Source organism: Janibacter sp. DB-40, from assembly GCF_029510815.1.
Taxonomy (GTDB): domain Bacteria; phylum Actinomycetota; class Actinomycetes; order Actinomycetales; family Dermatophilaceae; genus Janibacter.
Genome location: NZ_CP120360.1, coordinates 168,532 through 283,874, shown reverse-complemented (window position 1 = coordinate 283,874; position 115,343 = coordinate 168,532). Strand labels below are relative to the sequence as shown.

Sequence of the window (115,343 nt, the reverse complement as noted above, 5' to 3'; positions counted from 1 at the left end):
GGTACCGAGAGCGACTGCCCCGTAAGGGTCGCGCCGCCAGCCTGTCCACGGCCGGTCAGGAACTGGACTTCCTCCTGGCTGGCGTACTGAACAACTCCATCACGTGGCGCAACCACAAGTCCTAAGACGCCGCGCCCCACCCTCACCACGGCCCGCCTACAACAGGCGCGGGCCTTGCGCGACCCAGAACGTCTGCGAACCGCCGATTGCGCTCCAAGACCCCGGCCCGGACAGATCCCTGTGTCCGAACAACCAGCCGAAAAACCGGAGCACGTCATGACCACTACAAAGACCCGCAAGCTCACCCCCATCCCCGACGCACTGGCCACGGTGACGATTCCTGAGGCCGTCGAAGCTCTGCACGAGCTCGAACGCCGTTTCGACCTGATCCCCGTGGCTGCGCGCACGGACATAGCCGACCAACTCCACCGCATCATCACAACGGGCGAGTCCCTGTACCTGACCGGAGCCAGCCAACTGGTCACCGAGCAACGCGCACTGCTGACAGCGCTGACGAGCATCGCCAACCCCACCGCTTTCCACAACAGCACGGATTCCGACCAGCTGCACACCAGCCGCAACCTGTTGCTCACTCTGGCGTTGGCCGCAACCCACGTGCACGGTTGGAACCACAAGGGCCTGCTCGAGCGTGCGGTTTCCATGGCTCAGCGCACCTGCCGTCAACGTCGCCCGTTCACCGACGATGAGGTTCTGCTCACGCGCCTAATGGCCATCGTCACCCTTCGAACCGACCCCAAGTCCCCCCTGCCCGCGCTGTACGCACTGGTCGAGGCGGGCATGACCCCCGGAGAGACAAGCCAGTTTCGCTGCAATGACCTCGACGACGCCGAGCACCCCACACATGTCGTGGCGGCCGGCAACCGCATCCACGAGGCTCGCTTCCTGCCCCTGGATCGATTCGCCGCCCAGATCCTGACGAGCACCGTCGCCAAAGCCAGCCAGCAGGGACTCAAGCCGCACGAGACCGCGCTTTACCGCGGTAAGACGAACTTGCCCGGCACGCCAGCAGCCACAGCCTCGGTCCAAGGAGTGCTCAACCGCTTCCTCAAGGACCTGGGGCTGCACCTGCCCGACGTCAGTGCCAGCGGCATCCGCAAGTGGCGCTTGGAGCGGGTCTACAACGACCAGGGCGCGCAGACCGCTCTCGTCCATGCCGGTTACGGCCCCGGGACCGAAGACATGGATCGGCTCTGGCTCCACCTCGACTTGACCACACCGCTGGCCGACACCTCCACCGAGCCCGACGATGACGAGCACTTCCTGGACTAACCCAGTCCGGGGTCGCGCATGAGGGGCGGAACCATGTGGTTCCGCCCCTCATGCCGTACGACAGGTTGTCTGCGCCATCGACACGATGCTTCGACAGGCATTCAGGAACACCGCCTTCCGCAGGGCGCCCTTCCGGACGGCTCACACTCGGAACGCGAGATATGCGCCTACGAGTCCGCACGCTGGGGGGCACATACAGATGCGGTACTGGCCGCTGCTCAGGCGTGCATGCGAGTGCGGTGCTCGCCAAGCCCGGAGGGACTGATGAAGGCGTGATGACAGGCGTCGCACCACAGCAGCTCGCGTTGTCGCCCCCAGGAGTCGATCGACTCCTGCCACCACCAACCACGAGTGCCATCACGGCCATCAGTAGGCGGTAGGACGCCCTTGCGCCGATAGAGCCCGGTAGCCGAAGGGCTCCAGCCGTATCGCTTGCGCAGGTCCGAGGTGGTCAGACGGTGGGGCAGCAAGTCACTCTCGCCGGACTTCAGCTGTCTGATCAGGCGATCGGCAGGAATGCCGAGGGCGGCGGCCACCTCGGCCCGTGAACCACCGGCTCGCCAGCATCGGTGTGCTGCGACGACCCTCGACTCGTCGAGACCCGGATCCCCCGGGGCCGGCCAACCATCCAGGGCGAGGGTGACCACCTCGGGCAGGGTGTCGGACAGCCTCGCGATCGCCTCGTCACTCACACCTGTCTTTCGGGCCCTGCGCCACGCGGCAACGTCGTCCAGATGCGGGATGATCAGTCGCAGGGCCGCGCGGTGGAGCATGTCCTGGACCTGGCTGTGCGCTACGCCCCGCTCTCTAGCCAGATCTAACAGCCGGACCTGGCCGCTCACCCTACGTACAAGCGCGTCGACATCCGCCGGTGGCGGGGGCTCCCGGTGCCCATCAAGCCACAGCGCTACATGCGCTCGCGACGCCAGGCCTTCGCCTTGAAGCGCCTCGACCCACACTGGCGCCAGGTCGCTCAGGACAAGTCTGTGCTCCACGACAGCAGGCTATCGGCCCGTTCGCCCTGCGGACTCGGCCTTGCGCATCTACGCTCAGGCCTCATGCGACGCAGATCGGGAGAATCCGGGGAGAGTTCTCTCGTAGTCGTGTGGCTGATGGTTATCGCCTTGGTGGTCGCGCTTGGGACCACGCTCGGGCCCTACTTGGTCTGAAACCTCCACCCGCGACAACCTCGCCGCCGCCAGCGATGCCACCCCGCGCCCGCATTCAGCGTCCTCGCCGCTGCGCCACGACCGCGACGGCGACCGCCAACCTCCCCGGCCGGTGGCGGGGCTTCGGCGCCGTAATCAGTGGGTTGCGCGCTTGCAGGTGATTGAGCTCAGGTGGGGCGTCAGACGAACGGGCACGCCCACCTCGTTCGGGTGTCCTGTCGCACTGTGCTCGTGGGCAGCGGCGAAGCGGCACAGCTCCGCGACGATGTCATCGTTGACTGAGATCAACCCGGTGAAGCGGATCCGCGCCTTCTGCGATCCGTCTATGGCCACCACCCCCGCGCGGGGGCATCCACCCAGGCATTGCACGCGACGAAGGGTCGGAGCCGAGCCACCGTCAGCTCCGACCCTTTCGCACGCCGCCGTGAAACGGCCGACGAAGCTACCGCCAGTGACCGCGTCATAGCGCGGGCACGTCGTGCAGACCAGGACGGTCACGCCGCGTCGCTGACCGTCGTGCTCTCTGCCGACGCCGCCGACGGCTCCTTGTGGAAGACCCCGTCCTTCATCACCGCGTGCAACTTCGACGGGTCCTGAAGGATCGTGATGTCGGCCAGCGGATCGCCGTCGACGAGGATGAGATCAGCCAGGTACCCCGGTTGGACCTTCCCGAGCTCACCCGACATCTGCATGATCTCCCCGCCGAGCGTCGTCGCCGAGAGGATGGCCTCCATGGGGGTGAATCCCAGCAGCTCGACGAAGTGCTGCAGGTCGCGTGCGTAGGTGCCGTGTGGCGTCCACGCGAAGCCGTAGTCACCACCGGGAAGGATGCGGATGCCCCGTCGGTGCATCTCGCGCAACCCGGCGATGGCTACTTCCAGCTCATGCTTGTAGCCGACTGCCTCCGCGGCTTCTTGGGGGAAGCCGAAGGCCTCCGCCTCGTAGAGGGTGGCCACCAGCCAGTTGATGCCCGGGGCGACGAAGACCCAGTCCTTGTTCGCCTCGAGCAGGTCCATGCCCTCCTCGTCAGTGAAGCTGGCGTGGTAGATGATGTCCACCTTGTGGCGAACGCACATCTTCACGCTCTCTGCCGAGCGGGCGTGAGCACACACGCGCTTGCCGCGACGGTGTGCCTCGGACACTGCGGCCGCCACCTCTTCGTCTGAGAAGTAGGTGTCTTCCGCGCGCTGGCTGCCGGTGATCTCCTCCCCTGTCATCGACAGCTTGATCTGGTCGACGCCGATCTCGATGAGCTCACGCACCGCCTTGCGCATTCCTTCGGGGCCGTCTGCGAACTTCGTGATGCCCTTGACCAGGGCACCACCCGTCACGGCGATCTCGGGACCGTTCGCGAGGTACCGCGGCCCTGGCACTCGCCCGGCATCGATGGCGTCACGCATCACCACATCGAGGCGGTCCTTGGCAGAGGCCGCGCCCAGGCACATGGTGTACCCGGCGTCGATGTATGACTTCGCCGAGTCGATGCAGCCAAGGAGGTGCTCTTCCACGGGCATCGTGCCGAGGCCGTCCAGGTCGCCGCTGTTGATCCAGGAGAAGTGCGTGTGCGCGTCGCACAGTCCCGACATCAGGGTGCGGCCACGCCCCTCGACGACCCGAGTGAAGGGTCCAGGAACTTCGACCGCTCCCACGGATTGGATGCGGTTTCCCTCCACGAGCACGTCGCCGGCGTACGGCTCCGTGCCAGTCGAGTCGAGAATCCTGACATCACGGAAAAGAATGCGCTGGCTTTCAGTTGACATGACCTACTCCTCTTTGAGTGGTTGGGGACAAGAAGGGAAATCAGAGAAAGGTGGTGAGCAGTTCGTTGACCTCGGCGACCGCTTCGAGCGCCGTCCAGTGGCCGACACCGGAGAGGATCTCCACACGGGCGTCGGGGTGGCCCTGGGCCAGTTCGTAGCTAGCCTCCGGCGGTCCGACCTTGTCTGCGTCACCGGTGATCAGCAGGAGCGGCACATCGGCGGACACAGCGCCAGGGTCACCGGCCCCGGCGAGGGCTTCGCAGTTGCGGGCATAACCTTCGGGGTCCTGGCCGGCGACGAGCTCTCGCACGAAGGCCGACACCACTGGCTGACTGTCGTGGGTTTGTTGGGACAGTGCGTTGGCCACGACACCGCCAGCCACGCCACCGGTGCCCTCTTTCCGCACCACGGAGGCTCGGTCCCGCTGAGCCGTCTGTGCGTCAGCGCCTGGGACCCGCACCGCTCCGAGTAGTGCCATCTTGGAGACCCTGTCCGGGAAGCGTGCCGCCATCTCGCGCACGACCAGCGTGCCCATCGAGTGCCCGACGACGGCTGCAGTCTCGATCCCGAGCTCATCCAGAACCGCTACCAGGTCCGTTGCGTGGTGAGCGATGCTGATGTCATCCACCACCGGCGACCTGCCGGCTCCTGCGCTGTCGACGCGAACAACCGTGAAGCGGTCACGAAGGGCATCCTCCTGGGCCTGGTAGAAGTTCGTGGTGCCGCCCAGACCGTGAACCATGAGGACCGCCGGACCGGCGCCGTCCACCTCAACGGTCAGGCTATGGCTGTGTATCTGCATGTTCGTTCTCCTCCTGAGGTTCTGTGACCGCTCGCGTTCAGGCGATGCGATTGCGCTGCTTACCCATGCCGGTGATGGCGACCTCGATCACATCGCCGGACTTCATGAAGCGCGGCGGGTCGAAGCCGATACCTACCCCCACCGGAGTCCCGGTCGCGATGATGTCGCCGGGCTGGAGAGTGATTCCCGCAGAGATCGTCTCTATCAGCTCGGGGATGTCGAAGATCAGGTCGGCGACGCTGCCGTCCTGCCGGAGCTCGCCGTTGACCCAGGACTGCACGCGCAGTTCGTCCGGGTTCTTCACCTCGTCCCGGGTGACAGCAAAGGGACCCATGGGGCAGTGGGTGTCGAGCGACTTCCCAAGGAGCCACTGCTTGTGCTTGCGCTGCAGATCACGAGCAGTGAAGTCGTCGATGATCGTGTAACCCCACACGTGCTCGAACGCTTCATTTCGGCTGATGCCGCGTCCACCACGCCCGATGATCACGCCGAGTTCTGCCTCGTAGTCCAACTCTTGCGTGACCGCGGCGTGGGACTCGATGTCGTCGTAGGGTCCGGTGACCGACGTCGTCATCTTGGGAAAGACAACCGGAGCCTCCGGCAGAGCCTCGGAGCGGTCGGGCGAGTCATACCCTGAGCGGCCGAACTCGACCACGTGCTCACGGTAGTTCTTACCCACGCAGAAGATGTCCCGGTTCGGCACGGGGAAGGGTGCGTGGATCGTTACTGCGGTGAGCGAGTACTCGACCAAGCCCTGCGCTGCTGCCAGCTTCCCCTCGTACACATCCCATTCCCGGACCACATCCAGAAGCGTCACGCCATGAGGAAGGGTGCCGGTGAGGTCGCGCACGACATCGCGCTCGGTATCGGCAAGGCCCACCCGCGGGCCTCCGTTCTCGCCGGAGAAGGTCAAGAGCTTCATGTGCAACCAATCTGAACCAATCAAACCAATGTGGACGGATTGCAGAGTAGACCGGCAATGGATCGCGTGTCTAGCCCCCGTCTCATCGCGAATAAGCCGGTCGCATATTGGTCTCGATTGGTCTCTTGAGCTACGCTGCAACCGTGCTCAACACACAACAGTCCCTCAGGGCCCTCATCCAGGACGGCATCGCTGAGGGCAACTACGTACCCGGGGCGAAGCTGCCGACGGAGCGCGAACTGGTCGAGCGCCTGTCCGCTCCGCGAAGCTCGGTCCGTCGAGCGCTGGAGGAACTCGAAGCCGAGGGCCTGATCATCAGGCACGTGGGTCGAGGCACCTTCCTGACCGAGTCAGCCCAGCCCGAGGGCGCGCCCGCGGACTCCAGCCCCGCGTCCATCATGCAGGCTCGACTCGTCATCGAGCCCCCCATCGCGGCAGTGGCAGCGCGGGCCGCGACCGCTAGCGACCTGGACAGGGTCGCCGAGTGCCTGGCGGGCGGCGGTGCGGCTGACGACTTCATCGGGTTCGAGTCCTGGGATGCAAAACTGCACCGGTGCATTGCCGAAGCCGCACACAACGGTCTACTGCTGCGCATGTTCGATGTGATGAATTCCGCTCGCGCACTTCCGATCTGGGGCAACCGCAAGCGGCAGACGTCCAGCCCGGAACGACGGCGCTGCTACCACCTCGAGCACACCGAGATCGTCGACGCGCTGCTGCAGAGGGATCCGGAGGCGGCCGAACTCGCCATGCGCAACCATCTGCGCACCGTCAACGACAACATCCTCGGTCGACCCTGAAGCGTCGACGCAAACGACTACGCCGAGTTGAACCACGCCAACAAGTCGTCTCGGCACGAACCATCGCTCCACGGAGCGGGACCTACTCGAGCCCTCGGTGGCCTTGTGGCATGCACCTCAAGGACCGACTCACGGCCGCGCAAGGTGAGACCTGACGTCGCCCAGGGCAGGTGAGTGCGCATGCGGGCCGATGGCGGACCATCGCCGGAGTCATTCCCCGAGCAGAAGAAGGATCTCGCCATGCCCCGTGCACGAGACATGCTTGTCACCCACACTCAGCTGACATCCACACAGCGGCTACCGCACAAGAGCGCATCCGCATCCAAGGCATCGTCACCGAAGTCGGCCAAGAACGCGCCCACTACCGCAACGCGTGGCTTCGCATCGCGACCGTAGGAACCTCAGTCCGTATCACCGCATCAACCGACAGCCCTCTCGGGCTGGCCCGACCTGGAGCCGCCGTCGATGTCGCCATCGACATGACAGGAATGCTGGATCCACCAGCCGACACCTATCTCGGCCGGAATGCCCGCGTGATCACCATCGAGTGAGCCAACTCGAATGCGCCCCTCGCAGGTTTCCGAGGTCAGTTCAGTCTGCTGTCCCGTGACCCGACGTTCGTAGCCTCAGCCTCGGGCGAGACGTCAGATGATGGGTCTCTCGCAGCGTCAGTCGACACGCTTGTCCATGTACGAAGCTGACTGGTTGCGCTTGCCGAGCGCGTAGCGCGTCTACGGGTCAGGAGCGGCGGAGGGCATCGAGCAACCAGGACTGCGGGTTGGCTTCGGGTAGGGAGTCGGTGATCTCGCGTAGGGCTTGTTCCAGTGGTGAACCGTCGAGGACGGCGACTCGTGCTGCCACGGTGGGTGTGCGGCTCTGCCCGGCTACGCAGTACAGGAACACTGTTCGTCCCTGGTCGCGTAGTCGCAGAACGGTGCGGGCGGCGTCGTCGATGACGAAGTCGAGGTTGGGGTTGTCCTCTGCTGTCGAGTCGATCAGGCGCGCGACGTGAGCCACGGCGCCGGGTGGGGTCTGCGTTGTTCCGAGGCGGCAGAGGCTGACCACCGCGTCGACTTCCGGCGGCAGGTCGTCCAAGGCCAGTGCGTTTCCGATCCATACGCCCTCGACGAGTGGGTGCGGCACGCACGTGCTGGCCACTCCCCAGGCCGTGTAGTCGATGCGGGGGGCGGTGGGCCATCCCTGGGCGTCCCTCTGGCCGCCGCGAAGCATGAGGCTCGCCAGCGCGGTCAGCGCGGCCGCGCCACCGCTGTGCTGGTCGAAGTCGGTGGGGATGCCCCAACCGTGCAGCTGGCCCTGCCATTCCTGGGGGACGGCGCTGGCTCCCCAGCGCGCCCCGAGCAGCGCGCCGGCAATCGCCGCGACGGTGTCGGTGTCGTGGCCAATGCCAATGGCCGTGGCCAACGACTCCTGCAGATGACGACAGGGCGTGACCTCCGGTATCGGTGTGTGCACGATGCTCGACCAAGCGGCCTGCAACGCTCCGACGACCCAGCCGTTCTCCACGAACCGGGATGGGGGTCCGTTCTCGGCCTCGGCGAGCACGACCGCCCAGTCGTACGTGGTCTGCCCCAGCAGGGGCAGGACATCACCGGGGGTGGGGAGCACGCCGCGGAGAACGGCGTGGCGGATCATCAGGCACCACAGGGCGGCGCCCTCCCCTGCCATGGGGTCATGGTGGGTCAGCGCGGAGATGTTGTGCGCTGCCTCGACCAGTGCGGCGGGATCCCCCAAGTGGGCAAGGGCGACCGGGCCGGTGCGCATCAGCGACCCGTTCCCGGCAGAGCGTCCGTCGTTGCGGTGGTGCACCTGCGTCGCCACGGCGGTCATGGTCTCGGCGGTGGTGTCGGGTCCGGCCAGGCGCAGCACCTGGCCGGTCTGCATCCCCACATCGCAGGGGCCTTCGGCGTACCACCGGGCGAACCCGGCAGCGACGGCATCGAGGGCGGCCGGTGTGCGCAGGTCCACCCCCGTGGCAGCGACGTGGGCGATGGCCATCGCTTGGGCGGTGTCGTCGGTCCACTCCCCCGGCGCGAAACCACCCAAGCCACCGCCGACCATGATCGGCCATCCGTCGTAGGGGGTGGATTCGACCTCGTAGCCGGCGCCCAGGGCGTCACCGACAGCAGAGGCCAAGAGGACGCCGCAGGCGCGGTCTGTCTGGGCAGAGGTCAGTCTCATGGCTACCACCCCGTCAGCCGGCGAGCATCGGGTGGTTGACGTTGGTCATCCGGGCGTGGACGTCCTGGCCCTGCCACCGCAGCCTGCTCATGTCGGCGTACTCGTTAGCACCGCTGAAGCGTTCGGCGACGCCGGCGGGCGCGACCTGGGTGAGTTTCACGTGCTCGAGCCGGTCGATGAATCGGTGGGCCCGACGCGAGGGCGTGGCGATAGTCGGCATGCCCCGGGCGTCCAGGGCGGCCGCCTCCAGCAGGCCCGGCAGCTGCCTGCGCAGCCGGCTGGGGAAGTCGAACACCTCGGCGATGTAGGGCTGACCACTGATGCCGATCAGCACCCCGATCTGCCCGGGCAGCGCCCGCAGGCTCGACCACGCCTTTCGTTCATCCTGCGCGCGGTCCAAGCGGTGGACGAAGGACGCGGTCGGGTTGCCCGGAGGGGGCGTGTGGCGCACCCAGTGCAGGTCCGAGTGCGACAACCGGCGCCCGGGAGTGGGCACGCCCACGTCCTGGGTGTGCACCGCCACCCGGTTCCACACCTCTCCCTGCACGTCGCCGCCACGGCGCCCGCTGTCGCGCACATACGGCGTGGCCCGCCGTCCCTTGGTGTTCTGGCGCGAGGTCCCGCCCCACCGGCCCTGCTCGACACACGCCACCTCAACAGGGATGCGCTGGTGCACCCCGACCATCACCGAGTGGCAGGCCATGCGGTGCTGCCACCCGCCCTCGAACAACGTCCCCTCCAGCACCAGCGCCGGCCGATCACCCGGGTTGTCCACCATCAGCGTGTCCACCCGCGGGCCGTCCTCGACCACCTCGGTGACGTCCAGATCGCTGCCGCCGCCGATCGTGTACCGCCGGTAGCGGCCAGCTTGGCCCCACAGCGGGAAGACCGTCATCGCTCCGCGGGTCGTGCCGCGTCCTACGTGCAGTTCGTTCATGACCAAACTCCCATCTCCTCAGTCCCCAGTGGACCGATGACAGGAGCATGCACACCAGCGAGGTCTTGACCGGGTTACCCGGGTAACCCCTCGCTGTCCCGGAACTGTGGAGGCAGGTCGTCCCACATGAGGTTGCGCGAGAGGCGGACCAGGTAGTGGCCGAGCTGCTCGGTGGTCTCGAGGTTGAGCCACCGCTCGCGGTTGACCTTCTCCTTCGTCTCGGCGAGCACCTTCTTGACCACCTGCTCGCTCGTGCCGAGCTTTGCAGCGGCCGTGGCCGCGATATTCGCCGGCGGGCGCTGATCCTTCAGCAGGTGCTCGAAGGCAACCGCCAACCGCTGACGTTGCAGGGGGGTCAAGTTGATCCGGTAGGCGGCATAGGAGGTACGCGAGCGCTCACCGACGACTTCTTGGTCTTCGGCCACTGGCAACCCTTGGGCCTGGCCGGCGCCGATGACCACGTCCATCCGGCACAGATCGTCCAGCTCCGGGAACCAGACCTTGGTCCGTCCGGGCTGCAACGCGATGACCGCGCGAGGGTTGAAAGTGATGTCGTCGAGGTACTTGTTGAGCACTCGCGCCCGCGCCCGCCCCAGCTGCAGCAACCAGCCCTGCTCGTAGGGCAGGAACCGGCACAGGTGCTCCGGCACCCACCGGTTGGGGATGTGGATCCCGGCCCCGGACACTCGCCCCACGGATACCTCGTCGTCCGTCGGCAGGGCCCACGTGCCACGCACCGCGCCGGCGACCTTCAACCTCACCCTGCCGTCGTAGAGACACTCCATGACGTGATGGTAGTCAGCCCAGCGGCGGGGTTACCCGGGTAACCCCACCACGTGCGCCTGTCTCGCTACTGTCGCCTGCAACACCTCGTGGCACCCGCCGCCGTCACCCAAGGAGTCCTCATGGAAGAGCCCCTGATCGGACAACTCGTCCGAGACAACCTGCCGCAGATCTTCGAGCACTGCGCTCAGTACGACCCGGAAGAGATCACCAAGCTCTCCGACAAGGAGTACTGCAACGAAGTCTTCAACCTCAACTGGGCCTTCTTGGCGACACCGGCCGAGGCCGAACTGATCCGGCAGCAGGACAAGAACGGCAAGGACCGATACTGGGCCCCCGTCTACCAGGTGCTCGACCACGAGGTCCGAGTCACCAACCATTGGGTGGAGCGGAAGAATCATCGCGAGCACTTCCTGCTGTACCTGGCCGAGAAGGGTCTGACGCCTGTTGGCATCTCCAGCGATGCCTTCGACACCCAACTGACCGAGATCACCACGCCCCCACCCCCACCGCCAGCAACGGCGGCCGCAACAGAGTCCGGTTCGCCAAGCGGCGCCCGGCACAAGGTGCACGCCATCGGCAACGCGCAGAACTCCGCGGTACGAAACGTCCTGGGCCGGCTGGGCCAGGAATCCTTCACTCAGAAGGACTGGCTGACGGTCAAGGCCTCATTCGGTCACCGTTGCGTCTACTGCAGCAGCGGGCGACAACTGGTGATGGACCACGCCGTGCCGATCAGCATCCGGATCAAGACGCCTGGCAACAAGACCCTGATCAAGAAGGCCTTGGGTGAGCACCGGCTCGGCAACCTCGTGCCGGCCTGTCGCGACTGCAACACCGCCAAAGGCCAAGTGCGTTACGACGACTACCTGCGCAACCAGCCGGAACTGCCCGACACGGCCGCCCGGATCACGGCCATCGAGGCCCACATGGCACGCCACCAGTACGAACCGCTGGATGAGGGCCTCAGCGACGAAGCTGCCCAAGAGATCATGGAACTCCTCGACCGCATGCGCGAACAGATCGCAGAAACCGCGACGATGACGGCCGCAGCGATCAACGAAACCATCGCGCTGCACACCAACCCCTAACCGCTGCAACCACGCGGCAAGTCGCGCGCATCCAATCGCTGGGTGAGGTCCACCCACCAGACATCCCGGGGGACTCGCAAAGGCCGTTCCTCCGTGGCCGAACTGGCCCTACACGGTGCAGCCCTCCGTTCGCTCATCCGGTCACGGTGGACCTGTGCCGGGACTGGCCCGCTCGTACTCACCAAGCGCACCAATGCCGGAGAGTGCGGCCGGCGCTCGATCTGTCGACGCCGAACGAGATGACAGAAGGAGGGCGGAGTCGTAACTCCCCCCTCCTTCAGGGGTTCCGGCGCGGCTCACCAGACCGCACGCCCTACACCCGGCCTCAGTCGAACGCCTCCACGACGTCGTCGAGACGCGCCCGCAGCCCGTCACTGGTTATGCGCGCCCGCCGCACCTGCTATGCCACGCGGTCGGTCTCCGCGTGCGACCCAGAGCATCGCTACATCGACCAGCACGACGCGTCGGTCCCCGCGCACCTCGGCCGCGCGAGCCACCCCTTGTTAGCTAGCACCCGCCGCCGGGTGGCGCCCCCACGCCCTGGCGCGTCACGTGCCCCCGCGGCGCACCTCGTGTCAGGTACCACGCGCCGCACGAGCGGCTGGAACACCGCTCGCTGCTCCGCCCAGTCCTGGATCGTCGACTCCCACCACCACGGCCACACCACATCCGAGCCCATCCGCAGCTGGCAGCGCACCCTTGCGCGCCGGTGACGCTAGGCCCCTGGGTGCCGACTGTGCCTAAGTAACAGGGTTCTGTATTGGGTCAATATACTTCTTTACTTCCCTCTGTAGGGAGTGCATACTTGTTCTACGCACCCCGCTCGGGGATGCACCAACCAAAGGAAGCCGTCATGGCCGACATCACCGTCCCCGTCCCCAACGACCGCACCGCCGAGTTCTACCAGTTCTTCGGTCTCTGGCTCGCTGGCTCGCTCAGCCTCTCCTCCAATACCCCTCAGAGCCCCGAGGGGGACCCGGCAGAGGCCCTTGAGCCCCCGAAGCCCCGCGTTCCTTGGGGAACCACCGCGGAGGACTACGCGGACGCCCTGACCCTATGGCGGAAGTACTCGCCGCAGGCGCGGGCCATGTTCTCGCTCCTCATGGACGACCCCGACACCCCCTACACCGGGGATGAGATCGCCGAGAAGATCGGGGTCAAGAACGGCGCCCACGGCATCGCGGGCGTCCTGGCCTGGCCGGGCCGCCACGGCGCGAAGATCAGCCGCGGCCTCCCGACCTACTTCTACGAGGACGAGGACGGCATTGGCCGCTACCTCATCCGGGCCGAGCGCGCCGACCTGTTCAAGACCGCGCGGGAGAAGGTCGCCGCAGATTCCGCCTGACCCCCCGGCAGCGCAGCGCCCACCTTCACCACGAGGGTGGGCGCGTCGGTGCTGCCACTGCAGCGAGAGAATCGGACGGGCACCGTCCGGGCACCCGCGGTGACTCCGGCCGGAAGCCGACCGTCAAGGTCTCCGTTGACACACGATCGCAGCGCAGAGGGAGGGTGGAGTCACGGACTCCGCCCTCCCTCAGCGACTCTCGCGCGGGTCGTCACCGGCCCCCGCCCTACCTGACCTCAGTCGAGCGCCTCCTCGACGTCCTCGATGCGGAGCCGCCTCGAACCGTCACTGGTGATGCCGTGGCATGCATGCAGCAGGCCAGCCTTGTCCAGGAACCGGTTGAGGACGAAGTCAGTAGCGCGTTCGGCAGCATCCCAACCACTGGTGTCCTGCGTGTCCGTGTGTCCTCCCAGCATCTCAGTCGCTGAGGCACCTGCTGCCAGGACGGTGGAGGTGTACCGCGACAGAATGCACGAGGCGAACACGTCACAGCGGATGATTCCCGGTTCGTACTGCGAACTACCCCAAGCAAGGACCCGGGCGAAGGGGAAAGTCTCCCCCGGGGCGTGAAAGTCCTCGGGGGCGAAGTGGATGGTCTCCTCCACCGACAGACCCGCATCCATCAAGGCGTACACCACCGGCATCACCGACGTTGAGTCCGCAAGCTGCTCCACCATCGCCATGGTGCGCAGCAACAGGATCTCGTCGCTGGCCAACGCCCGAGTCGGGGCGCAGGTGCGCGGCCCGAGGCGGACAGACTGGGCGTAGATTCGGGCCACGCTGCACCCGACTGACTCAGCCGCAGAGACCGCGATGGCGAGCATCAGGTTCCTGTAGATGTGCAGGTCCTCACTCGTGTCACGCTCCGGCGGCCCCGTGACCTCCTCGAACTCCGCCAGATCGAGCAACAAGCAGTGCTGGTTCAAGAGCATGTCCCTGACACTGCAGATCCCCCTCCGGCCGGCCGCGAGTTCGATGACTGCCATCCTGTCCAGCAATTCGTCTGCTGACCCTTCGCGCGCCCCGAAGCCTTCCCTGGCGAGTACCTCGAGCTGTGCGGTCATCTCGGCGATCGAAACCAGGTCCAGTTCGGAAGGCAGAGGACGAAGGCAGCCCGCATCGTTATCGGTGGCCGAGCTCGCAGTGGTCGTGGTGATCGTGTTCATGGTGGTGCTCCTGTCTGGGAATTGGATCGAACACCAGGACTTGTCCGAGCCCACCCACACAGCCGCAATGCCCGCTGTGTGACCCCGGACACATGCAGCGGTCACGCCAGCTGGCGGCCACTTGCGACAACCGACCGAGACACCGGTCCCTCTGGGTGTCACCGCGGCCAAAGCGTCCGGGGCGATGCCCTCGGCCCTTTCGACTCCTGCGCCTGCCGCGCTCAGTCGAACCGGAAGGCGGCATGGTTTCAGGCCGGGATCTACAACAGCCTCAGCTGTGCTCCCCTTCGCACACCCGGCGCCGATTGCGCGACCCGGCGAGGCACAGCTGCACCCGCAGCAGCGATCGCGCGATTCCCCGCCACCGAGAGGCCGCTGCACGGGCACGCGACCAGGAGTTGCTGCACACGCGCTAGACCGGAACTTCTCCAGTGGCGCAAGACCCGCGGTCCACGGTCTTGGCGTCACGGACCTTCAACACTCCACAGCGATGACACCAGCACCACCCCGGCGGGGCGGCACCGGCATGGGCCGGTGACTGAGTCAGCTGCAGCGGTCAGAAGGGAGGTGAATAACGCGGCTGCACCGACCCGGTGCGCACGCCCAAGCACCACGACCACCACGGCGGCGAAGGAACGACTGCACGGACGACTGCGCCATTGCCACGGAGCCCACCGCGGGCACAACTTTCAGGTCGCGATCAGGACGAGGGCGGCTGCTTTGGCGTACTTCGGCCATGCCGTGGAACCTGGTCTGACTGCAGGTGCGCGGAGCACATTGGGCAGGCGACCCGCGGCAACGTGCCGCATCGGTCATCGCATCACGTACCAGTCCTGGACATCGACGTCGGCAGGGTCTTCGCCGACGGTCTCGATGAGGAAGTCGCGGTGAACGCCGGCACCTTCGCTGGTGGCGAGAATCATCGAGATGCGGTCCCGGACGGTGACGACCCAGACGACGAAGGGCGGCTCAGGCGCATTAGGCATGGGGCCGATGGTGCCGCTCGACGGGGTGGTGGCAGTGCCTGCACGTAGGTGACCCGGGGCCTCCTTGAGTCTCCCTGGGCGTGCGCTGCGTGTCGGCGTGTGGGCACCTGGGCGGGACCCGGCTGCTACCGCGCAAGTGGATGCGGGGGCACGACTCCACGCGGAGGACCCGGTCGGCGCGATCTTCACCGTCGACGCCGGACAAGTAGCCGGTGATTGCCACCCACGCCGAAGACCGGACCTTCTCCAGTGGCGCAAGACCTGCGGTCCTCGGTCTTGAGCGTCACGACCCTTGACAACTGCACAGCGAAAACGAAACCCAGCACCGGCAGGCAGCCCGCACACAGGGGGCGGCGCTCGGTTGGGTGCAGCGACCAGAAAGGAGGTGATCACCCCCGCTGCACCCACCCGCCCCCGCGACGGCGCCGACGCGCAGAGCAGGTCGCTAGATGGAACGGCGGACCGTTGCTACACCAACCCCTGCCACCACCCAGCATGCTCGCACGGACGTCCACGTCAGAAGTCAGTGCCGACTTCCTGGCCGGCATCGACAGGCCTCCGGGGTATCAGCGGCCACTGCCACCGAGGGCATCGTCGGCACGGTCCACACATGAGCTTCGACCAATGCCGCAGCTTCTACTGCGACTGCCCGTCCACCCGCATGGGCGACTTCGCGTGGGTCGACACTCAGGGCCTTCTGCACCGCACAGACGGCGCAGCCGTCGTCGACGGCAACACCGGGTGGCGCTGGTTACGACACGGTGACCGCCACCGCCTCGACGGACCCGCCATCGTCTACGAGCGGGAGGAACACGGTTGGTGGCTCGAGGGTCGGAAGGTCACTGCCCACGATGTCGTGGCTGCCTGGCTGTCCATGCATCATCCCGGCACGTCCCCACAGGTGCTCGAGACGCTCGCGAGAGTCTGTAAGTGGTGGGAGGAAGAGGTCGACACGATGGCCGAGCTCTACGTCGCTGTCTCTGCCGCGCTCGCCTGACACGACCAGTCGCGTTCCGCCACCGTCCCGATGACGGCTAGCCGTGGCCGGGGGAACCCCGGCGGCAGGCCTTGCCAACCAGAGCGCATGAGCCGCAACTCTCAACTACCTTTGCGACTTGGACGACTCTGGGGCTGGTCGGCCGGCTTTACCCCGAATCTCGGGCGCGTGGTGATGTCACATCCCTGGAGCAGTCTTGGGGCGTGGACGACATCAGCGATACCGCGAACTCAGACAGCATCGAATCCCAGGACAGGCAACCTGAGGAGATCCAGTGCCTCAGCCCGGACATGAACGGTCGTTGGCTGGTTTTCACGCAACGGACAGTCCACGCGTGGGACCTGAACCGGTTCACCTACGCCCGCCGTCCCGGTGAGGGCTCGCAATCCTTCGCGTGGGACGCGGTCGAAGCGCCCATCTGGGACGTCAGGGTGTGGCCCGAGGTCGGCGGAACATTCCTCGTCTACTTCGAAGACCCGGCCAACCCATCCCAAGTGCAGTGGCGGATCTCCTCACGGATTCGCCGCATCGAACCAGACGAGTGACCCGTCCCAGCACTAGCACTCACCCAACCGGACTAGCGCTCACGCTCTGAAGGTGCGCCGAAGGGGCGCCCGAACCGGAATCGGTAGGGCAAACGAAAATGGAGGCGACAACCCCGCCCCGCGAATCGCGTTGGCCGTCGAGCAGTCGGGCAGCACTCATCCCTTCATGGCTTCATCCACGGGACGCTCCGGAGACCGGCCGAACTTGTACTCAGTTCACGGGCCGGGCAGACAGGGCTCGGTGCCACACTGACGTGCAGACCAACGGCTTCGATGGAAAGGGAGTGCTGTGGTTGGCAAGCAGCTTCGTCTGTTCTTGGTCGATGGGACCGCAGGGGGTCTGATCACGGCGGAGATCGTCAACTGGACGGGTCACGTGCTGAAGGGCTCTCGGGAGAAGTTGGGGGAAATCCGTCGCCGCGCTGAGTCCCACAGGACGGGTGTCTACATCTTGTTGGGCGAGGACCCCGACAGCGGTGGTCGGCTGGCCTACGTCGGGCAGAGCGACGACGTGGCCAAGCGTCTGCAGCATCACGACATCCAGAAGGACTTCTGGACCGATGTGGCGATCGTGACCTCCAAGGACATGAATCTCACCAGTGCTCACGTGCGCTATCTCGAGGCTCGGCTCGTCCGCCTGGCCAAAGCCATCGGTCGCGTGCCCCTGGAGAACGGGAACGAGCCCACCGGTGGAGCCGACCTGCCGGAGGCCGACGCCTCGGACATGGAGTACTTCATCGAACAGCTTCGGGTCGTCCTGCCCGTCCTGGGTGTCGACGTCTTCCGTGGCCGCGAAACCCGCACGCCGCAGGTTGGAGCGCCTCCCGCGGCCGCAGGCTCCCCGGCGCAAGCGGCGCCGACCGAGTCGCCGACGTTCTATCTCCGCCAGGCCAGCAAGGGTGTCGATGCCAAGGCGCAGGTCATCGACGGAGAGTTCACCGTCCTTGCCGGATCACGAGTGCGTGCGGTCATGCCCGACCGGGACGATTACAGCCCAAGCTCAGCCCGGCAGTACGAACTGCGCCAGTCGCAACACGGCCAACTCGTCCAGGACGGATCCATCGAAGCAGGCAGCGACGGCAGCGGCAGTCTGACCAGAGACGTGGCCTTCTCCTCTCCCTCCGCCGCCGGCGCCATCTGCCTGGGAACGGTCTCCATCAACGGACGCGTGGCATGGACGCGTGAAGACGGTGCGACGTACGCAGCGTGGGAAGGCGGCCACCAACTCTCCACGGGTGACGGCGGATGACCCTCACATTCGGTGCCATCATGGCTTCGGCCGGGATTGACCCGACCGAGACCCTCGTCATTCGCCACGCCTATGTGGACGAGCATGATGACGGACTCGTTGGGATTCACCCCGACTCGACTGATGTTGAGGTCCTCGCGTACACCCAGCGCCAGTCACGCCAAACTGCGGTCGTTTCCGCGCGGTCACCTGTGTGGTGGTTTTCATCCAGGAGACGGTGACTGGGCCCGCTTGTGGTCAGTCGTGCGAAACGAGGGCGAGATCGCTAGCGAACTGGCCCTGGCGTCTCTTCGACCTGGGGACCGCAGACCTTGCCCCTCGACTCACGCATCCGCGGGCTGAACCATAACTACGCTCCGGCTGGGTGGTAGGCATGCGCGCGCAACGGACTGGGCGATGGCGACCGATGCAACCCCTGTCCCCTGATCGTCAAACACGGAAGCCGGCTAGATTGCGCAGTTCCCGAGCATCGGATGGCTGAGGTTGTGATCGTGAGGAGCGGCACCCAGCCATTGTCGTGACTGTTCCTTAGGCTGGACGAAACATCCACGACCGCAAAGACGAGAACATGACCGCTCCCGGACGATCCAACCCCCGTCCACATGCCCCCCAACAAGTGCAGCCGGAGACAGCCTCCCCAAGTCTTCTATCCCTGGCTCCTCGCTTCAATCTGCAAGAGCACGGCACCTACCTGCGTCACCTGAACGAACAGGTCAAGGAACAGACCAACCGCAACATCGCCCTGACCGGCAGTTACGGCACAGGCAAGTCGAGTGTGCTACAAGAGTTCGAACGCACGCACCCCGGTGAAACGATTCGCGTTGGAATATCAACCCTCGGACCGGAGCCGAACGACTACGACTTGACGAACCGCCTGCAAAAGGAGGTGGTCAAGCAGCTCCTGTACAAGGTCGCGCCTTTCCGCTTGCCTCGCTCACGCTTCGACCGCATCGCCGACCCCAACTACTGGCCTATCGTAGGGAAGTCCTTCGCGCTGGTGAGCGCCGCCATGGTGCTGCTCCTTACTGTGGGTTGGCTACCGACGCCCGTCACCGTGGAAGCAGAAAATGGCTGGATCGCCGCTTCAGGGTGGGTGATCATGTTGGCACTCTTGACGACGCTGACCGCTTGGGCTTGGCTTGCTGTCGATGGACGTGAAGTAACTGACGTCGGCGCTGGGGGCGCTGCACTCAAACTTTCACGAAATACAACCTATTTCGACGAGTACCTCGACGAACTCGTCTACTTCTTCGACCGCACAAGGCCCAATTATGTAATCTTTGAAGACTTGGACCGGTTCGATAACGTACAGATCTTCGAGGAGCTTCGGGAGCTAAACACCCTGCTCAACTCCAGGGATCAGACCCCACAGCACGTGACTCGCTTCATTTATGCGATCAAGGACAGTCTCTTCGAAGAAATTGGCAGGACGCGCGCATCAAATTCAGATGCGCGAATAAGCGACGGATTGGAACGGGCCAACCGGACCAAGTTTTTTGATGTAGTCATACCGATCGTGCCTTTCATATCACATATGAACTCCCATCGGATCCTCCTTGAAGAATTACAGGCCCATCGCATCGAAACCATCGAACCTCGCCTGCTGGAGACTGTGGCCCGTCACGTGACAGACATGAGGCTGCTGCGCAACATTTGCAACGAATACAGAGTCTTTGCGGAACGTCTTCAGGTCAACGGGGACGCCACAGAGACACCGACCGGTCCAGCGACTGCTGCCGCTCGCATGCATGCCGCACCGGGGATTACGAGTTCCAAGATCTTCGCACTCGTTGCATTCAAAAACTTCCACCTCAAGAATTTTGAGCGCATATCACGAGGTAACAGCTCGCTCGACAGCCTGATCGAGAGCAGGCGCAAGCTAATAAGGCAAAACGTTGCGCATCTGGAAGCCAAAAAACGAGAGATCATCAGCAATCGCTTGTCGTCAGAGCGCCACTCAGTGGCGGCCGAACGCGCCGCAGGGCACTTGACCCTCCTCGCCGAGTCGATTCCGCACGACCATAGGGCACCGCAATCCACAATATCTTTCGGAGTCAACGACACGACGTACGATTCAGAGGCACTCTCGACCGATGATTTTTGGGAAGCTCTCAAGGCACACCCAAGACTAACGGTCACCCGAAATTCTCCGCCATACGGACTAAAGCAACTGTCTTTGGGCGAGGAAGCCATAAAAGCTCTGTTGCCAGGTGTTCTTTCGGTCAAATGGAGCGAGGCCCACGCGAGGGAGGTCAGTGAGCAGCAAGATCAAATAGACTCTGATCTTCGGTTTCTTCGCGGAGCGAGTTTCGAGGACTTGGTGCAGGCTCCGCGTTTCACGCTCACAACCACTTCTGAGGAACCCAAGAACTTCAAAGAAATATTGGAAGAGACGATCGAGTCATCTCTTTCGCGCGACCTCATACGGCACGGCTATATCGACAGAAACTTCACTCTGTACGCCACCCAGTATCGGGGACACTCGGCGGGTGTAGAGGTTGACCGATACCTCGTTCACAATGTATACACCAACACGCCTGACATGCATCAGCAATTCACGTACCCCCAGGTTGAGGCACTCCTGCATGACGCACCGAGCGACTTCGTCAACTCACACGCCGCACTAAACGTCTCCGTACTCGAGTACCTCCTCGACAACGACCCGGCCGGAGCCGATAGTGTTGTGAAACACATAATGACTGGTTGCGCCCTCGACGACCCGACCACCGATGCATCCGCGTTCCTCAGCACTTTTCTCAACTCAAGCACGGCCCCAGGCCGGTTGATAGCAAGGCTCGCGCAGAAGCGATGGACCCGCGTTTTCGCTCATCTGGCAGAGGACCCCAGCGTGCCGGACGATCGCCGCATTCCACTACTCGACACAGCGCTGAGTAACGCCGAGCGCAAACATACCTACGAATTAAACAAGTCCTTCAGAGACTACCTCGTTGGCAACTACCCACAACTGACCAGCCTAACCGAGGATCGCAGCGAGGTCGCTACACAAAGTGCGCTCGCCGTGCTTCGACGCTCGCAGATCGTGATCCCCGAGCTTCATTACTTGTCCGGTGCTGCTTGTGAAGCCATGGTGGAAGCCCACCTCTACCAGATGACGGCAGACAATCTCCGGCACGCACTGCAAACAACAGGATCGGTGTCGATCGACACCATAATCGAGAACGAGGGGCTCGAGGTCGTTGACAGGCAAGAGCTTGAAGACACGAAGCTCGGGCCGGTGCTGAGCTACTGCATTGACGAACCCGACAGCTTCCTCGACGCACTGGATTCTGACGTGCATACGCCCCACATCGTAGAGCGGTCCAGCACGTTGGAGTTCACGCTCGGACAGGTATCTGAAACTTGGACCTCTGACCAAATCGACAGGCTCCTCCAGGGCGTGGCCCCCACAACCAAGTTGGCGAGCTTCAATTTGGCCCCCCCTTCAATGTGGGCGGGACTCGCTTCTCACCATCTCGTCGAGGTTTCCTTGCACAACTTCCAGACCTACCTAAAGCAGAAGGGCTCGTTGGACGAGCCCCTTGCCGATCTCTTGACAGGCGCGGGTCGGCTATCTACATCTGCGGACGATGATCAGGAAACTCGGGAATCCGCGGCCATCGTCATTCTCCAAGCGAACGACGTCCTCCCGTCGCCGAGTACACGAGCCGAGCTTGTGCTCAGCCTTGAACTCCAAGACCCCCTCTCGGTCGACGCGCTTCCGGTCGAGGAAGGTGACCTCTTGCGGCTTCTTCTAAAGCATCAGCTGGTGGCGGAGTCACAGGAAGTGTTTCTGGCGTATCGTGATGCTGGCTGGGATACTCTCAACAGCGCATTACCAGCGGCCGAGGACGTCGCCGCCATCGCCTCACCCGAGGTGCTCTCCGGCTTTGTCGTCGAGGCTCTCGACAGCACACACATACCGCTTAGCACAAAGATGCGCATCCTGAACGAACTTGATGCCTACGTCAACGACGACGACTCGGACGCTCTTCGCGCCGTTGCTCGCTACGCGGTCCGTACGTCAACACACTTGACCGCTGAGCAGATCGTCCGCATCGTCACTGTCACGAGGGATCCCGACACGACGATCCCGCTACTGGCCAGTGCCGACCTTGATGCCACCACCACCATGAGCATCCTCGGAAAGCTCCCAGCGCCTTACGACAACTTTGCTAGTCACGCACAGAGCAAGTTCGAGGTTCCAGACGACGAAGCACTCGAGATCGTGTTGGCGCGCCTATCCAGGGCGCACTTGGTCCGCAGTCGCAAAGGGAAGGGCAAACGCCATGTGACGCTACCTGACGGGTAACTATCGATCGCGCAGATCGCTTTTGAGGGCCGACATCGTATCGAGGATGCGTTCCGGATCGGCGACCTGCTGGTCCGTCATTCGTCCTGACGTATCCCAATCTGGCATGACCCCGGCCTTCCTGACCTCGTCGGATCCAGCGCCACCAGCTAAAGTCCCCATCCCCCAGAGGCCCGGCGGATGGGGAGTTTAGTCGGAACCCTCCTGCGGACGACGCCGGGGACAACCGCCGAGATGCTTGCAGCCACGACACCGCTGCTGCCGCCCGTCTCCGGAGCCTCAGCGAGGTGTGTGCCCGACACGCACCCTCACCACCGGGGGCCGGCTCACGTGGCGCACGCGTGGCGACCAGACGGTGAGCTCAGTGCGTGGACAGCGAGGCGTCGAGGGCGTCCAGGACGAGATCCAGCCCGAAGTCGAACTCGTCACCGAAGCGGTAGTCAGGCTGCACGTAGTGCTCGGTGACCATCGCCGCCATGTGTGGGTACTCCTCATCCGTGAACTGTTCGAGGTCCGGGTCCGGGTCAGCGTCGTCGGCCACGATTCCTTGGGCCTCGAAAGGCAGACTGGCCTCCTGCAGCGCGAACCCGTAGGTGAAGCTGTCGATCAACGCGTACGCATGGGCCGTCATCTCGCGGGAGAACCCGGCGGCCCGCAGCGTGCCGAGGACCGCGTCGTGATGCCGCAGGGTCGCCGGCCCCGGCCTGGGACGTGACTCCAGCAGGCCGATTGCCCACCGGTGGCAGCCGAGCACGGCGCGCGCCGAGTGCGCGCGGCGGCGCATCTCGGCGCGCCAGTCAACTCCGACGCGCGGCAGTTCGATCTCGCTGAACACCATGTCGACGATGCCGTCCAGGATCTCTTCCTTGTTGGCGACGTAGTGGTACACCGACATGGGTTTGACCCCCAGCTCATGGGCGAGTGAGCGGATGGTCAGGGCAGCGATGCCACCGTCGTCGGCCACGGTCATCGCCGTCCGCAGCACCCGCTCCCTGGTCAACCGGGGCCGGGCCGCGCGGCCCTCCCGCCTCACGTCACTCATCTGCTTCCCATTTTCTGACTCGAACCCATTCCAGAATCGTACTATGTATGTTAGCGTCTCCATACAAAGTACGACGTCGGCGCGAGCACTCTCGCGACGCCCCGTGCCATAGCCGGAACGGCACACCATGAGGACTCAGAGCGCGCCCACCCGCCTCACCCGCGGTTCGATGCAGGCCGTCCTCCAGGAGGGGTACGGCACCACAGACGTCTTCCGGCACCGGCACACCCCGCTGCCCGAGATCGCGGAGGACGAGGTGCTGATCAAGGTCCACGCCGCCGGCCTGGACCGGGGCACGTGGCACATGATGACCGGCCGCCCCTATCTGCTGCGGGTGATCGGCTTCGGTTTCCGTCGGCCCAAGAACGCCGTGGCGGGCATCGACGTCTCGGGCACGGTCACAGCCGTGGGCGCCAGGGTGACCCGGTTCTCTCCCGGTGACGAGGTGTACGGGATGAGCCGAGGCTCGTTTGCCGACTACGCCGCGGCTCGGGAGGACAAGCTGGCCCCCAAGCCGGCGAACCTGACCTTCGAGCAGGCGGCGGTCGTCCCCATCTCGGCCGGCACCGCCCTGCAGGCACTCACCGACTCCGGGCACGTGCGCTCCGGACAGCGGGTCCTGGTCATCGGCGCCTCCGGCGGGGTCGGCACCTATGTCGTACAGCTGGCCAAGGCGTTCGGCGCCCAGGTCACAGGAGTATCCAGCACGGGCAAGCTCGACCGGCTCCGCGCGCTCGGGGCCGACCACGTCGCCGACTACACCCGGGACGACTTCACCGACGGGCACACCAGGTACGACCTGGTCCTGGACATCGGGGGCAACCTGCCGCTACGACGACTACGCCGCGCCCTGACACCCGACGGCACCCTCGTCGTGGTCGGCGGCGAGGAAGGGGGCCGGGTCACCGGCGGTTTCGGCCGCTCGCTGCGCGCACCGCTGCTCTCCCGCTTCGTCGCCCAACGGCTGACCATGCTCGCCAGCAAGGAGAGAGCCAGCGACCTGCGACGGCTCACCCCGCTTCTCGAGGAGGGGACAGTCGTCCCGCACATCGACCGCACGTTCCCGCTGGAGCAGGTGCCCCAAGCGATGCGGCACCTGCAGTGCGGAGCGGTCTTCGGGAAGGTCGCCATCACCGTGACCAGCACGCACTGACCGCGCCGACGAACCAGCATCGGGCACCCAAACCATCCAAGGGAAGGGACGACCATGTCCCACGACACGGCACCCGTGGCCGAAGAGACACCCCCACCAGCATCGACTCAGCAGCTCGCCGGGCGGGGGCCAGCGAACCCACGCCACCGCGCGGCACTGACCGCCGGTGTTGCCCTGCTGCTCCTGGCCGTGGTCGCCGCGGTCGCGAACCTCGTCGTCGTCCAGGGGCTGGTCCCCGACGGCAGCGAGCAAGTCGTCGTCGACTCCGAGTTGGCCTTCCGGCTCGCCGTCGCCGGCCTGTACGTCGTCATCGCGCTCGACGTCCTGGTGGCCTGGGCGCTGATGCGAGTTTTCCACCCCGTCAACGCCGCGCTCTCCCAGCTCGCCGGCTGGTTCCGCCTCGCCTACTCTGCCGTGTTCCTCGTCGCCATCGCCCAGCTCAACGGCATACCCGAGCTGCTCAGCAGCAGGGGGACCTCCTCCTTCTCACCGGATCAGGTCGACGCCCTGGCGCTGGCCAAGGTCGAGGCGTACACCGACATCTGGATGGCCGGCCTCCTCCTCTTCGGAGTCCACCTGACCCTACTGGGCTACCTCACCTACCGGTCCGCGCAGATGCCCAATCTGCTCGGGGTGCTGCTGGTCGTCGCCGGCCTGGGCTACGCCTTCGACACCTTCGCCGTCGTGATGTCCACCGGGTCCCCCTTCCCCGTCACCACGGTCACCTTCCTCGGCGAGTTCCTCCTCGCGCTCTGGCTGGTGATCCGCGGCCATCGACTCACCCAGGACGAGACCATCCCCGCGGCAGCCGCAAGGGCACCAGGCCTCCTCGCCATGCCGAAGGAGAAGTGATGTCCAGAAGAAGGATGATCGCGGTCACCGTCGGAGCACTGTTTCCACCATGCCGGCATCCAAGGACCGTTCCCCCGCCCCGCCGCCACGTGAGCCAGCCATCCCCCTGCGACCGAAGGCAGAGCGCATGCCCGCCGTGACGAAGCGCCGACGGAACCTCGACTCCCCCGCTCGGCCGCTCCTCGCCGCGGTTGTGGCGACCGGCCTTCTCGTCGTGGTCACCTTTCAGGCCGCCCTGGTGTGGTTCCTGGGCGCGCTGGTGGCGTTGGCCAGGGGCGGTCGTGCCCTCGTCCCGGTGCCGGAGGCCATCGCCCGGCCCTCCACGAGAGTGATGGGTTCTTCGCCCGTGTGTCCGGCGGTGCAACCGTGTGTGTGAGGCCACCTCCCAGCCCGCCTCGCCGTGCCGAGGGCTGCGCGGGGCCCGGCACGACGAAGGGGGCGGCGCCGGGCTGCGTGGTCGCGGCCGGCACCGCCCCCTTCGTCAGGAGGGGCCTGGAGTCGAGGTCACTCGAAGAGCGGGGCGAACCCGGCCGGCAGCTGGGAGCGCAGGTCGGCGATCTCCCCCGCGGACACGAAACCGGCCATCGTGGACAGCACGGCCCGGGCATGCTGCAGCGCGTCCTCCGGGCCGCAACCGCGCCCCTCGTGCTCAGCGACCCTGCGGAGGAAGGCGTCGAGGTCGTCGTCCGTCTCCTGCTCACCGTCGTGCTGTAGCAGCGGCTGCTGCATCTCGCTGGGAAGCTGGGCCGCCAGGTCGCGGGGCTCGTTGCCGACCAGACGCTTCCCGAGGTCCGCCAGGACCGTACGGGTGGCCTCGTCCGCGTGCTCACGGTCGGCGGGTCCGCCGCTCTTCGCGACGGCCGCCAGGAACTCGTCATACCGCATGGGTTCTCCTTCTCGTTGGTGGTCGTGTGCTTCAGATGTCGCGTGGAGCCGGGAGTCCGCTCACAGGAAGGAGCCGACCTCCCGGGTGGTCATGCCTGTCCCCCCACGTCGGAGGACGACGGGAACCGCTCCCAGACGCGGTGCGCCCGCATGAGTCCCCGGACCGCGGTGAACACCGCGTCCGGGCCGTCGTCGGTCACCACCCCGCGCGTGCCGTCGAGCTGGGCCCGCTCGAGCGCACTGACGCCCGCGCCCCACGCGCCGATGGCCTTCCCGTGCCGCCAGCACTCCTCGAGCAGCAGCAGGGCGCGCGGGTCGAGCGCGGCGATCTCCGCCCGGCCCGCCTTCTCGTCGCGGGCGGCGATGGCGTCCGGGGCCGCTGCCGGGCAGCCAGCCAGCAGGAGTGCGTCGAACTCGACCGAGCGACCGGTCGCGAAGGTCCGCTGGACGGGCAGACCGGCCACCGTCCCGCCGTGCGGTGCGATGAGCAGGGGGACCATGTCGGCAGCGAAGACGGATCGCCGCAGCTCCTCCAGCCCTTCGAGATCCCCGCTCGGGTCGAGCAGGATCCCCACCGTCCTGCCGTCCGGGGGCCACTCCCCTGCGACCTGCGAGAGCGCGGGGCTCGGAGCCTCGTCGGTGAGGGGGACGGTGGGTCCGGGCGCGGGAAGCCCCAGACCGGTCGCGACCTCGGCGCAGAGCACCGGGTCGATGTTGGCCAGCTGCTGCACCTGCCGTTCCTTGATCCCCTGCTCGTAGCACTTGCCCAGCTCGAAGGTGTACGCCCGGATGATGTGCTCCTTCTCCACCGGGGTCATGCTCTTCCAGAACAGCCGGGCCTGGCTGAAGTGGTCCTCGAACGAGGCCGGGTTGGCGCGGACCTTCCTGTCCTCGGCCACCCGCACCGGCACGTCGTTGAACGCGGGTACGTCGGAACCGGCGAAGAACGGACAGCCACCGTCCAGGGAGTTCGGCTTGTACGGCGCGACACCGGCGTGAGAACCCTGCTGACCGAACCCGTCGCGCAGCATGTCGTTGACGGGGGCGTGCGGGCGGTTGATCGGCAGCTGCGAGAAGTTCGGACCGCCCAGACGCGTGAGCTGGGTGTCGACGTAGGAGAACAACCTGACCTGCAGCAACGGGTCATTCGTGACATCGATCCCCGGCGGGAGATGACCGACGTGGAAGGCGACCTGCTCGGTCTCGCTGAAGTAGTTCGTGGGATTCGCGTTCAGGGTCATCCGGCCGATCCGCTGAACGGGCGCGAGCTCCTCCGGGACGATCTTCGTCGGGTCCAGCAGATCGATCCCCTCGAAGGTCTCCTCGTCATTGTCCGGGAAGACCTGGATCCCGAGCTCCCACTCGGGGAAGGCACCGGACTCGATGGCGTCGTGGAGGTCGCGGCGGTGGAAGTCGGGGTCCATGCCGCCGAGCATCTGGGCCTCCTCCCACGTCACGGAGTGGACCCCGAGCTTGGGCTTCCAGTGGAACTTCACCAGGGACGTGGCGCCCTCGGCATTGGTGAGCCGGAAGGTGTGGACGCCGAAGCCCTCCATCATCCGGTACGAGCGCGGGATCCCGCGGTCGGACATGTTCCACATCGTGTGGTGCTGCGCCTCGGTGTGCAGGGAGACGAAGTCCCAGAAGGTGTCGTGTGCGCTCTGTGCCTGCGGGATCTCCCGGTCCGGATGGGGCTTGGCGGCATGGACGACGTCGGGGAACTTGATCCCGTCCTGGATGAAGAACACCGGCATGTTGTTGCCGACCAGGTCGAACGTGCCCTCCTCGGTGTAGAACTTGGTCGCGAACCCTCGGGTGTCGCGCACCGTGTCCGCCGAGCCGCGCGAGCCGAGGACGGTGGAGAACCGTACGAAGACGTCGGTCCGCTTGCCTGCGGCCAGGAAGCCGGCGGTGGTGACGTCTCCGGCGTTGCCGTATCCCTCGAACACGCCGTGCGCTCCGGCGCCCCGGGCGTGCACGACCCGCTCCGGTATCCGCTCATGGTCGAAGTGGGTGATCTTCTCCCGCAGGTGGTGGTCCTGCAAGAGGGTCGGCCCGCGTCGCCCGGCCTTGAGGGAGTGGTCGCTGTCCCGCAGTCGCGCCCCCTGGGACGTGGTCAGGTAGGCGCCCTGCTGTGCCGCTGCCTCGGGTCCGGCCCCGGTCTCGGCGCCCGTCGGAGTGACCCCCCGCGGCGCGGCCTGATCCGGCTTCGCCGGCAGCGGTGGCCCGGGGTCCACGGGCTCGTCCACGGGAGCTGGTGCAGCAGCGGGGACGCCGGGCACCTCAGCGGCGGGCGCCGCCCCGTCAACCCCCTTCGCGTCCGTCTCCGTCATCGCTCCATCAGCCTCTGTCGGGTCCATGCCCGGTGCCCTACCCGGCGCCGACGGCGTCAATCACGACTCGTGCCCGGGAGGGGCCCCGCGGTCACCCGCTGGCCACCACGGCCCGCCACGCGCTGAGGTCGCGGCCCAGGACCTCCTCCAGACGGCGCGTGTCCTCGGCGTACTCCTCGTGCAACCGGCGACGCAGTCCGGGGTCCAGAGTCGGCATCTCCTCCCACTCGGGGCCGAGCTGTGACTTCTTCCTCGTCTTGTCGTTGGCGCGGAAGGTCAGCTCGTCCATGGTGATGTCGCAGGTCAGCCCGAGGTGGTCCATGACCTCGGTGACGAAGCCCAACGGGTCGCCCACCAGGTCGTCGTAGAGCATGGGCTTGAGCTGTGGGTGGATGCCCCACCAGCTCTCCAGGGCCTCCGCGTACCGACCGAGGGACAGCACCGAGTACTCGTCGGTGAGCTCGTCGATGACGGGGGTGTAGGGGAAGCGTCCCCTCATCATGTGGTGGATGTACGCGGACTCGTACCGGTCGACCGGGTCCCGGAAGACCGCGACCATCTCCGGCGACCCCAGCAGGGAGCGGATGTTCCTGGCCGTCGTCGGACGGGCCCGGAAGTAGTGCGGCGTGCTCTCGAGGTAGTACTGCACGCCGGGCAGCTCCCGCTGCGGGAAGTGCTCGCGGAAGGCGGCCAGCTTCTCGGGTGCGTCGAAGTCCGCCTGGTTGAAGAAGTTCAGCTCCTTCACCTGCGAGGCGAAGATGTGCTTCGACCGGCCCAGGCTGCGGTGGAGCCAGCTCGTCCCACTCTTCTGACTACCGACGATGAGGAAGTTTGGCAGAGGCATGCATATCCCGATGTGTCTCGTGGAGAAGGAAATTCGACTCTAGACGGGGCCACACCCTCGACCCCGCAAACGTGCTGTGAACGTCCCGTGAACAGTCCTTGCCCGACCCGGGATGTGGCTCCGCGCCGGGCTTCCCCGTGCCTACGCTGGCCGCGATCGCACCACCACCGGACCCGACGGACAGGAAGAGCCACGCCCGATGAGCACACCGGACCTGTCGGTCATCATCCCGATGCACAACGCGAGCGCCACGGTCGTGGGAGTGGTCGAGTCCTTCCTGGCGATCGACTCGGCCGACATCGAGGTGGTCGTCGTCGACGACGCGTCCACCGACGACTCGGTGGATCGGGTCAGGGCGATCAACGACCCCCGCGTCCTGCTCGTGCGCCTGATGCACAACCACGGCGCCGGGATCGCCCGCAACCACGGGTTCGCCCGCGCCTCCGGCCGCTACGTCCTCTTCTTCGACGCCGACGACGAGATCCACCCCGAGGCCCTCACCGCGGCACTCGGGGCGCTCGACGACAGCGGGGCGAGCGTGGCGATGCTCCCCTACCGGTACCGGCGCGCCGGGACGACGTCGGAGGGCATGAACTCCTTCGACGTCGCGGTGTGGGACCAGTACGTCACCTCGCCCCGACGACTCGCCCGCCTCGACGAGGTGCCGCAGCTGCTCGGATTCACCAACTACCCGTGGAACAAGATCGCGCGCACCGACCACTACCGCCGGACCGGTCTGCGGTACGGCGCCACCCAGGTCCACAACGACGTCCTGGGCCACTGGCTCACCCTCGTCGACGCGGAGACCATCCTGCTCATCGACCAGCCCCTGTGCACCCACATCGTCGGCGAAGGGGGGCGCAACCTGACCAATCGCGAGAGCCGGGCCAGGTTGAGCCTCATCGACGCCCTCGACGAGACGTACACCGAGCTCGAGGCGCGACCGGTGAAGCGGCGGCAGTTCGCCCGGCAGTACTGGGACCTCGTCACGCGGGTCACCGGGTGGGCCTCCGAGCGCATCACTCCGGACGTCCGCGACGAGTTCAACCTGCGCGTGCAGGAGCACGTCCTGTGCATGGACCTCAGCGACTTCCACCGCATCCGGTTCAGGCAGGACGCCGGACTGGCCGGCCGCATCGTGCGCCGCGCACAGGCCTGACACCTCAGAAAGGGAATCGCTGTGGCCGAACTCAGCATCATCGTCACCACGTACGACATCGAGGACTACGTCGATCAGTGTCTCGCGAGCGTGGCGGCACAGACGTTCACCGACATCGAGGTCCTCGTGGTGGACGACGGGTCCAGCGACTCGACACCCGAGCGCATCAGCCGGTTCTGCGAGGGCGACCCCCGCTTCGTCCCCGTCCTCCTGGAGGAGAACAGCCCCGGCGGCGTCGCCACACCCGCGAACGTCGGTCTCGATCGCGCGACCGGTACCTGGGTGGGCTTCGTCGACGGTGACGACCACATCGAGCCGACGATGTTCGAGCGGCTGCACGCGGCCGCCGTCTCCCACGGGGCCGACCTGGCGATGTGCGACTACCAGGAGGAGGTGGACGGCACGCGCGAGCGCCGCGATCCCGCCGACGCCCACCGGTGGGCCCCCTTGACCGAGCCGTACTACGAGCTCGACGTGCCCACTAGCCACACCTTCCTGCGCTTCATCGCCGTGCCCTGGCGCAAGCTGTACCGACGCGAGCTCCTCGAGAGCCGCTCGATCCGCTTCCCGGTGAGCGACGGGTTCTTCGAGGACAACCCCTTCCACTGGTTCACGGTGGTCTCCGCGGCGTCGATCGCGATCGTCCCCGAGGTGCTGTGCCACCACCGGGTGGCCCGCAGCGGGCAGACGATGGCAACGGCCGACGAGCGGCTGTTCCACATCTTCCACCACCACGACACGATCCACTCGTGGCTGGCCTCACGGGGGCTGCTCGACCTCTACCAGGGCCCGCTCCTGGGCTGGGTGATCTCGCAGATGGAGTGGATCTCCCGACGCACGCCACCCGAGCTGCGCCGCCGGCTCTTCGACGTCCTCGTGCCGATCTTCGCCCAGTACTCCCTCGAGACGGTCCGGCGGGCACTGCAGGAGAACAACAAGGGGGCTACCGCGCAGCGGCTGAGCACCGCCGTGGCCAAGCGGGAGTACGGGACCTTCGCGCGCACCCTCTCCACGCGACCGGGCACGGACAACCCCGTGGTGACCGCGGCCTTCCACCTGCGTCACTCGGGGCTCCGGCACACCGCTGTACTCACCAGCCGCTACCTGCGCAACTCGGCGCCGAGCGGCCGGCTGTCCGGCTACCTGACCCGGGCCCGCAGCAAGGCACCCGACTCGAGCGGGCGGGACGTGCTCTTCGGTCTCGTGGTCATCGACCGGCGGCTGCGCCGGATGGAGGAGCGGCTGACCGACATCGAGCGTCGGCTCGAGTCGGGCGCCGCCCCCTCCGGGACCGCCCTGCCCTCAGGCGTCGACGAAGAGCGAGGGGATCGGTCGCGAGCTGCCGATCGCCTCGAGGATCCCGTCGGCCGCAGCTAGGGCCTCACCGATCGTGACGTCCATGTCGAGGTAGCGGTAGGTGCCGAGCCGACCGACGAAGGTCACGCCCGACTCGGCACGGGCCGCGTCGACGTACTTGCTGAGCAGCGTCTTGTCGTTCGCCATGCGGATCGGGTAATAGGGGATGTCGTCGTCCTCGGCCAGCCGGCTGTACTCACGGAAGCACACCGTGTCCTCGTGCTCCTCCCACGGCGCGAAGTGCTTGTGCTCCGCGATGCGCGTGTAGGGCACGTCCACGTCGCCGAAGTTCATCACCGAGCACCCCAGGTAGTCCCCGGTCGCCCGGATCTCCTCGAAGTCGAGCGTGCGGTACCGCAGGCGACCGAACTCGTGGTCGAACCATGCGTCCAGCTGGCCCGTCCACACGGAGTGGTCGAACTGCGGGCGGTCCGCGGCCGTGTACGGCGTCGACAGCCGCACCTCGATCCCGGGGTGGTCGAGGATGCCGGCGACGATGGCGGTGTAGCCGTCGCGGGGGATGGCCTGGTGCGGGTGGTTGAAGTACGAGTCCTCGTAGCTGAAGCGCAGCGGCAGGCGCTTGAGCACGGATGCCGGGATCTCAGTCGGAGGCAGTCCCCACTGCTTGCGCGTGTACCCGTGGAAGAAGGCGTCGTAGAGCGTGCGGCCCATGAACTTCAGCGCCTGCTCCTCGAAGTTCTGCGGCTCCTCGATGCTCTGGTCGGCCTGCTCCGCGATGAACTCGCGGGCCTCGTCGGGCCGCATCGCGGTCCCGAAGAGCTGGTTGATCGTCAGCAGGTTCACCGGCAGCAGGTAGGTCCGGCCACCGACGGTTGTCCGCACCCGGTGGTTGTACGGCATCATCTCGCCGAACCGGGTGACGTACTCCCACACCCGCTCGTCCCCGGTGTGGAAGATGTGCGGCCCGTACTTGTGGAGCATCACCCCGGTCTCGGGGTCCCGCTCGGTGTAGCAGTTCCCGGCGATGTGGTCGCGCGACTCGAAGACGACCGCCTCGTGGCCCGCTTCGGCGAGATCGCGGGCGATGACCGCGCCGGAGAAGCCGGCGCCGGCGATGCCGAACCTCATTGCGACACCTCCGTCTCGTGGTCGTGCCGGGCAGTTGCGGCGGTGGGCGATGGGCACAGGGAAGCGTGTGGTGATGTCAGCACGCGGCAACCGTAGGCAGGGCGGAACGCCCGGGATGGCCCCTCACGGGCGAATGCACGAAAGGGTCCACGGACCGACATCTGTTGCACCGCAACGGTTCACCTCAAGTTGGCCCACGGACCGGAACCTTGCAGCATGGCTCAGATCCCGACCATCGCGGCGGACGCGCAGACCCCCCTTCGCTGGTCCGTCGTCATCCCCGTCCACGACTGCGCCGACCTGCTCGCCCGGGCCCTGCCCGAGGTGGTGGCCCAGCTGGGGCACCGCGACGACGCCGAGATCATCGTCGTCGACGATGCCTCCGGCGATGCCCCGGACCGGGTGGTCGAGGAGCTCGGGGCCGGACGGGTGCGGTACGTCCGCCACTCCGTCAACCGCGGGGCCGTGGCGACCTTCAACCGGTGCATCGCCCTGGCTCGTGGGGAGCTCGTCCACCTGCTGCACGGTGACGACGAGACGCTCCCCGGCTTCTACACCGCCATGGAGGAGGCGCTGCTCCCCTCCCGGGCGGTCGCAGCCGTCTGCCGCGTGCAGGACGTCGACGCCGAGGGCGGCCACCTCTACACCACACGCTCCTACCGGGACGGGACCGGCGTCTGGACGGAGGCCCTCGACGCCTTCGCGGTGTCGAACCGCGTGCGCGCGCCGGGCATCGTCGTGCGACGCTCCGCCTACGCGAAGGTCGGCGGCTACCGCACGGACCTCCCGCACGCGGCCGACTGGGAGATGTGGACCCGCCTCGCGGCGCACGGTCCCGTGCTCTTCGTCGACGAGGTCCTCGCCCGGTACCGCCGCCACCACGCCTCGCACACCTCGACACTCGTACGCACCGGCGCCAACGTGCGTGAGCGGGTGCAGGCCATCGGCGTGATCTCCACCCACGTCCCTCCGTCGCGCCGCGGACCGACGGTGCGGCGCGCACTGGCCCACTCGGTCTACTTCGCCGGCCGCTCGGCCCTCGACCTGGCCAGGGCGGGTCGGTGGCTCCCCGCAGGTCGGCAGGCCCGCGAAGCCGCCCGGTGCGCCGCCCGGATCCCCCGAGGCGTGGGGGTGGGGGCATGACCAGCGCGACCCTGGTGAGGGAGCAGGTCGCACCGCTGGAGGTGCCGCCCCGCCCCCTTCGCCCCCGACTCACCGTCGTGGTGCTCACCCAGTGCGACCGTCCCGAGCTGGGCCGGGCGCTGGCCTCGGTCCGCGCCCAGCGCGGCGTGGACCCGCACCTCGTCCTCGTGGTCAACGGGGGCCAACCCCCGCAGTCCGAGGTGGCCGACCAGCTGATCGTGCTGCCGGAGAACGTCGGTGTCCCGGCCGGTCGCAACATCGGCGTCGCCGCGACCGACGCGGACGTCGTGGTCTTCCTCGACGACGACGCGGAGCTGCAGGGCGATGACCACCTGGCATCGGTCCTCGAGCGCTTCGACGAGGACCCGGACCTGGGTGCCATGGCGATGCGGATCGTGGAAGACACGGGTCGGTCGCAGCGACGGCACGTCCCGCGCGTGGGTCGCCGGTCGGCACACCGGCCGGGGCCCGTCACCCACTTCATCGGCGCGGCCTGCGCGGTGCGCAGGAGCGCGTTCGAGGGGGTCGACGGCTTCGACCCCCGCTTCTTCTACGCCATGGAGGAGTCGGACCTGGCCTGGCGCCTCATGGACCGCGGCTGGCACATCTGGTACTCCGCCGACCTGACCGCCTTCCACCCCCGGACGCCCCCGTCGCGGCACTCCCGCTACATGTGGTTCCTCGCCCGCAACCGGTTCTGGATGGCCTGGCGGTCGCTGCCGCTGCCGCTCTTCCTGGCGCACATGATCATCTGGACGGCCGTCTGCGCCGTGCGGCGCCAACCACTTCGCGACGTCCTCGCCGGGTACCGGGAGGGGTGGCGGACCCGCCCCGCGCGCCGACCGCTGGGCTGGCGGACGGTGCTCACCATGACCAGGCTGGGGCGGCCCCCCTTCGTCTGAGCGCCACCGGCCGGCGGCCGGCCGTCACACCCCGAGGTAGGCCTGCTGCACGGCCGGGTCCCCGGCGAGCTCCTCGGCCGGGCCCGACAGGACGACCCGACCCTCGGCCATGACGTACCCCGAGGAGGCGATGCGCAGGGCGGAGGTCGCGTTCTGCTCGGCGAGGAGCACGCCGATGCCCTCCCGGTTGATCCCGACGATCGCGTCGAAGACCTGCTGGGTGACCAGCGGCGCCAGACCCATCGACGGTTCGTCGAGGATCAGCATCGTCGGGTCGGACATCAGGGCACGGCCGATGGCCACCATCTGCTGCTGCCCTCCGGACAAGGACCCGGCGGACTGCTTGCTCTTGTCCCTGAGCACCGGGAACAGCTCGTAGGTCCGCTCCAGGAGGGTGCGCACCCGCTCCTTCCGACGGCGGCCGGCGTACGCACCCAGCACCAGGTTCTTCTCCACCGACATCCGCGGGAAGAGGTGCCGGCCCTCGGGGCAGTGCGCCAGTCCCTTGCGCACGAGGGCGGCCGTGCTGCTCCTGGTGGTGTCCTCTCCGGCGAACTCGATCCGTCCGCCGGTCGGGCGGAGCACCCCGCTCACGGTGCGGAACAGCGTCGACTTGCCGGAGCCGTTCGACCCGAGGATGACCGTCAGCTCACCCGCGGGGACGGTGATGTCGACGGAGTGCAGGACGTTCCCCGCGCCGTAGCCGGCGCTGAGCCCGGAGATGGTCATCATGAGGAGGCTCCTGTCGTGCTCGCGTCGGCCCCGAGATAGGCCTCGATGACGAGCGGGTCCTTCTTGATCTCGTCCGGGCTGCCCAGGGCGATGCGTTGGCCGTGGTCGAGGACGACGATCTGGTCGGCGAGGTTCATCACCATGGACATCTTGTGCTCGACGAGGCAGACCGTGATCCCGCGCCCGACGATCTGCCGGATGAGCTCGCCGAAGGACTCGGTCTCCTCGTCGGTGGTGCCGGCAGCCGGCTCGTCCAGGAGCAGCAGGCGCGGCTCCGTGGCCAGGGCGAGGGCGATCGAGATCCGCTTCTGCGTCTCCTGCGGGAGGGTCGAGGCGAGCTCGTCGCGCAGGTGGGCGGCGCCGACGAACTCCAGCTCCTGCATCGACTTCTCGAGGCTCGCCCTCTCGTCGCGGCGGTACCGCGGCGTGTGCAGCACCGCGTCCAGCGGGTTGGATCGGCCCCGCACGACACAGGCGGCCAGGACGTTCTCCAGCACGGTGGCACCGTCGAAGAGGTGCGTCGTCTGGAACGTCCGGGCGATCCCCGCACGGACCGTCCGGTGGGGCTTCATGCCGGTGATGTCCGTGCCGTCGAAGGTGACGGTCCCCGACGTCGGGCGGTAGAAGCCCGCCAGCAGGTTGAACAACGTCGACTTGCCCGCGCCGTTGGGTCCGATGATCGCCGTGATCTGCCCCTCCGGGACGTCGAGGTCCACGTCCTTGACCGCGTCGAGACCACCGAACCTCTTGCTGAGCCCGCGTACCTGCAGCAGCATCAGACCACCTCTTCCTTCGTCGTCCGGGGGGCGGGTGTCTCGTCGGGTGCGTCCTCTGACCGTGCCGCCGCACGCTGCCGACGTCGGCGACGCGCGGGGATGAGGTCGTTGAGGTAACCGACGATGCCCTTCGGCGCGAAGATGACGAGCAGGACGATGATCGGCCCCAGGACGATGAACCGGTAGGACTGCAGGTCCTGCAGCATCTCGAAGAGGAACGCCACGAGCAGGCTCCCGATGATCGGCCCCATGACCGTCCCCATGCCGCCGATGAGCAGGAAGAGCAGGAACTCGAAGGTGACGTCGATGGCGGCCGAGTCCGGACCGATGAACCCGGTCAGGGAGGCGAAGAGGCCACCTGCCAGTCCCGCGATGCCGGCCGAGGCCGTGAAGGCGAGCTGCTTGCCGACGGCGACGTTGACCCCGATGGACCTGGCGAGGTCCTCGGACGTGCGGATGGCCACGAGGGACCGTCCCGCGTTGGACCGCAGCAGCGCATGGGTCGTGTACGCGGCGCCGCCGAGGATGAGCAGCACGAAGTAGTACATGGTCGTCGGCTGCGTGAAGTCGATCGGCCCGATGTTCTCCGGGTACTTCACCCCACTGACGCCCGAGTGGGCGTGCGTGACCGACTCCCACCGGGTGACGACGATGAAGATGAGGAATCCCAGGGCCATCGTGAAGATCGCGAAGTACGCGCCCTGTGTCCGCAGCGCGATCAGTCCCGAGGCGTACCCCAGGGCCGTGGTGGCGAGGATGGCGAGCAGGAAGGAGCCCCAGAAGGACCAGTCGTGGTCCGTCGTGAGCAGGCCCACGATGTAGGCACCGACGCCGAAGAACGCACCGTGTGCCAGGGACAGCTGTCCGGTCAGGCCGAGGATGATGTTCATCCCGTAGGCGGCGATCGCGTAGATCGCCGCCGTCGTGGTCACCCGGATCAGGTAGGGCTGGTCGTTGAGGACGAGTGGTGCCGCGAGCAGGGCGAGCGCGACGAGCGCGACGCCGAGCAGACGCGGGTTGATCTTCTCCATCATCGTTGCTCCACCATTCCGAACAGTCCCGTCGGTTTGATCGCCAGGACGGCCATCAGGACGACGAAGATCGCCGCCTCACCTGCTGCCACGGAGATGTAGGTCGAGGCCATCACCTCCGCGATGGCGATGACGAACCCGCCGATGATCGCCCCCGGGAGGGAGCCGAGCCCACCCAGGATGATGATCGCGAAGACGATCAGGTTCAGCGACGCGCCCATGGTGGGCGAGAGCAGCTGGATCGGCGCGACCAGTCCCGCCGAGACGGCCACCAGCGCGAAGGACACCGCGAAGGTCACCATGGAGACGACGCCCGGGTTGATCCCGACGAGCGTCGCGCCCGTGCGGTCCTGCTCGACGGCCTCGATCGCCTGGCCGTGGACGGACTTCTTGAGGAACCACGTCAGGGCGATGAGCACGACCATGGCGGTCACGATGATGATGATCCGCTGCGAGGAGATCTGCGCCCCCGCGACGGTCATCCGGCCGGCGAAGGGGGAGTCCATGCGCAGGAACCCCGTGCCCCAGACCTCCTGGACCACGGCGATGAGAAAGAACATCACCCCGATCGTCGCGATCATGTGGTGCGTGTGCGGAGCCTTCCGCAGCGGATGGAAGATGAGCCGCTCGAAGAGCACCCCGACCACGGCGAGGACGAGCGCGGCGCACACGATCGCCACCACGTACGGCAGGCCGACGTCGACGAGCAGTGAGTACGTGAAGTACCCGCCGAGCATGAAGAGCGCGCCGTGGGCGAGGTTGGGAAAGCCCAGCACCCCGAAGACGAGAGTCAGCCCGACGGCGGCCAGGCAGTAGATGCCGCCCAGCGCCAGGCCGTTGATCAACTGCTGGATGAAGAGCGTCATCCGCTGCTCATTCCTTGGGCTGGTCGACCGGGAAGGACTCGTACTGCCCCTGCTCGTTCCGGTAGGCCGCCTGGAGGTCGTCGGCGAGGAGGTGCCCGTTGTCGGTGATGCGGTCGGGCGCGAAGGCCACCCGGAACTTGGGGTCCACCTCGTCGATGCTCTCGCCGATGGCCTCGCGGATGGCAGCGGGGTCGTCGACGGTCCCGGCGGTCTCCATCGCCTTGATGAAGATCGGCAGCGCCTGGTAGTTCAGCGCGATGTCCGCATTGACCGGCTTGTCCGTGGAGAACTTCTCCTGGTAGCGGGTGATGAAGTCCTCGGTGCCCTCGAACGCCGTCAGCGGAGCGATCCCGACCGAGTTGTTGAGGTTCTTCGGGTCGGTGAACTCCTCCATCTCCTCGAACTTCGCCTGGTCGAGGATCATGAAGGACCCCTCATAGCCCTGCTTGCGCGCCTCCTCGATGATGATCGCGGTGGGCTGCGAGGGCCCTCCGACGAGGATGACGTCCGGGTTGCCGGACAGCGTCTTCGAGACCGGGCCGGCGAAGTCCGAGACGGTGGCGTAGTTGATGTTGTTGTTCGCCATCACCTGGCCCCCAGCGTCCTCCCAGGCTGCCGTCGCCGCCTTGGTCCACTGCTGGCCGAACTCGCTCGAGGTGGCCAGGAGGCCCAGCTTGCCGCTGCCCTGGGTGTCGACCTTGCTGATGAACGGGTCGATGTAGCTGGTGAAGGACGGCGGGATCATCACGGTGAGCGGGTTGCCACCCTCCACGATCTCCGGGTCCGAGCTGTAGGCGCCGACGAGGAACTCGGTGCGTCCGGAGTTCAGCTCCTGCGCCGCCTTGATCCCACCGGCGTGGGGGATGAACACGACGGTGGCACCGTCCTGCTCGACGAGGCGCTGGGCGTTCGTCCCGGTCGTCCCCGGCTGGTACTGGTCGTCGAGGCTCTCGAGCTCCACGGTGTACTCGGTGCCGTCGACCGTCACGCCCTCGGCGTTGACCTCGTCGATGGCCATCTGCAGGCCGTTCTGGACGTTCTTGCCGTACTCGGCGGCGCCACCGCTGATGCCGGCGGAGTACCCGATGGTGATCGTGCCGGAGTCGGAGCCACCGCCCCCTCCGGATCCTCCACACGCTGCCAGGGTGGCCACCAGACCACCACTCGCCATGGTGGCGACACAGCGGATCGTGCGGTTCGGCAAGGCTGCAGCCATCGTGTCTCTCCTCGTTGAGATGCACCCTGAACCCGGGTTCAAGTTCAGGTGTGGCCCGAGATTATGGAAGGCGGCGTCCGCTGTCAACAGGTGGCCGGACCCCGGGTGGTGCCGGGTGGCGCCCCCCTGCTTTGCCACGGCGACGTGATCTGCGGCACAGTGGATCGGTGGGCGGCCGGAGACCCCGGAGCCCCCTGTCGAGAGGACGCGATGAACTCCCCCACTCCCCCTCCCACGAAGGTCGCCGTCATCGGCGCCGGCATGGTCGGACTGTCAACCGCGTGGTTCCTCCAGGAGCACGGCGTGGAGGTCGAGGTCCTGGACCGCGACAGCGTCGCGGCCGGCTCCTCGTGGGGCAACGCCGGGTGGATCACCCCCGGGCTGTCGACGCCCCTCCCGGACCCGGCGGTCCTCTCCTACGGCATCAAGGCCGTCATCTCCCCCTCGTCCCCCGTCTACGTCCCGGTGAGCGCGGACCCGCGCCTGCTGCGCTTCCTCGCGATGTTCACCCGCAACAGCACGATGCGCCGCTGGTCGCGCTCGATGCGCTCCCTCGTGCCGATCAACGAGTGCGCGCTACCGGCCTTCGACGCCCTCGCGGCGGGTGGGGTCAGCTCACCCGCGCACGAGGCGACCTCGTTCATCGCCGGCTACCGCACCCGGCCCGAGACCGAGTTCCTGCTCACCGAGCTCGAGCACATCGCGGCCTCCGGTCAGGACGTCGGCTTCGAGGAGCTCACCGGCGAGCAGGTGCGCGAGATCGAGCCGACCTTCTCCGACGAGGTCGGCGCCGGCATCCGCCTGCTCGGCCAGCGGTACCTCAACCCCATCGAGTACGTCCAGTCGCTGGCGGACTCGGTCCGCGCCCGCGGTGGCAAGGTCCGCGAGGGCGCACGCGTCACCGGCATCACCGACGAGGCGAAGGGGGTCCGCCTGGCGATCGCGGGAGCGGGCACCGAGGCCTTCGACCGGGTCGTCGTCGCCACGGGCACGTGGCTGGACGACCTGGCCCGCCCCTTCGGGGTGCGCACCCACGTGCAGGCCGGCCGGGGCTACAGCTTCAGCGTGCCGATCGACCACGTCCCGCACGGGCCCATCTACCTGCCGAACGAGCGGGTGGCCTGCACGCCGCTGGGTGACCGGCTGCGCGTGGCCGGGATGATGGAGTTCCGCCCGCCGGAGGCCCCGCTCGACCAGCGGCGCGTCGAGGCGGTCGTCGAGGCGGCCCGTCCCTTCCTCAGTGGCGTCGACCTCGACGACCGGCGGGACGAGTGGGTCGGGTCGCGTCCCTGCACCCCCGACGGCCTGCCGCTCATCGGCGCGTCGCAGTCGCCGCACGTGCACATCGCCGGCGGCCACGGGATGTGGGGCATGACCCTGGGACCGGCCACCGGGCAGCTCCTGGCCAAGACCATGGTGACCGGCCGTCCGGCGCCGGAGCTGACCCCCTTCGACCCCCTGCGCTGACCACCGAAAGCCTCGCACGGCTAGACGAGCCGGCGCCCCAGTCGCTTCACTCGCTTGAGCACCTTGGATGTCGACAGGTTCGACACCTTGGCTCTGTAGGTGGCCGCACGAACGTTGATTCGCGGCGGCTTCCACGGGTGGGCCACGGAACCCTTTGGCTTCAGCGGAAAGGCATCAAGCAGATCATCCAGTGACGTATTCAGGTCCGGCAGGCTCGCGTCTTGTGCAAGTGACTTGAGGTCCAGTCCAGCCACGTGATCACTGGTCACATCGCACCGCGACACGCTCTCTTCAGCCAGGGTGGAGAAGAAATCGTTGAACTTGAACTGGTCGCCTCCCAACTGGTCATCATCCAGACGGAGCCACACCCAGGGAACGCCGTACGCCTGGGCGACGATGATGCCGTGCAGCGATGTCGAGATGCACCTGTCGGCGGAAGCGATGTCGTCCACCACACGTTCCAAGCCTTGGCCGACGTCCACCACGTGGAGAGCATCGTCTGTGGTGGCAGGCGCGAAGTGCTTGGCGTGGGAGTAGTGCGGTACGACGACCGTCGATCCCGCCGAGAGCGAAGACACTCGGGGCGTGTAGAACCTGGGTAGCAGGAGTGCCGGATCCCCGTAGACGTCAGGAACCTGCCAGTTCAACTTACGTCGCAACTCGTCTGCAGTGGCACGACCCCTCACGGCGTGCACCGTGACGTCATCAAGACCTTGCAACCGCTTCAACCGGTCCTCGGCCAGTGGTCTCATCAGTCCGGATCCCCAGATGGACGCGTGGTCCCGGTTGAGGAATGCCACGATCGACCCGACAGAGAGCAACGTCGACCCATCATGTTTGACCCGACGCGAATTCACCGGTGTACGCCCCGTGAGTCGTTCAACCAGCCATGGACCAGCCGCATCACCGAAGTTACGCCTGTTGTCCCACCAGAACGCACCAACGTGGTCCTGGGGCAGGGTCTTGTGATCGCTGTACTCGCTCGGCGCTCGTTTCGGCTGGTGGGTCAACCAGTGCGTCCAGTCGATGACGTCGCGCAGGATGCCACGGGTCTCGGCGCACGGCCACGCGCCGAACACATGCCGTTCCGCGCCACCATCGACCACGAGCTCGGCCTTGCCCACCAGCGTATTCCGCAGATGGCGCCGGAGTTCCGCGCCGCGGGCGAGAACCGATCCAGTCACCACGCCCTGATCGATCTTGAGATCGATGGCGGCCGCACGTCCTGCGATGTCGAAGGAGACAACCAGGGTTCGGTCGTTGTACTGCCACACCCTCTTCACCATCGACCCCAAGAAGGACGAGGATCGGAGGACGTCGCTCAGCTGAGTGAGACCAGAATGATCGGACGGCACGTGCGGCTACCCCTCAGGCACTTGTGGACGGCGGAGAGCGGAGAACTGCCCGGCGGCCAGGCCGCAGCGAGTTCGGGTGTCTTCGGCCGTCAGTTTCCCACACGGTCGGTCACTGGCGCGCTCCAGATGCGCTGGCTGCATGTACGTGCAAGCACTGGCCGCGGGGGACGCGTCGAACCACAACCTTGCCCACCCGGCTCGGACCTGCATCGCCGTTACCTCTTCGTTACCATTCTCGCATGGCTCGCACGATCGGATCCGCGCTGGTCGGACGTGACAACTCCCTCAACGCTGTCCGGCTCGTGCTCGCGGCTGCGGTGATCCTCGCCCACTCGTGGACGATCGGGGGGTACGGCGACACCATCTTCCACTGGATCGGGGCCAACAGCGTCAACGGCTTCTTCGCCCTCTCCGGCTTCCTCATCGCCGGCAGCCGGCTGCGCCACGACTTCCGGCACTACATCACCCGTCGCGCCCAGCGCATCTTCCCGGGATTCTGGGTCTGCCTGGTCGTCATCGCCCTCTTCTTCGCCCCGATCGGGGCGCTCCTGAGCGGCGTCGGCTGGGACCCCGGCGACTCCCTCGCCTACATCCGCAACAACGCGAGCCTGGTCATCGTCAACCGGGAGATCGGGCAGACCCTCGCGGCCTCGCCGGAGGGCGCCAACTGGAACCGCTCGCTGTGGTCGCTGATGCACGAGTTCATCGCCTACATCGTGTGCGGCGTGCTGCTCGGCGTCCTCTGGGTGCGCCGCAACCTCGCCCTGGCCGCCGGCATCGTCGTCGCCGTCCTCCCGCTGGCATACGTGGCCGTCCCCGACCTCGACGGCCCGGCGCACATGATCAACGACAGCCTGCGACTGCTCTCCTTCTACTTCGCCGGCGTCCTGGCCTACGCACTGCGTGACCGGATCCGCACCTCCCACACCGTGGCCGGCATCGCCGCGGTGGCCGTGCTCGCCGCCGGGTTCACCTCCGAGACGCTCCTCCACGCCGCCACACCGATCCCGCTGACCTACCTGCTGCTGCACATCGGCTCGACCTGGCGGACGCAGATCGCGGCGGAGGAGGACGCCTCCTTCGGTCTCTACATCTACGGCTACCCGGTCCAGCAGCTGCTCGCGATGCTCGGCCTCGGGACCCTCGTCCCGGTGTGGGGCTTCGCCCTGGCGTCGATGGCCCTCGCCTTCCCGCTCGCGCTCGCCTCGTGGCGCTACGTGGAGAAGCCGGCCATGGGACTGCGACTGGCCCGGGGCCGCGTCCCGTGGACCGACACGGCGGTCCCCGCCCCGGCTCGCGACGAGGCGCTGACGCAGCGCGAGTGGGACCACCACGCGTCCGCCACCCTCACGATCGGCCGCTGAGCCGGACCAGTCCCCTGCGGCCCGGGCGCGAGCCGCTGCCCGCGGACCTCAGCTGATCAGCACACTGACCGAGTGGATGACCACTCCGGCGAGCGCACCCACGACCGTGCCGTTGATCCGGATGAACTGCAGGTCGCGCCCGACGAAGAGCTCGATGCGCTCGCTCGCCTCGTCCGCGTCCCAGCGCGCCACGGTCACGGAGATCACCCCGGCGAGCTCGTCGCCGTAGGTGTTGACGAAGAACGCGACCACCTCGCTGAGATGGGTCTCGAGCCGCTCCTGCCAGCCCCGGTCGGAGGTGAGGTGCCCCCCGAGGTCGACCAGCAGCTGGTCCCCACGGGTCCAGAAGTAGGAGTCCCGATCGGCCATCGCACCGAGCAACGAGGACCGCAGCGACTGCCACACGGCCACGGCGCTCGTCGGCACCTGCGGGTGGGCGAGCAGCCGCTCCTTGAGCGACTCCGCGCTGGCCATGACGTCCGGGTCGTGCTGCAGGTCGTCGGCGAGCCGGCGCAGCAGGTCGTCCAGCGCCACCCGGGCCGGGTGGGCGTTGTCCGCCCGCATCTCCGCCAACCACGACAGGGCCTGCTCGTACGTCCAGGCGATGACCCGGTCGTCGAGCCACTCCGGTGACCACCACGGCGCCTTCTCCCCGACGACGGCGGCGAAGAGGTCCGGGTTGTCCCGGAGCCACCGGTGGACCTCGTCGATGCCCAGGTCGACGAGGCCCCGGTGGTTGCCGTCGGCGACCACGCCCTCGAGGAGGGCCCCGAGGATGGGGCTGACCGGCTCCCGGGACAGCCGCGGCAGGAGCAGCTGGGCGAGGAAGTCGTGGACGTCCTCGTCGCTGATGCGCTCCAGCCCGCGCGTCCCACCGACCGCGACCTCGCCGAGGACGCGCTGCCGGTTCGCCGGCTCCCCCAGCCACCGACCCAGGCGCTCGGCGACCCGGGCCGCGGCCAGCCGCTCGCGGGCGATCTCCTCGGTCAGGAAGTTCTCCGAGACGAACTCCTGCAGGCTGCGCCCCAGCTCGTCCTTACGCTTCTTCACCAGGGCCGTGTGGGGGACGGGGATGCCCAGGGGGTGGCGGAAGAGCGCGGTCACCGCGAACCAGTCGGCGAGGGCACCGACCATGCCGGCCTCGGCGGCCGTGTTGACAAAGCCCCACACGCCGTCGTGGTCGAGGCGCAGGGTGAGGACGTAGACGATCGCCGCGAGGACCAGCAGGCCGGTGGCGACGAACCGCATCCGACGCAGTCCGGCCCGTCGTTGCGCGTCTGCGGGGGTCTCCTGGAAGAAGTTCACGCCACAGATCCTGCCCCACGAGCGGCCCTAGACTGCACTGCGTGGAGTTCCTCAACGGCCTGCAGCCCCAGTTCGACCTGACCTACGACGACGTCTTCATGGTCCCGCGCAGCAGCGAGGTCGCCAGCCGGCACGGCGTGGACCTGCGCACGGGCGACGGGACCGGGACGACGATGCCGCTGGTCGTGGCCAACATGACCGCGATCGCCGGTCGGCGAATGGCCGAGACCACCGCCCGCCGCGGCGGCCTGACGGTCCTCCCCCAGGACATCCCGGTCGACGTCGTCGCCGAGGTCATCTCCTTCGTCAAGTCCCGCCCACTCCTCCACGACACGGCGATCACGCTCGACCCGACCGTCACCGTCGGCGAGGCCCTCGCGCTGCTGCCGAAGCGCGCCCACGACGCGGCGATCGTCGTGGAGGACGGTCGCCCGGTCGGCGTCGTCACCGAGCGTGACCTCGTCGGCGTCGACCGTTTCACCCAGGTGCACACCGTGATGTCCCGCGACCCGTTGACCCTGTCGACCGATGTCGACCCGCGCACGGCCTACGAGGAGCTGCACCGGGCCCGACGTCGGGTGGCGCCCGTCGTCGACGCCTCCGGGGCGCTCGTGGGCGTGCAGACGAGGAAGGGGGCGGTGCGGGCGAGCATGTACACCCCCGCCCTCGACGTGGACGGCCGGTTGCGGGTCGCGGCCGCCGTCGGCATCAACGGTGACGTGGCCGCCAAGGCCAAGGCGCTCCTCGAGGCGGGGGCGGACGTGCTGGTCGTCGACACCGCGCACGGGCACCAGACGAAGATGCTCGAGGCCCTCGCCGCGGTGCGGGCCCTCGACCCACAGGTGCCGGTCGTCGCGGGCAACGTCGTCTCCGCCGAGGGGACCCGTGACCTGATCGAGGCGGGCGCGGACATCGTCAAGGTCGGGGTGGGTCCCGGCGCCATGTGCACGACGCGGATGATGACCGCCGTCGGCCGACCCCAGTTCTCCGCCGTGCTGGAGTGTGCCGCCGCCGCCCGTGGGCTCGGCAAGCACGTGTGGGCCGACGGCGGGGTGCGCCACCCGCGCGACGTCGCCCTCGCCCTGGCCGCAGGCGCGAGCAATGTCATGGTCGGCTCGTGGTTCGCCGGGACGCTCGAGTCCCCCGGCGACCTCGTCACCGACCCCGACGGCCGTCGTTACAAGGAGTCCTTCGGGATGGCCTCCGCCCGAGCGGTGCGCGGGAGGACCGCGGACGACTCCCCCTTCGAGCGGGCACGCAAGTCGCACTTCGAGGAGGGCATCTCGACCTCCCGGATGTACATCGACCCGTCCGGGCCGGGCGTCGAGGACGTCATCGACCAGATCATCGCGGGCGTCCGCAGCAGCTGCACCTACGCCGGCGCCGCGACGCTGGAGGAGTTCCACGAGCGTGCCCTCGTCGGCCTCCAGTCCACCGCGGGCTTCGCCGAGGGACGGCCGCTGCACTCGTCCTGGTGACGGCGGCCCGATCGGCCAGACTGGGACCATGCAGTCCCTTCCTCCGCTCCGGGCACCCGTCGACCCCGTCGAGGCGCTGCGGCGCGTCGGCTTCCTCCTGGAGCGCTCACGGCAGCACAGCCGCCGGGTGGAGGCCTTCCGGGGCGCCGTCGGCGTCGTGCGCGAGCTGGGCGAGGGCGAGGTGGCCCAGCGGGCCGAGGACGGCACCCTGACCGAGCTGCCCGGCATCGGGAAGTCCACCGCCGGCGTGATCGGGCAGGCCGTGCGCGGGGAGCTGCCCGACTACCTCGTGCGGCACCAGGAGGAGCACGGCGGCCCGCTCGTCGAGGGTGGCGACGCGTACGCCGCCGCCGTCATCGGCGACTGCCACCTGCACTCGGACTGGTCGGACGGCGGCAGCCCGATCGACGAGATGGTCCTCACCGCCGTCGAGCTGGGTCAGGAGTGGATGGTGCTGACCGACCACTCCCCACGCCTGCGCATCGCGAACGGCCTGTCGCCGCAACGCCTCGGGCAGCAGCTGACACTGGTCGCACGCATCGACGAGTCCGTGGGCGATGCCTTCACCCTGATGTCCGGGATCGAGGTCGACATCCTCGACGACGGCACGCTCGACCAGAGCGAGGAGATGCTCGGTCGGCTCGACCTGGTCACCGCCTCCGTGCACTCCAAGCTGCGCATGGCGAAGGGGGCGATGACCCGGCGCATGCTCGCTGCGGTGCGCAACCCCCGGGTCAACGTCCTCGGTCACTGCACGGGGCGCCTCGTCACGGGGGACGCGGCACCCGTCCGCAGAGCGACTTCGACGCCCGCGCGGTCTTCGAGGCCTGCGCGGAGCACGACGTCGCCGTCGAGATCAACTCCCGACCCGAGCGGTGCGACCCCCCGGACGAGCTGATCGAGCTGGCCCTGGAGGCCGGGTGCCTCTTCGCCATCGACTCCGACGCGCACGCACCCGGGCAGCTGGAGATGAAGGTGTACGGCGCGGAGCGGGCCGAGCGCCTCGGGGTGCCGATGGAGCGGATCGTCACGACCTGGGACACCGACAGGGTGCGCGAGTGGGCCCGCTCGTCCTGACGAAAAGGGCAGGAATCCGCGGGAAATGGCCCGACAACCACCCGGGGAGGGACCGATTTGGGCGATCAGCCATGTCTCTCGTATGCTTTCCGAGTCCTCGACGGATTCGGGTGCTGCTGCCTGCTGCGTAGCGAGGGGTTCGTCGAGTACGGGTCCCCATCGTCTAGCGGCCTAGGACCCCGCCCTTTCACGGCGGTAGCACGGGTTCGAATCCCGTTGGGGATACGCAAGCAAGTCTTGCAGTGCCTTGCACACCACAAGGCCGCGTAGCGCAGTTGGTTAGCGCGCCGCCCTGTCACGGCGGAGGTCGCGGGTTCGAGTCCCGTCGCGGTCGCTCGCTGGTCCACCACGGACCGGCTCGGCCAGGTAGCTCAGTTGGTACGAGCGTCCGACTGAAAATCGGAAGGTCGGCGGTTCGACCCCGCCCCTGGCCACCATCGGCTCGTCGCCGACCCTTCCCCCCGCACTACCGGACGAGCGCCGCCCCGGCGGGATCCCCCCTTCGCCTCCTCCGAGGCAGTGGCCGTGCCTGCGGACTCAAGAGCTCAGCTGAGCTCCTTGACGATCTGCCCGATGTTGTCGATGGTCCGCTTCAGCTCCTCCACGTGACGGGCGTCGAAGGCGCTGAGGATCCGCTTCATCTCCGTGGTGGAGATGCCGTCGGTGCGGGGCAGGTACACCAGCTCCACCTGGTCGGACAGCTCGTCGAACTTGCCCTCCCAGTCGGCGCCCATGCCGAGGATGTCGACGTCGTAGGTCTCGATGTCCTCACGCTTCTGGCTCCACCGGTCCTCGGGGATGGCCAGGTCCACGTACTTGATGCTCTGGACGATCTCCATGCGCTGCTCGAAGGGCACGATGGGCTTCTTGCCCTTGATGGCGTTGAACTCATCGGTCGAGACGGCGACGATGAGCCGGTCCCCGAGCGCGCTCAGACGCTTGATGATGTTCAGGTGTCCGATGTGGAAGAGATCGAACGTGCCGTACGTGATGACGGTCTTGGGCATGGGTGGGTACCTCGCTAGGCGCTCGGGGCTGGCAGTCGCCCAGTCTATGGTTCTTCGGCGTCCTGCCGCGGGACGCGGCCCACGAGGCGAGTTCGCAGTAGGGTCGAAGGTCGAGCCCCGGAGAGGAGCCCACATGGACAGGCACCCGTCCGTCGACGTCGTCGTCCTCAGCCAGGGCGACCGTCGTGACGAGACGCTGCGCGCCCTGGAGTCGGCCCGGGCGCAGACCGGCGTGGACGTCACCATGATCCTGGTCGGCAACGGCTGGGAGCCCGTAGGGCTCCCGGACGACGTCCGCACCGTCCACCTCCCGGAGAACGTCGGCCCGGCAGAGGGGCGCAACATCGGCGTCGCGCACGGTACGTCGGAGTTCATCTTCTTCCTCGACAACGACGCCTGGCTCCCCGACCCCACCGCCCTGGCCCACACCGTGGCGCGCTTCCGCGCCGAGCAGCGCCTGGGTCTGGTGCACGCCCGGGTCGCCGACCCCGAGGGCGTCACCCTGCGGCGCTGGGTCCCCCGCGCCCACGTCGGCGATCCGACCGTCGGCAGCCCCGCGTTCTCCGTCTGCGAAGGGGTCGTGGCGCTCCGGCGAGCGGCGTACGAGGAGGTGGGGGGCTTCCCCGGGCAGTTCTTCTTCGGCCACGAGGGCATCGAGCTGGCCTGGCGCCTGCGCGACCACGAGTGGGAGCTCACCTACGACCCGTCCGTGCTCATCCACCACCCGGCGACCGAGGCCACCCGACACGCCCTCTTCTGGCGGCTCAACGCCCGCAACCGCGTGTGGGTGGCGCGCCGCAACCTGCCGTGGCCACTGGCCGCCGTCTACGTCGGGGCGTGGACGGCCATCACCGTCGCCCGCACCTGGCGCCAGCCCGCCAACCTGCGCTTCTGGTTCGCGGGTTTCCGCGAAGGGCTGCGCACGAGCCCCGGAGAACGACACCCGATGCGCTGGCGGACGGTCTGGGCGCTCACCCGTCTCGGGCACCCGCCCGTCCTCTGAGCCCCACCCGCATCGGCACGCCGTGTCGATATAGTCCCGATAACCGTCGAGCGGCCGTCGGCCGGAAGGCCCGTCGACCGCACCTCTTACCGAAGGGTCCCCATGCCTGTATTCCGTCAGGGCGAACGCAAGTTCCTCTTCATCCACATCCCCAAGACCGGGGGCTCGAGCATCGAGCGGGCCTTTGCCGATGCCGGGTGGGACACGCTCTACCGCGACGGCCGGGTCGGCCCCAGGTCATGGAACGACATCCGCCGGTGCACGCCCCAGCACATGCACCGCGAGATGCTGGAGGCGCTCTTCCGGATCGAGCGGTTCGACGGTGTCTTCACGGTCGTGCGGGAGCCGATGGCGCGCATCAAGTCCGAGTACCTGTGGCGGCACCGCACGGCCGAGTTCTCCATCGACGGCCGGTCGGTCGAGAAGTGGACCGCCAGTTCCTTCGCCCGGTACGCGAAGGATCCCTTCCTCTTCGACAACCACCTGCGGCCGCAGGTCGACTTCCTGGTCGACCGCGCTGAGGTCTTCCGCTTCGAGGACGGCCTGGACCAGATGGCGGCCGCCCTGAACACGAAGTGGGACCTCGGACTCCCGGAGCAGCTTCCGCGGGTACGCGAGGGCAGCTCCACGACGAAGTACGCCAGCAAGGACGTCGAGGTCACGCCGGGGATGCGTGACCTCGTGCGCGACATGTACGGCGAGGACTACGCGAGGTTCGGGTACGAGGTGTGAGTCGGCTGCGGCTGCCGCCTCCCGCGTGGCCGATTCAGGCCTCGCGGGAGGCCGGCGCCGACCCGAGCACCCGGTAGAAGTCTTCCGTCGCTTCCGCGTTGTATGCGGCTGCATCGAACGTCGGATTCGGTACCTCGCCGAGCAGGGCGGCCCGCATGCCTTCGGCCAGGGCCGCCTCGTCACGCTCCACGACGAGCCCGACGCCCTCGGGCAGCGCGCCACTGACCGAGTCGAACTTCGTCGCGACCACCGGCAGGCCGAGCACCCGCGCCTCGAGGATCACCATCGGCTGTCCCTCGTAGTCACTGGAGAGGACGAAGACGTCCGCCTTCGACAGCACGACGTGCGGGTTGCTCCGCTGACCGGCGATGGTCACGGCGTCGCTCAGCCCCAGGTCACGCACCACCTCGACGAGGTAGCCCTCGAGGGGGCCCCCGCCGATGATGACCAGTCGGGTGGCCGGGTTCTCCTGGTGGACGAGGGCGAAGGCGCGGATGAGTCGCTCGTGGTTCTTCTCCGGTGACAGCCGACCGACCGTGACGAACGTGCGCACCCCGTCCTTGGGCGGGATCACCTCGCTGACCGTGCGGTGGCGCTCCACGGCGGCCTCGAGCGGGTCCAGTCCGTGCACGTCCGCGAGCGTCCGGACAGCGAGGGAGAGGTCACCGGCCGGCAGCGTCGCCGTCGGGCGCTCCTCACCGGCCTCGTTCCGCTCGCCGTAGGCCATCCGGGAGATGTAGCCGGCATCGATGGTGTTGCGGGCGAAGGTGTGCTTCTCCGCCGACGCGGCATCGGCGAGGTTCGTCCGGTTGATCTCCATCAGTGCCGAAGAGACCGAGACGAGGTGGTCGTAACCGGCATAGGCGTTGAACACCGACCCGAGGTTCGCCTCGTGGGGGCGGCGACCGTCCACCTCGCGCATCTGGTCGGCCTTGAGGTCGTTGTGCAGCCAGATCGAGTGGCTCCGCGCCTCGCCCTGGCGCAGCAGCAGGGCCCAGAAGGCGGCGTAGCCACTGAAGTCGACGATGTGGTCGAACTCTGCCAACCCGAAGCACCGTCGCCACTCGTGCGCGAACATGCGCTCCGCCTGATCGAGGGGCTCCTCACGGACGCGCTCGCCGCCCTGGAGCGCCTTCGTCCGCTGGCCCTCGGTCCGCAGGGACCACAGCATCGCCCCGATGCGCGGGAGGACGCGCACCCGTGGCTGGATCCTGGCCTCGTTCGCCTGCACCTCCTCCGACGCGGAGTGCTGGTAGAACACGGAGACGTCGTAGCGATCGTGGTCGATGTTGTTCAGCAGGTTCAGCGCCGAGGTCGTGATGCCGTTGGGGCGCATGCCACCGAGGTACATCAGGATCCGGGTGCGCCCGTCCGACCGCACGGGACGGACGTCGTGGTCGCGCGTGCTGCCTCGGAGCACGACATCGATGATCCGCTCGCAGGCCCGGCCGTCCTCTCGGGACGCGAAGCGTTCGCGGGCAGCGTCATAGGCATCCCGGTGGCTGACCGCCGGGTCGTCATCCGCGCCGGACCCATCGGCCACGAGGACCCGCGCGAGCTGGCCGGCCGTTCGCACGAGTGGTCCGGGCAGGTGCTTGGTGTCGAGGTAGAGGCCGCGGTATCCGTCGTAGGCGCTCATGTCCGGTGCGAAGAAGACGATGGGCCGTCCCGTGGCGAGGAAGTCGAAGAAGATGCTGGAGTAGTCGGTCACGAGCACGTCGGTGATCCCGAGCACCTCGTTGCTCGGGATCTCGTTCGGGACGAGGATGTCGGACAGCTCCGGGTGCTCGAGCGCGAAGGCGTACACCTGCTGGTGCACCCGTAGCAGCACCTGCTGGTCCGACGGGAGCTGGCGCTTGAGCTCGCGGACCCGCTTCGCGAGCAGCACGACGTCATTGGCCGGCTGCTGGAATGACTCCCCACGCCACGTCGGGGCGTAGAGCACGACCTTCTGCTCATCACCGAGCGCGACACCGGCCGCCGTGAGCCGGCCACGCACCCGGTCACGGCCTACCTCGTCCAGGAACTGCCGGTCCACGCGCGGCGAGCCCTCGGTGATGATCCGTCCGGGGTGGATGTTGGTCAGCCGGTAGGCCTCCTCGTACATCCGCTCGGCCATGAAGCGGTTCGCTGCGAGCAGGTAGTCGGCGGAGAGGAAGTTGCGGATGACGTTGCGGGCGTTCGGGCCGCCTCCCGGCTCGTCGTATCCCATCGTCTTGAACGGGGTTCCGTGCCAGGTGTTGACGTAGACCTGGCCGTCGCGCTTGATGAATTCCGGAGGGAAGGTCGCGTTGTTGAACAGGTACCGGGACGTGGACAGGGCCCGGTAGTACTGGGGCGACTTGTATCGCACGAAGCGCACCCGCGGGTGTTGCGCGAACTCTGCCCGGATCCGCGAGGACCACATCTGCGGCGACAACGACCAGACGTGCGTCAGGTGGGCGAACTCGGGGTCGTCGACCAGCGCCCGGAAGATCGCCTCCGGGTTGCACAGCACTCCGTTGCCGGCGAAGGACTCGTAGAAGACGCTGTTGTCGTCCAGGGGGCGCTCGTGCCAGTAGGCGCGCCACTCCTGCGACCCGACGCGGCGGGCGCTCTTCAGGGTCTTCACAGCGTCGACAACGCGCAATTCCATCCTCCTACAGTCCGACGACCCGTCCGGGCCGAAGATGTTTTTTGCGACCGACGGGCAATTATGCCCGTACGTCGCTCGGCCGGGCGTTCGACACCACCGTCGCGGGCAGCACGCGGCGCTCGCCGGTCGCCGCCTGCCAGTCAGCCGTCGAAGCGACGCGAGGTGACGATCATCAGCAGGAACCCACCCGCCGTGGCCAGGGCCAGGGGAAGCGAGACGAGCAGCCACCACTGGAGGACGACGCCCTCACCGACGACGCCCGTGGCCGACAGGAGGAGGCCGAGGGTCGCCGCGGCGAGGGTGATGAGGGAGAACTCGATCGCGACGAACGCGCGGAAGAACGGGAAGAACCGCAGCAGGCTGCGCGCGGAGCGCAGCCCGGCCGAGCGGGAGGCCGCGACCTGGGCGTCCTCGTCCCCCTTCGGCAGGCCGGCGTAGTGGCGGGCGACGTGCACGATGTCGCCGAAGGACTTCTTGAGCAGGACCACGCACGCGGTGAGCGCGCCGATCGTGGTCCACCCGCCGATGGAGCCGGGACCGCCGTCGACGTGGACGCCGAGCGCGATGGGCAGGGCCGCCTCCGTGACGTAGTGGCCCACCCGGTCGAGGTAGACGCCCATCGGCGACGAGGTCCCGCGCCAGCGGGCGACCTCACCGTCCGAGCAGTCGATGAGGATCTGGAACTGCATGAGGAGCGCACAGGCGAGGACCGCCCACCACGAGGGGATCATCAGGACGGCGGCACCGATGACACCGACGAGGATCATCAGCCAGGTGACGCCGTTGGCCGAGATCCCCGTCGGCAGGATCAGCCGGGTGAAGTGGAGGGACATCCGCCGCAGGTAGAGCGTGCCCGCCCAGTGCTCGGAGTTGCGTCGGCCGACGACGGACGGCGGCTGAGCCACCGCACGCAGCTCCTCCAGCGAAGGGCGTCCGGCTCGAGGGTCTCGCTCGGTCACGTGTGTCCTGTGGGTCGGGGCATGGCTGGCGTACGCAGGTCGTCCCCGAGGCCGACCGCCGCCGCGAACTCCTCGAGAGCCGTGGCGTTGTAGGCGTCGACATCCAGGGCCGTGAAGCCCGGACGCTCGGAGACGAGCTCCATCATGGCACGGGCGACCGCCTCGTCATCGCGCGGAACCACCACGCCGCACCCCGGGGGAACGACCCCCTCGACGGACGAGAACTGCGTGGTCAGCACCGGGGTGGACAACGCCAGGGCCTCGAGGATGACCATCGGCAGGCCCTCGTGCTCGCTCGTGAGGGCGAAGTAGTCCGCGGCCGCCACGACGGGGAAGGGGTTGGCCACCTGCCCCGTCAGGAAGACCGACCGCTGCAGCCCCAGCTCGGCCGCGAGCACCCTGAGGTCGTCCGCGAGGGGCCCGGACCCCATGATCACCACGGTGACGTCGTGCCCGGCGGCGCGCGTGGCCGCTGCCGCCCGGACGAGGCGCGCCTGGTTCTTCTCGTGGGTCAGGCGACCTGCGGTCACGAAGGTCACCGTCTCCTCGTCACGCAGAGCGGCCACCACGTCGTCGTCCAGACCGATCTCCTCGAGGGGGACGCGTGCCAGCGAGCGCACCCGCGAGTCGTCGATGACGTTGCGCGCGCTGCGGAAGCTCGCGCCACCGGCGTACCTGCGCAGCGACCGCTCGTTGACCCGGGAGAGCGACTCGGAGACCGAGACCAGCCGGTCGTAGCGGTCGTAGAGGCTGAACACCTGCTCGAGGTGGTGCGCCCTCGTCCTGCCGTGCTCCGCGGTACTGGCCACTTCCGCAGCCAGGTCGTTGTGCAGCCAGATCGAGTGGGAGCGCACCGGCTCCGGCGCGACCCCTCGCGACATCAACAGCGCCCAGTAGGGCGAGTACCCGCCGAAGTCGATGACGTGGTCGAACTGCGCGGAGCCGAAGCACCGCGTCCACTCCTCCTGCAGGAGGCGGACGAGGGAGGGCATCGGCACGAGCCCGCTGCCGGCACCGAGCCGCTCGAGCAGGCGCCGCGACCACACCACCCGCTTCGGCCCGTTGAGACCTCCCACCCGGGGCAGCAGGCGGATCCGGTCGTCGATCGACTCCGCGAACGCCTGCGGGGCGGCCTTGCGCGCCGGCCCCCAGGCGATGGACACGTCGAGGCGGTCCAGGTCGAGGTGCCCGAGGAGCGCGATGAGCGACGACGTCACGCCGTTGCGCTGGAGGGACCCCCCGTGGATGAGCAGTCGCGGGACCCGCTCGCCCGCGTGCGTCCGCTCCGCCAGGGAGGTGCAGCGGCCCACGGTGGGGGTCCGGCCACGCCAGACGACGTCCACCACCCGTTCGGTGGCACGGCCGTCGGCGAAGGGGGCGTACCGCGCCGCCCACTCGTGGCGCACCCCTGCGCGCGCTCCACCCGCGGCCACGTCCGCGGCCGTGGCGTCCGCGGTCTCGCACACGCGTCCCGGCAGGTCCTCGGCCGGCAGGTACAGCGGTCGCACCGTCTCGTAGGAGGCCCGGTCGGGCACGTGGAAGGTGATCGGGACGTCGGGGTCGGCGAGCGCGTCGAAGAGGATGCTCGAGTAGTCCGTGACGAGGTGGTCGGTGATCGCGAGCACCTCGTTCGCCGGGACGTCCGCCGGCACCAGCACCCCCCGGAGCGAAGGGAGGTCCACGGCCTGCGCGTGCACCACCGGATGCACCTTGACGAGCACCTGCCAGTCGTCGTCGAGCGCCTCCCGCAGGGTGGTGACCAGGCCCACCACGGCATCCGCATCGAGCCGGGGGTCCGCGAAGGCCTCACCACGCCACGTCGGCGCCACGAGGACGGTGCGTCGCGTCCCGTCCACGGCGACGCCACCGGCAGCGAGGCGCTCGCGCACCTCGCGACGACGCGCGTCGGTGACCCCCACCTGCACGTCGGTGCGGGGCACGCCGACCTCGAGCACCGTCGCGGGCGCGAGCCCCTCGAGGCGGTAGGCCCGCCGGTACATGGTGTCCGTCATGTAGGGCCCCGAGGAGAGCAGGTGGTCCGCCGCGAGGAAGTTGCGGATGACGTTGGCCGCGCCCAGCGCGCCCCCGGGGACGTCGTAACCCATCGCCTTCAGCGGGGTGCCGTGCCAGGTGTTGACGTAGGTCTGGCCCGCGCGCTTGCCGAACTCCGCGGGGAAGGTCGAGTTGTTGACCAGGAAGCCGGCCGTCGCCAGGTGCCGGAAGTACCCGGGGGTGCGGTGGCCGACGACGCGGACCCGTGTCTCGTCCAGACCGAGCGAGGCGAGGTGCTCGCGGGCGCGCCGGCGGCGCTCGTCGTCGGCCACGACCCACACGTGGCGTAGGTGCGCGAGGTCCGGCGCGTCGACCAGGTGACGGAAGATCGCGTAGGGGCTGTCGACCAGCCCGGCACCGAAGGTCGCCTCGTAGAGGACGGTGTCGCTCTCGACAGGCCGGGACCGCCAGTGGGCCACCCATTGCGCCCGGGGAATGCGGCGGGCGCGACGCAGCGTCGCGACCGCCTTCCTGAGCTTCGCCATGTCCGCCTTTCGTCCCGGGCCCGTCCGGCGGACCAGTCTATGGTCGAGGGGACGCCACCCCCTTCGCTCCACCACGCCTGCGGAAGCGGTCGGTATGATCCCCGTCAGGCACCGGGCGAGCCCCGACCGCCCCGTGCGCACGGGGCACGACCAACGAGAAGGACCAAGTGTGGCTGACGTCGCCCAGGCAGTCGGACGGGCCTCCCTTCCCCCTGCGCCGACCGTCGAGGAGGCACGGAGGCTGGCGGACCGTCACGGTCTGCGGGCGCTCAGCGAGCGCCCGCCGCTGCACCAGTACCTGAGCGACCTGTGGAGGCGTCGCTCCTTCCTGTGGACGCTCTCCTCGGCCGAGTCGTACGCGAAGAACGAGGCGAACCACCTCGGTCAGCTCTGGTCGGTGCTCAACCCGGCGCTACTCATCACGAGCTACTACCTGATCTTCGGCCTGCTCCTGGGCACGCGAGGGGGCATCGAGAACTTCATCGGGTTCCTCGGCATCGGCGTCGTCATGTTCGCCTTCACCTCCTCGGTCGTCACCCGCGGGGCGAAGGCGATCACCGGAAAGCTCAGCCTGGTGCGCACGCTGCACTTCCCACGTGCCCTGCTGCCGATGTCGGTGACCCTCACCGAGTTCCTGGCCTCGGTCCCGGCCTTCGGGCTGCTCTTCGTGCTGATGTTCGCCACCGGGGAGCGACCTGACTGGGAGTGGTTGCTCTTCCCGGTCGCGGTCGTGATGCAGGGCATGGCACTGCTCGGCTTCGCCTTCATCTCGGCCCGTCTGGTCAACGCCTCGCAGGACATCGCCAACCTCATCCCGATCATCGTGCGCCTGCTGCGCTACATCTCCGGAGTCTTCTTCCCCGTCATGCACTACGTCCAGGGAGCCCCCGTGGTGATCCAGGAGGTGCTGACGATGCAACCATTCGCCCTCATGCTCACCACCGGCCGGCAGTCCTTGCTCAACGGTGAGCCCGTCGTGCTCTCCGACTGGCTCACCATGGCCGCCTGGGCCGTCGGTGCCGCCGGTGTCGGGATGGTCTTCTTCTGGCAGGCGGAGATGAGGTACGGCCGTGGCTGAGCCCGACCCCACCGTCGATGCCGCCACGCCGGAGGCGGCCCCCACCGTCGTCGTCAGTCACCTCAGCGTGACCTACCAGGTCCTCGGTGGCGACCGCCGTGGGACCCCCGGCCGTCAGGACGAAGGGCGGTCCCTCCGCCGACTGCTGCGTCCGGGCACGGGCGAACGCACCCGCGAGGTCCACGCCGTCAAGGACGTCAGCTTCATCGCGCGCCATGGTGAGTCGATCGGGATCATCGGCCGCAACGGCTCGGGCAAGTCCACCCTCCTGCGGGCCGTGACCGGCCTGATCCCGCCGGCCAAGGGCAAGGTGTGGGTCGCGGGCGAGCCCTCCCTGCTCGGCGTCAACGCCGTGCTCATCAACAAGCTCAGTGGCGAACGCAACATCTACGTCGGCGGCCAGGCGCTCGGGCTGACCACCGCGGAGATCGACGAGAAGTTCGACGACATCGTCGAGTTCTCCGGGATCGGCGATGCCGTGCACCTTCCGATGAGCACCTACTCCTCCGGCATGGGTGCGCGACTGCGGTTCGCGATCTCCACGGCGGCGGCTCCAGACGTGCTGATGATCGACGAGGCCCTCGCCACCGGGGACGCCTCCTTCCGACAGAAGAGCGCCGAGCGCATCGAGTCGATCAGGGAGGCCGCCGGCACCGTCTTCCTCGTCTCCCACTCCAACTCCAACATCCGTGAGATCTGCGACCGGGTCCTGTGGATGGACCAGGGTCGCCTGGTCATGGACGGCCCCACGGAGGACGTCCTGCGCGCCTACGAGGCGACCCTGCCCAAGCAGAAGCCACGCAAGCGAGACGACGCCCCCGACGAGCCGGACGTCCCCGGGACCGTCCGCTGGACGGGCCCCACCCGGTTCCAGACCTCCCGGGAGATCACCCGGGCCACGTGGGACCCCGGCGTCCGGGCGTGCTTCGTCGTCAGCGTGCAGTCCATGGCCATGGCGCGGATGGTGGCTCCGGTCGCCGCGCAGCTCGGCTGGCCCATGCTCTGGGTGCGCCCGGGCGCCATCCCCGCGGCCACTCACGACGAGCTCGGCCGCCTCGCCCCCGAGCGCGTCATCGTCGTCGGCGGCGAGGAGCAGGTGAGCGCGCAGACGTACGGCCGCATCGAGGACCTCGTCGGCGGGACGGTCGAGCGACTCGGTGAGGACGACCCACCGCGGACCGCTGCCCGGCTCCTGCGGGCCTTCCCACCGAGGGACACCTCCACCGTGTACGTGGCCCACCCGGACAACTCCGGGGGCACACCCGTGGCCTCGCTGCAGGCGGCCAGGACCGGTCGTGCGGTGGTCGTGTGCGACGCCGGGAGCCCGGGCGAGGAGCTCGCCGCCGCGCTCGCGGAGGTGCAGCCACGGCGGCTGGCCCTCCTCGGCTACGAGGAGGAGTGGCCGACCGACGTCATCGACCGCCTGCGCCGGGCCACCGGCGCGGAGGTCGAGTTCTCCGCACAGGGAGGGCCGATGGCCAGGGCCGCCGCCCTGTGGGAGGACGTCGAGCCGGGCGGGCAGGTCATCGTCTCCGGCGCCTCAGCCCTCGAGATGCTCACCGCCACGGCCGCCGCCGGGCACACCGGCACCCCGGTGCTGCTCCTCACCTCCGGTCGTCTGCCGGACCTCGTGCGTGCCCGCCTGGAGCGGCTCGCTCCCTCGCAGATCGTGCTCTCCGGGTCGGTGGAGGCCCTCCCACCCGATCTGCGGCAGTCCCTGGGCGAGCTCGTCCCGCCCGCCCAGGCACCGGTCGAGGCGTCCCGCGCGCAGTAGTCGAGGCGTCTCGCAGGTGGCAGGGCCGGGGGTCGCCCTGCCTGCGTGGTGGGGTCGGGGGAGGACACCCCGGCGCCGCGGCCCGATGGGGCACTCCGGCCCGGAACCATGTACCGTGGGGAGCACGAGAAACCACACAGATCCGGGTCCACTCTGTTCAGTTCCGCGTCCCCATCGGGGAGGCGGGATGATCCGAGTCGGCCCGCACTAGCGTATGAGGGGGTCACGCCATGGGGCGCGGCCGAGCGAAGGCGAAGCAGACCAAGGTTGCCCGCGAGCTGAAGTACTACTCGCCGGACACCGACCTGCGAGCGCTGGAGGCGGAACTTCACGGCAAGTCTCACGGACGCACCGAGCGTGCGCCCGACGACGAGCAGCACGTGGACGACGACGACGAGTCGTGGTCCGACGTGGAGCGGTAGGACCCACCGTCCGGCGGAGCGGCACTGCCCTCCGTCAGATCCACACCTGACGGTTCAGATCAACCCCTGACGACGCGCTTCGGCGGCCGCGGCGGCCCGCCCGGAGACGCCCAGCCGGCCATAGGTGTGTGACAGGTGTGACTTCACGCTCGAGAGGCTCAGGTAGAGCCGCTCGGCGATGTGCCTGTTCCCCAGGCCCGCGTCCACCAGGCGCAGCACCTCGACCTCCCGCTGCGACAACGGCGGGGTCGCTCGCGGAGTGCGCTGGACGAGGGGACCGGTCACCGGGTGGTCCAGGTCGGCGCGCTCGCCGCGTGCCGCCGCCCGGATGGCGGCGCCGATCTGCAGCGGGGTGCTCGACATGACGAGGCAGCCGCGCGCGCCCGCGGCGATGACACCCTCGGGGGGCACGCCGTCCTCGGCGAGGCAGACCCACGCGGGAGCGTCGGGTGCCCGTCCGCAGGTGCGGGACAGCACCTCGATGGTGCCGGTGCCGAGCCCCCGACGAGCACGATGACGTCCACCTGCGGGGTCGTGGCGATCTCGGCGGCCGTCGCGGCCGGCGGGACCATCTCCAGATCCGGGTCCGCGCCGAGGACGGCGACGAGGGCGTCACGACGGAGCTCGTCGGCGTCGGCGACGAGCACCCGGGTGGCGGGTGTCAGGCGTACTCCCCGACGACCTGGACGGCTCCGCCGTCCACGCCCTTGGCGCCCTGGACGGTCTCGGTGCCGGAGTCGGCCCCGGCCGTCGCGGCGTCACTGACCTCTCCCAGGACCCAGGCGTCGATGCCGGCGGCACCGGCCCGGGCGATGGCTGCCTCGACATCACCCTGCGGCAGTGCCGCGACGAAGCCGATGCCCATGTTCAGCGTGCGCTCCAGATCGGGTTGCGGGACCGATCCCAGCGAGCCGAGGAGCGAGAAGATCGCCGGCGGCGTCCAGGTCGAGCGCTCGACGCGGGCCAGCGTGCCCGTGGGCAGCACGCGTGCGAGATTGGCGGCCAGGCCACCACCGGTGACGTGGCTCAGCGCGTGGACGTCGACGTCCGGGGAGCGGACGAGGTCGAGCAGCGCACGCGTGTAGATGCGGGTCGGCTCGAGCAGCTCCTCACCGAGGGCGCGGCCCAGCTCGTCGACGTGCCGGTCGAGCTCCCACCCGGCGGAGGCGATGACCCTACGCACGAGGGAGTAGCCGTTGGAGTGCAGCCCCGAGGAGGCGAAGGCGAGGACCGCGTCGCCCGCGACCACGCGGTCGGGCCCGAGGACGGCGTCGTGCTCGACGACGCCGGTGGCCGCACCGGCCACGTCGTACTCGTCCGGGTCGAGCAGTCCGGGGTGCTCGGCGGTCTCGCCGCCGACGAGGGCGACACCGGCGAGCTCACACCCCTTCGCGATACCCGCGACGATCGCCGCGATGCGCTCGGGGACGACCCTGCCGGTCGCGATGTAGTCGGTCATGAAGAGCGGCTCGGCACCGCAGACGACGATGTCGTCGACGACCATGCCGACGAGGTCCTGGCCGATCGTGTCGTGCCTGTCCAGCGCCTGCGCGATCGCGACCTTGGTCCCGACGCCGTCGGTGGAGGTGGCGAGCACCGGCCGCCGCATGCCCTGGAGGGCGCTGGCATCGAACATCCCGGCGAAGCCCCCGAGGCCCCCCAGGACCTCCGGTCGGGTGGCCCTGCGCACCGACTCCTTCATCAGGTCGACGGCCCTGTCACCGGCCTCGACGTCGACGCCGGCCTGGGCGTAGGTGATCGGGGACTGCTGCGTCACGGTCGGCGAACCGCCTCTTCTGTCGGGGTGAACTCGAGCTCGAGGAGACCCTTGCCGAGGCGGTCCTCGGACGGCAGCTCCATGGGGTAGACACCGGAGAAGCAGGCCGTGCACAGCTCGTCGGCCGGCTGGGCCGAGGCGGCGACCATCCCCTCCTCGCTGATGTAGCCCAGGGAGTCGGCGCCGAGGGAGGTCGCGATCTCGTCGACCTCGAGCCCGGTGGCGATGAGCTCGGCGCGCGTGGCGAAGTCGATGCCGAAGAAGCACGGCCACTTGATCGGTGGCGAGGAGATGCGCACGTGGATCTCGGCGGCGCCCGCCTCGCGCAGCATCCGGACCAGGGCGCGCTGGGTGTTGCCGCGGACGATGGAGTCGTCGACGACGACGAGGCGCTTGCCCTTGATGACGTGCTTGAGGGGGTTCAGCTTCAGCCGGATGCCGAGCTGACGGATCGTCTGGCTCGGCTGGATGAAGGTGCGCCCGACGTAGGCGTTCTTCACCAGACCCTGGCCGAAAGGGATCCCCGACTCCTGCGCGTAGCCGATGGCCGCCGGTGTGCCGGACTCCGGGGTCGGCATGACCAGGTCGGCCTCGACCGGGTGCTCGCGGGCGAGGGTGGCGCCCATCTCGACACGCGCCTCGTGGACCGTGCGGCCGTTGATCGTCGTGTCGGGGCGCGCGAGGTAGACGTACTCGAAGACGCAGCCCTTGCGGGCCGGCTCCGCGAACTGGCGGGTGCGCAGCCCGTCCTCGTCGATGACGACCAGCTCACCCGGCTCGACCTCGCGCACGAACGAGGCGCCGACGATGTCGAGGGCGGCGGTCTCGGAGGCGACGACCCAGCCGCGCTCGAGGCGGCCGATGACGAGGGGACGCAGGCCCTGCGGGTCCCGCGCCGCGTAGAGGGTGTTCTCCTCCATGAAGACGAAGCAGAAGGCTCCCCGCAGCTTGGGCAGCAGGGCCATCGCGGCGGTCTCGAGGCCGAGCTCCGGGTCGTGCGCGAGGAGGGCCGTGACCAGGGCGGTGTCGGAGGTGTTGCCGCGACGCAGCTCGCCGTCGGTGATCCGGTGGATCCGGCCGTCGTCGCCGGGGATCTCGTCCCCGCGCTCCTCGACGAGCTGGCGCAGCTCGGCGGAGTTGACGAGGTTGCCGTTGTGGGCGAGGGCGACGGTGCCGGTCGCGTGCCCACCGAGCGTCGGCTGGGCGTTTTCCCAGGTGGACCCGCCGGTCGTCGAGTAGCGGCAGTGCCCGACGGCGACGTGTCCCCGCAGCGTGGACAGGCTCCGCTCGTCGAAGACCTGGGAGACCAGGCCCATGTCCTTGTAGACCAGGATCTGCTTGCCGTTCGAGGTCGCGATGCCCGCCGACTCCTGCCCACGGTGCTGCAGGGCGTAGAGGCCGTAGTAGGTCAGTTTCGCGACGTCCTCGCCGGGGGCCCAGACCCCGAAGACGCCACAGGCGTCCTGGGGGCCCTTCTCCCCGGGGATCAGGTCATGGGACAGCTGTCCGTCTCCGCGTGGCACGAGGTCCAGTCTCCCACAGCCGCCGGGGCGGGCACAGCGTGGCCGCCCGGCTCGCGTCGCCTACTTGCGGTAGGTCAGGAGGGCTGCGACGACGGCACCGACGAGACCGCCGACGCACAGCCCGACCACGCTCATGAATCCCAGGGACACGCCCGGGTCGTAGGTGATGTTGTAGCCCTCGTCCGTGGTGGGCCCGAGCAGCGAGATGACGCCGAAGACGATGAACCCGATGATCGCCCCCGTGGCGATGAAGGGGATGGGCCTCGGGCGGCTCGGTGGCTTGCGGTTCACTCCCACATCGTAGGCGGGGCGTCGGAGGGGGACCGAGGCGCCACCACCTCGCGCAGCACCGCCTCCGTCCTGCGGACCACCTGCGTCCGGGATGTGGCCGACGCGAGCTGCCGGATGCCGGCGACCGCGGGTGCGCCCAGCCGTGACCCCAGCTCCCCGGCGAGGGCGGCATACCGGTCGACGTCCTCACCCACCAGTGGTGGCACCGACTCCCCGACCTCGGCGGCCTCGAGGACGAAGACCGCCTCGGCTGCCCTGCCGTGCGACGCGAGCAGCTCCGCACTCAACCGCAGCGTGGTCCACAGCTGGGGCCACACCCCCTTCGCCGCGAGATCGGCCAGGAGCCACGACGCGAGCCGGGTCGCCTCCTCGAGGTCGCCGTGCCGGGTCGTGGCCGACAGGAGCGCCACGCGGGCGACCCGACCGACCTGCTCCGCCCCCACCCGGTCGGCCTCCCGCGCGGCCTGGCGCAGCAGCGCCGACCCCCGGTCCGGGTCCTCCGTCAGCGCGATCTCCCCCGCGGCGAAGTGGGCGAACGCGGACGACGCGTCGGCCACGCACGCCCCGGCGGCGAGCGCGACCGCCAAGTGGTCCCGGGCCGCGACCATGTCCCCGTGGTAGCAGGCGCTCAGGGCGAGCGAGGCACTGGCCTCCGCCAGCATGCCGGGCATGGCGACCAGCCGAGTGAACCACCGCAGCGAGTCCTCCCGGTCGCCGGCGTACATGGCGCCGACGGCCAACGCCAGGACCGCGCTCACGGGATCGTCACCCTCGGCCATCCGCAGGGCTGCCCGGGCCAGCCGCCGCGCGCCCGGGAGGTCCCCGCGCTCCCCCAGGTGGAAGGCGCCGGCCCCGACTCCTCCCGCGAGCTGGGGGTGTGGGGCCGCGGCCCCACGCTCGGCCAGCTCGATGAACAGCGTGCTCAGCTCCACGCCGGGCGTCCAGTGCAGGCAGGCGGACACGTCGGTCGCGATCGACGCGGCACGGTCCAATCGCCCCGCGCCCAGCGACCACCGGACGGCGGTCACCATCTCCGGTGCCGCCGCACGCAGCCGCTCGTCGATCACCGCGCCGTCGGCGTGCAGCCAGTCCCGGGCGATGCCGGAGGCGACGTCGGCGACCCAGCTCGCGTGCGCCTCGCGGGTCGCGTCGATCCGGCCGGAGTCGCGCAGCCGGCCGGCCGCGAAGGCGCGCACGATCATGAGCAGGCGGTACCGCATCCCCGTCCCGTCGTCGTGGCAGGAGACGAGGGATGACTCGACGAGCTCCGCGAGGTCCTCCCCGACGTCACCGCGCTCACCGGGCAGCCGCGCGACGAGCCCCCGCACCTCAGTGATGGTGAAAACCCCGGCGAAGACCGAGAGCCGGGAGAGCAGCGCCTGCTGGTCGCGCGTCAGCAGCCGGTAGGACCAGTCGACGACGTCCTCGAGCCCGTCGACCCGGTCGCGGGCGGCACCGTCGACGGAGGCCAGCACCTCGTCGATGCCTCGGGTGGCGACCCGTGAGGCGGCCAGCTCCAGGGCAAGGGGCAGACCGTCGAGCCGGCGGCACAGCTCCTCCACCGCCGGCGCGTTGTCCGGGGTGAGGGCGAAGGTCGGCGCCAGCCGGCGCACCCGGTGGGTGAGGAGACGGACCGACGCCGTCAGGCCCGACCCCGGCTCGTCGACCGCGGGCACCGTCAGAGGCGCCAGGGGCACCACCTGCTCGTGGTCCACCCCAAGCCGTCGTCTGCTCGTGGCCAGCACTCGCACGTCCCGGCACCGGGTGACCAGCCTCCGCACCAGCACGGCCACCTCGTCGACCACGTGCTCGCAGTTGTCGATGACGAGCAGCCCGCCTCGTGTCTCGAGCCGCTCGACGACGGCGTCCGCGGCCGCGGAGCCGTGCGCCGGCCGCAGCCCGAGCGAGGTCGCGACGGCGAGCGCAACTCCGCCGGACGTGATGGACGCCAGCTCGGCGACGCAGACCGGCAGCGCGAGTCGGTCGTGGAGCAGTGGCACCGCCTCGGCGGCCAGACGGGACTTGCCGACACCACCGGGACCGGTGACGACCGTGAGGCGGTTGCGCATGACGGCAGCCACGAGATCGGCCAGCTCGTCCTCCCGGCCGATGAGGGCCGCCGACGTGTCCAACCACACCGGTGGCCGCGACCGGGGGGCCTCGGGCAGATCGTGGCCGAGGACCTGCTGCTCCAGCCGGACCAGCGCCGGGCCGGGATCCAGCCCCAGCTCCCGGACCAGCCGGGTGCGGTGACGACGGCACTCGGCGAGGGCGTCCGCCGCCCGGCCGTCGCGGTAGAGCGCGGTCACGAGGATCTCCACGGCCCGCTCCCGGAAGGGTTCCTCGGCCAGGAGCGCCTCGGTCAGCCCGACCGCGGTGACCGGGTCACCCGCGTCGACGGCCAGGGCGGCGAGCCGCTCGGTCGCATCCGCGCGCAGCCCCTCCAGGCGCATCGCCTCCACCATGACGAAGGGGGCGTCCCCCAGCTCTGCGTAGGCCGGCCCCCGCCACAGGGCCAGTGCCTCCTCGAGCAGGTGGGCGGCCCCCTTCGGCCCGGCCCGGTCCGCTCGGGCCAGCCGCTCCTCGAACTCGCCGGCATCGACCCCGTCCGCCGGGACGTCCAGCGCGTAGCCCGCCGGACCGGCGCTCACGATGGCTTCCCCCACGACGGCACGCAGCCGGGAGATGACCGTGTGCAGCGCCCCGTGCGGGTCGTGGGGCAGGTCCTCGCCCCACGCCGCCTCGATGAGCGAGTCCACCGGCACGGGATGGCCGCGATGGGTGGTGAGGCACGCAAGGACCCTGCGTCGACGTCCCGGTGGCACCGGCACCGGCCGCCCGTCGACGCGCACCCCCAGCGGCCCCAGCACGCCGATGTGGACCTTCGCCACCCTCCCACTGTGCCCGACCGCGCGGTGAAAGTCGCGTGAAAGGGCCACCTCGGACGATGGGCGGCACGGACCGAGGAGGAGTCATGACCGGAACCATCGAACCGAAGACGATCGACATGAGCACGATCGACATGAGCAGGGTGGGCGAGTTCGCCCAGCAGGTCGGCGGGATGCTCGCCGGCGGGGCCACCGCAGCGATGATGGTGCTCGGGGACCGGGTGGGGCTGTACGCGGCCCTGGCCGAAGCCGGGCCCGTGGCGTCGACCGAGCTGGCCGAGCGGGCCGGGCTGGCCGAGCGGTACGTCCGGGAGTGGTTGTCCCAGCAGGCAGCGGTGGGTTTCGTGCTGTACTCGCCGGAAGGCGAGACCTTCACGCTCCCGCCCGAGCACGCGGCCGTCCTGGCCACGGACGACTCGCCGGCGAGCATGATCGGGGCCGCTCCGACGATCACCGGGATGCACCGGCGCATCGACCAGCTCGCGGAGGCCTTCCGGACCGGGGGCGGCATCCCGTGGGGTGAGCAGGACCCGACCACCTTCGAGGCGGCCGAGCGGTTCTTCCGCGTGGGGTACCGCAACAACCTGGTCAGCGAGTGGATCCCTGCCCTGACCGGCGTCGAGGACAAGCTCCGGCAGGGGGCGAGGGTCATCGACGTGGGCTGCGGTCACGGCGCCCCGATGCTGCTGCTGGCCGAGGCCTTCCCGAGGTCGACGTTCGTCGGCTACGACGCGCATGCCGGGTCGGTGGCGGTCGCCCGGCAGCGGGCCGCCGAGGCGGGTCTGGCCGACCGCGTGCGTTTCGAGGTGGGCCACTGCCACGGGTACCCGGACGAGGGTGTCGACGTCATCACCTTCTTCGACGCCTTCCACGACCTGGGCGACCCCGTGGGCGCGGCGGCGCACGCCCGGCGGGCGCTGGCCGACGACGGGACACTCGTGCTCGTGGAGCCGCGGGCCGGCGACGACCTCGCCACGACCCTGGCCACCGTGCCGCTGGCGCCGATCAGCCTCGCGGCCTCGACCTTCATGTGCACGCCCAACTCCCTCTCCCAACCCGTCGGGCTGGCCCTGGGCGCGTCGGCGGGCCAGCGCACCTTGCGCGAGGTGCTCGAGCAGGCCGGGTTCGCCACCATCAGGCTTGCCGCGGAGAGCGACTTCAACACCGTCATGGAGGCCTCACCGGCCCCCTGACCTCGGCTGTGCGGCACTGGCGGTCGGTGGAGTCCCGGAGACCCCGGGACTCCACCGAACCGCGATCGAAGGACCTCCATGCCCGTCTTCCGCCAGGACGAACGCAAGTTCCTCTTCGTCCACATCCCCAAGACCGGTGGCTCCAGCATCGAGAAGGCCTTCGCCGACGTCGGGTACCGGACGCTCTACCGCGACGGCCGCGTGGGACCGGCTTCGTGGAGCGGCATCCGCCGGTGCACGCCGCAGCACATGCACCGGGAGATGCTGGAGATGATCCTGCGGGTCGACCAGTTCGACGGCGTCTTCACCGTCGTGCGTGACCCCCTGGCGCGGATCAGGTCGGAGTACCTCTGGCGGCACCGGCACGACGACTTCGGCGTCGACGGCCGGTCCGTCGAGAAGTGGACCGCCAGGACCCTGCGCCGGTACGGCAAGGACCCCTTCATCTTCGACAACCACATCCGCCCGCAGGTCGACTTCCTGCTCGACCGCGCCCTGGTCTTCCGCTTCGAGGACGGGCTGGACGCGATGGCCGCCACGCTGAACAAGAAGTGGAAGCTCGGTCTGCCCGAGGAGCTGCCCCGCCTGCGCGAGGGTGCGACGGCGACGAAGTACTCCAGCCGGGACGTCGAGGTCACCGACAGGACGAGGCGGCTCGTGACGGACTTCTACCGCGACGACTACGAGCGCTTCGGCTACCGCGCCTGACCTGCGCCGTAGGTTGGGCGCATGGACCCAAAGCGCCCGCACGCCCACGTCCCGGGGATGACACTCCCCTCGCCACGCACCCCCGACCCCGCCACTGCGCCGGGCCTGCGGTGGGGCCTGCTCGGGGCGGGCGGGATCGCCTCGCAGATGGCCTTCGCGCTGCGCGGCACCACCCAGGAGGTCGTCGCCGTCGGGTCGCGCGACGAGCAGCGGGCGCAGGCCTTCGTGGCCGAGCACGCCTCCGACACCCGTGCCCACGGCAACTACGCCTCGCTCGTCGCCGACCCGGACGTCGACGTCGTCTACGTCGCGACCCCGCACAGCGAGCACCTCGAGCACGCGCTGCTGGCGATCGCCGCGGGCAAGCACGTCCTCGTCGAGAAGCCGATGGCTCCCACCGCCGACGAGGCCCGGCAGATCGTGGCCGCCGCCCGTGAGGCCGGCGTCTTCTGCATGGAGGCGATGTGGACCCGGTTCCTGCCGCACATCGACGTGCTGCGGCAGGTGCTCGAGCTCGGGCTGCTCGGCGAGGTGAGCACCGTGCTCGCCGACCACGGCATCCGGCTGTGGCCGGACGGTCCGCAGCGCCTCTCCGACCCGGCCCTCGCGGGCGGGGCGATGCTCGACCTGGGCATCTACCCGCTGTCCTTCGCCTCGCTCGCCCTCGGTGGGCTCGAGCGCGTCGCGGGGCTCGGTGACCTGACCGACCTCGGCGTCGACCGACGTTTCGCCTTCGTGGCCCAGGGCCCCGGCGGCGCCGTCGCCTCGCTCTCGACGGACATGTCCGCGAGCACCCCGACGACGGCCTCGGTCAACGGCACGTGGGCCCGCCTGGAGCTGGAGACGATGTTCTACATGCCGACGACGATGCGTCTGGTCGGTGCCGACGGGGTCGTCCTCGACACGATGACCGGCGACCCGATCGAGCAGCACCGGGGCCTGCGCCACGAGGCGGTCGAGGTCGCGCTGCGCGTGGCCGCCGGCGAGACCGAGTCGCCGGTCATGCCGCTCGAGGAGACCGTGGCGATCCTGACGGTCATGGACGAGCTGCTCGGCTCCCTTCGCCGGTGAGCGGCAGGTGGGCGGAGAGGTCGGTGCGCTGACCGCTGACCCGGACGCTCCCTTCGTCGACCGCGTCGGACCACGTGCGGTCACCGACCGCGAGCGCCAGCCACGTCTGCGGGTCGGTCTCGACGACCGCCGGTGGGGTGCCGCGGGTGTGCACCGGGCCCTCCACGCACTGCGTCGCGGCGAAGGGGGGCACCCGCACCTCGACGCTGCGGCCGGGAGCGCGCTCGGCGAGCTCCTCCATCGTGTAGCGCACGGCGGTCGCGAGGGTGGCCCGCTCCACGGCGGCCGGCTCCTCGGCACCGGCCCACGCGCGCAGGGCGGTCCGGCCCGTGTCCACGGGAATCCGCCGTCGTGCAGCCATGGCCCCAGTCTCCCACCGCCGATCATTCATCTCCCGGCAAGGCCCCGGACGCCCTTCGTCCTGCGAGAGCCACCCGGATGCGGCACAGTCGTCGCGTGCCCGCGCGCGGGCACGCCACGCCACAGCTCTCGGGAGGACACCCATGCCCATCACCTCACGGGGTGCGTCGCTGCTCGCCGGTGCGAGCGCGACCATCGCGCTCGTCGCCAGCGGCGGCGCCGCCCACGCCGCAGACCCGGTCGACCCGGGCGGGATCGACCCCGCACTCACGGCCGTCAACCTGCTCAACATCAACGACTTCCACGGCCGCATCGACGGCGACGGCACCGGCGCCCTCGGCAAGACCGTCGCCTGCACCATCGAGTCGGCCAAGTCGGCGCTCGGTGAGGAGGAGACGATGCTGCTGTCCTCGGGCGACAACATCGGGGCCTCCCCCTTCGTCTCCTCCTCGCAGCAGGACACCCCGACGATCGAGTTCCTCGACGCGCTCGAGATGCGGGCCAGTGCCGTCGGCAACCACGAGTTCGACGGCGGCTTCGCCGACCTGACCGGCCGGGTGGCCGACACGGCCGACTTCGACTACCTCGGCGCGAACGTCTACGCGGCCGGCACGACCACCCCGGCGCTGGACGAGTACTCGATCCAGAGCATCAACGGGCTCGACGTCGCCGTCATCGGTGCCGTCACCCGGGAGACGTCCTCGCTCGTCTCGCCGGCCGGCATCACCGAGATCGAGTTCGGCGACCCGGTCGCGGCCGTCAACCGGGTCGCCGCGCAGCTGAGCGACGGCGACGCCGCCAACGGCGAGGCCGACGTCGTCCTCGCCGAGTACCACGAGGGCGCCACCGCCGGCACGACCCTCGAGGAGCAGGTGGCGGCCGGGGGCGCCTTCGCCGACATCGTGAGCAACACCTCCGGGGAGGTCGACGCGATCTTCACCGGGCACACCCACCAGGAGTACGCGTGGGACGCCGCCGACCCGGACGGCGGAACCCGCCCGGTGATCCAGTCCGGCTCCTACGGCGACCCCGTCGGGCAGGTCCAGCTGGGCTACGACCCCGCCACCGGCGAGGTGACCGAGTACTCCGCGACCAACCTGCCCACCCTCGAGTCCTTCGACACCTGTGCCGGTGACCCCGAGTTCGACGCGGCCGCGAGCATCGTCGACGCCGCGGTCGCCGACGCCGAGGTGATCGGTCGGGAGGTCGTCGGCACGGTCTCCGACGACATCACGACCGCCGTCCCCGTCGACGACGACCGCGACGACCGGATGCGCGAGTCGACCCTGGGCAACCTCACCGCCGACATCTGGCTGGACGCGATGAACCGGGAGGGGCGTCCCGGAGCCGACATCGGCATCATGAACCCCGGCGGTCTGCGCGACGAGCTCTACTACGCGCCCACCCGCCAGGAGGCCCCCGGCGAGGTGACCTTCGCCGAGGCCGCGGCGATCAACCCCTTCGCCAACACGCTGATGACCGTCGACGTGACCGGTGAGCAGTTCGTCCGGGTGCTCGAGCAGCAGTGGCAGCCGGCCGACGCGTCGCGCCCCTTCCTCAAGCTGGGTGTCTCCGAGAACGTCTCCTACACCTGGGACCCGGACGCTCCGGAGGGCGAGCGCATCACCTCCGTGACGGTCGACGGGGCACCGATCGACCCGGCGGGGACGTACACCGTCACCTCCGGCTCCTTCCTCCTCAGCGGTGGTGACAACTTCACCGTGCTCGCGGAGGGGAGCAACCGCACCGACAGCGGACTGATCGACACCGACGCCTTCGTCGACTACTTCGAGTCGCGCGAGGTCGTCGAGCCGGACTTCGCCAAGCGCGCGGTCGCGGTCGACGACCAGCCGCGCGAGCTCGTCGCCGGTGAGGAGGTCTCCTTCACCGCCTCCGGCTTCGACCTGACCTCGGTCGACGCACCGACCAACACCGAGGTGGAGGTCCTCGTTGGGGAGACGTCCGTCGGGACCTTCCCGATCACCACCGGGCTGATCGAGGGGCTGCCGACGCGCAACGGCAGCGCGGAGATCACCTTCACCGTGCCCGAGCTCGTCGGGGACGCGACGGTCACGCTCGTGGCCTCACCGAGCGGGACGACGGCGACCTTCCCGGTGACGGTGGCCGCCGGCGAGGCCGAGCGCCCCGGCAGGGGCAACGCCGACGAGCGCCCCGGCAAGGGCAACCGACTCGGTGACCGCCCCGGCAAGGGCCGGGACGGTGACCGGCCCGGCAAGGGCAACGACACCGAGGTCCGACCCGGCCAGGGCAACAACAGGTAGCACCCCGGCGAAGGGGGTCACGCACCAGATCGGGTGCGTGACCCCCTTCGTGCTGTCCGCCTGGGCAGGTGAGGGAGGATCAGCGGGTGGCTGGGATCGAGTTCGTGCCGGACGAGCACGGCGGGGTGACGGTGATGCGCGACGGGCACCCGCAGAGCCACGTCGACGTCGCCGACCCGGAGCACCTCGTCTTCGAGTACGTGCAGCACATGGCGGCCGCGATCGACGCGACCTTCCCCGGCCCCGACCCGATCGGGGTCACCCACGTCGGCGGGGCCGGACTGACCCTCCCGCGATGGGTGCAGGCCACCCGGCCCGGCTCGCCGCAGATCGTGCTCGAGCCGGACGAGCGGCTCACCGCCGCGGTGCGCGAGGAGCTGCCGCTGCCGCGCGGGCACCGCATCCGGGTGCGCCCCCAGCTCGGACGGGCGGGGGTGGCCGCCCTCAAGGACGCGTCGGCGCACGTCGTCCTCGTGGACGCCTTCGACGAAGGGAGGGTCCCGGCCGACCTGCAGACCGTCGAGTTCTTCGCGGAGGTCGCCCGCGTCCTGCGCCCGGACGGTTTCTTGGCGATGAACTGCCCGGACGAGCCGGGGTGGCGGCACGTCAAGGACGTGGTCGCCGGGCTGCTGGCGGTCTTCGGTACGTTTCGAGGCTTGACCGCGGACGGCCTGCGCACCTCAACGAACGGGGAAGGCGTGGCGCTCGTGGCGATGCGCGACGTGATGAAGGGGCGGCGCTACGGCAACACCCTCCTGCTCGCCTCGCACCGGCCGATCGACGCCGACGAGCTGCGCCGGCAGGTGGGCCGGTGGCCCTTCCCCTCCGGTGTGCTCGCCGGGGCCGCACTGACCCGGCGCACCAACGGCGGCACGCCGATCACGGACGGCGACTCCCGCCCTTCGCCGGTCGCACCCGACCCGGGGACCTGGCGGGCCCGCTGACCCGCACGGACGGGGCGCACAGAATGACCCCGATGGAGATGGTTTTGTGATCTGACCCACACGAGCCGCTGATAAGGTCGCGCCTGCCCCTGCTCTCCCGGCGGGCGACACGCACTTCAGGGGTGATGCGCGGGGCGAGCCGCGACGGTCGACCGACCGGGACGACCTCGCCCCTCGACCATCTCGTCGAACAATATGCTGCACCCACGCTTGCGATCCATTGACCCATGAAAGGCGGCTCCCATGCGGGCACGACTTCCTCTCGCTCTCCTCGCAGCCTCCACGCTGGCCCTGACGGCCTGCGGCGGAAGCAGTGACGACTCCGGCGGCGGCGGCGACGACGCCGGTCTCGGCCTCATCCAGTCCGGGACCCTCACGGTGTGCTCCGACATCCCCTACCCGCCCTTCGAGTTCGAGGAGGACGGCGAGTACACCGGCTTCGACATGGACCTGATGACGGAGATCGCCTCGGGGCTCGACCTCGAGCTGGAGATCAAGGACGTCGGCTTCGAGGGTCTGCAGAGCGGGTCCGCGCTGGCGGCCGGCACCTGCGACATCGGCGCGAGCGCCATGACGATCACCGAGGAGCGGGAGAAGAACCTCGACTTCTCCGAGCCGTACTACGACTCGCTCCAGTCGTTGCTCGTGCCCGAGGACTCCGACATCACGTCCATCGAGGACCTCGCCGGCAAGACCGTCGGTGTCCAGCAGGGCACCACCGGTCAGAAGTACGCCCAGGAGAACGTCCCCGAGGACACCGAGACCAAGGCCTACCCGAGCGATGCCGAGCTCTTCCCGGCACTTCAGTCCGGTGGCGTCGACGCCGTCCTGCAGGACCTCCCGGTGAACATCCTGCACACCGACGAGGGCGCCTTCACCATCGTCGAGGAGTACGACACCGACGAGCAGTACGGCTTCGCCGTCAAGGAGGAGGGCAGCGAGGAGCTGCTCACGGCGGTCGACGAGGAGCTGGCCTCGCTGCGCGACAGCGGCAAGTACCAGGAGATCTACGACACGTACTTCACCGAGAAGTGATCCACCCTGTGGCCCGGGTCCCGCACCCGGGCCACAGCCCTCGGTAGGTAACCACCGGAAGGTCAACACGTGAAACCCTCCACCCGCAGACGCCTGTTCCGCGGAACCCTGTACGCCATCTTCGTGGTGGCGGTGGTCCTCGTCCTCCTCGCGGCCGACTGGGAGGCCGCCCGCGACAGCTTCCTCGACGCGGGCTCGGCGCAGGCCTCCTGGCCGGCGATCGTCACCACGGCGGCCAAGAACACCGTCCTCTACACGTTCATCGCCTTCCTCGGCGGACTGGTGCTCGGCCTGCTCCTGGCCCTGATGAAGCTCTCGCCGGTCGCGCCCTACCGCTGGGTGTCGACGGCCTACATCGAGCTTTTCCGCGGGCTGCCGGCCCTGCTGGTGATCTTCGGCTTCGCCTTCGCCGTCCCGGTCGCCTTCGACTGGCGGCCCCCGGGCGGCAGCGTCGGTGCCGGCCTGCTGGCCCTGATCATCGTCTCGGCGGCCTACATCGCCGAGACCATCCGCGCCGGCATCCAGGCCGTCCCGAAGGGGCAGGTCGAAGCCGCGAAGTCGCTGGGCATGAGCCCGACCTGGACGATGATCTCGGTCGTGCTGCCGCAGGCCTTCCGGATCATCACGCCACCACTGACCAACGAGCTGGTCATCATCATCAAGGACACCTCGCTGCTCTTCATCGCCGGGATGGCGCTCGGGGACCGCGAGCTGACGACCTTCGCCCGCGACATGGTCTCGCAGACCGCCAGCGCGACCCCGCTGCTCATGGCGGCCGCGGGCTACCTGATCATCACGCTGCCGCTGACCCAGCTGGTGGCGTACATGGAACGACGTCAGAAGATGGGACAGTGAGCCCGGTGAGCGCGAACCCACGTCCCGGCGGGACTCCCGCCATCGCCGTGCGGGACCTGCACAAGTCCTTCGGCAAGAACGAGGTCCTCAAGGGCATCGACTTCCACGTCGACCAGGGTGAGGTCGTCTGCGTGATCGGCCCCTCCGGGTCGGGCAAGTCCACGCTGCTGCGCTGCGTCAACCGTCTCGAGGAGCCCACGAGCGGGACGATCCTCGTCGAGGGCGTCGACATCACCGACCCGGAGACCAACCTCGAGCAGGTCCGCACCCGGATCGGCATCGTCTTCCAGCAGTTCAACCTCTTCCCGCACCTGAACGTCCTGCGCAACCTCACCCTGGCCCAGAAGCGGGTCAAGGGGCGCAAGACGGCCGAGGCGCAGGAGGTCGCGCGCCGCAACCTCGAGAAGGTCGGCATGGCCGGCCGGGAGAACGCCTACCCCGCGCAGCTCTCCGGTGGTCAGCAGCAGCGCATCGCCATCGCGCGGGCGTTGTCCATGGACCCGGACATGATGCTCTTCGACGAGCCGACCAGTGCGCTCGACCCCGAGCTCGTCGGCGACGTCCTCGAGGTCATGCGCACGCTGGCCAACGAGGGCATGACGATGATGGTCGTCACCCACGAGATGGGCTTCGCCCGCGAGGTCGGTGACCGCCTCGTCTTCATGGACGATGGCGTCGTCGTCGAGCAGGGCGACCCCCGGGAGATCCTGTCCAACCCGCAGGAGTCGCGCACCCAGGACTTCCTGTCCAAGGTGCTCTGAGGGGAGACCCGGCCCCGCCCCCTTCGCAACTGCTTAGGCTCCTGCGGCCCAGGCGCGCAACTGCTTAGGCTCCTGCAACCAAGAGGCGCAACTGCTTAGGCTCCTGCGGCCCAGGCGCGCAACTGCATAGGCTCCTGCGGCCGAGGCGCGCATCTGCTGAGGGCTCCTGCGAAGTCGGGGGTCAGGTGTGGGTCAGGCGCGCGATGACCGAGGGCAGGTCGGCCATGTCGGCGATGATCGCGTCCGAGTCCTCGAGCCAGTTATCGGGCGTGATGTCGCTGAGGTACCCGACGACCCTCATCCCGGCCGCCCGCGCGGCCTCCACACCGGCCTTGCTGTCCTCGACGACGACGCACCGGTCGGGCACGAAACCCATCGACTCGGCGGCCGCGAGGAAGACGTCCGGGGCCGGCTTGCCGTGCTCGACCTGCTCGGCACTGAAACGGGCCTCCTCGGGGAACAGGTCGACCAGACCGGCGGTGGTCAGCTTGCTGCCGATGGCCCGCCGGATCGATCCCGAGGCGACGCACACCGCGTGCCCGACGTCCTGGACGGCGACAACGGCCTCCCGCGCGCCCTCGATCGGCTCGAGACGCTCGTGGCTGCGCGCGAACTCGGCACGCCACCGCCTCTCCCACTCGGGGTCCGGGACCGCTCCGGTCATCTCGGCCATCGTGACCCGGTTGTCGGCGTAGGCCTTGCCGACGAAGGTCTGCACGGCGTCGTCCTCGGTGAAGTCGACTCCGGCGTCGATCATCATCGCGGTCCACGTCTGGATGTTGAGTCGCTCGCTGTCGACGAGCACGCCGTCGCAGTCGAAGACCACCAGCCAGCCCGAGCCCACCGCGCTCACCCGAAGTACCGGCCCATCGTCCCCGTGTGCGCCATGCGCATCTCGTCGAACGGCAGCGCGAGGACGTCCTGGACCCGCAGGTCCGTGCCATCGGTGACGCCCAGCCGGGCCATCGGCACGCCGTGCGTCTCGGCCACGGCGACGAGGTCGGCCAGGTCGCTCTCGGAGGAGACCGTGACGAGCGCACGTGCCGTGGACTCGGAGTACAGGGCGGTGAAGGCATCGACGCCGTCCCGCTCGAGGACCGGTGCCAGATCGACCGCGGCGCCGGTGCCGCCCTGGAGCACCGACTCCGCGAGCGCGATCGCGAGGCCGCCGTCGGACAGGTCGTGCGAGCTGGTGAGGAGCCCGCGGCGGACGGCCTCGACGAAGAACTCCGCGAGGGCCTTCTCCGCGGCCAGGTCCACCTTGGGGGGACGCCCGCCGATGTGTCCGTGGATCGCGTTGGCCCACTCGCCGCCGTCGAGCTCGTCTCGGGTCTCGCCGAGGAGGAGGACGATGTCCCCCGGCGCACCGAAGCCGGAGCCCACCGAGGTGGCGACGTCGTCGAGGACGCCGAGGACACCGACGACGGGCGTCGGGTGGATCGCGGTCTCACCGGTCTGGTTGTAGAACGAGACGTTGCCGCCGGTGACCGGGATGCCCAGCTCGAGGCAGGCGTCGAAGAGACCGGCCACGGACTGCTCGAACTGCCACATCACGCCCGGGTCCTCGGGGGAGCCGAAGTTGAGGCAGTCGGTGACGGCCAGCGGCAGCGCCCCGGCCACGGCCACATTGCGGTAGGACTCGGCCAGCGCCAGCTGGGCACCGGCGTAGGGGTCGAGCCGACCGAAGCGGCCGTTGCAGTCCGTGGAGACGGCGACGCCGAGCCCGGACTCCTCGTCGATGCGCACGATGCCGGAGTCGTGGGGCATGGCCTGCTTGGTGTTGCCCAGGACATAACGGTCGTACTGGTCGGTGATCCAGGACTTGTCGCACAGGTTGGGCGAGGCGAGCAGGTCGAGCAGCGTGCGACCGTGGTCGTCCGGGCGCGGGAGGGCGGAGCTGGAGTCCGCCCGGACCGCGTCGATCCACTCCGGCCGGGCGATCGGGCGGTGGTAGACCGGACCCTCGTGGGCGACGGTGCCCGGCTCGACGTCGACGACGGTCTCGCCGTGCCACGTGATGACGAGACGGTCGCCGTCGGTGACCTCGCCGAGGACGGCGGCCTCGACGTCCCAGCGGCCGGTGATCCGCAGGAAGTCGTCGAGCTTGTCGGGGGCGACGATCGCCATCATCCGCTCCTGCGACTCCGACATGAGGATCTCCTCGGGGGAGAGCGTGGAGTCGCGCAGCGGGACGCGGTCGAGCTCGACGTGCATGCCGCCGTCACCGGCGGACGCGAGCTCGGAGGTGGCGCACGAGAGGCCACCGCCACCGAGGTCCTGGATGCCCTCGACGACGCCCGCGGCGTAGAGGTCGAGGCAGCACTCGATGAGGACCTTCTCGGCGAAGGGGTCACCGACTTGGACGGCCGGGCGTTTGGTCGGGCCACCCTCGTCGAAGGACTCGGAGGCGAGGACGGAGACACCACCGATGCCGTCACCGCCGGTCTTGGCGCCGAAGAGGATGACCTTGTTGCCGGTGCCCGACGCGTTGGCCAGGTGCAGGTCCTCGTGCCGCAGCCGGCCGACGCACAGGGCGTTGACGAGGGGGTTGCCCTGGTAGCAGTCGTCGAAGACGGCCTCGCCACCGATGTTGGGCAGACCGAGGGAGTTGCCGTAGCCACCGACGCCCTTGACGACACCGGGCAGGACGCGGGCGGTGTCGGGATGGTCGATCGCACCGAAGCGAAGGGGGTCCATCACCGCGACCGGGCGGGCGCCCATCGCCATGATGTCGCGGACGATGCCGCCGATGCCGGTGGCCGCGCCCTGGTAGGGCTCGATGTAGCTCGGGTGGTTGTGCGACTCGACCTTGAAGGTCACCGCCCAACCCTGCCCGATGTCGATGACGCCGGCGTTCTCGCCGATGCCCGCGAGGGTCTTGCCCAGCGGGGTCTCCGCCGGCAGGTCGCCGAAGCGCCGCAGGTGGACCTTGGAGGACTTGTAGCTGCAGTGCTCGGACCACATGACCGAGTACATCGCCAGCTCCGCACTGGTGGGGCGCCGGTCGAGGATGTCGCGGATGCGCTCGTACTCGTCCTGCTTCAGGCCGAGCTCGGCCCACGGCTGGGCGGTGTCCGGGGTGGTACCGGCCTTCTCGACGGTGTCGAGGACGCTCGCGGTCTGCTGGCTCATGTCGGTCTCGCTCACGCGGACACCACCTGCTCGAGGACGGACGTGAAGACGGTGCGGCCGTCGAGCCCCGGGCCGAAGCCCTCCTCCACGGCGTGCTCCGGGTGCGGCATGAGGCCGACGACGTTGCCGCGCTCGTTGCTGATGCCGGCGATGTCGCGCGAGGAGCCGTTGGGGTTGACGCCGACGTACCGGAAGGCGACCCGGCCCTCCCCCTCGAGGCGGTCCAGGGTGTCCCTGTCGGCGACGAACTGACCGTCCTGGTTCTTCAGGACCACGGTGATCTCCTGGTCGGCCTCGAAGCCGTTCGTCCACGCCGTCGCGGCGTTCTCGACGCGCAGGACCTGGTCGCGGCAGAGGAACCTGCGGTGGTCGTTCTGGATCATCGATCCCGGCAGGAGGTGGGACTCGGTGAGGATCTGGAAGCCGTTGCAGATCCCGAGGACCGGCAGGCCCCCCTTCGCTGCGGTGATGACCTCGCCCATGACCGGGGCGAAGCGGGCGATGGCCCCGGCGCGCAGGTAGTCCCCGTAGGAGAAGCCGCCCGGGATGACGACCGCGTCGACCGAGTGGAGGTCCGCGTCGCCGTGCCAGAGGGCGAGCGGCTCGCCGCCGGCGATGCGCACGGCGCGGCGGGCGTCGGCGTCGTCGAGGCTGCCGGGGAAGGTGATGACGCCGATCTTCACGCGCCCGCCCCGGTGATCGGAGCCTGCTCGGGCTCGTCCGTCGTCAGCTCGTGGACGTTGACGACGTCCTCGATGACCGGGTTGGACAGGAGGGTCTCGGCGGCCTCGCGGGCGCTGGCCAGGTGTGTCTCGGTGACCTCGCCGTCGACGGAGAGCACGAAGCGCTTCCCCTGCCGCACATCGGTGAACTGGTCCAGCCCCAGTCGCGGCAGCGCACCGCGCACGGCCTGGCCCTGGGGGTCGAGGATCTCGGGCTTGAGCATGACGTCGACGACGATGCGTCCCACGGGGCGTCTCCTGGGTGCGAAGGGGGGTGCGTCCGCCGAAGAGTCTAGTTGGCCCGACCCCGACGCACCCCTGCGGTTCGATCCTCGGCAGGATGGGACCATGAGCAGCCGCTACACCGACCTCGTCCGACTCCTGCTCCGGCATGCCCGGAGCGACCTGCTCGCCGGAGCCCAGGTGGATGGCCTCACCGGGGGCGACGACATGCCCGAGGGTTCCGACGCACGGGCGCAGGCCTTCGCGAACGACCTGGAGAAGATGGGCCCGACGTACATCAAGATGGGCCAGCTGCTCTCGACGCGCTTCGACCTGCTGCCCCCGTCGTACACCGACGCGCTCACCCGACTGCAGGACACGGTCGAGCCCTTCTCCTTCGCCGAGGTCCGCGAGATCGTCGAGGGGGAGCTCGACATGCGGCTCAAGGACGCCTTCGCCTTCTTCGACGAGGAGCCGCTCGCGGCGGCCTCGCTCGGGCAGGTGCACCGGGCGACGACCCGCTCGGGCCGCGACGTCGTCGTCAAGGTGCAGCGCCCGGACGTGCGGGAGACGATCCGCGGCGACATGGACGTGCTGGACAAGGTCACCGGCCTGGTCGACAAGCACACCAGCGTCGGCAGCTCCTACGGTCTCAACCAGCTGCTCCACCAGTTCCGCCGCTCGCTCGTCGACGAGCTCGACTACCGCCGGGAGGCCCGCAACCTGCTGCGGTTCATCGAGCTGACCGAGGCGCACGACCGGCTGGTCGTGCCCGAGCCCGTGCTGCAGCTGACGACGACCCGGGTGCTGACGATGGAGCACATCGAGGGCCGCAAGGTGACCGACCTGGGGCCGTTGGCCCTCATCGACCTGGACGCCCGGCCGCTCGTGGAGCAGCTCTTCCACTGCTACCTGCAGATGATCCTCGACGAGGGCGTGCTGCACGCCGACCCCCACCCCGGCAACCTGCTCGTCACCGAGGACGGGCGGCTCGCGCTGCTCGACCTGGGGATGATCGCCACCGTGCCGCAGCGCGTGCAGACGCACGTGACCAAGCTCCTGCTGGCGATCAACGACGGGGACGGGGAGGAGGCCGCCGCCGTCCTGGCCGACATGGGACACGCGCTCGACGACTACGACGCGGCCGCCTTCCGCGACGACGTCGCCCACCTCGTCAGCGAGGCCATGGCCAGTGGCCCGGACCTCGAGGCCGGGCGGCTGCTCGTCGAGCTCTCCCGCCTCTCCGGGGTCCACGGGCTGCGCCCGCCGGCCGAGATGGCGATGATCGGCAAGGCCCTGCTCAACCTCGACCAGACCACCTCGCACCTCGACCCGGACTTCTCCCCCGCCGATGCGATCCGGGACAACGTCTCCGACATCTTCGCCTCGTCGCTGAAGACCTCCCCCGGCGGGCTGCTGGCCGCCGCGATCGAGGCCAAGGAGTTCACCGCCCACCTGCCCAAGCGCGCCAACCGCATCCTCGACTCGCTCGCCCGCGGCGAGCTGCGCGTGCAGATCGACGCGCTCGACGAGCAGCGGCTGCACCTCGTGCTCCAGCGCACCGCCAACCGGCTCACCCTCGGGCTGATCATCGCGGCGACGATCATCGGCGCCGCGATGATGATGAGCGTGGAGACCGAGGTGACCTTCCTGGGCTTCCCGGCGATCGCGATGCTCTTCTTCGTCGTCGCGGTGATGGCGGCGGTCGCGCTCGGCGTCCACATCGTGCTCACCGACCGCAAGGTCGCCCGCTACCATCCGTCGTCGCAGGACGACGGCTGATGTCGGTCGTCGTCACGGCTCGAGCTGCTCGACCCGCTCACCGTCCGCGAGCTGCAGGTTCAGCGTCACCTTGAACGCGTCCTCGCCTGCGGCCCTGCCCTGTGGCCACCACCCGAGGAAGCGTCCGTGCTCGACGGTCGCCGTCATCGTGTCGGGGGCCTCGAGCCGCTCGGGCAGGGCGGCGCCGACGTTGATCTCGACGCCGGTGACGTCCTCGCCGACGACGCCCATCATCATCGAGTAGCCGTCCCGGCCCAGGGCGTTGGCCCCCCACTGGAGCACCCTCACCTCGTCCGTGGCCATGTCGCCGGTGCTTCGACCAGAGCCGTGACCGGTATTGCGCACGTCGCCTGTCCCGACACCGTCGAGGACGCAGAAGCGGAACAACTCGGGCGTACCGTGCGCGAGCAGAGCCCGCTCCCCACGAACGCCCGCCGTGATCTCCTCGGGATCCTCCGACTGCAGCTCGGGGCAGGACTCGAGCAGCTGCGCCAACTGCTGCGAGGAGACGGCCTGCGGCTCCGGCGTCCAGCCGCCCGACGGGTCCGAGGAGCAGGACGCCAGGGCCACGACGACCGCACTGACCGCGAGCGCGTGCACGGCTCGACCGGCAGCACGGTGCGCGCTGACACAGGTCGAGGCGGTCGGACACGACTGTGAGTGGCGCTTCCCCATGCCCACGAGGCTGTCACGAACGAGCGCGTCCGTCAGCGCGGACGCATCATCCGCCGCCCCAGCGACGTGCCAGCTCCCTCACCACCGTGACGTTGCGGTTCGTCGCGACTCCGAGGTCCCGCTCGACCGCCCCGGGCAGCTTCGCCCCGCGGTAGTTCTCGGCCTCGGCGACCAGCAGGTGCACGGCGGCACCGCGGACCACGGCGGTCTCCCCCTTCGTCTCCCGTGCGGTGAAGGCGGCGACCGCCTCCGCGCTCGGCTCCTCCTTGAGGAACGAGACGTAGTGCGCCGCGACGACGAAGGGGGCCTCCCCCGCCACCGTGTCGGCCTCCGCGGCGACGCTCACCAGCTCGTCGAGCGTGAGCACCACGGTGGGTACCTCGAACCCCCGGTCGGCGGCGAAGGCCCGCTCGAGCGTCCGCGCCACCGCATCCGTCGAGCGCTGCCGGCTGGTCAGCAGCACGTTGCCGGTGTTGAGGTGCACCTGCACATCGGTGCCGACCGACTCGACGACTCGCTGCAGGTCGGCCTTGGGGAACTTCCGGCGGGCGCCGAGGTTGATCGCCCTGAGGAAGGCGACGTACGCGGGCATCAGCTGAAGCGTTCCCGCAGCTCGCGCTTGAGGATCTTGCCGCTCGGGTTCTTCGGCAGCTCGGGCAGGACCTCGATCCGCTTGGGCCGCTTGAAGGAGGCGAGTACTCCGGCGCAGTGTTCCTCGATCGCGGCGACGGTGAGCTCCGAGCCCTCCTTGGCGACGACGGTCGCGGTGACCGCCTCGACCCACTTCGGGTCCGGCAGGGCGAAGACCGCGACCTCCGCGACGTCGGGGTGGGCGTAGATCGCCTCCTCGACCTCGCGCGAGGCGACGTTCTCGCCGCCGGTCTTGATCATGTCCTTCTTGCGGTCGACGATCGTGATCCGGCCGTCCTCGTCGGCGATCGCCAGGTCCCCGGAGTGGAACCAGCCACCTTTGAAGGCCTCCGCGGTCTTCTCCCCGTTGCGCCAGTAGCCGGCCGCGATCTGCGGGCTGCGGTGGACCACCTCGCCGATCTCACCGACGGGCACCTCGACGCCGTCGTCGTCGACGAGCCGGGTCTCGACGTTGAGCACCGGGAAGCCGGCCGAGCCCGCGTGCGAGAGCTGCTCGTGCGGCGGCAGGATCGTCGCGACCGGGGCCAGCTCGGTCTGGCCGTAGAAGTTCCACAGGTCGACGTCCGGCAGCCGCTGCTGGATCTCCTTGAGGATCTCCACCGGCATCGGGGAGGCGCCGTAGTAGCCCTTGCGCAGCGAGGACAGGTCGGTGGTGTCGAAGTCCGCGTGGCGCAGCAGGCCGATCCACACCGTCGGCGGCGCGAAGTACTTCGTGACCCCGTGCTCGGCGATGGTGCGCAGCACGGTCGCCGGCTCCGGCGCGGGCAGGATGATGCTCGTCGCGCCGAGCATGAGGTCGGGCCCGAGGAAGCAGTCCAGCTGCGCGCAGTGGTACAGCGGCAGGGTGTGCAGGTCGATGTCGTCGCCGGTCATCCCGCCGTCGATGATCGCGCTGAGGTACTCGGCCTGCAGTGCGCGGGAGGTGAGCAGCGCTCCCTTCGGCCGGGACTCCGTGCCGGAGGTGTACATCAGCCGGATCGGGTCGTCGTCGGCGACCACCGGAGGGGTCCAGCCGGTCGCGTCGGTCGCGGCGAGGTCGGCGAAGGGGGCCCACTCCCCCTTCGCCTCCCCGGTGACGATGCGGGTGGGGACCGCCTGTCCACTCGCGGCGATCGCCTCGGTGGCGGTGTCCACGAACTCCGGCTGGGTGATGAAGGCGACCGGCTCGCTGTCGCCGACGATGTAACCGACCTCGTCCGCGGTGAGCATGAAGTTGATCGGGACGAGGATGACTCCCAGGCGGGCGGCGCCCCAGGCGATCGCCGCGAAGTCGGCGGAGTTGCGGCTGAGCAGGGCGACCCGGTCGCCCGGGTTGATGCCGTGACCGGCGAGACCGGCCGCCACCCGCGTGCACAGGTCGTCGAACTCGCGGTAACTCAGCCGCGTCTCGCCGTCGATGATCGCCGTCTTGTCCCGGAAGCGAGCAGCGCTGCGGCGCAGCACCTCCCCCAGTCCGTTGGCACGGGCGGTGGCCATCTGCATCTTCGTCGACATGGCCGCAGTCTGCCCCGCTGCGAGCCGGCGTGGAAGAGGTGATCACACTCCGCGTTGGCGATGCCGATGGTCCGGGAGGGCGAGCGCCGCCTCTGCTGCTGGCCAAGGTGCGGGCCCGGGCAACAGCCGGCAGCTAGGTGGTTGGACGGCTCCCGACGGCAGCCGTGCCGGCCACCGGCGTGGTCGGCTGCGGTCGTGCGACGGGGACCCGCCCGCGCGCGGCCCACAGGGCCACGACGCCGATGGCCAGACCGACCATGCCCACGGCGACGAAGGACGTGCGCGGATCGAGCAGGGTGCCGAGCAAGCCACCGACGGCGAGCGCGATCATCCCGCAGGACCGGGCGGCGCCCCCGACGAAGGCGACGACCCGTCCCCGCGTGCGGGCACCTGTCTCGGTCACCACGAGTGTCATGACGACCGCGTTGAGGCCACCGAGCAGGAGCCCGATCGAGACCACCAGGACCAGGTAGACCGACGTCCCGGGGGCGAGCCCCTCAGCGACCACGACGAGCGACATGGCCGGGATCGCCCACAGGACCGTGCGCGCCCGGGCGGTCGTCGTCCGGGCCGCCGACGCCAGCAGGGCCCCGATCGCGACTCCCACGCCGGCCATCCCCTCGGAGAAGCCGAAGAACCCGGAGCTGCCCCCGAGCACGTCCCTCACGAGGTACACCTCGATCGCGTTGACCGACTCGACGGCGATGATGAACGGCAGCACCGCCGCCGCCAGCAGGGTCAGCAGCGAGTGCCGCCGCAGGGCCGCGAGGCCGTCCAGTGGCAGCACCGTGCGAAGGATCCCCGACGGAGCGCTCGAGGCGGCGGACTCCCGCACCGGCAGCAGCGCGAGGCCGGCGCCCATCAGGACGACGAAGCTGGCCGCATCGAGGACGAAGGGGGTGGCCGCACCGACGTGCTGGACGAGCAGGCCGCCGAGGGCCGCACCGGTCGGTGCGGCCAGGGCCATCAGACCGTGGTGCAGGGAGACGAGTGTGCCGACGTCCTCCTCAGCGACGAGCCGGGGCAGGGCGACCATCCACGCCGAGTTGGCGAGGGCGAAGCCGGTCTGCAGCACGAAGGCAGCGCCCCCCGTCCAGGCCAGCCCCCCGGTGAGCGCCAGCACTACCGCGGCGACGAGCTGCAGCGCGACGGCACCCAGCACGACCGGGCGCGGGTCGGGTCGGTCGGCGAGCGCTCCGGCCACCCCGGCCAGCAGGACCATCGGCAGGGCGAAGAGCACGAGCACGACCGCCAGCGCGGACGACCCACCCCCCTCGGCGTGCACCCTCAGCAGGATGGCCACCCGGGCCGCCCCGTCCCCCACGACGGAGACGGCGAGGCCACCGAGCACCCACCGGGTGCGTCGGTCGCCCAGCAGCCGACCACAGTCGTGAAGCATCTGTTTCATATATGTGAAGGTAGTGCTTCACGCATGGGCGTGGCAATAGCATCGGCTCATGCCCAGAAAGCGGAGCGAGCTGCAGATCACGGATCCCACGGCCCTGCGCGTCCTCGCCCACCCGGCACGGCAGCGCCTCATCACCGAGCTCTTCGCCGGCGAGGTGCTCACCGCGACCGAGGCGGCGCAGCTCGTGGGCCTCACCCCGTCCGCCACGAGCTACCACCTGCGGGCGCTGGAGAAGGCGGGCGTCGTCGTGCGCGACGAGTCGACCTCCGACGCCCGGCAGCGCCCGTGGCGCGCCGCGGCGGACAGCTTCTCGATCCGCCCCGAGGCCTACCGGGACTCGGGCGTGGACGCCTGGGACGCGAACCTCTCCGGGTGGTTCACCGACATCCGGGCCGGCGTCCAGCGAGCGGAGCGGGCCATGACGGCGGGCCGCGACGACGTCGGTCGGATGAGCCACGGACGGCTGTGGCTCACGTGGGAGGAGGTCCAGGAGCTCGGCGACCGCATCGCGGAGATCACCGACGAGTACCGCGGCCGGACCCGCTCGGACCACCCCGAGGGCGCCCGCGCCTGGGACTCCTACGTCCTCATGCTCCCGATGGAGGAGATGGAGTAGCCCTCAGCCGCGGAAGGTCTGCCCCGTCAGCCGCTCGTAGGCCTCGACGTACTTCGCCCGGGTCTGCTCGACGACCCGGTCCGGCAGCGCGGGCGGCGCCTCGCCGGAGGACCTGTCCCAGCCGGACGCCGGCGAGGTCAGCCAGTCGCGGACGAACTGCTTGTCGTAGCTCGGCTGCTGCCGGCCCGGCTCCCACTGGTCCGCCGGCCAGAAGCGCGAGGAGTCGGGGGTGAGGAGCTCGTCCGCGAGGACGATCTCGGCGTCCGCCCCCCGGGAGCGGATCGCGGCCCGGGGGTCCTCCCCTTCGCCGAGATCGAGGCCGCGCAGGCCGAACTCGACCTTCGTGTCGGCGAGGATGATCCCGCGATCGGTGGCGATCTCGTTGCCGCGTTGGAGGATGCGCACGGTGAGGTCGCGGGCGCGCTCGGCGAGCGCCTGACCGACCTCGGCGACGACACCCGCGAAGGGGATCGGCTCGTCGTGCTCGCCGGCGGGCGCCTTGGTGGAGGGGGTGAAGATCGGCTCCGGCAGGCGGGACCCGTCGACGAGCCCGTCGGGGAGCTCGATCCCGCTGACCGCGCCGGTCGAGCGGTACTCGCCCAGGCCGCCACCGGTGAGGTAGGCGCGGGCGACGCACTCCACGGGGAGCATGTCGAGGCGCTCGACGAGGACCGCCCGGCCGGCCACGGCCGCGGGCACGTCGGTGGAGACGACGTGGTGCGGCACGAGGTCGGCGACCTGCTCGAACCACCACAGCGACATCTGCGTCAGCACCGCGCCCTTGTCCGGGATCGGGGTGTCGAGGACGAAGTCGTAGGCCGACATCCGGTCGCTGGCCACGAGGAGCAGCTGGTCCCCGCGGGGTGCGCCATCCGACCCGGTCGGGGCATACAGGTCGCGCACCTTGCCCGAGTAGACGTGGGCGTAGCCGGGCAGGTCGAGGGGGGCGTCACTCGTCATGGGGTCATCCTGACAGGCCGTCGTCAGGCCCGTCCCGGCGCTCCTCCTCCTTCATCTCCGCCTCGAAGATGTGTCGCTTCCCCTCCACGAGCTCGTACCGCGCGGCCACCTCCGCCGCGCGGAAGGGCGCGTAGTACCCGTCGTCGTACTCCTCGACGACCTGGTAGCTCCAGCGGTCCGGGAGCACGTTGCGTCCGACCAGATTCGTCTGCAGGTCGTCGGCCATCGCGGTGTGCCCGGCCTCGCGGAGCAGGCGCACGGCCTCCCCGAGCGTCAGGTCGGCGGTCCCGCACCGCCGGTGGAAGGCGTAGAGGTACCCGCGCGCCTCCTCGACGACCTCGAAGGCCTCCGACAGCTTGCCGAGGGCCTCGACGGTCCGGTCGTCCGTGCCCGTTGGTCTGCGGTGCGCATCGTCCATGGGGGTCACCTACCCGCTTGGAGCCGTCGCACGCGGGCACCACCCCGTCGACCTCCGGAGGGACGCGATGGCGTTCGCGGCGCGGATCCGTCTCCCCGGATCGCCGTGGTCGCGGTAGCGCGTCAGTCCCGGAGGCCAGATGGCCAACGCCGGGCGCCGGGCCCTTCGTCACCGTGGAGGTCGTCGGGGTTGTAGATCGGGCAGCTCGTCGTCGACAGGCAGCCGCACCCGATGCAGCCGGTGGTGGTGTCCCGCAGTCGCACGAGGGCATCGATGCGCTCCTGCAGCGCGTCGTGCCACGTGCGGGAGAGGCGCTTCCAGTCCCGGGAGGTCGGGGGCCGGTCGCGCGGCAGCGTCTCGAGCGCGGACCTGATCTCCTCCAGTGACAGGCCGAAGCGCTGGGCGGCCCGGACGAAGGCCAACCGCCGCAGGGTGTGCCGCGGGTAGCGACGCTGGTTGCCGGCGGTGCGGGTGGGATGCACCAGGCCCCTGGACTCGTAGAACCGGAGGGTCGGGACCGTGACGCCGGCGCGGCGCGCGGTCTCCCCGATCGTGAGCGGGTCGCGCTGGTCCATTGCCGTCGACCCTACCGGTTGACCTCAAGCGCACTTGAGGTCAGAGGGTGGCAGCATGACCTCACCCGGCCTCCCGCACCCCCGATTCGACCGGCCACCGCGCGCCCCGGGGCGTCTGCACATCCCGACCCCGGCGAAGGGGGCGGGTGCGCCCGAGGAGAGCGCGACGGGCGACGAGATCCCCTGCCTCACGGGCGATCCCGAGACCTGGTTCGCGGAGAGCCCGGAGGTGCTCGAGCACGCGAAGTCGCTCTGCGGCCCCTGCCCGCTGCGGGAGATGTGCCTGCAGGGCGCGCTCGAGCGCGGCGAGCCGTGGGGCGTCTGGGGTGGTGAGCTCTTCGACCGCGGGCGGGTCATCCCCCGCAAGCGGACCGCCGGCCGGCCGCGCAAGGATGTCGCAGCCTGACCCCCCCTTCGCAACTGCTTAGGCTCCTGCGAGTCCCGAACACCACACCCCTGCAACTGCTTAGGCTCCTGCGAATTCCCAACGCCACACCCCCGCAACTGCTTAGGCTCCTGCGAATCCCGGCGGCGCTAGGGGAGGCGGATCTCGTGGCGCGAGGCCCGCAGCGCGATGTCGGTGCGGTGGTGGCTGCCGGGGAAGTCGATCCGCTCGACGGCCTCGTAGGCACGCGTGCGCGCCTGCGCGAGATCGTCTCCGAGCGCGACGACGGAGAGCACGCGGCCACCCGAGGAGACGAGCTGCGGGAGGTCACCCTCGGCGACGATGCGCGTACCGGCGTGCAGCACGTGGACGTGCTCGGCCAGGTCGCTCGCGGCGAGGTCCTCGAGCCCGTCGATCCCGACCCCGGTCACCGGCGAGGACGGGTAGCCCTCCGCGGACAGGACGACGGTCACGGCGGACTCGGCGCTCCAGCGCAACGGCTCGAGGTCGGACAGCCCGCCGTCGGCGGCGGCGGCGAGGAGCACGCCCAGGGGCGAGTCGAGGCGGGCGAGGACCGACTGCGTCTCCGGGTCGCCGAAGCGGACGTTGAACTCGATCACCCGCGGGCCGGCGGACGTCAGGGCCAAGCCGACGTAGAGCACCCCGACGAAGGGGGTCCCGCGCCGGGCCATCTCGTCGACGACCGGCTGGGCCACCCGGGCGACGACGTCGTCGGCGAGCCCCTCGGGCGCCCAGTCGAGCGGGCTGTAGGCGCCCATGCCGCCGGTGTTCGGCCCCTCGTCACCGTCGAAGATGCGCTTGAAGTCCTGCGCGAGGTCCAGGGCGACGACCCGCGTGCCGTCGCAGATGCAGAAGAGGCTCGCCTCGGGCCCGTCGAGGAACTCCTCGATGACCACCCGGGCGTCGTCCCCCTTCGCCAGGCAGGCCCGGCCGTGCGCCATGGCGACCTCGCGCTCCTCGGTGACGACGACCCCCTTGCCGGCGGCGAGGCCGTCGTCCTTGACGACGTGGGGGGCGCCGAAGGCATCGAGCGCCTCGGCCAGCTCGTCCTCGCTCGTGCACACCCGCGCCAGACCGGTCGGCACGCCGGCGGCCGCCATGACCTCCTTGGCGTACGCCTTGCTGCCCTCGAGACGGGCGGCGTCAGCGCTCGGCCCGAAGCACCGGACCCCGGCCCGGCGCAGCGTGTCGGCGACACCGGCGACCAGTGGGGCCTCCGGCCCGATGACGACGAGGTCGACGGCGTGGCGCCGGGCCAGCTCGAGGACGGCGTCGGGGTCGGCTGCGTCGACCGGCACGTTGAGCGCGAGCGCGTCGGTGCCGGGGTTGCCGGGGGCGGCGATGACGGCGTCCACCGTGGGGTCGTGGGTCAGGGCACGCACCAGGGCGTGCTCGCGGGCGCCGGAGCCGAGGACGAGAACCTTCACGGGGTGAGCCTACGAGACCGGCGAGCAGTCGCGGGTCCCGTGCCCGGGACGCCCGGAGACGAAGGCGGGGCGCAGCTCTCGGCAAGCAGGGGGGTCTGCCGTGAGCTGCGCCCCGGGATCGCGGGTCCAGACATCAGGGGGGACACCGACCGCGCGACCACCGGCCGTAGCCGGTCTGCCCGATACTGGCATCCGGATGAAGGTGAAATCAAGTGCTCGGGTGGCGGTCGCAGCCGCACCCCTTCGGGACCGCCCGAGCGGCCGGGACCGGGCCGGGAGACCGCGTCCTCGGCGCGCCGCCCCTGCAACTAGACTCTCTCCTTCTGCCCAAGCTGGAGGGGAGCAGGACTCCATCGTGACCGACACCCATGTCGACGCCATCGCTGCCGAGATCGCCATCGAGCAGAAGCACCTGGACCGCGTGAACACCGAGCTGGCCAAGGCCGGCCGCCGAGCCGACCTCGTCGCCGTCGACGGCATGTCCCGCGGCCGCACGTCCCGGACGGGCGACGTGCGCGACGAGGAGATGTCCGGGCTCTTCGAGCGGGACGCGCTGGTCTACAACGCAGCCCGCCGCCGGGCGCACCTCGAGCACCAGCACGAGGGCCTCGTCTTCGGCCGCCTCGACCTCGAGGAGGACAGCGAGGACGAGCGCGAGATCCGCTACATCGGACGCCTCGGGGTCCGCGACGACGACTACGAGCCGCTCGTCATCGACTGGCGCGCGCCGGCCGCCTCGCCGTTCTACCGCGCGACCCCCGGCAACAACCTGGGCGTCATCCGCCGCCGGGTGCTGCGCAGCCGCGGCGAGGAGGTCATCGGCGTCGAGGACGACCTCATGGTCCCCGAGGCCCCGGACGACATGGTCGTCGTCGGCGACGGTGCCCTGCTGGCGGCCCTGACCCGCAGCCGCGGCCAGCAGATGCGTGACATCGTCGCGACCATCCAGGCCCACCAGGACGAGGCGATCCGCGCGACCGACCGCGGCATCACCGAGATCACCGGCGGCCCCGGCACGGGCAAGACGGTCGTCGCCCTGCACCGCGCCGCCTTCCTGCTCTACGCCAACCGCCGACGCTACGAGTCCGGGGGCATCCTCGTCATCGGCCCCTCCTCCGCCTATACCGCCTACATCGAGCGGGTCCTGCCCTCGCTGGGCGAGGACTCGGTGACGCTGCGCTCGCTCGGCGACGTCGTCGACGTCATCACCGCGGTGCGGCACGACCCCCCCGAGGTCGCCGCGCTCAAGGGCTCGCTGCAGATGCGCACCGTCCTGAAGCGACTGGCGACGATGGCCGTCCCCGGGGCCCCGACGAGCCTGCGCGTCATGGTCGACGGCCGGGCGGTCCACCTCGACGAGGGGACGCTCGCCGACATCCGCCGGCGGGCCCTGCGCGACCGCACCCGCAACCAGGCGACCAATGCCGTACGGGACCTGCTCGCCGAGGCCGCGTGGCGCCAGGTGCGCGAGGGGGACCGCGAGGAGTTCCTCGACGCCTTCGACAGCTCGATGGCCGTCGACACCTTCCTCGGTGAGTGGTGGCCGCAGGTCGATCCCCGCGAGGCCCTGCTGTGGCTCGAGGACACCGAGCTGGCCTACGACGTCTGCCGGTCGGTGCTCAGCCAGGGCGATGCCGCCGCGCTGGCGCACGCCACCCGCGAGACGCTCGAGCTCGGCACCTGGACCGTCGCCGACGCCGCCCTCATCGACGAGCTGTCCGTGCGCCTGGGGCTGGTCGAGCACGAGACGCCGGAGGAGCGCTCCTTCTTCGAGATCGAGGAGATGGACGGGGTCGAGGAGCTGCGCGCCATGGGATCGGCGATCAAGGACCCGCTCGTCGAGCACCACCTCAGCCCGACCAGCGCCCGCGACCGACTCCTGTACGACTACATCGGTCCCGCCGACGAGTACGCGCACGTGCTCGTCGACGAGGCCCAGGACCTCTCCCCGATGCAGTGGCGGATGATCGGGCGCCGTGGCCGTCGGGCCTCGTGGACCGTCGTCGGCGATGTCGCGCAGGCCTCGTGGCCGGACCCCGCCGAGGCCGATCGTGCACGCCGGGAGGCCTACGGGACCCAGCAGCTGCAGTCCTTCCACATGACGACGAACTACCGCAACGCGCAGGAGATCTTCGACTACGCGCGCCGGGTGATCCTGCCCGCCGTCCCCGATGCCGACATCCCGGACGCCGTGCGCGAGACCGGAGTCGACCCGGTCGAGGTGACCTTCGGGGACGCGCTGGACACCTCGCGCCCCGCTGTCGGCACGGTCGCCGAGCAGGCACTGGCCGACCTCGCGCAGGAGGTCGAGGGCTCGATCGCGGTCATCACCCCACAGCGGCACGCGGCGGCCGTACAGGCCCTCGCCGAGGGGTACGACGGCCGGGTCACGGTCATCGACCCGCTGTCGACGAAGGGCCTGGAGTGGGACGCGACGCTCGTCGTCGACCCGGACGCCATCGTCGACGAGTCCCCCGGTGGGGCGCGCATCCTCTACGTCGTGCTCACCCGCGCCGCCCACCGGATGACGGTCCTGCGGCCGACGGAGTGACGCCCGCGCCGCCGCGGGAACGGCCCCGGGAGCACACTGCTTCCGGGGCCATCCGTCTCGGAGTGGTCGGTCAGCCGCTCTTGCGGCGGAACATCTGCTGGGCGCCGCTGGTCTCGGCATCGTGCGTGCCGCCGACCTTGCCGCGGGCGCCATGGGGCGAGACATCCGCCCCGCCGTGCGACTGCTTCTTCTCCAACGCCTCCCGGAACTTCGCCTTCACGTCCTCGGGTGCGCTCTCGTGGTGACCCATGGGACCTCCCCTCGTCGCCGGAAGGGGCCGCGGGCGCGGCTCCTGACCCCCACCATGGCAGTGCCGGACCGGGGCGGCAACGGATTTGTCCGGGCGTTCACCGGATGAGCGTGCGCACCTGCCGGGCGATCTCGCCCTCCTCATCCGTGGCCACCACGAGCACCTGCACCGCGCTGTCGGGGGTGGAGATGACCACCGGCTCGTCCCGCTCCACGCCTACGCACGCGGCATTGGCCCTCTCATCGATCGCGATGCCGAGGAAGTCCAGCCCGGCCAGGGCGTCGGCACGCACCCGCGGGTTGTGCTCACCGACCCCGGCGGTGAAGGTGACGGCGTCGAGCCCCCCGAGGACCGCCGCGTACCCGCCGATGTACCGACGGATCCGTCGCGTGTAGACGGCGAGCGCCAGCCGCGCGGCCGGGACGCCCTCCTCGGCCTGCTCGACGACGTCGCGGACGTCGGTCAGCCCGCACAGCCCCTCGAGACCGCTGCGGTGGTTGAGCAGGTCCTCCACCGTCTCGACGTCCATCCCGCCCACGCGCTGCAGGTGGGTGACGATGGCCGGGTCGAGGTCCCCGCTGCGGGTGCCCATGACCAGGCCCTCGAGCGGGGTGAAGCCCATCGACGTGTCCACGGGGGCCTCGCCGCGGACGGCTGCAGCGGACGCGCCGTTGCCCAGGTGCAGCACGACCTGGCGAAGGGGGCCGCCCGCCTGCGCGGAGCGCTCCCCCAGTCGCTCGGCGACGACCCGCGACACGTACTCGTGGGAGGTCCCGTGGGCCCCGTAGCGCCGGATGCCGTGCCGGCGGGCCGTCGCGGTGTCGATGGCGTACGTGGCCGCGTCCTCGGGCAGGTCGTGGAAGAAGGCCGTGTCGAAGACGGCGACGTGGGGCACCGCGTCGAGCAGGCCGCGGGCGGTGCGGATGAGGGCGGCGTTGACGGGGTTGTGCAAGGGCGCGAGCTCGGCCAGGTCGTCGATGGTCGACAGCAGGTCGTCGTCGACGAGACGTGGCCCGTCGATGTCCGGGCCGCCCTGGACCACCCGGTGGCCCACCCCGTCGAGGTCGTGGCGCAGGTCGGGCCCGTGCTCGTCGAAGGCGGCGACCACGGCCTCGAGCGCCTCGCCGTGGTCGTCGCACCGCAGCTCCTGCTCGACCGGGTCGGCTCCCGCACGCTCGTGCGTGAGGCTCCCCGGCGGGTCGTCGGCGTCCCCACCGACGCGCTGCACCGATCCGCCGGCGAGCGGCTGTCCGTCGTCACCGACGAGGCGGTACTTCAGCGAGGACGAGCCGGTGTTGAGGACGAGGACGCTCACTCGTTGTCGCCGCCGGTGTCGGTGCCCGTCGCTCCCTCCACCCCGGCGGCCGACCACGTCCACTCGGCGACCTCCGGGATGTCGGCGCCGTGCACCCGGGTGTACTCGTGGGCGTCGTGGCGCGCGTCGACCATCCGCTGCCGCAGCCCGGCGGCCTTCTCGCCCAGCCCGGGCACGCGGTCGATGACGTCCATGACGAGGTGGTAGCGGTCGAGGTCGTTGAGCATCAGCATGTCGAAGGGGGTGGTGGTCGTCCCCTCCTCCTTGTAGCCGCGTACGTGGATGTTCGGGTGACCGGTCCGGCGGTAGGTCAGTCGGTGGATGAGGCTCGGGTAGCCGTGGAAGGCGAAGATCACCTGCTTGTCCGGGGTGAAGATCGTGTCGAAGTGGCGTGCGGACAGCCCGTGCGGGTGCTCGGCCGCGTCCTGCAGCCGCATGAGGTCGACGACGTTGACGACCCGGGTGCGCAGGGCGGGCAGCTCCTCGCGCAGGATCTTCGCGGCGGCGAGCGTCTCGATCGTCGGGACGTCCCCGGCGCAGGCGAGGACGACGTCGCAGCCGCCCGGCCCCTCCTCGGTGCCGGCCCACTCCCAGATGCCCACTCCGCGCGCGCAGTGGCGCTCCGCGTCCGCCATCGACAGCCAGGAGGGACCGGGTTGCTTGCCGGCGACGACGACGTTGATGTACTGCTCCGTGCGCATCACGTGGTGGAAGGTCGACAGGAGCGTGTTCGTGTCCGGCGGCAGGTAGACCCGCACGATCTCCGACTTCTTGTTGACAACGTGGTCGATGAAGCCGGGGTCCTGGTGGGAGAAGCCGTTGTGGTCCTGGCGCCACACGTGCGAGCTGAGCAGATAGTTCAGCGAGCTGATCGGGCGCCGCCAGCCGATCTCGTTGGTCACCTTCAACCACTTGGCGTGCTGGTTGACCATCGAGTCGACGATGTGGATGAACGCCTCGTAGCTCGACATCAGCCCGTGCCGCCCGGTGAGCAGGTACCCCTCGAGCCACCCCTGGCACTGGTGCTCGCTGAGCATCTCCATGACCTTCCCGACGCGGGACATCGGGTCGCCCTCGTCGGCCGGCAGGTAGTCGGCGAGCCACTGCTTGTCGGTCTCCCGGTACAGCCCACCCAGGCGGTTGGACGCGGTCTCGTCGGGACCGAAGACCCGGTAGTTGTCCGGGTTCGCGGCCATGACCTCGGCCAGCCAGGTGCCCAGCACCCGGGTGGGCTCGGCGACGACCCTCCCGGGCTCCCGGACGTCGACAGCGTGCGGTGCGACCGGTGGCAGGACGAGCTTGCGCAGCCGCCGTCCCCCGTTGGCCTGGGGCACCGCGCCCATGCGCAGGTCACCCTCCGGCGCGAGCGAGGCGATGTCCTCGTGCAGCCGGCCGTCCTCGTCGAAGAGCTCCTCCGGCCGATACGAGGCCAGCCAGGCGCGCAGGTCCTCGAGGTGCTCGTCCGTGTCACGGGCGTTGGCCAGCGGCACCTGGTGGCTGCGCCAGTGGCCGAGCGTCTGGTGGCCGTCGATGAGCTCCGGCCCGGTCCACCCCTTCGGCGTCCGCAGCACGATCATCGGCCAGCGGGGACGCTCGGCGTCCTCGGCGCCCTGCCGGGCCGCGGTGGCGCGCGCGTCGGCGATCCGGTCGAGCACGTCGTCGAGCTGCTCGGCGAAGCGCCGGTGGATCTCGGCCGGTGACTCGTCGTCGAAGCCGGCCTCGAAGACGACGGGGGTGTGGCCGTACCCGCGCATCAGCGCCTCGAGCTCCTCGTCACCGATCCGGGCGAGGACCGTCGGGTTGGCGATCTTCCACCCGTTGAGGTGCAACACCGGCAGGACGACGCCGTCGGTGACCGGGTTGAGGAACTTGTTGCCGTGCCAGCCCGTGGCGAGCGCCCCGGTCTCGGCCTCGCCGTCACCGACGACGGTGAGGACGAGCAGGTCCGGGTCGTCGAAGGCCGCCCCGTAGGCGTGGGACAACGAGTAGCCGAGCTCACCCCCTTCGTGGATGGAGCCGGGCGTCTCCGGAGCGACGTGGCTGGGGATGCCGCCCGGGAAGGAGAACTGGGTGAACAGCCGCTGCAGGCCCTCGGTGTCCCGGCTGATCCGCGGGTAGGTCTCGGAGTAGGTGCCCTCGAGGTAGGTGGCGGCGACGAGGCCGGGCCCGCCGTGGCCGGGGCCGGTCACGAAGAGGGTGGGCTGCTGCCGCTCGGCGATGGCCCGGTTGAGGTGGGCGTAGAGGAAGGTCAGGCCGGGTGTGGTGCCCCAGTGGCCCAGCAGGCGAGGCTTGACGTGCTCACGCTGCAGGGGCTGGCGCAGGAGCGGGTTGCCCATGAGGTAGATCTGCCCCACGGACAGGTAGTTCGCCGCACGCCACCACCGGTCGATCCGCTCGAGGGTGGCAGCGTCCAGAGCCGGTGCGTCGGTCTCGTCGCGGCGCCGCCACGGGGTCGGTGCAGACATGGGTCCTCCGTGATCGGGTGGACCTCCATCCAAGCCACCGACCCGTGAGAAGGCAATGGCCCGGCGTGGTTCTCAGGCGTCGAGCAGCGGGTGGCGCTGGATGATCTCGTCGCGGCCGGGGCCGACGCCGATCGCCGAGACCCGGGCACCGATGAGCTCCTCGGCGCGCAGGACATAGGCCTGGGCGTTGGCCGGCAGCTCGTCGAACGAGCGGCACTGGGTGATGTCCTCCCACCAGCCGTCGAGGTACTCGTAGATCGGCTGGGCGTGGTGGACGTCGGACTGGTTGACCGGCATCTGGTCGACCCTCTCGCCGTCGATCTCGTAGGCGACGCAGATCGGCACGCGCTCGAGACCGGTGAGGACGTCGAGCTTGGTGATGACGAAGTCGGTGACGCCGTTGATCCGGGTCGCGTAGCGACCGACGACGGCGTCGAGCCAGCCGGTGCGACGTGGGCGCCCGGTCGTCGTGCCGTACTCGTGCCCGGTCTTGCGCAGGAACTCCCCGTCGTCGTCGAACAGCTCCGTCGGGAAGGGGCCCTCACCGACACGGGTCGAGTAGGCCTTGAGGATCGCGATGACGCGGCTGACCCGGGTCGGCGGGATGCCGGAGCCGGTGCACGCGCCGCCGGCGGTCGCCGAGGAGGAGGTGACGAAGGGGTAGGTGCCGTGGTCGACGTCGAGCAGCGTCGCCTGGCCCGCCTCGAGCAGGACGTTCTTGCCCGCATCGAGCGCCTGCTCCAGCTCGAGGCTGGTGTCGGTGACCATCGGGCGCAGCCGGTCGGCGTAGGACAGCAGCTCCTCGACGACGAGGTCCACGTCCGCGGCGCGGGTGTTGTAGACCTTGGCCATCACCTGGTTCTTGAGGGAGAGCGCGGCCTCGACCTTCTGCCGCAGGATGCCCTCGTCGAAGACGTCCTGCACCCGGATGCCGACACGGTTCATCTTGTCGGCGTAGGTCGGCCCGATGCCGCGGCCCGTCGTGCCGATCTTGCGCTTGCCGAGGAAGCGCTCGGTGACCTTGTCCAGGGTGCGGTTGTACGGCGGGATGATGTGCGCGTTGGCGCTCAGGCGCAGCTTGGCGACATCGACGCCCCGCGCCTCGAGTCCGGCGAGCTCCTCGAAGAGGACCTCGAGGTCGACGACGACTCCGTTGCCGATGACCGGGATGACGGTCGGGGTGAGGATGCCGGAGGGCAGCAGGTGCAGCGCATACTTCTCGCCGTCGATGACCACGGTGTGACCGGCGTTGTTGCCACCGTTGAACTTCACGACGTAGTCGACGTCGCTGCCCATCAGGTCGGTGGCCTTGCCCTTGCCCTCGTCGCCCCACTGGGCGCCGATCAGCACGATCGCCGGCATCGGTCCTCCTCGCCCGCCTCGCGAGCGGGGTCTCGACAACACTCAGCCGCGGGGCTCCCCCGCGGCTGCTCACCGGGACAGTCTAGCGATCGGCCCCCGACAACCGGCCGTCGCGCTCGAGGGCGGCGCCCAGCTGGAATCGGGTGTCCACCCCGTAGCGGTCCATCAGGGCGGCCACCCGGCGGCGCACGGTGCGCAGGCCGACGTGCAGGGTGCGCGCGATCATCTCGTCCTTCGCGCCGAGGGCGAGCATCCGCACCAGCGCCTCGTCCGACCGCCCGTCGGGCGGCTCGATCCCGGGAGCCCGCGCCCACATGAGGTCGAACCAGGCCGCGAAGCAGCCCACCAGGGCCGGGTTACGGATGAAGACGTACGGCGCGTGCGGGTCGCCCCAGATCTCCAGGGTGATCACTGCTTCATGGCCGAGGACGAGGAACTCGGTGCCGCAGAGGTCGGTGACGCGCTGCTCCTGCCCGGCCTCCCGCCTGGCGGCGAGCTGGCTGCGTCCGAGGTCGGTCTCGAGGACCGCGGGGTGGACGAGGGTGCGCTGCTGCTGGCCCTCGAGCGCGCGGTTGCGCTCGTTGCGGGTGTTGACGTCCTCGCTGCCGGCGCCGACCTCGATCGACAGCATGACGTTGTCGACGCGGTCCACCTCCCCGGCGACCCGGTCGATCATGGGCGCGGCCACCTCCTGGGTGAGCACCTGCACGCCGGGGTCGTCACCGAAGTCGATGTTGTGCATCCGGGCCCGCAGCGTCATCAGGGCGTCGCCGATGTCGGCCAGGCGACCGCGCGCGGCCTCGAGCTGGATCGAGTCGTTGATCAGGTGCGACTCGAGGCGGCGCAGCGGCTCGTCGTCGAAGTCGGGGGAAGGAGACATGATTGGCAGGTTAGTGTCACTGTCCTCTTCATGCCGTTCTTCGGGGGGTGACGTGCGGCATACTTGTGAGTGCAAGGGGCGCCGCGGATGGATTCAGGGGACCAGTCAGCGGCGCCCCCTCATGCTTCCGGAGGGGACACCGGACCGCACGACGAAGGGCGTCACGACCACCACGGTCGTGACGCCCTTCGTCGTGCGTGTCAGCCGAGCAGCTGCTGGGCCGCCTCCGGCGAGGAGTCGGCGAGGAAGGTGCGGCAGCGCTGCTCCTCCTCGGTCTCCTCGATCTCGCCGGCCGCCTGGGACAGGGCCGCAAGGGCCCGCAGGAAGCCGCGGTTGGGCTCGTGCGACCACGGCACCGGTCCCTGGCCCTTCCACCCGGAGCGGCGCAGCGCGTCCAGCCCGCGGTGGTAGCCCGTACGGGCGTAGGCGTAGCCCTCGATGCTGCGGCCGCCGTCGAGCGACCGCTCGGCCAGGACGGCCCACGGCAGGGAGGACGAAGGGAGGTCCGCCGCCACGGTCGTGGGGTCCTCGCCCGCGTCGATCCGCGCCGCGGCCGGGTCCTCGGGGAGCTTGGTCTCGGGGATGCTCAGCAGGTTGTCCATCAGGCCTTCACCGACGTCCCGGCGGAGCGCAGGTTCTCGCAGGCCTCGACGACGCGGGCCGCCATCGACGCCTCCGCCTCCTTGCCCCAGGCCCGTGGGTCGTACTGCTTCTTGTTGCCGACCTCACCGTCGATCTTCAGGACCCCGGTGTAGTTCTCCAGCATCCAGCCGGCGACCGGGCGGGTGAAGGCGTACTGCGTGTCGGTGTCGACGTTCATCTTGACGACGCCGTAGTCGACTGCGTCGGAGATCTCCTGCGGGGTCGAGCCCGAGCCACCGTGGAAGACGAGGTCGAGCGGACGGCTGCCGGCGTCCTTGCCGTACTTCTCGCTCACCGCGTCCTGGCACTGCTTGAGGATCTCGGGGCGGAGCTTGACGTTGCCCGGCTTGTACACGCCGTGCACGTTGCCGAAGGTCAGCGCGGCCATGTACCGGCCCTTCTCGCCGAGCCCGAGCGCCTTGACCATGTCGAGGGTGTCGCCGGGGGTGGTGTAGAGCTTGTCGTTGATGTCGTTGGCGACACCGTCCTCCTCGCCGCCGACCACACCGATCTCGACCTCGAGGATGATGTCGGCCGCGGCGGCGAGCTCGAGCAGCTCCTCGGCGATGGCGAGGTTCTCGTGCAGCTCGACGGCCGAGCCGTCCCACATGTGCGACTGGAAGATCGGCAGGCCGGTCTTGTCGCGACGCTCCTTGCTCGCGGCGAGGAGCGGACGCACGAAGCCGTCGAGCTTGTCCTTGGGGCAGTGGTCGGTGTGCAGGGCGATGTTGACGTCGTAGTTCTTCGCCACCTCCTGCGCGTACGCGGCGAGCGCGAGCGAGCCGGTGACCATGTCCTTGATCGTCGGGCCGGAGAGGTACTCCCCGCCGCCGGTCGAGACCTGGACGATCCCGTCGCTCCCGGCCTCTGCGAAGCCGCGGATGGCGGCGTTGAGCGTCTGGCTCGAGGTCACGTTGATGGCGGGGTAGGCGAACGACCCGGCCTTCGCGCGATCGAGCATGTCGCGGTAGACGTCCGGAGTAGCGATGGGCATGACGGCCTCCTGGCGTGCTGGGGTGGTCTTGTCGATGATCCTCGCAGATCATCGGCGGCAGGGGCGATGGGGTCGCAACCCTACGCGCGGGTACGACGTGCACTTGCGGGAGGGACGCGAACGAGCATCGCCAAACCAGAGGAATCCGCGTCCGCCATACATCAGTAGTGCCCGTCGTACTCGCGGGTAACTCTAGGGTCGGTCTCGTCCTCGCGTCCGGCGAGCCGGATCTGCCGGTGGAACTCCTCGAGCAGGCTCACCGGGCCGAGCGCTGCCAGGTGATGATCCGCTCCAGCGCCTCGCCGATCGCCTCGGGACCGGCGGCCAGGGACAGGCGCACGCAGTGACGGCCGTCGACCGGGTCGAAGTCGGTCCCGGGCGTGAGCGCGACGCCGGTCTCCTCGAGCAGGGCGGTCGCGTACTCGCGCGAGTCGGCGAAGGGGGCGAGGGCCTCACCGAGGTCCGCCCAGTAGTAGAACGCCCCGTCGGCGGGTGCCGAGTCCCCCCAGCCCAGCTCGGGCGCGCGGGCCAGCAACACCTCGCGGGCCTCGGCGAAGTCGACGAGTGCCGCCTCGCACTCGGCGTAGGTCTCCTCGGTGAAGGCCTCGACCGCCGCCTCCTGCGCCGCGGCCGGCGGGCACAGCGCGATGTTTCCGGCGAGCGCGTCGACCGCCGCGCGCAGGTCCTGCGGCACGAGCAGCCAGCCCAGGCGCCACCCGGTCATCCCCCAGTACTTGCTGAAGGAGGAGACGACGATGGCGTGCTCGTCGACCTCCCGGGCGCAGACCCCCTTCGCGTCCGGGCTGTCGGGGTCGGCGTAGGTGACGCCGTGGTAGATCTCGTCGCTGACCAGCCGCACGCCGTGCGCGGCGCACCACGCGGCGATCGCCGTCAGCTCGCCGCGGTCGACCATCGTTCCCGTGGGGTTGGCCGGCGAGGCGAGGACCAGCCCGGCGAGGGGCGCCTCGGCGTGGGCGGCCTCCAGCTGCGCGACCGTCGGCTGGTAGCGCTCGACCGGGCCGGTCGGCAGGTCGACGACCTCGCAACCGAGCCCCGCGAGGATGTTGCGGTAGGCCGGGTAGCCCGGGCGGGCGAGCGCGACGCGGTCGCCGTGGTCGAAGGCGGCGAGGAAGGCCAGGACGAACCCGCCGGACGAGCCCGTCGTCACCGCCACCTCCCCCGGGTCGAGGTCGAGGCCGTACCAGCGGGAGTAGTGCCCGGCGATGGCGGAGCGAAGGGAGGCGGTCCCCAGCGCGGGCGTGTAGCCCAGCGACCGTCGCTCGGTGTGGATCCGGGCGGCCGCGGCGTGCACGGCAGCCGGTGCGCCCCGGCTCGGCTCGCCCGCGCACAGCGAGATGACCTCGCGGCCCTCGGCGCGCATGGCCGCCACGCGGGCGAGCACGTCCATGACCTCGAAGGGCGCGACCTCGGAACGACGGGACGGTGCAGGGCTCATGGCTCGATCGTGGCAGTCGACGTCCGGCGTCGGGTCAGTGGCCCGCTGCGAGCGCGCCCGCGAAGCCGAGCATCGCCGCGCCGGTGCCGCCGTCGATGCCACGCCGCACCCGGACCCGCTGGATCGCCCCGCGGGCGAGCTGGGCGGCGAGGACGATCGCGAAGAGCACGACCGCGCCCAGGGCGGTCAGCGTGAGGGCGTAGGCGATGAAGGTGCCCGTCCCGGCCCCGGGGGCGAGGAACTGCGGCAGCACCGCGAGGTTGAACAGCAGCACCTTGGGGTTGGTGATGTTGCACAGGAAGCCCGTGGCGAGCGCCCGCCACGGACGCTCGACCGGCCCCTTCAGCTCGCCCACGGCCCAGGCGCCCTCGGTGGCGGCGGCCGACCGCAGGGCGGTGACCCCGAGGAAGAGCAGGTAGGCGACGCCGACCCAGCGGATCGTCTGGAAGAGGGGCTCGACGTGCGCGACGACCGCGCCCAGCCCCGCGGCGGCGAGCACACCCTGCACGACGCCGGCCGCACAGATCCCCACGGCAGTCCACGCACCGCGGACGCGGCCCCCGACGACCGAGTTGCGCAGGGTCAGGAGCGTGTCGGGTCCCGGCGCGACGGCCACGACCGCGGCGAAGGCGACGAAGGTCAGGTACTGGCTCACCCGTCGATGGTACGGGCGAGGAGCCGGGGCCGACAGGTCCATTCGGACGGCGGACGCCTACGCCTCGCGCACGCCCTGACCGAAGTGGTGCCGCCGCACCCACGCGTGCATGGCGATCGCCGCGGCCGCACCGGCGTTCATCGACCGGGTCGAGCCGAACTGGCTGATCTCGAGGACGTCGTCGCACGCGGCGAGCATCTCCGGGGAGATCCCCGGCCCCTCCTGGCCGAAGACGAGGACGCACTCCCGCGGCAGGTCGTACGTCTCGAGCGGGACCGAGCCGGGGACATTGTCGATGCCGATGAGGCGAAGGGGGGTCCCCCCTTCGCCCGCCGTGCTCGTCCACTCCACGAGGTCGGCGACGGACGGGTGGTGGTGCTCGACCTGGTAGCGATCGGTGACCATCGCGCCGCGCCGGTTCCACCGCCGCTTGCCGACGATGTGGAAGGCCGCGGCGCCCATCGCGTTGGCGGTGCGCACGACGGAGCCGATGTTGAAGTCGTGCTCCCAGTTCTCGATCGCGACGTGGAAGGCGTGCCGCCGGGAGGCGAGGTCTGCGGTGATGGCCTCGTGGGACCAGTAGCGGTAGCGGTCCTCGACGTTGCGCCGGTCACCCCCGCGCAGCAGCTCCGGGTCCAGCCGCGGGTCCTGCGGCCACTCCCCCGGCCACGGCCCCACCCCGTGGCTCACAGGATCTGCCGAGGGAGCACCCGTAGCCTTGTCCTGATCATCCGGGGTGCCCACGAGCCCCCACCGTAGACGCCACTGCCTCGGAAAGGCCTCATGAACACGATCGTCGAGTGGGTCCTCGACCTCATGGAACGGATCGGGGGCCCCGGCATCGCGCTGGCCATCTTCCTCGAGAACGTCTTCCCGCCGATCCCGAGCGAGGTCGTGCTGCCGCTCGCGGGCTTCACCGCCTCGCAGGGGAAGTACTCACCGGTCGAGGCCGTGCTGTGGGCGACGCTCGGCTCGGTCGTCGGCGCGATGCTGCTCTACGGCATCGGTGCCGCCCTGGGCCTGGACCGGTTGCGCCTCATCGCGAAGAGGATGCCGCTCGTGGACGTCGCTGACGTGGACAAGGCGGACGTGTGGTTCGACCGGCACGGACCGAAGGCGGTCTTCTTCGGGCGCTTCATCCCCGGGGTGCGCAGCCTCATCTCCGTCCCTGCGGGTATCGACGGCATGCCGGTGACGATCTTCCTCGGGTACACGACCGCCGGGTCGCTGCTGTGGAACTCGCTCTTCGTCACGATCGGCTACCAGCTCGGCGGCCGCTACCACCTCGTCGAGCAGTACATGGACCCGATCAGCAAGGTCGTCTACGCCCTGATCATCATCGCCGTGCTGGCCACCCTCGCGTGGATGGTCCGCCGCTCGATGCGCCGCCGCCGGGACCCGGACGACGACATCGACCTCGAGACGGACTGACCCGGCCCCACCCTTCGCAACTGCTTAGGCTCCTGCAGCCCACCCTTCGCAACTGCTTAGGCTCCTGCAACCCCCAAGCCTCTCCTTGCGCAACTGCTTAGGCTCCTGCGAAGGGGGCGGGCCGCGTCAGCGGGGGCCGTGGCCGAGGACGAGCGTGGCCAGCTGGGTGCGTGAGCGCACGCCGGTCTTGCGGTAGATCCGGGTCAGGCTGCCCTCGACGGTCTTGACGCTCAGGTGCAGGCGCTGGGCGATCTCGCGGTTGCTCGCGCCCTCGGCGACGAGCCCGGCGACCTGCTGCTCGGTGAGGGTGAGGTCGCCGAGCGGGTCGGCGGTGCCCTCCGGCTCCTCGAGCTCGAGAGTGTGCAGCGCGGCGCCCTCGGGGAAGCGCGCGTTGACCCACTCCGCCCACGGCACCGCGTGCAGCGGCCGCAGCACCTCGCGGGCCCGGGCCGCGGCCTCGCGGCTGCGGCCACCGCGGCGGGCGCGGCGCTCGATGTGCGCCAGGGTGACGAGGGAGCGGGCCAGCTCGATGGGCAGTCGGTGCTCCTCCGCGGCGGTGATGGAGCGCGTCGCCAGCGTGCGCGCGGTGTCCAGGTCGCCGCGGGCGGCGGCGATCTCCGCGGCGGCCCGGTCGGCGGCGGCGGCCACGCCGGGGGCACCCATCCCATCGTCGAGACCGGCGCGCACCTCGGCGAGCAGGCCGTCGGCCTCGTCGACCTCGCCGCCGAGCACCAGTGCCGTCACGGCGTCGGTGTGCCACCGGACGGAGGTCAGGTCGCGGATCCCGGAGTCGGCGTCCAGGCGACGCAGCTCCCGGTAGACCCCGACCGCGCCCTCGAGGTCGTCGAGGTGCAGCAGCGCGAGGCCGAGGTGGGCGAGGTGGCGCCGCAGGTAGCGCTGGTCGCGCTCGCGGCGAGCGAGGTCGACGCCGCGCGAGCTGACGACGCGGGTGCGCTCGAAGGTGCCGCCGACGCTCTCGGCGATCTCCTCGATGAACCACGTGGTCGCCACCGGGGTGTCGAAGTGCGTCGCCGCGCGGGTGGCGCGGCCGGCGAGCTCGAGGGCCTCGCGACCACGGCCCTGCCGCGCGACGACCTCGACGAGCGAGCGCAGCACGTGCACGGTGTCGTAGCCGGCGTCGGGACCGACATCGGCGAGCATGTCGACGAAGGCCGCGCGCGCCCGGCGCAGGTCGTCGTCGTGGAGCGAGAAGCGTGCCGCGATGTAGCGCGCGGAGGTGTGCACCTGGCCGGGCCTCGGGTCACCCGCGAGCGCCGCCGCCTCCTCCATCAGCCGGCGGGCGTCCGGGTCGCCGAGGGTCCGGCCGACCGCGGCCCCCACGGTCAGGGCGTCGACCTCGATGTCGGTGCGGCCGGCGCGCCGGGCCAGCTCGACCGCGCGGCCGGCGGTGTCCATGGCGGAGCGCAGGTCGTTGCTGCCGGCGAGGAGGCGGGCGCGCTGCAGGTGCACGCGGGCCTGCAGCGTCGGGTCGTCGCGGGACTCGTACAGGGCGGCGACGAGGATCTCGTCGGGGGCGCTGTCCCCGAGCTCGACGAGAGCGAGCTTGGCGCGCACGGACAGGCTGGGCTCGGTCAGGTCCGCTGCGGCACGGGTGGCCCGGTGCAGCACCCGGGTCTCCTTGCCGATGACGGCGTTCTCCAGGCTGAGGGTGAGCCACTCGTCCCGCTCGGGCGTCCCGGCGTCCGCAGCCAGCAGGTACAGCTGGGCGGCGAGGTCGTGCTCGCCCCTGGAGGCGCACCCGGTCGCGGCGGCGGCGAGGTCGGCGGGGGTCGTCCCGGTGTCGCCGGCGAGGGCGAGGTGGTACCGGGTCAGGCCCTCGCTGTCGGCGTGCTCGGCGAGCTCGCGGTGCAGGGCGATCAGCTCGTCGCTGTCCACGGACTCCAGGAGGACGTCGCCGAGGGCCTCAGGGGTGAGTCGTAGGTACTCGTCCTCGGTGACGAGCAGGCCGAGGGCCCGGGCCGCGCGGATGCTCGCAACGGCGGTCTCGCCGCCGATGCGCTGGAGTATCGCCGTCGTCGGCTGGTGCATCGCCGCAACCCGCTGGAGGGTGGCGCGCACCGGCTCGGTCAGCCCGTGGACGCGGGCGCGCGCGAGGCCACCCAGCTGGCGGGCCGCCTCCTCGGGAGGGAGTCCGTCGACGGCCGCGGCGATCTCGCGGGCCAGGCCGGGGTTGCCGCCGGACTCGCGGTGCGCCCACAGGGCGGTGTCGGTCGGCACGTCGTGCGCGGCGAGCAGCTCGACCGTGTCGGCCGCCGCGAAGGGCTGCAGGTCCACGTGCAGCAGCGACAGCTCCCGGGCCGTGACCGTGCGCGGGTGCCCCGTCGTCGGATCGACCTCCGCCGGACCGACGGCCACGAGGGCGCCAAAGGCGCCGGGTCCCAGGGAGCGCGAGGCCGCGGCCCGCAGCGCCGCCAGGCTCACCGCATCCAGGTGCTGCGCGTCGTCGAGGACGAGGACGAAGGGGGCCGTGGCCGCCTGGGCGGTGAGCAGCTCGGTGAGGGCATCGCCGAGGCGCTCCGCGGCATCGGTGGCCGGCAGCGTCCGGGGGTCGAGCAGGAGGGAGCGCATCCGGTCGGGCAGCTCGTCGAGGGTCGCCTGAGGGAACGCGGCGGCGACGACCGAGACCCCGTGGCCGGGCACACCCCGGCGCTGCAGCCGCACGCTGATCGGGTGCGGGACGCCGGCGGTGACCGCGGCGAGGAAGGTGCTGCGCCCCATGCCGCGGGGACCGTGGACGGCGACGGCCTGTCCCTCCAGGACCCGGGCCGTCACCGACGTGATGAGGCGGGTGCGACCCACCGGGTCGTTGGTACCCGACGGAAGATGCCGCATTGCCAGGTTCAATGCACCCTCCTCATCGACGTTCGTGTCCCAAACGTAACCCGGCGAGATGAATACGGAGGGGTGGGACCCCCTTCGCGGTCCTGGCGGGTGCGCCCACGACCGCGTGCCGGGGTCAGCGCGGTGACATCACGTCCGTGCCGAGGAAGGGGCGCAGCGCCTCCGGCACGCGCACGGAGCCGTCGGCCTGCTGGTGGTTCTCCAGGAGGGCGACGATCGGGCGGGTGCTGGTGATCGCGGTGCCGTTGAGCGTGGCGAGCGTGCGGGTGCCCGAGCCCTGCGGGTCGCGCTCGCGGATGTCCAGACGGCGCGCCTGGAAGGTCGTGCAGTTGCTCGTCGAGGTCAGCTCGCGGTACTTCGCCTGGGTCGGCACCCACGCCTCGCAGTCGTACTTGCGCGACGCCGGGCCGCCGAGGTCACCGGCGGCGACGTCGATGACGCGGTAGGGCAGCTCGAGGGCGTCGAGGACGCGGCGCTCGATGCGCAGCAGGTTCTCGTGCTCGGCGACGGCGTCCTCCGGGCGGCAGAAGACGAACATCTCGGTCTTCTGGAACTGGTGGACGCGGAAGATGCCGCGGGTGTCCTTGCCGTAGCTGCCGGCCTCGCGGCGGTAGCAGGTGGAGGTGGCGGCGTAGCGCAGCGGCCCGTCGCTCAGGTCGAGGATCTCGTCCGCGTGGAAGCCGGCGAGCGCGACCTCGGAGGTCCCGGTGAGGTACAGGTCGTCGGCGGGCAGCTGGTAGACCTCGTCGTCGTGCTCGTCGAGGAAGCCGGCCCCCGCCATCGTCTCCGCACGCACGAGGTTGGGCACGACGAGCGGGGTGAAGCCCTCCTCGGTCGCGATCTGCTGCGCCAGACCCATCAGCGCCCACTCCAGGCGCGCACCGATGCCCTTGAGGTAGTAGAAGCGGCTGCCGCTGACCTTCGCCCCGCGCTCCATGTCGATCGCACCGAGCAGCTCGCCGAGCGCGAGGTGGTCCCTGGGCTCGAAGCCCTCCGCCGCGAAGTCGCGCGCGGTCCCGACCTCCGTCAGGAGCGCGAAGTCGTCCTCACCACCGGCGGGCACGCCCTCCTGGATGACATTGCCGATGGCGCGAAGGGAGGTGTCCAGCTCTCCCTTCGCCGCATCGGCTGCGGCCTCGAGCTCCTTGACGCGGGCGGACATGGCAGCGCCCTTCTCCCGCAGGGAGTTCGCCTCGGTCTCGAGGGCGGGGAGGTCGGCGCTGTCGGCATCGCTCTTGCGCAGCTTGTTCAGTCGACCCATGACGGGCCCGAGCTCCTTGCTCGCGGCCTTCTGCTCCGCGCGGGCGGACTCGAAGGCCCCGATCGCGGTGCGGCGCCGCTCGTCGGCGGCGAGAACCGCGTCGACGAGGGAAGGGTCCTCGCCGCGGGCACGCTGGCTCGCTCGGACGGTGTCGGGCTGGTCGCGCAGGAACTTGAGGTCGATCACGCCTCGCAGGATATCCGCGACGGCGCCCGGGTCCGCGCCCGCCGTGGGCACTCCGTCCGTCCCGGCCCGGGGGGCAACCCTGCGGTAACGTCACCGCCGTGTCTGACTGGACCCTGCTGGCCCTCGCCGTGGCCCTCTGCCTCATCCTCATCGGCATCGCCGTCGCGCTCGTGCTCACGGGCCCGGGCACGCGTCGCGGGCGCGACGCGCGGTCCCGTCCGGAGCGCAGCAGCTTCCGGCGCGGCGGGGAGAAGAGGACACCCCGGCGTGCGGGGATCATCATCAACCCGACGAAGTTCGACGACGTCGCCGCCGTCCGGCAGGAGCTGACCGAGGCCAGCCGTGCCCTCGACTGGGCCGAGCCCCTCTTCATCGAGACCACGATCGACGACCCGGGGACCGGCCAGGCGCGGGTGGCCATCGAGGAAGGTGTGGACGTCGTCTGCCCACTCGGCGGTGACGGCACGATCCGGGCCGTGGCCGTCGCCCTGGCGGGCACGCGGACCCCAATGGGGCTGCTGCCCCGCGGCACCGGGAACCTGCTGGCCCGCAACCTCGACATCCCCTTCGGCACCGACATCACCGAGGCCCTGCGGGTCGCCTGCAGCGGGCGCAACAAGTCGATCGACGTCGGATGGCTCGAGCTCGACCCCGTCGAGGAACCGGCGACCGAGGACACGGGCCAGGCGGAGGAGCCGATCGAGGGCCCGCCGGTGGACCGGCACCCTTTCCTCGTCATGGCCGGCATGGGTCTCGACGCGGAGATCATGAGCGGCACCAGCGAGGAGCTGAAGAACAAGGTCGGTTGGACCGCCTACTTCGTCACCGGGGGCCGCAAGCTCTTCGTCAAGCGGTTCCGCGTGCGGTGGAGCATCGACGGGCAGGAGCAGCCGGAGGTGCGCGCCCGCACGATCCTCTTCGGCAACTGCGGCACGCTGCAGGGCGGCCTCCAGCTCCTCCCCGACGCGGCGTACGACGACGGCCTGCTCGATGCGGTCGTCGTGGCCCCCAAGACGATCCTCGGGTGGGGATCGGTCGCCGTGCGCGTCATCGGCCGCTCCCGCAAGGATGCCGCCGAGCTCATCCGCACCTCCGGCCGGACCTACACGGCAGAGGTCGACGAGCCGCGCCCCGTCCAGGTCGATGGCGACGTCATCGGTGAGGCCTCCCGCATGCGACTGACGGTCGACCACCAGGCGGTCATCGTCCGGGTCGCCGGGACGGACTAGGTCGCTGCCCGCCTCCAGTTTCTCGGGTCACCCGATAAACCCCTGCTTCGCAAGGGTCCCCTACTCATGCAGAGCGGGGGTTTCTCTTGCAGAGTCGGACCCCGGTACCGTCAGTTCCGGAGGCGCTCGACCGCCTCGTCGACCAGCTCCTCCGGGGAGTGGCGCACGTCGAGCACGAATCCGTCCTCGTCGGGCTCGAGGTCCTCGAGGTCGTCGAACTGCGACTGCAGGAGCGACTCGGGCATGAAGTGTCCGCGGCGCCCCTCCATCCGGTCCACGATCACCTCGAAGGGGCCGTGCGCGTGGACGAAGACCACGCGGTGCCCATCCTCGAGGGCGGCCACGTCCCGACGCAGCACGTTGCGGTAGGCGCGCTTGAGGGCGGAGCAGGTGATGACGGTGTCCTCCCCCGCCGTGGCGCGCTCGGCCATCCACGCGGCGAGGTCGCGCAACCACGGGGCGCGGTCCTCGTCGTCCAGCGGGATGCCGCGGGTCATCTTGTCGATGTTGGCCTGCGGGTGGAACTCGTCCGCCTCCGCGAAGGTCCAGCCCAGCCGCTCGGCGACCCCCTCGGCCACGGTCGACTTGCCGCTGCCGGAGACGCCCATGACGACGACGTGCGTCGTCACGTCAGGACACCGGGCCGAGCAGGAAGGTGAGCATGGGTCCGATGGTACCGATGAGGGTCTCCACGACGATGACGTCCGACGGCTCATCGCCCGGCAGCGCACTGTGGTGTGCCCGACATGGACGCTCGTTGGCCGGTGACGCGGGCTCTGCCAGAATCCGCACCATGGGGACAGAGCGCGCCGGAGGGCTGCACCACAGTGTGCTGGCCAAGGTCGGCGCCGACCTCACGCACGGGCGCGTCGTCGCCGGCGACGTGATGTCGATGGAGCAGATCGAGGAGCGCTACGGCGTCTCCCGCACGGTCGTGCGCGAGGTGGTCAAGGTCCTCGAGTCCGTCGGGGTCGCCACCTCACGCCGCCGCGTGGGCGTGACCTTCCAGCCGGAGAGCTCCTGGGAGGCGCTGAGCCCGGTCATCATCCACTGGCGCCTCGAGGGCCCCCAGCGGCTTGACCAGCTGCGCGAGGTCAGCGAGCTGCGCCGCGGCATCGAGCCCCAGGCGGCCTGGTTGGCCGCCCAGCGCGCCGACGCGGACGAGACGGCCCGGCTGCGGGCCGCCGCGCAGGGCATGGCCGATGCCGGGCCCCGGGGCGACCTGCAGGGGTACCTGGCCCACGACATCGAGTTCCACCGCAGCCTGCTGGCGGCGTCCGGCAATGCGCTGCTGGTGAGCTTCGCCCCCTTCGTCGAGGAGGCGCTGCGCGGCCGCACCGACCACGACCTCATGCCCGAGGTCCCCGAGCAGCGGGCCATCGACTGGCACGTCGAGGTGGCTGCGGCGGTCACGGAGGGCCGGGCAGAGCTCGCGGAGGAGACGATGCGGCTGATCCTCTCCGAGGCGCAGCAGGCGATGGACGACCTCGGCTCCCGGGGCGATGCCTGACCTTCATCAGCCTCCGGGCGTGTCGGTGATGACCTCGCGGTGACCTTCCCGCGTCTGCAGCAGCGATGCCGCGGCGTCGTCGAGGAGCACGGTCACCTGCGGGTGCTGCTGCAGCGCGGTCACCGGGACCCTCTCCGTGACCGGTCCCTCGACGAGTTCCCGGACGGCCCGGGCCTTGCGCTCCCCCGTGGCGATGAGCACGAGGTGCCCTGCCTCGAGGATCGTGCCCACGCCCTGGGTGATGCAGCGGTGCGGCACCGCGTCGACGTCGTCGCCGAAGAACCGGGCGTTGTCCCGCCGGGTCCGCTCGGCGAGCGTCGTCTCGCGGGTGCGGGAGGAGAAGGACGAGCCGGGCTCGTTGAACGCGATGTGACCGTTGGCGCCGACGCCGAGGATCTGCATGTCGATGCCGCCGGCCGCCGCGATCTGCTCCTCGTAGGCGAGGCCGCAGGCGCTCGCATCGACGCTGCCGCAGTCGGGGCCGATCACGTTGGCCCCGTCGATGTCGACGAGCCGGACGAAGTCGCGCTCGATGACCTCGCGGTAGGACTGCGGGTGACCCGACGGGAGACCGAGGTACTCGTCGAGGAGGAAGGCGCGGCACCTGCGCAGGCTGAGCCGACCGGCGGCGACCCGCCGGCCCAGCTCCTGGTACACGCGAAGGGGGCTGGACCCGGTCGCGAGGCCGAGCACGGCCTCGGGGTCGTCCAGGACGTGCTGGGCCACCGAGTCGGCGCCCAGCCGCGCGACCTGCTCCCGGTCAGACGCGATGATGATCTCCACCCGGTGACCGTAGCGCTGCGCGCGGAGGCGATCGAGCGGGCGTCGAGCGGGTGGGCGACTCGTCGTCCGGTCAGTCGAGCAAGCCGGCCCGCTCGACGAGCACGGCCAGCTGTGCTCGGGAGCCGACGCCGAGCTTGGCCTCCGCACTGCGCAGGTGGGTCTTGATCGTCGACTCGGCGAGGTGCAGCTCGGTGGCGACCATCACCGTCGTCGCGCCGTCCGCGAGCCGGACACAGATCTCGCGCTCCCGCTCGCTGAGGGTCGCAACGAGTCGTGCGGCCTGCTCGCGGCGTCCGCCCGTGTCGCCATTGCGCACATGGGTGACGACGTGCTGCGCCGACTGCGGGGAGAAGGGGGCGTGACCGGCGGCTGCGTCCCGGACTGCGCGGGTGATCTCGTCCGGGCCGGCCGTCTTGAGCAGGAAGCCGTTGGCGCCGGCCTGCACCGCCTTCAGCGGCAGGTCATCCAGGTCCCAGGTGGTCAGCAGGACCACCTTCGGGGACGGGTCGAGTCGCCGGATCTCCCGGGTGGTGCTGATGCCGTCGAGCTCGCCCATGCGGTAGTCGAGGAGCACGACGTCGGGTCGGTGGGCGTGGATCGCCGGCACGGCCTCCTCCCCGGAGCCGATATCGGCGACGACGAGCAGGTCCGGCGAGGCCTCCAGCATGTAGCGCAGCCCGGAGCGCACGAGCGGGTCGTCGTCGACGAGGAGGACGCGGATTGGGGTGGCGGTCACGGCGCGGTCCTTTCGGTCGCGGCGGGGAACCGCCAGGGCAGCCGAACCGCCGTGCGCAGCACGCCCTGGTCGTCGACGTGGACGTGTGCCTCGCCGCCGACCTGGGCGACCCGCTCGTGCAGCCCGGTGAGGCCGTTGCCCTTGACCAGGGGACCGGAGTCGAGGCGATGGTTGGCCGCCTCGATCGTCACGCCGAGGTCGGGCCGGGCCTGCACCACGAGACGCACCCCGGCGCCCGGGGCGTGGCGGCGGGCGTTGGTCAGCAGCTCCTGGACGACGCGGTAGGCGGTCTGGCCGAGCGCCGGGTCGAGCGTGGACGCGCCATCGATCATCACGGTGGCCACGAGGTGCATGCCGTGGGCGACTGTCTCGTCGACGAGCGCCGGGATCGCGTCGATCCCGGGGACGGCCTCGGCGAGGTCCGGGTCGTCGGGTCGGCGCAACACCTCGAGCAACGAGCGCAGGTCCGCGGAGGTCTGTGCCGCGGACTCGCGCACGAGGCTGGCCGACCCCGCCAGCCGGTCGTCCCGGTCGCGGGTCTGCGCCTCGAGGGCGCCGGCGTGGATCGACAGGAGGGACAACCGGTGCCCGATGACGTCGTGGACCTCGCGCGCGATGCGCTCGCGCTCGGCCTGCCGGGCGACCTCGTCCGAGAGCTCGGCGGCGACGACCCGGTGCCCCTCCCCACTCGCCCGGCTCTGTGACAACTCACGGCGCAACCACCCGATGCCGATGAAGGCCGCCATGACGACGGCGGTGATGATCACCGGGGCCCACCACTCGAAGGCCCCCATGACCGTGCCCTCCTCGCTGGAGAACCAGAGCCACCAGAAGGAGCCCTCGGACGAGATCCCGCGAGTGTCCCGCCACGTGGCTGCGAAGGTGGCCGCGGCCACGAAGGTCGTGGACACGGCGACCAGTCGCCAGCTGGAGCGGATCCACACCTGTAGGAGGGCGACCAGGGCCACAAGTGGGTCGAGCGGGGTCGCAAGGATCAGGACCGAGGAGCCGATCGCGATCTGCCACGGCCAGCGCCGGCGCCACCACAGCAGGATGATCAGGCCGAGGCCGAGGACCCAGAGCAGGACCCACCAGTCACCGGCGACGGCATCGGGGGACCTGCCGGCAGCACGATCGGCTCGGGCCTCCCCTGCGTCCACGGCGAAGGTGACGCTCGCGAGGCAGGCGAGGCTCCACAGCACCGAGCGCCACCACGTGGCGCGGGCCCACCCCTTCACCTGCTCCCTCAGGTCCATGGGCCGCATCGTATGGGCCACCGAGGACAACCGGTTCATCCCTTCGGTCATCGAGGTCGAACCGTTCGGTCGAGGCGGCGCACCCCGGCCGAGCGGTTGCATCTGCGGTGACAACGAACGAGGACACAGGAGTCGGACCATGAGCCAGCAGCCCCCGCAGTCGCCCCAGTGGCAGCCCACCAACCCGCCCGTCCCGCCGGTCAGGCAGAGCTGGTTCGCCCGGCACAAGGCCCTGTCCGTCGCCCTGGGGGTCACGCTGCTGGTCGTCGTGATCTGCTGCGGCGCGGGCGTGGCCACGATGGCCGGTGGTGACTCGACGACCGGGACGGGCAGCGAGACCTCGCAGGCCGCCGAGGGCTCGGAGGAGACCACCACGGAGGACGCCACCGGGGAGACCACGACGACGGAGGAGACGGAGCCGGCCCCCGCCGAGGAGGCCACCGAGGGCCAGGCCACCGAGGACGAGGCGGAGGCACCCGCCGGTGAGATGACCACCGAGCAGGAGAACGCGGTCCGCGCGGCGGAGAACTACCTGGAGCTCATGCCCTTCTCCAAGGAGGGCCTCATCGAGCAGTTGTCCTCGCCTGCCGGCGACGACTACCCGCAGGACGTGGCCACGTTCGCGGTGGAGCACATCGAGTCCGACGTCGACTGGAACGAGCAGGCCGTCAAGGCCGCAGAGAGCTACCTGGACCTCATGTCCTTCTCCCGCTCCGGCCTGATCGAGCAGCTGACCTCGGACGCCGGCGACGGTTACACCCGCGAGCAGGCCGAGTACGCGGCCGACCAGGTCGGCCTGTAGAGACCTCCGGGGGGAGGGGCGAAGGGGGTGGCTGCGGCCACCCCCTTCGCGCTGTCCAGCGGCACCTAGCTCTCGTCGGACCCCTCGACGTACGCCTCACCGTCGACGCCCCCGTCGACCGCGAACCACCGGTCCTCGTCGGGGACCGTGCCGTCCGGGTAGGTCAGCGCGAGCTCGGCCATCGTGGGCCGGGGCGGGTCGGCAACCTCGTCCGGGAGCATGCCGGTGATGGCGTCGAAGATCCGCTCCATGTCACGCCGGACCGAGCGGTACTTTAGCTCCACCGGCTCGCCGAAGGTCATCGTCACCTCGGGCGGGTCGAGCAGGTTCAGCATGCGCGGCACCCGGGAGGAGCGCGGCCAGACCTTCTCCGTCCCGGTGATGGCGAAGGGGATGACCGGCACCTTGCTCAGGTGGGCCAGCCGGGCCGCGCCCGTGAAGCCGGACATGCCCGGCTCGAAGAAGTGGATGCCGCGCGGGATGGTCCCCTCGGGCATCATCGCGAGCAGCTCCCCACCCGCGAGCGAGCGCATGGCGGAGGCGAAGGCATCCGGACTGTCCGGGTCCTCCTGCCGCCGGTCGACGCTGATCCCGCCGCCGGCGCGGAAGAAGCGACCGA

At 69.8% G+C, this 115,343-nt stretch carries 101 protein-coding genes, 3 tRNA genes and 1 pseudogene (2 of these 105 only partly in view); 43 read left to right on the top strand and 62 right to left on the bottom strand.

Annotation, left to right across the window (positions count from 1 at the left end; all coding sequences use genetic code 11):
* Both PVE36_RS01375 and PVE36_RS01370 read left to right on the top strand, forming a co-directional pair.
* Positions 1-125, top strand: partial view of a hypothetical protein gene (locus PVE36_RS01375; RefSeq protein WP_277454096.1) — the end only. 1,591 nt of this gene lie to the left of the window's left edge; only the last 125 of its 1,716 coding nucleotides appear in the window; its start codon lies beyond the left edge, outside the window; it ends in the stop codon at positions 123-125.
* A gap of 151 nt (positions 126-276) precedes the next feature.
* Positions 277-1,290: a hypothetical protein gene (locus PVE36_RS01370; RefSeq protein ID WP_277454095.1), complete on the top strand. Its 1,014-nt coding sequence runs from the start codon at positions 277-279 to the stop codon at positions 1,288-1,290.
* Between the two features lie 218 nt (positions 1,291-1,508).
* Here PVE36_RS01370 and PVE36_RS01365 read toward each other — a convergent pair whose 3' ends face one another.
* From PVE36_RS01365 to PVE36_RS01345, 5 genes are all read right to left on the bottom strand, one after another.
* Positions 1,509-2,063, bottom strand: coding sequence for a hypothetical protein (locus PVE36_RS01365; RefSeq protein ID WP_277454094.1), 555 nt, complete (start codon positions 2,061-2,063; stop codon positions 1,509-1,511).
* A gap of 531 nt (positions 2,064-2,594) precedes the next feature.
* Positions 2,595-2,957, bottom strand: coding sequence for a hypothetical protein (locus tag PVE36_RS01360; RefSeq protein ID WP_277454093.1), 363 nt, complete (start codon positions 2,955-2,957; stop codon positions 2,595-2,597).
* Positions 2,954-4,045: an amidohydrolase family protein gene (locus tag PVE36_RS01355; RefSeq protein ID WP_277454092.1), complete on the bottom strand. Its 1,092-nt coding sequence runs from the start codon at positions 4,043-4,045 to the stop codon at positions 2,954-2,956. The genes PVE36_RS01360 and PVE36_RS01355 overlap by 4 nt, the downstream gene beginning before the upstream one ends.
* A gap of 214 nt (positions 4,046-4,259) precedes the next feature.
* The gene (locus PVE36_RS01350) at positions 4,260-5,021 is read right to left on the bottom strand and encodes an alpha/beta hydrolase (protein WP_277454091.1); all 762 of its coding nucleotides are present in this window, start codon (positions 5,019-5,021) and stop codon (positions 4,260-4,262) included.
* Positions 5,022-5,058: 37 nt separating this feature from the next.
* The gene (locus PVE36_RS01345; protein ID WP_277454090.1) at positions 5,059-5,943 is read right to left on the bottom strand and encodes a fumarylacetoacetate hydrolase family protein; all 885 of its coding nucleotides are present in this window, start codon (positions 5,941-5,943) and stop codon (positions 5,059-5,061) included.
* A 143-nt stretch (positions 5,944-6,086) separates the two neighbouring features.
* On the opposite strand from PVE36_RS01345, the gene PVE36_RS01340 reads away from it, so the two are divergent.
* Positions 6,087-6,743, top strand: a complete 657-nt coding sequence (locus tag PVE36_RS01340; protein WP_277454089.1) for an FCD domain-containing protein — start codon at positions 6,087-6,089, stop codon at positions 6,741-6,743.
* A gap of 738 nt (positions 6,744-7,481) precedes the next feature.
* On the opposite strand, the gene PVE36_RS01335 is transcribed toward PVE36_RS01340, so the two are convergent.
* The 3 genes from PVE36_RS01335 to PVE36_RS01325 form a co-directional block, all read right to left on the bottom strand.
* A complete protein-coding gene (locus PVE36_RS01335) occupies positions 7,482-8,942 on the bottom strand; it encodes an ADP-ribosylglycohydrolase family protein (protein ID WP_277454088.1) in 1,461 nt (486 codons plus the stop codon).
* Positions 8,943-8,955: 13 nt separating this feature from the next.
* Positions 8,956-9,879 carry a DUF6569 family protein gene (locus PVE36_RS01330; RefSeq protein WP_277454087.1) on the bottom strand — a complete coding sequence of 308 codons (924 nt, stop codon included), beginning with the start codon at positions 9,877-9,879 and terminating at the stop codon, positions 8,956-8,958.
* Between the two features lie 74 nt (positions 9,880-9,953).
* A complete protein-coding gene (locus tag PVE36_RS01325) occupies positions 9,954-10,664 on the bottom strand; it encodes a hypothetical protein (RefSeq protein WP_277454086.1) in 711 nt (236 codons plus the stop codon).
* A gap of 120 nt (positions 10,665-10,784) precedes the next feature.
* Here PVE36_RS01325 and PVE36_RS01320 point away from each other — a divergent pair, with 120 nt between their 5' ends.
* Both PVE36_RS01320 and PVE36_RS01315 read left to right on the top strand, forming a co-directional pair.
* Positions 10,785-11,753, top strand: coding sequence for an HNH endonuclease signature motif containing protein (locus PVE36_RS01320; protein WP_277454085.1), 969 nt, complete (start codon positions 10,785-10,787; stop codon positions 11,751-11,753).
* 853 nt (positions 11,754-12,606) lie between these two features.
* A complete protein-coding gene (locus PVE36_RS01315) occupies positions 12,607-13,098 on the top strand; it encodes a DUF6416 domain-containing protein (RefSeq protein ID WP_277454084.1) in 492 nt (163 codons plus the stop codon).
* Between the two features lie 236 nt (positions 13,099-13,334).
* Here the strand turns inward: PVE36_RS01315 and PVE36_RS01310 are convergent, their stop codons facing one another.
* Together PVE36_RS01310 and PVE36_RS01305 are read right to left on the bottom strand one after the other, a co-directional pair.
* On the bottom strand, positions 13,335-14,264 hold the full coding sequence (locus PVE36_RS01310; RefSeq protein ID WP_277454083.1) for a hypothetical protein: 930 nt from the start codon (positions 14,262-14,264) through the stop codon (positions 13,335-13,337).
* Between the two features lie 812 nt (positions 14,265-15,076).
* Positions 15,077-15,250 carry a hypothetical protein gene (locus PVE36_RS01305; protein ID WP_277454082.1) on the bottom strand — a complete coding sequence of 58 codons (174 nt, stop codon included), beginning with the start codon at positions 15,248-15,250 and terminating at the stop codon, positions 15,077-15,079.
* Between the two features lie 610 nt (positions 15,251-15,860).
* On the opposite strand from PVE36_RS01305, the gene PVE36_RS01300 reads away from it, so the two are divergent.
* The 4 genes from PVE36_RS01300 to PVE36_RS01285 all read left to right on the top strand — a co-directional run bounded on the left by PVE36_RS01300 (position 15,861) and on the right by PVE36_RS01285 (position 22,350).
* A complete protein-coding gene (locus PVE36_RS01300; RefSeq protein WP_277454081.1) occupies positions 15,861-16,247 on the top strand; it encodes a hypothetical protein in 387 nt (128 codons plus the stop codon).
* A gap of 203 nt (positions 16,248-16,450) precedes the next feature.
* The gene (locus tag PVE36_RS01295; protein ID WP_277454080.1) at positions 16,451-16,792 is read left to right on the top strand and encodes a hypothetical protein; all 342 of its coding nucleotides are present in this window, start codon (positions 16,451-16,453) and stop codon (positions 16,790-16,792) included.
* Positions 16,793-17,081: 289 nt separating this feature from the next.
* The gene (locus tag PVE36_RS01290; RefSeq protein ID WP_277454079.1) at positions 17,082-18,041 is read left to right on the top strand and encodes a GIY-YIG nuclease family protein; all 960 of its coding nucleotides are present in this window, start codon (positions 17,082-17,084) and stop codon (positions 18,039-18,041) included.
* Positions 18,042-18,609: 568 nt separating this feature from the next.
* The gene (locus tag PVE36_RS01285; RefSeq protein ID WP_277454078.1) at positions 18,610-22,350 is read left to right on the top strand and encodes a hypothetical protein; all 3,741 of its coding nucleotides are present in this window, start codon (positions 18,610-18,612) and stop codon (positions 22,348-22,350) included.
* 361 nt (positions 22,351-22,711) lie between these two features.
* On the opposite strand, the gene PVE36_RS01280 is transcribed toward PVE36_RS01285, so the two are convergent.
* The gene (locus PVE36_RS01280; RefSeq protein ID WP_277454077.1) at positions 22,712-23,320 is read right to left on the bottom strand and encodes a TetR/AcrR family transcriptional regulator; all 609 of its coding nucleotides are present in this window, start codon (positions 23,318-23,320) and stop codon (positions 22,712-22,714) included.
* Between the two features lie 199 nt (positions 23,321-23,519).
* On the opposite strand from PVE36_RS01280, the gene PVE36_RS01275 reads away from it, so the two are divergent.
* Both PVE36_RS01275 and PVE36_RS01270 read left to right on the top strand, forming a co-directional pair.
* Complete coding sequence (locus PVE36_RS01275) at positions 23,520-24,545, top strand: NAD(P)-dependent alcohol dehydrogenase (protein ID WP_277454076.1); 1,026 nt, start codon at positions 23,520-23,522, stop codon at positions 24,543-24,545.
* 54 nt (positions 24,546-24,599) lie between these two features.
* On the top strand, positions 24,600-25,397 hold the full coding sequence (locus PVE36_RS01270) for a DUF4386 domain-containing protein (protein ID WP_277454075.1): 798 nt from the start codon (positions 24,600-24,602) through the stop codon (positions 25,395-25,397).
* A 504-nt stretch (positions 25,398-25,901) separates the two neighbouring features.
* Here the strand turns inward: PVE36_RS01270 and PVE36_RS01265 are convergent.
* The 3 genes from PVE36_RS01265 to PVE36_RS01255 form a co-directional block, all read right to left on the bottom strand.
* Positions 25,902-26,282, bottom strand: coding sequence for a DUF2267 domain-containing protein (locus PVE36_RS01265; protein WP_277454073.1), 381 nt, complete (start codon positions 26,280-26,282; stop codon positions 25,902-25,904).
* A gap of 89 nt (positions 26,283-26,371) precedes the next feature.
* Positions 26,372-28,615 (bottom strand): catalase, encoded by a 2,244-nt coding sequence (locus PVE36_RS01260; RefSeq protein ID WP_277455892.1) that lies wholly within the window; start codon positions 28,613-28,615, stop codon positions 26,372-26,374.
* Positions 28,616-28,706: 91 nt separating this feature from the next.
* Positions 28,707-29,459 carry a sulfotransferase gene (locus PVE36_RS01255; RefSeq protein WP_277454071.1) on the bottom strand — a complete coding sequence of 251 codons (753 nt, stop codon included), beginning with the start codon at positions 29,457-29,459 and terminating at the stop codon, positions 28,707-28,709.
* A 199-nt stretch (positions 29,460-29,658) separates the two neighbouring features.
* Between PVE36_RS01255 and PVE36_RS01250 the strand changes: the two genes are divergently transcribed.
* Together PVE36_RS01250 and PVE36_RS01245 are read left to right on the top strand one after the other, a co-directional pair.
* Positions 29,659-30,618 (top strand): glycosyltransferase family 2 protein, encoded by a 960-nt coding sequence (locus PVE36_RS01250; RefSeq protein WP_277454070.1) that lies wholly within the window; start codon positions 29,659-29,661, stop codon positions 30,616-30,618.
* A 21-nt stretch (positions 30,619-30,639) separates the two neighbouring features.
* Positions 30,640-31,995 carry a glycosyltransferase gene (locus PVE36_RS01245; protein WP_277454069.1) on the top strand — a complete coding sequence of 452 codons (1,356 nt, stop codon included), beginning with the start codon at positions 30,640-30,642 and terminating at the stop codon, positions 31,993-31,995.
* Here PVE36_RS01245 and glf read toward each other — a convergent pair.
* Positions 31,921-33,063 (bottom strand): UDP-galactopyranose mutase, encoded by a 1,143-nt coding sequence (glf, locus tag PVE36_RS01240; RefSeq protein WP_277454067.1) that lies wholly within the window; start codon positions 33,061-33,063, stop codon positions 31,921-31,923. The genes PVE36_RS01245 and glf overlap by 75 nt on opposite strands.
* A 216-nt stretch (positions 33,064-33,279) precedes the next feature.
* Between glf and PVE36_RS01235 the strand changes: the two genes are divergently transcribed.
* On the top strand, positions 33,280-34,206 hold the full coding sequence (locus tag PVE36_RS01235; protein WP_277454066.1) for a glycosyltransferase: 927 nt from the start codon (positions 33,280-33,282) through the stop codon (positions 34,204-34,206).
* The gene (locus PVE36_RS01230) at positions 34,203-35,108 is read left to right on the top strand and encodes a glycosyltransferase family 2 protein (RefSeq protein ID WP_277454065.1); all 906 of its coding nucleotides are present in this window, start codon (positions 34,203-34,205) and stop codon (positions 35,106-35,108) included. Before PVE36_RS01235 ends, PVE36_RS01230 begins: the two co-directional genes overlap by 4 nt.
* Positions 35,109-35,132: 24 nt before the next feature.
* On the opposite strand, the gene PVE36_RS01225 is transcribed toward PVE36_RS01230, so the two are convergent.
* Genes PVE36_RS01225 through PVE36_RS01205 form a run of 5 tightly spaced genes read right to left on the bottom strand, consistent with a single transcriptional unit; the run spans position 35,133 to position 39,729 of the window.
* Positions 35,133-35,840 carry an ABC transporter ATP-binding protein gene (locus PVE36_RS01225; protein ID WP_277454064.1) on the bottom strand — a complete coding sequence of 236 codons (708 nt, stop codon included), beginning with the start codon at positions 35,838-35,840 and terminating at the stop codon, positions 35,133-35,135.
* Positions 35,837-36,616, bottom strand: a complete 780-nt coding sequence (locus PVE36_RS01220; RefSeq protein ID WP_277454063.1) for an ABC transporter ATP-binding protein — start codon at positions 36,614-36,616, stop codon at positions 35,837-35,839. Before PVE36_RS01220 ends, PVE36_RS01225 begins: the two co-directional genes overlap by 4 nt.
* The gene (locus PVE36_RS01215; protein ID WP_277454062.1) at positions 36,616-37,650 is read right to left on the bottom strand and encodes a branched-chain amino acid ABC transporter permease; all 1,035 of its coding nucleotides are present in this window, start codon (positions 37,648-37,650) and stop codon (positions 36,616-36,618) included. The genes PVE36_RS01220 and PVE36_RS01215 overlap by 1 nt, the downstream gene beginning before the upstream one ends.
* The gene (locus PVE36_RS01210; protein WP_277454061.1) at positions 37,647-38,513 is read right to left on the bottom strand and encodes a branched-chain amino acid ABC transporter permease; all 867 of its coding nucleotides are present in this window, start codon (positions 38,511-38,513) and stop codon (positions 37,647-37,649) included. Before PVE36_RS01210 ends, PVE36_RS01215 begins: the two co-directional genes overlap by 4 nt.
* Before the next feature lie 7 nt (positions 38,514-38,520).
* A complete protein-coding gene (locus PVE36_RS01205; protein ID WP_277454060.1) occupies positions 38,521-39,729 on the bottom strand; it encodes an ABC transporter substrate-binding protein in 1,209 nt (402 codons plus the stop codon).
* Positions 39,730-39,939: 210 nt separating this feature from the next.
* On the opposite strand from PVE36_RS01205, the gene PVE36_RS01200 reads away from it, so the two are divergent.
* Positions 39,940-41,196 carry an FAD-dependent oxidoreductase gene (locus PVE36_RS01200; RefSeq protein ID WP_277454059.1) on the top strand — a complete coding sequence of 419 codons (1,257 nt, stop codon included), beginning with the start codon at positions 39,940-39,942 and terminating at the stop codon, positions 41,194-41,196.
* A 20-nt stretch (positions 41,197-41,216) separates the two neighbouring features.
* On the opposite strand, the gene PVE36_RS01195 is transcribed toward PVE36_RS01200, so the two are convergent.
* Positions 41,217-42,470, bottom strand: coding sequence for a polysaccharide pyruvyl transferase family protein (locus PVE36_RS01195; RefSeq protein WP_277454057.1), 1,254 nt, complete (start codon positions 42,468-42,470; stop codon positions 41,217-41,219).
* 320 nt (positions 42,471-42,790) lie between these two features.
* Between PVE36_RS01195 and PVE36_RS01190 the strand changes: the two genes are divergently transcribed.
* Positions 42,791-43,915: an acyltransferase gene (locus PVE36_RS01190; RefSeq protein ID WP_277454056.1), complete on the top strand. Its 1,125-nt coding sequence runs from the start codon at positions 42,791-42,793 to the stop codon at positions 43,913-43,915.
* Between the two features lie 48 nt (positions 43,916-43,963).
* Here the strand turns inward: PVE36_RS01190 and PVE36_RS01185 are convergent, their stop codons facing one another.
* Entirely contained in the window at positions 43,964-45,220 is a 1,257-nt protein-coding gene (locus PVE36_RS01185) for a DUF445 domain-containing protein (protein WP_277454055.1), read from the bottom strand.
* Positions 45,221-45,261: 41 nt separating this feature from the next.
* On the opposite strand from PVE36_RS01185, the gene PVE36_RS01180 reads away from it, so the two are divergent.
* From PVE36_RS01180 to PVE36_RS01160, 5 genes and pseudogenes are all read left to right on the top strand, one after another.
* Positions 45,262-46,698 (top strand): GuaB1 family IMP dehydrogenase-related protein, encoded by a 1,437-nt coding sequence (locus PVE36_RS01180; RefSeq protein ID WP_277454054.1) that lies wholly within the window; start codon positions 45,262-45,264, stop codon positions 46,696-46,698.
* A 28-nt stretch (positions 46,699-46,726) separates the two neighbouring features.
* Positions 46,727-47,775: pseudogene (locus PVE36_RS01175) on the top strand (PHP domain-containing protein).
* A 152-nt stretch (positions 47,776-47,927) separates the two neighbouring features.
* Positions 47,928-48,000, top strand: a tRNA-Glu gene (locus tag PVE36_RS01170).
* Positions 48,001-48,035: 35 nt separating this feature from the next.
* Positions 48,036-48,109: transfer RNA gene (locus PVE36_RS01165), tRNA-Asp, on the top strand.
* A gap of 26 nt (positions 48,110-48,135) precedes the next feature.
* Positions 48,136-48,212 (top strand) — tRNA-Phe (locus PVE36_RS01160).
* Between the two features lie 108 nt (positions 48,213-48,320).
* On the opposite strand, the gene PVE36_RS01155 is transcribed toward PVE36_RS01160, so the two are convergent.
* Positions 48,321-48,782, bottom strand: a complete 462-nt coding sequence (locus tag PVE36_RS01155; RefSeq protein WP_277454053.1) for an adenylyltransferase/cytidyltransferase family protein — start codon at positions 48,780-48,782, stop codon at positions 48,321-48,323.
* A gap of 133 nt (positions 48,783-48,915) precedes the next feature.
* Between PVE36_RS01155 and PVE36_RS01150 the strand changes: the two genes are divergently transcribed.
* Positions 48,916-49,785: a glycosyltransferase gene (locus PVE36_RS01150; protein WP_277454051.1), complete on the top strand. Its 870-nt coding sequence runs from the start codon at positions 48,916-48,918 to the stop codon at positions 49,783-49,785.
* Positions 49,786-49,887: 102 nt separating this feature from the next.
* On the top strand, positions 49,888-50,517 hold the full coding sequence (locus PVE36_RS01145) for a sulfotransferase family 2 domain-containing protein (RefSeq protein ID WP_277454050.1): 630 nt from the start codon (positions 49,888-49,890) through the stop codon (positions 50,515-50,517).
* A gap of 34 nt (positions 50,518-50,551) precedes the next feature.
* Here PVE36_RS01145 and PVE36_RS01140 read toward each other — a convergent pair whose 3' ends face one another.
* The 3 genes from PVE36_RS01140 to PVE36_RS01130 form a co-directional block, all read right to left on the bottom strand.
* Complete coding sequence (locus tag PVE36_RS01140) at positions 50,552-53,152, bottom strand: glycosyltransferase (protein ID WP_277454049.1); 2,601 nt, start codon at positions 53,150-53,152, stop codon at positions 50,552-50,554.
* A gap of 140 nt (positions 53,153-53,292) precedes the next feature.
* Complete coding sequence (locus PVE36_RS01135) at positions 53,293-54,111, bottom strand: CDP-alcohol phosphatidyltransferase family protein (protein WP_277454046.1); 819 nt, start codon at positions 54,109-54,111, stop codon at positions 53,293-53,295.
* Positions 54,108-56,648, bottom strand: a complete 2,541-nt coding sequence (locus PVE36_RS01130; protein WP_277454045.1) for a glycosyltransferase — start codon at positions 56,646-56,648, stop codon at positions 54,108-54,110. Before PVE36_RS01130 ends, PVE36_RS01135 begins: the two co-directional genes overlap by 4 nt.
* A 169-nt stretch (positions 56,649-56,817) precedes the next feature.
* Between PVE36_RS01130 and PVE36_RS01125 the strand changes: the two genes are divergently transcribed.
* From PVE36_RS01125 to PVE36_RS01110, 3 genes are all read left to right on the top strand, one after another.
* Positions 56,818-57,726, top strand: coding sequence for an ABC transporter permease (locus PVE36_RS01125; protein ID WP_277454044.1), 909 nt, complete (start codon positions 56,818-56,820; stop codon positions 57,724-57,726).
* Entirely contained in the window at positions 57,719-59,500 is a 1,782-nt protein-coding gene (locus PVE36_RS16165) for an ATP-binding cassette domain-containing protein (protein ID WP_346780609.1), read from the top strand. Before PVE36_RS01125 ends, PVE36_RS16165 begins: the two co-directional genes overlap by 8 nt.
* A 230-nt stretch (positions 59,501-59,730) precedes the next feature.
* A complete protein-coding gene (locus PVE36_RS01110) occupies positions 59,731-59,922 on the top strand; it encodes a DUF3073 domain-containing protein (RefSeq protein ID WP_277454043.1) in 192 nt (63 codons plus the stop codon).
* A gap of 54 nt (positions 59,923-59,976) precedes the next feature.
* On the opposite strand, the gene PVE36_RS01105 is transcribed toward PVE36_RS01110, so the two are convergent.
* The 5 genes from PVE36_RS01105 to PVE36_RS01085 all read right to left on the bottom strand — a co-directional run bounded on the left by PVE36_RS01105 (position 59,977) and on the right by PVE36_RS01085 (position 66,404).
* Complete coding sequence (locus PVE36_RS01105; protein WP_277454041.1) at positions 59,977-60,399, bottom strand: helix-turn-helix transcriptional regulator; 423 nt, start codon at positions 60,397-60,399, stop codon at positions 59,977-59,979.
* Between the two features lie 184 nt (positions 60,400-60,583).
* Complete coding sequence (gene purM / locus PVE36_RS01100) at positions 60,584-61,699, bottom strand: phosphoribosylformylglycinamidine cyclo-ligase (RefSeq protein WP_277454040.1); 1,116 nt, start codon at positions 61,697-61,699, stop codon at positions 60,584-60,586.
* Positions 61,696-63,222: an amidophosphoribosyltransferase gene (purF, locus tag PVE36_RS01095; protein WP_277454039.1), complete on the bottom strand. Its 1,527-nt coding sequence runs from the start codon at positions 63,220-63,222 to the stop codon at positions 61,696-61,698. Before purF ends, purM begins: the two co-directional genes overlap by 4 nt.
* 60 nt (positions 63,223-63,282) lie before the next feature.
* Complete coding sequence (locus PVE36_RS01090) at positions 63,283-63,513, bottom strand: hypothetical protein (protein WP_277454037.1); 231 nt, start codon at positions 63,511-63,513, stop codon at positions 63,283-63,285.
* Positions 63,510-66,404 (bottom strand): BTAD domain-containing putative transcriptional regulator, encoded by a 2,895-nt coding sequence (locus tag PVE36_RS01085; protein ID WP_277454036.1) that lies wholly within the window; start codon positions 66,402-66,404, stop codon positions 63,510-63,512. Before PVE36_RS01085 ends, PVE36_RS01090 begins: the two co-directional genes overlap by 4 nt.
* Positions 66,405-66,487: 83 nt before the next feature.
* Between PVE36_RS01085 and PVE36_RS01080 the strand changes: the two genes are divergently transcribed.
* The 3 genes from PVE36_RS01080 (at position 66,488) to PVE36_RS01070 (ending at position 69,373) form a co-directional block, all read left to right on the top strand.
* Positions 66,488-67,594, top strand: a complete 1,107-nt coding sequence (locus tag PVE36_RS01080; RefSeq protein WP_277454034.1) for a class I SAM-dependent methyltransferase — start codon at positions 66,488-66,490, stop codon at positions 67,592-67,594.
* A gap of 78 nt (positions 67,595-67,672) precedes the next feature.
* The gene (locus PVE36_RS01075; RefSeq protein WP_277454033.1) at positions 67,673-68,302 is read left to right on the top strand and encodes a sulfotransferase family 2 domain-containing protein; all 630 of its coding nucleotides are present in this window, start codon (positions 67,673-67,675) and stop codon (positions 68,300-68,302) included.
* 21 nt (positions 68,303-68,323) lie between these two features.
* Positions 68,324-69,373, top strand: a complete 1,050-nt coding sequence (locus tag PVE36_RS01070) for a Gfo/Idh/MocA family oxidoreductase (RefSeq protein ID WP_277454032.1) — start codon at positions 68,324-68,326, stop codon at positions 69,371-69,373.
* Here PVE36_RS01070 and PVE36_RS01065 read toward each other — a convergent pair.
* Positions 69,339-69,734, bottom strand: coding sequence for a sterol carrier family protein (locus PVE36_RS01065; protein WP_277454031.1), 396 nt, complete (start codon positions 69,732-69,734; stop codon positions 69,339-69,341). The genes PVE36_RS01070 and PVE36_RS01065 overlap by 35 nt on opposite strands.
* Before the next feature lie 142 nt (positions 69,735-69,876).
* On the opposite strand from PVE36_RS01065, the gene PVE36_RS01060 reads away from it, so the two are divergent.
* The 5 genes from PVE36_RS01060 (at position 69,877) to PVE36_RS01040 (ending at position 75,610) form a co-directional block, all read left to right on the top strand.
* Complete coding sequence (locus PVE36_RS01060; RefSeq protein ID WP_277454030.1) at positions 69,877-72,015, top strand: bifunctional UDP-sugar hydrolase/5'-nucleotidase; 2,139 nt, start codon at positions 69,877-69,879, stop codon at positions 72,013-72,015.
* A gap of 86 nt (positions 72,016-72,101) precedes the next feature.
* Positions 72,102-72,959 (top strand): fused MFS/spermidine synthase, encoded by an 858-nt coding sequence (locus PVE36_RS01055; protein WP_277454029.1) that lies wholly within the window; start codon positions 72,102-72,104, stop codon positions 72,957-72,959.
* Between the two features lie 243 nt (positions 72,960-73,202).
* Positions 73,203-73,994, top strand: coding sequence for a basic amino acid ABC transporter substrate-binding protein (locus tag PVE36_RS01050; protein ID WP_277454028.1), 792 nt, complete (start codon positions 73,203-73,205; stop codon positions 73,992-73,994).
* A 69-nt stretch (positions 73,995-74,063) separates the two neighbouring features.
* Entirely contained in the window at positions 74,064-74,849 is a 786-nt protein-coding gene (locus tag PVE36_RS01045) for an amino acid ABC transporter permease (RefSeq protein ID WP_277454027.1), read from the top strand.
* Between the two features lie 5 nt (positions 74,850-74,854).
* Positions 74,855-75,610, top strand: a complete 756-nt coding sequence (locus tag PVE36_RS01040; protein WP_277454026.1) for an amino acid ABC transporter ATP-binding protein — start codon at positions 74,855-74,857, stop codon at positions 75,608-75,610.
* A 181-nt stretch (positions 75,611-75,791) separates the two neighbouring features.
* Here the strand turns inward: PVE36_RS01040 and PVE36_RS01035 are convergent, their stop codons facing one another.
* Genes PVE36_RS01035 through purS form a run of 4 tightly spaced genes read right to left on the bottom strand, consistent with a single transcriptional unit; the run spans position 75,792 to position 79,712 of the window.
* The gene (locus PVE36_RS01035; RefSeq protein WP_277454025.1) at positions 75,792-76,463 is read right to left on the bottom strand and encodes an HAD family phosphatase; all 672 of its coding nucleotides are present in this window, start codon (positions 76,461-76,463) and stop codon (positions 75,792-75,794) included.
* Complete coding sequence (gene purL, locus PVE36_RS01030; RefSeq protein WP_277455887.1) at positions 76,460-78,742, bottom strand: phosphoribosylformylglycinamidine synthase subunit PurL; 2,283 nt, start codon at positions 78,740-78,742, stop codon at positions 76,460-76,462. The genes PVE36_RS01035 and purL overlap by 4 nt, the downstream gene beginning before the upstream one ends.
* A gap of 11 nt (positions 78,743-78,753) precedes the next feature.
* On the bottom strand, positions 78,754-79,425 hold the full coding sequence (gene purQ, locus PVE36_RS01025) for a phosphoribosylformylglycinamidine synthase subunit PurQ (RefSeq protein ID WP_277454023.1): 672 nt from the start codon (positions 79,423-79,425) through the stop codon (positions 78,754-78,756).
* Positions 79,422-79,712, bottom strand: a complete 291-nt coding sequence (gene purS / locus PVE36_RS01020; RefSeq protein WP_277238687.1) for a phosphoribosylformylglycinamidine synthase subunit PurS — start codon at positions 79,710-79,712, stop codon at positions 79,422-79,424. The genes purQ and purS overlap by 4 nt, the downstream gene beginning before the upstream one ends.
* A gap of 100 nt (positions 79,713-79,812) precedes the next feature.
* Here purS and PVE36_RS01015 point away from each other — a divergent pair, with 100 nt between their 5' ends.
* Positions 79,813-81,468, top strand: coding sequence for an AarF/UbiB family protein (locus PVE36_RS01015; RefSeq protein WP_277454022.1), 1,656 nt, complete (start codon positions 79,813-79,815; stop codon positions 81,466-81,468).
* 12 nt (positions 81,469-81,480) lie between these two features.
* On the opposite strand, the gene PVE36_RS01010 is transcribed toward PVE36_RS01015, so the two are convergent.
* The 4 genes from PVE36_RS01010 to PVE36_RS00995 all read right to left on the bottom strand — a co-directional run bounded on the left by PVE36_RS01010 (position 81,481) and on the right by PVE36_RS00995 (position 85,696).
* Complete coding sequence (locus tag PVE36_RS01010; RefSeq protein WP_277454021.1) at positions 81,481-82,068, bottom strand: hypothetical protein; 588 nt, start codon at positions 82,066-82,068, stop codon at positions 81,481-81,483.
* A gap of 121 nt (positions 82,069-82,189) precedes the next feature.
* Positions 82,190-82,735 carry a DUF1697 domain-containing protein gene (locus PVE36_RS01005; protein ID WP_277454020.1) on the bottom strand — a complete coding sequence of 182 codons (546 nt, stop codon included), beginning with the start codon at positions 82,733-82,735 and terminating at the stop codon, positions 82,190-82,192.
* Complete coding sequence (locus tag PVE36_RS01000; protein ID WP_277454018.1) at positions 82,735-84,288, bottom strand: fatty acyl-CoA synthetase; 1,554 nt, start codon at positions 84,286-84,288, stop codon at positions 82,735-82,737. Before PVE36_RS01000 ends, PVE36_RS01005 begins: the two co-directional genes overlap by 1 nt.
* 133 nt (positions 84,289-84,421) lie before the next feature.
* Entirely contained in the window at positions 84,422-85,696 is a 1,275-nt protein-coding gene (locus PVE36_RS00995) for an MFS transporter (protein WP_277454017.1), read from the bottom strand.
* Positions 85,697-85,745: 49 nt separating this feature from the next.
* On the opposite strand from PVE36_RS00995, the gene PVE36_RS00990 reads away from it, so the two are divergent.
* Positions 85,746-86,312, top strand: coding sequence for a helix-turn-helix domain-containing protein (locus PVE36_RS00990; RefSeq protein ID WP_277454016.1), 567 nt, complete (start codon positions 85,746-85,748; stop codon positions 86,310-86,312).
* 3 nt (positions 86,313-86,315) lie between these two features.
* Here the strand turns inward: PVE36_RS00990 and PVE36_RS00985 are convergent, their stop codons facing one another.
* From PVE36_RS00985 to soxR, 3 genes are all read right to left on the bottom strand, one after another.
* Positions 86,316-87,272, bottom strand: a complete 957-nt coding sequence (locus PVE36_RS00985) for a phosphoribosylaminoimidazolesuccinocarboxamide synthase (protein ID WP_277454015.1) — start codon at positions 87,270-87,272, stop codon at positions 86,316-86,318.
* Between the two features lie 4 nt (positions 87,273-87,276).
* Positions 87,277-87,690, bottom strand: a complete 414-nt coding sequence (locus PVE36_RS00980) for a hypothetical protein (RefSeq protein WP_277454014.1) — start codon at positions 87,688-87,690, stop codon at positions 87,277-87,279.
* Positions 87,691-87,812: 122 nt separating this feature from the next.
* The gene (soxR, locus tag PVE36_RS00975; RefSeq protein ID WP_277454013.1) at positions 87,813-88,265 is read right to left on the bottom strand and encodes a redox-sensitive transcriptional activator SoxR; all 453 of its coding nucleotides are present in this window, start codon (positions 88,263-88,265) and stop codon (positions 87,813-87,815) included.
* Positions 88,266-88,320: 55 nt separating this feature from the next.
* On the opposite strand from soxR, the gene PVE36_RS00970 reads away from it, so the two are divergent.
* Complete coding sequence (locus tag PVE36_RS00970) at positions 88,321-88,671, top strand: WhiB family transcriptional regulator (RefSeq protein WP_277454012.1); 351 nt, start codon at positions 88,321-88,323, stop codon at positions 88,669-88,671.
* Between the two features lie 128 nt (positions 88,672-88,799).
* On the opposite strand, the gene purD is transcribed toward PVE36_RS00970, so the two are convergent.
* Positions 88,800-90,098, bottom strand: coding sequence for a phosphoribosylamine--glycine ligase (gene purD, locus PVE36_RS00965; RefSeq protein ID WP_277454011.1), 1,299 nt, complete (start codon positions 90,096-90,098; stop codon positions 88,800-88,802).
* Between the two features lie 355 nt (positions 90,099-90,453).
* Here purD and PVE36_RS00960 point away from each other — a divergent pair, with 355 nt between their 5' ends.
* Positions 90,454-92,649 carry an AAA family ATPase gene (locus PVE36_RS00960; RefSeq protein WP_277454009.1) on the top strand — a complete coding sequence of 732 codons (2,196 nt, stop codon included), beginning with the start codon at positions 90,454-90,456 and terminating at the stop codon, positions 92,647-92,649.
* A gap of 70 nt (positions 92,650-92,719) precedes the next feature.
* Here PVE36_RS00960 and PVE36_RS00955 read toward each other — a convergent pair whose 3' ends face one another.
* The 10 genes from PVE36_RS00955 to PVE36_RS00910 form a co-directional block, all read right to left on the bottom strand.
* Positions 92,720-92,899, bottom strand: coding sequence for a DUF5302 domain-containing protein (locus PVE36_RS00955; RefSeq protein WP_277454008.1), 180 nt, complete (start codon positions 92,897-92,899; stop codon positions 92,720-92,722).
* Between the two features lie 97 nt (positions 92,900-92,996).
* The gene (locus tag PVE36_RS00950; protein WP_277454007.1) at positions 92,997-94,214 is read right to left on the bottom strand and encodes an acetate kinase; all 1,218 of its coding nucleotides are present in this window, start codon (positions 94,212-94,214) and stop codon (positions 92,997-92,999) included.
* On the bottom strand, positions 94,211-96,679 hold the full coding sequence (locus PVE36_RS00945; protein WP_277454005.1) for a phosphoketolase family protein: 2,469 nt from the start codon (positions 96,677-96,679) through the stop codon (positions 94,211-94,213). Before PVE36_RS00945 ends, PVE36_RS00950 begins: the two co-directional genes overlap by 4 nt.
* 72 nt (positions 96,680-96,751) lie before the next feature.
* The gene (locus PVE36_RS00940; protein ID WP_277454003.1) at positions 96,752-98,041 is read right to left on the bottom strand and encodes an adenylosuccinate synthase; all 1,290 of its coding nucleotides are present in this window, start codon (positions 98,039-98,041) and stop codon (positions 96,752-96,754) included.
* An 82-nt stretch (positions 98,042-98,123) separates the two neighbouring features.
* Positions 98,124-98,921 carry a hypothetical protein gene (locus PVE36_RS00935; protein WP_277454001.1) on the bottom strand — a complete coding sequence of 266 codons (798 nt, stop codon included), beginning with the start codon at positions 98,919-98,921 and terminating at the stop codon, positions 98,124-98,126.
* Positions 98,922-99,121: 200 nt separating this feature from the next.
* Positions 99,122-99,523 (bottom strand): DUF3151 domain-containing protein, encoded by a 402-nt coding sequence (locus tag PVE36_RS00930; protein ID WP_277238647.1) that lies wholly within the window; start codon positions 99,521-99,523, stop codon positions 99,122-99,124.
* The gene (gene fbaA / locus PVE36_RS00925) at positions 99,523-100,557 is read right to left on the bottom strand and encodes a class II fructose-bisphosphate aldolase (RefSeq protein WP_277453998.1); all 1,035 of its coding nucleotides are present in this window, start codon (positions 100,555-100,557) and stop codon (positions 99,523-99,525) included. The genes PVE36_RS00930 and fbaA overlap by 1 nt, the downstream gene beginning before the upstream one ends.
* A gap of 256 nt (positions 100,558-100,813) precedes the next feature.
* Positions 100,814-102,013: an aminotransferase class I/II-fold pyridoxal phosphate-dependent enzyme gene (locus PVE36_RS00920; RefSeq protein WP_277453995.1), complete on the bottom strand. Its 1,200-nt coding sequence runs from the start codon at positions 102,011-102,013 to the stop codon at positions 100,814-100,816.
* 34 nt (positions 102,014-102,047) lie between these two features.
* Positions 102,048-102,668 carry a LysE family translocator gene (locus tag PVE36_RS00915; protein ID WP_277453993.1) on the bottom strand — a complete coding sequence of 207 codons (621 nt, stop codon included), beginning with the start codon at positions 102,666-102,668 and terminating at the stop codon, positions 102,048-102,050.
* A gap of 57 nt (positions 102,669-102,725) precedes the next feature.
* Positions 102,726-103,358, bottom strand: coding sequence for a TrmH family RNA methyltransferase (locus PVE36_RS00910; RefSeq protein WP_277453992.1), 633 nt, complete (start codon positions 103,356-103,358; stop codon positions 102,726-102,728).
* 93 nt (positions 103,359-103,451) lie between these two features.
* Here PVE36_RS00910 and PVE36_RS00905 point away from each other — a divergent pair, with 93 nt between their 5' ends.
* A complete protein-coding gene (locus tag PVE36_RS00905; protein ID WP_277453991.1) occupies positions 103,452-104,099 on the top strand; it encodes a DedA family protein in 648 nt (215 codons plus the stop codon).
* A 126-nt stretch (positions 104,100-104,225) separates the two neighbouring features.
* Here the strand turns inward: PVE36_RS00905 and PVE36_RS00900 are convergent, their stop codons facing one another.
* Positions 104,226-106,919, bottom strand: a complete 2,694-nt coding sequence (locus PVE36_RS00900; RefSeq protein WP_277453990.1) for a LuxR C-terminal-related transcriptional regulator — start codon at positions 106,917-106,919, stop codon at positions 104,226-104,228.
* Between the two features lie 157 nt (positions 106,920-107,076).
* Positions 107,077-108,408, bottom strand: a complete 1,332-nt coding sequence (gene serS, locus PVE36_RS00895; RefSeq protein ID WP_277453989.1) for a serine--tRNA ligase — start codon at positions 108,406-108,408, stop codon at positions 107,077-107,079.
* 98 nt (positions 108,409-108,506) lie between these two features.
* Here serS and PVE36_RS00890 point away from each other — a divergent pair, with 98 nt between their 5' ends.
* Entirely contained in the window at positions 108,507-109,637 is a 1,131-nt protein-coding gene (locus PVE36_RS00890; RefSeq protein ID WP_277453988.1) for a diacylglycerol kinase family protein, read from the top strand.
* A 110-nt stretch (positions 109,638-109,747) separates the two neighbouring features.
* Here the strand turns inward: PVE36_RS00890 and PVE36_RS00885 are convergent, their stop codons facing one another.
* Together PVE36_RS00885 and PVE36_RS00880 are read right to left on the bottom strand one after the other, a co-directional pair.
* A complete protein-coding gene (locus PVE36_RS00885) occupies positions 109,748-110,266 on the bottom strand; it encodes a gluconokinase (RefSeq protein ID WP_277453987.1) in 519 nt (172 codons plus the stop codon).
* A 1-nt stretch (position 110,267) separates the two neighbouring features.
* Entirely contained in the window at positions 110,268-110,432 is a 165-nt protein-coding gene (locus tag PVE36_RS00880; protein WP_277453986.1) for a hypothetical protein, read from the bottom strand.
* On the opposite strand from PVE36_RS00880, the gene PVE36_RS00875 reads away from it, so the two are divergent.
* Complete coding sequence (locus PVE36_RS00875) at positions 110,431-111,147, top strand: FCD domain-containing protein (RefSeq protein ID WP_277453985.1); 717 nt, start codon at positions 110,431-110,433, stop codon at positions 111,145-111,147. The two genes, PVE36_RS00880 and PVE36_RS00875, sit on opposite strands and share 2 nt — an antisense overlap.
* A 6-nt stretch (positions 111,148-111,153) precedes the next feature.
* Here the strand turns inward: PVE36_RS00875 and nagB are convergent, their stop codons facing one another.
* From nagB to PVE36_RS00860, 3 genes are all read right to left on the bottom strand, one after another.
* The gene (gene nagB, locus PVE36_RS00870) at positions 111,154-111,930 is read right to left on the bottom strand and encodes a glucosamine-6-phosphate deaminase (RefSeq protein ID WP_277453983.1); all 777 of its coding nucleotides are present in this window, start codon (positions 111,928-111,930) and stop codon (positions 111,154-111,156) included.
* Between the two features lie 70 nt (positions 111,931-112,000).
* Positions 112,001-112,666: a response regulator transcription factor gene (locus tag PVE36_RS00865; RefSeq protein WP_277453982.1), complete on the bottom strand. Its 666-nt coding sequence runs from the start codon at positions 112,664-112,666 to the stop codon at positions 112,001-112,003.
* Complete coding sequence (locus tag PVE36_RS00860; protein WP_277453980.1) at positions 112,663-113,922, bottom strand: histidine kinase; 1,260 nt, start codon at positions 113,920-113,922, stop codon at positions 112,663-112,665. Before PVE36_RS00860 ends, PVE36_RS00865 begins: the two co-directional genes overlap by 4 nt.
* Positions 113,923-114,061: 139 nt before the next feature.
* Between PVE36_RS00860 and PVE36_RS00855 the strand changes: the two genes are divergently transcribed.
* Positions 114,062-114,724, top strand: a complete 663-nt coding sequence (locus PVE36_RS00855) for an Ltp family lipoprotein (protein ID WP_277453979.1) — start codon at positions 114,062-114,064, stop codon at positions 114,722-114,724.
* Between the two features lie 65 nt (positions 114,725-114,789).
* On the opposite strand, the gene PVE36_RS00850 is transcribed toward PVE36_RS00855, so the two are convergent.
* Positions 114,790-115,343, bottom strand: partial view of an HAD-IB family hydrolase gene (locus PVE36_RS00850; RefSeq protein ID WP_277453977.1) — the end only. The gene runs 913 nt beyond the window's last position; the window shows 554 of its 1,467 coding nt (coding positions 914-1,467); its start codon lies off the right edge, out of view; it ends in the stop codon at positions 114,790-114,792.

Coding starts and splice junctions, on each gene's coding strand:
- PVE36_RS01140 (WP_277454049.1), bottom strand. CDS start 53,152: ATGGAATTGCGCGTTGTCGACGCTGTGAAGACCCTGAAGAGCGCCCGC.
- PVE36_RS01190 (WP_277454056.1), top strand. CDS start 42,791: ATGGCTCGCACGATCGGATCCGCGCTGGTCGGACGTGACAACTCCCTC.
- PVE36_RS01225 (WP_277454064.1), bottom strand. CDS start 35,840: ATGATGACCATCTCCGGGCTCAGCGCCGGCTACGGCGCGGGGAACGTC.
- PVE36_RS01305 (WP_277454082.1), bottom strand. CDS start 15,250: ATGCCTAATGCGCCTGAGCCGCCCTTCGTCGTCTGGGTCGTCACCGTC.
- PVE36_RS01280 (WP_277454077.1), bottom strand. CDS start 23,320: ATGACCGTGGCCGACGACGGTGGCATCGCTGCCCTGACCATCCGCTCA.
- PVE36_RS01330 (WP_277454087.1), bottom strand. CDS start 9,879: ATGAACGAACTGCACGTAGGACGCGGCACGACCCGCGGAGCGATGACG.
- PVE36_RS01285 (WP_277454078.1), top strand. CDS start 18,610: ATGACCGCTCCCGGACGATCCAACCCCCGTCCACATGCCCCCCAACAA.
- PVE36_RS01145 (WP_277454050.1), top strand. CDS start 49,888: ATGCCTGTATTCCGTCAGGGCGAACGCAAGTTCCTCTTCATCCACATC.
- PVE36_RS01060 (WP_277454030.1), top strand. CDS start 69,877: ATGCCCATCACCTCACGGGGTGCGTCGCTGCTCGCCGGTGCGAGCGCG.
- PVE36_RS01355 (WP_277454092.1), bottom strand. CDS start 4,045: ATGTCGGGACTGTGCGACGCGCACACGCACTTCTCCTGGATCAACAGC.
- PVE36_RS01005 (WP_277454020.1), bottom strand. CDS start 82,735: ATGCCCGCGTACGTCGCCTTCCTCAGGGCGATCAACCTCGGCGCCCGC.
- PVE36_RS00935 (WP_277454001.1), bottom strand. CDS start 98,921: ATGTCTCCTTCCCCCGACTTCGACGACGAGCCGCTGCGCCGCCTCGAG.
- PVE36_RS01015 (WP_277454022.1), top strand. CDS start 79,813: ATGAGCAGCCGCTACACCGACCTCGTCCGACTCCTGCTCCGGCATGCC.
- PVE36_RS01250 (WP_277454070.1), top strand. CDS start 29,659: ATGAGCACACCGGACCTGTCGGTCATCATCCCGATGCACAACGCGAGC.
- PVE36_RS01325 (WP_277454086.1), bottom strand. CDS start 10,664: ATGGAGTGTCTCTACGACGGCAGGGTGAGGTTGAAGGTCGCCGGCGCG.
- PVE36_RS01320 (WP_277454085.1), top strand. CDS start 10,785: ATGGAAGAGCCCCTGATCGGACAACTCGTCCGAGACAACCTGCCGCAG.
- PVE36_RS01265 (WP_277454073.1), bottom strand. CDS start 26,282: ATGCGGTATGACGAGTTCCTGGCGGCCGTCGCGAAGAGCGGCGGACCC.
- PVE36_RS01260 (WP_277455892.1), bottom strand. CDS start 28,615: ATGACGGAGACGGACGCGAAGGGGGTTGACGGGGCGGCGCCCGCCGCT.
- PVE36_RS00980 (WP_277454014.1), bottom strand. CDS start 87,690: ATGGACGATGCGCACCGCAGACCAACGGGCACGGACGACCGGACCGTC.
- PVE36_RS01110 (WP_277454043.1), top strand. CDS start 59,731: ATGGGGCGCGGCCGAGCGAAGGCGAAGCAGACCAAGGTTGCCCGCGAG.
- PVE36_RS00880 (WP_277453986.1), bottom strand. CDS start 110,432: ATGGTGCGGATTCTGGCAGAGCCCGCGTCACCGGCCAACGAGCGTCCA.
- PVE36_RS01230 (WP_277454065.1), top strand. CDS start 34,203: ATGACCAGCGCGACCCTGGTGAGGGAGCAGGTCGCACCGCTGGAGGTG.
- PVE36_RS01070 (WP_277454032.1), top strand. CDS start 68,324: ATGGACCCAAAGCGCCCGCACGCCCACGTCCCGGGGATGACACTCCCC.
- PVE36_RS01050 (WP_277454028.1), top strand. CDS start 73,203: ATGCGGGCACGACTTCCTCTCGCTCTCCTCGCAGCCTCCACGCTGGCC.
- PVE36_RS01365 (WP_277454094.1), bottom strand. CDS start 2,063: ATGCTCCACCGCGCGGCCCTGCGACTGATCATCCCGCATCTGGACGAC.
- PVE36_RS01210 (WP_277454061.1), bottom strand. CDS start 38,513: ATGACGCTCTTCATCCAGCAGTTGATCAACGGCCTGGCGCTGGGCGGC.
- PVE36_RS01220 (WP_277454063.1), bottom strand. CDS start 36,616: ATGCTGCTGCAGGTACGCGGGCTCAGCAAGAGGTTCGGTGGTCTCGAC.
- PVE36_RS01150 (WP_277454051.1), top strand. CDS start 48,916: ATGGACAGGCACCCGTCCGTCGACGTCGTCGTCCTCAGCCAGGGCGAC.
- PVE36_RS00985 (WP_277454015.1), bottom strand. CDS start 87,272: ATGACGAGTGACGCCCCCCTCGACCTGCCCGGCTACGCCCACGTCTAC.
- PVE36_RS01315 (WP_277454084.1), top strand. CDS start 12,607: ATGGCCGACATCACCGTCCCCGTCCCCAACGACCGCACCGCCGAGTTC.
- PVE36_RS00860 (WP_277453980.1), bottom strand. CDS start 113,922: ATGGACCTGAGGGAGCAGGTGAAGGGGTGGGCCCGCGCCACGTGGTGG.
- PVE36_RS01155 (WP_277454053.1), bottom strand. CDS start 48,782: ATGCCCAAGACCGTCATCACGTACGGCACGTTCGATCTCTTCCACATC.
- PVE36_RS01370 (WP_277454095.1), top strand. CDS start 277: ATGACCACTACAAAGACCCGCAAGCTCACCCCCATCCCCGACGCACTG.
- PVE36_RS01200 (WP_277454059.1), top strand. CDS start 39,940: ATGAACTCCCCCACTCCCCCTCCCACGAAGGTCGCCGTCATCGGCGCC.
- PVE36_RS00875 (WP_277453985.1), top strand. CDS start 110,431: ATGGGGACAGAGCGCGCCGGAGGGCTGCACCACAGTGTGCTGGCCAAG.
- PVE36_RS01270 (WP_277454075.1), top strand. CDS start 24,600: ATGTCCCACGACACGGCACCCGTGGCCGAAGAGACACCCCCACCAGCA.
- purL (WP_277455887.1), bottom strand. CDS start 78,742: ATGAGCCAGCAGACCGCGAGCGTCCTCGACACCGTCGAGAAGGCCGGT.
- PVE36_RS00855 (WP_277453979.1), top strand. CDS start 114,062: ATGAGCCAGCAGCCCCCGCAGTCGCCCCAGTGGCAGCCCACCAACCCG.
- PVE36_RS01000 (WP_277454018.1), bottom strand. CDS start 84,288: ATGTCGACGAAGATGCAGATGGCCACCGCCCGTGCCAACGGACTGGGG.
- PVE36_RS01350 (WP_277454091.1), bottom strand. CDS start 5,021: ATGCAGATACACAGCCATAGCCTGACCGTTGAGGTGGACGGCGCCGGT.
- PVE36_RS00955 (WP_277454008.1), bottom strand. CDS start 92,899: ATGGGTCACCACGAGAGCGCACCCGAGGACGTGAAGGCGAAGTTCCGG.
- PVE36_RS00930 (WP_277238647.1), bottom strand. CDS start 99,523: ATGGACAACCTGCTGAGCATCCCCGAGACCAAGCTCCCCGAGGACCCG.
- PVE36_RS01335 (WP_277454088.1), bottom strand. CDS start 8,942: ATGAGACTGACCTCTGCCCAGACAGACCGCGCCTGCGGCGTCCTCTTG.
- PVE36_RS00920 (WP_277453995.1), bottom strand. CDS start 102,013: ATGAGCCCTGCACCGTCCCGTCGTTCCGAGGTCGCGCCCTTCGAGGTC.
- PVE36_RS01065 (WP_277454031.1), bottom strand. CDS start 69,734: ATGGCTGCACGACGGCGGATTCCCGTGGACACGGGCCGGACCGCCCTG.
- PVE36_RS01310 (WP_277454083.1), bottom strand. CDS start 14,264: ATGAACACGATCACCACGACCACTGCGAGCTCGGCCACCGATAACGAT.
- PVE36_RS01215 (WP_277454062.1), bottom strand. CDS start 37,650: ATGATGGAGAAGATCAACCCGCGTCTGCTCGGCGTCGCGCTCGTCGCG.
- glf (WP_277454067.1), bottom strand. CDS start 33,063: ATGAGGTTCGGCATCGCCGGCGCCGGCTTCTCCGGCGCGGTCATCGCC.
- PVE36_RS01080 (WP_277454034.1), top strand. CDS start 66,488: ATGACCGGAACCATCGAACCGAAGACGATCGACATGAGCACGATCGAC.
- PVE36_RS01300 (WP_277454081.1), top strand. CDS start 15,861: ATGAGCTTCGACCAATGCCGCAGCTTCTACTGCGACTGCCCGTCCACC.
- PVE36_RS01235 (WP_277454066.1), top strand. CDS start 33,280: ATGGCTCAGATCCCGACCATCGCGGCGGACGCGCAGACCCCCCTTCGC.
- fbaA (WP_277453998.1), bottom strand. CDS start 100,557: ATGCCCATCGCTACTCCGGACGTCTACCGCGACATGCTCGATCGCGCG.
- PVE36_RS00940 (WP_277454003.1), bottom strand. CDS start 98,041: ATGCCGGCGATCGTGCTGATCGGCGCCCAGTGGGGCGACGAGGGCAAG.
- PVE36_RS00945 (WP_277454005.1), bottom strand. CDS start 96,679: ATGTCTGCACCGACCCCGTGGCGGCGCCGCGACGAGACCGACGCACCG.
- PVE36_RS00970 (WP_277454012.1), top strand. CDS start 88,321: ATGACCTCACCCGGCCTCCCGCACCCCCGATTCGACCGGCCACCGCGC.
- PVE36_RS00990 (WP_277454016.1), top strand. CDS start 85,746: ATGCCCAGAAAGCGGAGCGAGCTGCAGATCACGGATCCCACGGCCCTG.
- PVE36_RS00995 (WP_277454017.1), bottom strand. CDS start 85,696: ATGAAACAGATGCTTCACGACTGTGGTCGGCTGCTGGGCGACCGACGC.
- PVE36_RS01345 (WP_277454090.1), bottom strand. CDS start 5,943: ATGAAGCTCTTGACCTTCTCCGGCGAGAACGGAGGCCCGCGGGTGGGC.
- PVE36_RS01130 (WP_277454045.1), bottom strand. CDS start 56,648: ATGGCGAAGCTCAGGAAGGCGGTCGCGACGCTGCGTCGCGCCCGCCGC.
- PVE36_RS01275 (WP_277454076.1), top strand. CDS start 23,520: ATGAGGACTCAGAGCGCGCCCACCCGCCTCACCCGCGGTTCGATGCAG.
- soxR (WP_277454013.1), bottom strand. CDS start 88,265: ATGGACCAGCGCGACCCGCTCACGATCGGGGAGACCGCGCGCCGCGCC.
- PVE36_RS01255 (WP_277454071.1), bottom strand. CDS start 29,459: ATGCCTCTGCCAAACTTCCTCATCGTCGGTAGTCAGAAGAGTGGGACG.
- PVE36_RS01075 (WP_277454033.1), top strand. CDS start 67,673: ATGCCCGTCTTCCGCCAGGACGAACGCAAGTTCCTCTTCGTCCACATC.
- PVE36_RS00905 (WP_277453991.1), top strand. CDS start 103,452: ATGAACACGATCGTCGAGTGGGTCCTCGACCTCATGGAACGGATCGGG.
- PVE36_RS01205 (WP_277454060.1), bottom strand. CDS start 39,729: ATGGCTGCAGCCTTGCCGAACCGCACGATCCGCTGTGTCGCCACCATG.